At 73.8% G+C, this 113,936-nt stretch carries 104 protein-coding genes, 3 tRNA genes and 1 pseudogene (1 of these 108 running past the window's edge); 39 read left to right on the top strand and 69 right to left on the bottom strand.

Going from position 1 to position 113,936, the window contains the following annotated elements:
- Together ACTMS0_RS19045 and ACTMS0_RS19040 are read left to right on the top strand one after the other, a co-directional pair.
- Positions 1-175, top strand: the 3' portion of a protein-coding gene (locus tag ACTMS0_RS19045; protein ID WP_441156564.1) for a MarR family winged helix-turn-helix transcriptional regulator. It extends 266 nt beyond the left edge of the window; the window shows 175 of its 441 coding nt (coding positions 267-441); its start codon lies off the left edge, out of view; it ends in the stop codon at positions 173-175.
- Positions 176-254: 79 nt separating this feature from the next.
- A complete protein-coding gene (locus tag ACTMS0_RS19040; RefSeq protein WP_441156563.1) occupies positions 255-785 on the top strand; it encodes a DinB family protein in 531 nt (176 codons plus the stop codon).
- Positions 786-858: 73 nt separating this feature from the next.
- On the opposite strand, the gene ACTMS0_RS19035 is transcribed toward ACTMS0_RS19040, so the two are convergent.
- From ACTMS0_RS19035 to ACTMS0_RS19025, 3 genes are all read right to left on the bottom strand, one after another.
- Positions 859-1,485, bottom strand: coding sequence for an HAD family hydrolase (locus ACTMS0_RS19035; RefSeq protein WP_441156562.1), 627 nt, complete (start codon positions 1,483-1,485; stop codon positions 859-861).
- Positions 1,482-5,081 (bottom strand): chromosome segregation protein SMC, encoded by a 3,600-nt coding sequence (gene smc / locus ACTMS0_RS19030; RefSeq protein ID WP_441156561.1) that lies wholly within the window; start codon positions 5,079-5,081, stop codon positions 1,482-1,484. The genes ACTMS0_RS19035 and smc overlap by 4 nt, the downstream gene beginning before the upstream one ends.
- Positions 5,082-5,414: 333 nt before the next feature.
- On the bottom strand, positions 5,415-5,609 hold the full coding sequence (locus ACTMS0_RS19025; protein ID WP_130322629.1) for a hypothetical protein: 195 nt from the start codon (positions 5,607-5,609) through the stop codon (positions 5,415-5,417).
- A 373-nt stretch (positions 5,610-5,982) separates the two neighbouring features.
- On the opposite strand from ACTMS0_RS19025, the gene ACTMS0_RS19020 reads away from it, so the two are divergent.
- Positions 5,983-7,380: a CAP domain-containing protein gene (locus ACTMS0_RS19020; RefSeq protein ID WP_441156560.1), complete on the top strand. Its 1,398-nt coding sequence runs from the start codon at positions 5,983-5,985 to the stop codon at positions 7,378-7,380.
- Between the two features lie 158 nt (positions 7,381-7,538).
- Complete coding sequence (locus ACTMS0_RS19015; RefSeq protein WP_441156559.1) at positions 7,539-8,381, top strand: endo alpha-1,4 polygalactosaminidase; 843 nt, start codon at positions 7,539-7,541, stop codon at positions 8,379-8,381.
- 53 nt (positions 8,382-8,434) lie between these two features.
- Here the strand turns inward: ACTMS0_RS19015 and ACTMS0_RS19010 are convergent, their stop codons facing one another.
- From ACTMS0_RS19010 to rsmD, 9 genes are all read right to left on the bottom strand, one after another.
- Entirely contained in the window at positions 8,435-10,654 is a 2,220-nt protein-coding gene (locus ACTMS0_RS19010; protein WP_441156558.1) for an MMPL family transporter, read from the bottom strand.
- A 210-nt stretch (positions 10,655-10,864) separates the two neighbouring features.
- Positions 10,865-11,722 (bottom strand): bifunctional DNA-formamidopyrimidine glycosylase/DNA-(apurinic or apyrimidinic site) lyase, encoded by an 858-nt coding sequence (gene mutM, locus ACTMS0_RS19005; protein WP_441156557.1) that lies wholly within the window; start codon positions 11,720-11,722, stop codon positions 10,865-10,867.
- Entirely contained in the window at positions 11,715-12,530 is an 816-nt protein-coding gene (rnc, locus tag ACTMS0_RS19000) for a ribonuclease III (RefSeq protein ID WP_441156556.1), read from the bottom strand. Before rnc ends, mutM begins: the two co-directional genes overlap by 8 nt.
- Positions 12,527-13,522 carry a phosphate acyltransferase PlsX gene (locus ACTMS0_RS18995; RefSeq protein ID WP_441156555.1) on the bottom strand — a complete coding sequence of 332 codons (996 nt, stop codon included), beginning with the start codon at positions 13,520-13,522 and terminating at the stop codon, positions 12,527-12,529. Before ACTMS0_RS18995 ends, rnc begins: the two co-directional genes overlap by 4 nt.
- Before the next feature lie 113 nt (positions 13,523-13,635).
- Positions 13,636-13,809, bottom strand: a complete 174-nt coding sequence (gene rpmF, locus ACTMS0_RS18990; protein WP_441156554.1) for a 50S ribosomal protein L32 — start codon at positions 13,807-13,809, stop codon at positions 13,636-13,638.
- A gap of 5 nt (positions 13,810-13,814) precedes the next feature.
- Positions 13,815-14,378, bottom strand: a complete 564-nt coding sequence (locus ACTMS0_RS18985) for a YceD family protein (protein WP_441156553.1) — start codon at positions 14,376-14,378, stop codon at positions 13,815-13,817.
- 102 nt (positions 14,379-14,480) lie between these two features.
- Positions 14,481-14,978, bottom strand: coding sequence for a hypothetical protein (locus ACTMS0_RS18980; RefSeq protein WP_130322613.1), 498 nt, complete (start codon positions 14,976-14,978; stop codon positions 14,481-14,483).
- Between the two features lie 289 nt (positions 14,979-15,267).
- Positions 15,268-15,759 carry a pantetheine-phosphate adenylyltransferase gene (coaD, locus tag ACTMS0_RS18975; RefSeq protein WP_441156552.1) on the bottom strand — a complete coding sequence of 164 codons (492 nt, stop codon included), beginning with the start codon at positions 15,757-15,759 and terminating at the stop codon, positions 15,268-15,270.
- Positions 15,756-16,319, bottom strand: a complete 564-nt coding sequence (rsmD, locus tag ACTMS0_RS18970) for a 16S rRNA (guanine(966)-N(2))-methyltransferase RsmD (RefSeq protein ID WP_441156551.1) — start codon at positions 16,317-16,319, stop codon at positions 15,756-15,758. The genes coaD and rsmD overlap by 4 nt, the downstream gene beginning before the upstream one ends.
- Positions 16,320-16,692: 373 nt before the next feature.
- Between rsmD and ACTMS0_RS18965 the strand changes: the two genes are divergently transcribed.
- Complete coding sequence (locus tag ACTMS0_RS18965; protein ID WP_441156550.1) at positions 16,693-17,661, top strand: PVV-CTERM domain-containing choice-of-anchor G protein; 969 nt, start codon at positions 16,693-16,695, stop codon at positions 17,659-17,661.
- Between the two features lie 137 nt (positions 17,662-17,798).
- Here ACTMS0_RS18965 and recG read toward each other — a convergent pair whose 3' ends face one another.
- Both recG and ACTMS0_RS18955 read right to left on the bottom strand, forming a co-directional pair.
- Entirely contained in the window at positions 17,799-20,042 is a 2,244-nt protein-coding gene (recG, locus tag ACTMS0_RS18960; RefSeq protein ID WP_441156549.1) for an ATP-dependent DNA helicase RecG, read from the bottom strand.
- Positions 20,039-21,676 (bottom strand): DAK2 domain-containing protein, encoded by a 1,638-nt coding sequence (locus ACTMS0_RS18955; protein WP_441156548.1) that lies wholly within the window; start codon positions 21,674-21,676, stop codon positions 20,039-20,041. Before ACTMS0_RS18955 ends, recG begins: the two co-directional genes overlap by 4 nt.
- A gap of 177 nt (positions 21,677-21,853) precedes the next feature.
- Between ACTMS0_RS18955 and rpmB the strand changes: the two genes are divergently transcribed.
- A complete protein-coding gene (gene rpmB / locus ACTMS0_RS18950) occupies positions 21,854-22,045 on the top strand; it encodes a 50S ribosomal protein L28 (RefSeq protein ID WP_088963534.1) in 192 nt (63 codons plus the stop codon).
- Between the two features lie 113 nt (positions 22,046-22,158).
- On the opposite strand, the gene ACTMS0_RS18945 is transcribed toward rpmB, so the two are convergent.
- A complete protein-coding gene (locus ACTMS0_RS18945; RefSeq protein ID WP_441156547.1) occupies positions 22,159-22,626 on the bottom strand; it encodes a GNAT family N-acetyltransferase in 468 nt (155 codons plus the stop codon).
- Positions 22,627-22,654: 28 nt separating this feature from the next.
- Positions 22,655-23,608 (bottom strand): thiamine-phosphate kinase, encoded by a 954-nt coding sequence (locus ACTMS0_RS18940; protein WP_441156546.1) that lies wholly within the window; start codon positions 23,606-23,608, stop codon positions 22,655-22,657.
- A gap of 97 nt (positions 23,609-23,705) precedes the next feature.
- Between ACTMS0_RS18940 and ACTMS0_RS18935 the strand changes: the two genes are divergently transcribed.
- Together ACTMS0_RS18935 and ACTMS0_RS18930 are read left to right on the top strand one after the other, a co-directional pair.
- Positions 23,706-23,939, top strand: coding sequence for an Lrp/AsnC ligand binding domain-containing protein (locus ACTMS0_RS18935; RefSeq protein ID WP_441156545.1), 234 nt, complete (start codon positions 23,706-23,708; stop codon positions 23,937-23,939).
- On the top strand, positions 23,940-24,578 hold the full coding sequence (locus ACTMS0_RS18930; protein WP_441156544.1) for a DUF3515 family protein: 639 nt from the start codon (positions 23,940-23,942) through the stop codon (positions 24,576-24,578). It abuts the gene before it with no gap.
- Positions 24,579-24,711: 133 nt separating this feature from the next.
- On the opposite strand, the gene ACTMS0_RS18925 is transcribed toward ACTMS0_RS18930, so the two are convergent.
- Positions 24,712-25,818: a D-alanine--D-alanine ligase family protein gene (locus ACTMS0_RS18925; RefSeq protein ID WP_441156543.1), complete on the bottom strand. Its 1,107-nt coding sequence runs from the start codon at positions 25,816-25,818 to the stop codon at positions 24,712-24,714.
- A 213-nt stretch (positions 25,819-26,031) separates the two neighbouring features.
- Here ACTMS0_RS18925 and ACTMS0_RS18920 point away from each other — a divergent pair, with 213 nt between their 5' ends.
- Positions 26,032-27,297, top strand: a complete 1,266-nt coding sequence (locus ACTMS0_RS18920) for an ATP-binding protein (RefSeq protein WP_441156542.1) — start codon at positions 26,032-26,034, stop codon at positions 27,295-27,297.
- Positions 27,298-27,349: 52 nt separating this feature from the next.
- Here ACTMS0_RS18920 and ACTMS0_RS18915 read toward each other — a convergent pair whose 3' ends face one another.
- Entirely contained in the window at positions 27,350-27,613 is a 264-nt protein-coding gene (locus ACTMS0_RS18915; protein ID WP_441156541.1) for a hypothetical protein, read from the bottom strand.
- Between the two features lie 229 nt (positions 27,614-27,842).
- Here ACTMS0_RS18915 and ACTMS0_RS18910 point away from each other — a divergent pair, with 229 nt between their 5' ends.
- Positions 27,843-28,688 (top strand): helix-turn-helix domain-containing protein, encoded by an 846-nt coding sequence (locus tag ACTMS0_RS18910; protein WP_441156540.1) that lies wholly within the window; start codon positions 27,843-27,845, stop codon positions 28,686-28,688.
- 4 nt (positions 28,689-28,692) lie between these two features.
- Positions 28,693-28,893: a DUF397 domain-containing protein gene (locus ACTMS0_RS18905; protein ID WP_441156539.1), complete on the top strand. Its 201-nt coding sequence runs from the start codon at positions 28,693-28,695 to the stop codon at positions 28,891-28,893.
- Between the two features lie 63 nt (positions 28,894-28,956).
- On the opposite strand, the gene ACTMS0_RS18900 is transcribed toward ACTMS0_RS18905, so the two are convergent.
- The 5 genes from ACTMS0_RS18900 to ACTMS0_RS18880 form a co-directional block, all read right to left on the bottom strand.
- Entirely contained in the window at positions 28,957-30,009 is a 1,053-nt protein-coding gene (locus tag ACTMS0_RS18900) for an ROK family protein (protein ID WP_441156538.1), read from the bottom strand.
- Positions 30,010-30,152: 143 nt separating this feature from the next.
- A complete protein-coding gene (locus ACTMS0_RS18895) occupies positions 30,153-30,977 on the bottom strand; it encodes a putative protein N(5)-glutamine methyltransferase (RefSeq protein ID WP_441156537.1) in 825 nt (274 codons plus the stop codon).
- Positions 30,974-32,098: a cystathionine gamma-lyase gene (locus ACTMS0_RS18890; protein ID WP_441156536.1), complete on the bottom strand. Its 1,125-nt coding sequence runs from the start codon at positions 32,096-32,098 to the stop codon at positions 30,974-30,976. Before ACTMS0_RS18890 ends, ACTMS0_RS18895 begins: the two co-directional genes overlap by 4 nt.
- A complete protein-coding gene (locus ACTMS0_RS18885; RefSeq protein ID WP_441156535.1) occupies positions 32,095-33,093 on the bottom strand; it encodes an NAD(P)H-dependent glycerol-3-phosphate dehydrogenase in 999 nt (332 codons plus the stop codon). The genes ACTMS0_RS18890 and ACTMS0_RS18885 overlap by 4 nt, the downstream gene beginning before the upstream one ends.
- Positions 33,090-33,824 carry a lysophospholipid acyltransferase family protein gene (locus ACTMS0_RS18880; RefSeq protein ID WP_441156534.1) on the bottom strand — a complete coding sequence of 245 codons (735 nt, stop codon included), beginning with the start codon at positions 33,822-33,824 and terminating at the stop codon, positions 33,090-33,092. Before ACTMS0_RS18880 ends, ACTMS0_RS18885 begins: the two co-directional genes overlap by 4 nt.
- A 127-nt stretch (positions 33,825-33,951) precedes the next feature.
- On the opposite strand from ACTMS0_RS18880, the gene cofC reads away from it, so the two are divergent.
- The 5 genes from cofC to ACTMS0_RS18855 are packed head-to-tail and all read left to right on the top strand — an operon-like array spanning position 33,952 to position 39,643.
- Positions 33,952-34,605, top strand: coding sequence for a 2-phospho-L-lactate guanylyltransferase (gene cofC / locus ACTMS0_RS18875; protein ID WP_441156533.1), 654 nt, complete (start codon positions 33,952-33,954; stop codon positions 34,603-34,605).
- A gap of 10 nt (positions 34,606-34,615) precedes the next feature.
- The gene (locus ACTMS0_RS18870; RefSeq protein ID WP_441156532.1) at positions 34,616-34,813 is read left to right on the top strand and encodes a cold-shock protein; all 198 of its coding nucleotides are present in this window, start codon (positions 34,616-34,618) and stop codon (positions 34,811-34,813) included.
- Between the two features lie 53 nt (positions 34,814-34,866).
- The gene (locus tag ACTMS0_RS18865) at positions 34,867-37,191 is read left to right on the top strand and encodes an RNA degradosome polyphosphate kinase (protein ID WP_441156531.1); all 2,325 of its coding nucleotides are present in this window, start codon (positions 34,867-34,869) and stop codon (positions 37,189-37,191) included.
- Positions 37,192-37,211: 20 nt separating this feature from the next.
- A complete protein-coding gene (locus ACTMS0_RS18860) occupies positions 37,212-38,741 on the top strand; it encodes a CHAD domain-containing protein (RefSeq protein WP_441156530.1) in 1,530 nt (509 codons plus the stop codon).
- On the top strand, positions 38,738-39,643 hold the full coding sequence (locus ACTMS0_RS18855) for an NUDIX hydrolase (protein ID WP_441156529.1): 906 nt from the start codon (positions 38,738-38,740) through the stop codon (positions 39,641-39,643). Before ACTMS0_RS18860 ends, ACTMS0_RS18855 begins: the two co-directional genes overlap by 4 nt.
- Positions 39,644-39,763: 120 nt before the next feature.
- Here the strand turns inward: ACTMS0_RS18855 and ACTMS0_RS18850 are convergent, their stop codons facing one another.
- From ACTMS0_RS18850 to leuC, 3 genes are all read right to left on the bottom strand, one after another.
- Complete coding sequence (locus ACTMS0_RS18850; protein WP_441156528.1) at positions 39,764-40,378, bottom strand: HU family DNA-binding protein; 615 nt, start codon at positions 40,376-40,378, stop codon at positions 39,764-39,766.
- A gap of 172 nt (positions 40,379-40,550) precedes the next feature.
- On the bottom strand, positions 40,551-41,138 hold the full coding sequence (gene leuD, locus ACTMS0_RS18845; protein ID WP_441156527.1) for a 3-isopropylmalate dehydratase small subunit: 588 nt from the start codon (positions 41,136-41,138) through the stop codon (positions 40,551-40,553).
- Positions 41,139-41,153: 15 nt separating this feature from the next.
- Positions 41,154-42,599: a 3-isopropylmalate dehydratase large subunit gene (leuC, locus tag ACTMS0_RS18840; RefSeq protein ID WP_441156526.1), complete on the bottom strand. Its 1,446-nt coding sequence runs from the start codon at positions 42,597-42,599 to the stop codon at positions 41,154-41,156.
- A 49-nt stretch (positions 42,600-42,648) separates the two neighbouring features.
- Between leuC and ACTMS0_RS18835 the strand changes: the two genes are divergently transcribed.
- Positions 42,649-43,335, top strand: coding sequence for an IclR family transcriptional regulator (locus tag ACTMS0_RS18835; RefSeq protein WP_013284529.1), 687 nt, complete (start codon positions 42,649-42,651; stop codon positions 43,333-43,335).
- Positions 43,336-43,496: 161 nt separating this feature from the next.
- On the opposite strand, the gene ACTMS0_RS18830 is transcribed toward ACTMS0_RS18835, so the two are convergent.
- From ACTMS0_RS18830 to ACTMS0_RS18815, 4 genes are all read right to left on the bottom strand, one after another.
- A tRNA-Glu gene (locus ACTMS0_RS18830) sits at positions 43,497-43,569 on the bottom strand.
- A gap of 193 nt (positions 43,570-43,762) precedes the next feature.
- Positions 43,763-43,835, bottom strand: a tRNA-Glu gene (locus ACTMS0_RS18825).
- Positions 43,836-43,938: 103 nt separating this feature from the next.
- Positions 43,939-44,010, bottom strand: a tRNA-Gln gene (locus tag ACTMS0_RS18820).
- Positions 44,011-44,116: 106 nt separating this feature from the next.
- Complete coding sequence (locus ACTMS0_RS18815; protein WP_441156525.1) at positions 44,117-44,920, bottom strand: fumarylacetoacetate hydrolase family protein; 804 nt, start codon at positions 44,918-44,920, stop codon at positions 44,117-44,119.
- 216 nt (positions 44,921-45,136) lie between these two features.
- Here ACTMS0_RS18815 and ACTMS0_RS18810 point away from each other — a divergent pair, with 216 nt between their 5' ends.
- On the top strand, positions 45,137-46,597 hold the full coding sequence (locus ACTMS0_RS18810; protein ID WP_441156524.1) for a hypothetical protein: 1,461 nt from the start codon (positions 45,137-45,139) through the stop codon (positions 46,595-46,597).
- Positions 46,598-46,632: 35 nt separating this feature from the next.
- On the top strand, positions 46,633-47,502 hold the full coding sequence (locus ACTMS0_RS18805; protein ID WP_441156523.1) for a 3-methyladenine DNA glycosylase: 870 nt from the start codon (positions 46,633-46,635) through the stop codon (positions 47,500-47,502).
- Positions 47,503-47,554: 52 nt separating this feature from the next.
- Here the strand turns inward: ACTMS0_RS18805 and arfB are convergent, their stop codons facing one another.
- From arfB to ACTMS0_RS18770, 7 genes are all read right to left on the bottom strand, one after another.
- A complete protein-coding gene (arfB, locus tag ACTMS0_RS18800) occupies positions 47,555-47,980 on the bottom strand; it encodes an alternative ribosome rescue aminoacyl-tRNA hydrolase ArfB (RefSeq protein ID WP_441156522.1) in 426 nt (141 codons plus the stop codon).
- 97 nt (positions 47,981-48,077) lie between these two features.
- Entirely contained in the window at positions 48,078-48,365 is a 288-nt protein-coding gene (locus tag ACTMS0_RS18795; RefSeq protein WP_441156521.1) for a hypothetical protein, read from the bottom strand.
- A 109-nt stretch (positions 48,366-48,474) separates the two neighbouring features.
- The gene (locus tag ACTMS0_RS18790; protein ID WP_441156520.1) at positions 48,475-49,338 is read right to left on the bottom strand and encodes a S1C family serine protease; all 864 of its coding nucleotides are present in this window, start codon (positions 49,336-49,338) and stop codon (positions 48,475-48,477) included.
- A 55-nt stretch (positions 49,339-49,393) separates the two neighbouring features.
- A complete protein-coding gene (locus ACTMS0_RS18785) occupies positions 49,394-50,353 on the bottom strand; it encodes a VWA domain-containing protein (protein ID WP_441156519.1) in 960 nt (319 codons plus the stop codon).
- On the bottom strand, positions 50,350-51,336 hold the full coding sequence (locus tag ACTMS0_RS18780; RefSeq protein WP_441156518.1) for a DUF58 domain-containing protein: 987 nt from the start codon (positions 51,334-51,336) through the stop codon (positions 50,350-50,352). Before ACTMS0_RS18780 ends, ACTMS0_RS18785 begins: the two co-directional genes overlap by 4 nt.
- A 29-nt stretch (positions 51,337-51,365) precedes the next feature.
- Positions 51,366-52,415, bottom strand: coding sequence for an AAA family ATPase (locus tag ACTMS0_RS18775; protein WP_441156517.1), 1,050 nt, complete (start codon positions 52,413-52,415; stop codon positions 51,366-51,368).
- Between the two features lie 157 nt (positions 52,416-52,572).
- Positions 52,573-53,103, bottom strand: coding sequence for a hypothetical protein (locus tag ACTMS0_RS18770; protein WP_441156516.1), 531 nt, complete (start codon positions 53,101-53,103; stop codon positions 52,573-52,575).
- Between the two features lie 376 nt (positions 53,104-53,479).
- On the opposite strand from ACTMS0_RS18770, the gene ACTMS0_RS18765 reads away from it, so the two are divergent.
- Positions 53,480-54,418 carry an endonuclease/exonuclease/phosphatase family protein gene (locus tag ACTMS0_RS18765; protein ID WP_441156695.1) on the top strand — a complete coding sequence of 313 codons (939 nt, stop codon included), beginning with the start codon at positions 53,480-53,482 and terminating at the stop codon, positions 54,416-54,418.
- A 62-nt stretch (positions 54,419-54,480) separates the two neighbouring features.
- Here the strand turns inward: ACTMS0_RS18765 and cimA are convergent, their stop codons facing one another.
- The gene (gene cimA, locus ACTMS0_RS18760; RefSeq protein ID WP_441156515.1) at positions 54,481-56,064 is read right to left on the bottom strand and encodes a citramalate synthase; all 1,584 of its coding nucleotides are present in this window, start codon (positions 56,062-56,064) and stop codon (positions 54,481-54,483) included.
- Positions 56,065-56,400: 336 nt separating this feature from the next.
- Between cimA and ACTMS0_RS18755 the strand changes: the two genes are divergently transcribed.
- From ACTMS0_RS18755 to ACTMS0_RS18740, 4 genes are all read left to right on the top strand, one after another.
- Positions 56,401-56,961 (top strand): peroxiredoxin, encoded by a 561-nt coding sequence (locus ACTMS0_RS18755; protein WP_441156514.1) that lies wholly within the window; start codon positions 56,401-56,403, stop codon positions 56,959-56,961.
- A gap of 2 nt (positions 56,962-56,963) precedes the next feature.
- Positions 56,964-57,494, top strand: coding sequence for a carboxymuconolactone decarboxylase family protein (locus tag ACTMS0_RS18750; RefSeq protein WP_441156513.1), 531 nt, complete (start codon positions 56,964-56,966; stop codon positions 57,492-57,494).
- 137 nt (positions 57,495-57,631) lie between these two features.
- Complete coding sequence (locus ACTMS0_RS18745; protein WP_441156512.1) at positions 57,632-58,087, top strand: PRC-barrel domain-containing protein; 456 nt, start codon at positions 57,632-57,634, stop codon at positions 58,085-58,087.
- 58 nt (positions 58,088-58,145) lie between these two features.
- On the top strand, positions 58,146-58,874 hold the full coding sequence (locus ACTMS0_RS18740; protein WP_441156511.1) for a tyrosine-protein phosphatase: 729 nt from the start codon (positions 58,146-58,148) through the stop codon (positions 58,872-58,874).
- A 51-nt stretch (positions 58,875-58,925) separates the two neighbouring features.
- Here ACTMS0_RS18740 and ACTMS0_RS18735 read toward each other — a convergent pair whose 3' ends face one another.
- A complete protein-coding gene (locus ACTMS0_RS18735) occupies positions 58,926-60,023 on the bottom strand; it encodes a branched-chain amino acid aminotransferase (protein WP_441156510.1) in 1,098 nt (365 codons plus the stop codon).
- Positions 60,024-60,256: 233 nt separating this feature from the next.
- A complete protein-coding gene (locus tag ACTMS0_RS18730) occupies positions 60,257-61,288 on the bottom strand; it encodes a 3-isopropylmalate dehydrogenase (protein ID WP_441156509.1) in 1,032 nt (343 codons plus the stop codon).
- 220 nt (positions 61,289-61,508) lie between these two features.
- Here ACTMS0_RS18730 and ACTMS0_RS18725 point away from each other — a divergent pair, with 220 nt between their 5' ends.
- Positions 61,509-62,354, top strand: coding sequence for an FAD:protein FMN transferase (locus ACTMS0_RS18725; RefSeq protein ID WP_441156508.1), 846 nt, complete (start codon positions 61,509-61,511; stop codon positions 62,352-62,354).
- A gap of 351 nt (positions 62,355-62,705) precedes the next feature.
- Positions 62,706-63,062, top strand: coding sequence for a hypothetical protein (locus ACTMS0_RS18720; RefSeq protein ID WP_441156507.1), 357 nt, complete (start codon positions 62,706-62,708; stop codon positions 63,060-63,062).
- Positions 63,063-63,234: 172 nt separating this feature from the next.
- On the opposite strand, the gene serA is transcribed toward ACTMS0_RS18720, so the two are convergent.
- The 5 genes from serA to ACTMS0_RS18695 form a co-directional block, all read right to left on the bottom strand.
- Positions 63,235-64,833, bottom strand: coding sequence for a phosphoglycerate dehydrogenase (gene serA, locus ACTMS0_RS18715; protein ID WP_441156506.1), 1,599 nt, complete (start codon positions 64,831-64,833; stop codon positions 63,235-63,237).
- A gap of 283 nt (positions 64,834-65,116) precedes the next feature.
- A complete protein-coding gene (ilvC, locus tag ACTMS0_RS18710; RefSeq protein ID WP_441156505.1) occupies positions 65,117-66,130 on the bottom strand; it encodes a ketol-acid reductoisomerase in 1,014 nt (337 codons plus the stop codon).
- A 60-nt stretch (positions 66,131-66,190) separates the two neighbouring features.
- Positions 66,191-66,706, bottom strand: a complete 516-nt coding sequence (gene ilvN, locus ACTMS0_RS18705; protein WP_073832451.1) for an acetolactate synthase small subunit — start codon at positions 66,704-66,706, stop codon at positions 66,191-66,193.
- A gap of 81 nt (positions 66,707-66,787) precedes the next feature.
- Positions 66,788-68,668, bottom strand: a complete 1,881-nt coding sequence (locus ACTMS0_RS18700) for an acetolactate synthase large subunit (protein WP_441156504.1) — start codon at positions 68,666-68,668, stop codon at positions 66,788-66,790.
- Between the two features lie 185 nt (positions 68,669-68,853).
- The gene (locus tag ACTMS0_RS18695; RefSeq protein ID WP_441156503.1) at positions 68,854-71,277 is read right to left on the bottom strand and encodes a putative bifunctional diguanylate cyclase/phosphodiesterase; all 2,424 of its coding nucleotides are present in this window, start codon (positions 71,275-71,277) and stop codon (positions 68,854-68,856) included.
- Between the two features lie 111 nt (positions 71,278-71,388).
- Here ACTMS0_RS18695 and ilvD point away from each other — a divergent pair, with 111 nt between their 5' ends.
- Entirely contained in the window at positions 71,389-73,236 is a 1,848-nt protein-coding gene (gene ilvD, locus ACTMS0_RS18690) for a dihydroxy-acid dehydratase (RefSeq protein ID WP_441156502.1), read from the top strand.
- A gap of 75 nt (positions 73,237-73,311) precedes the next feature.
- Here the strand turns inward: ilvD and ACTMS0_RS18685 are convergent, their stop codons facing one another.
- The gene (locus tag ACTMS0_RS18685) at positions 73,312-73,602 is read right to left on the bottom strand and encodes a hypothetical protein (protein ID WP_441156501.1); all 291 of its coding nucleotides are present in this window, start codon (positions 73,600-73,602) and stop codon (positions 73,312-73,314) included.
- A gap of 365 nt (positions 73,603-73,967) precedes the next feature.
- On the opposite strand from ACTMS0_RS18685, the gene ACTMS0_RS18680 reads away from it, so the two are divergent.
- Positions 73,968-74,990, top strand: a complete 1,023-nt coding sequence (locus ACTMS0_RS18680) for a LacI family DNA-binding transcriptional regulator (RefSeq protein ID WP_441156500.1) — start codon at positions 73,968-73,970, stop codon at positions 74,988-74,990.
- A 21-nt stretch (positions 74,991-75,011) separates the two neighbouring features.
- Here ACTMS0_RS18680 and ACTMS0_RS18675 read toward each other — a convergent pair whose 3' ends face one another.
- Entirely contained in the window at positions 75,012-77,336 is a 2,325-nt protein-coding gene (locus tag ACTMS0_RS18675) for an EAL domain-containing protein (protein WP_441156499.1), read from the bottom strand.
- 199 nt (positions 77,337-77,535) lie between these two features.
- Here ACTMS0_RS18675 and ACTMS0_RS18670 point away from each other — a divergent pair, with 199 nt between their 5' ends.
- Positions 77,536-77,913 (top strand): PH domain-containing protein, encoded by a 378-nt coding sequence (locus ACTMS0_RS18670; protein ID WP_441156498.1) that lies wholly within the window; start codon positions 77,536-77,538, stop codon positions 77,911-77,913.
- On the opposite strand, the gene ACTMS0_RS18665 is transcribed toward ACTMS0_RS18670, so the two are convergent.
- The gene (locus ACTMS0_RS18665) at positions 77,907-78,827 is read right to left on the bottom strand and encodes a 2-hydroxyacid dehydrogenase (protein WP_441156497.1); all 921 of its coding nucleotides are present in this window, start codon (positions 78,825-78,827) and stop codon (positions 77,907-77,909) included. The two genes, ACTMS0_RS18670 and ACTMS0_RS18665, sit on opposite strands and share 7 nt — an antisense overlap.
- A 195-nt stretch (positions 78,828-79,022) precedes the next feature.
- On the opposite strand from ACTMS0_RS18665, the gene ACTMS0_RS18660 reads away from it, so the two are divergent.
- Together ACTMS0_RS18660 and ACTMS0_RS18655 are read left to right on the top strand one after the other, a co-directional pair.
- A complete protein-coding gene (locus tag ACTMS0_RS18660; protein WP_441156496.1) occupies positions 79,023-80,195 on the top strand; it encodes a PQQ-dependent sugar dehydrogenase in 1,173 nt (390 codons plus the stop codon).
- Between the two features lie 64 nt (positions 80,196-80,259).
- Positions 80,260-81,840: a metallophosphoesterase gene (locus ACTMS0_RS18655; protein WP_441156495.1), complete on the top strand. Its 1,581-nt coding sequence runs from the start codon at positions 80,260-80,262 to the stop codon at positions 81,838-81,840.
- 87 nt (positions 81,841-81,927) lie between these two features.
- Here ACTMS0_RS18655 and ACTMS0_RS18650 read toward each other — a convergent pair whose 3' ends face one another.
- The 6 genes from ACTMS0_RS18650 to ligA form a co-directional block, all read right to left on the bottom strand.
- A complete protein-coding gene (locus tag ACTMS0_RS18650) occupies positions 81,928-84,285 on the bottom strand; it encodes a transketolase-like TK C-terminal-containing protein (protein ID WP_441156494.1) in 2,358 nt (785 codons plus the stop codon).
- A 116-nt stretch (positions 84,286-84,401) separates the two neighbouring features.
- Positions 84,402-85,895 (bottom strand): Asp-tRNA(Asn)/Glu-tRNA(Gln) amidotransferase subunit GatB, encoded by a 1,494-nt coding sequence (gene gatB / locus ACTMS0_RS18645; RefSeq protein WP_441156493.1) that lies wholly within the window; start codon positions 85,893-85,895, stop codon positions 84,402-84,404.
- Positions 85,896-85,908: 13 nt separating this feature from the next.
- A complete protein-coding gene (gene gatA / locus ACTMS0_RS18640; protein ID WP_441156492.1) occupies positions 85,909-87,384 on the bottom strand; it encodes an Asp-tRNA(Asn)/Glu-tRNA(Gln) amidotransferase subunit GatA in 1,476 nt (491 codons plus the stop codon).
- Positions 87,381-87,686, bottom strand: coding sequence for an Asp-tRNA(Asn)/Glu-tRNA(Gln) amidotransferase subunit GatC (gene gatC, locus ACTMS0_RS18635; RefSeq protein ID WP_088995614.1), 306 nt, complete (start codon positions 87,684-87,686; stop codon positions 87,381-87,383). Before gatC ends, gatA begins: the two co-directional genes overlap by 4 nt.
- 215 nt (positions 87,687-87,901) lie before the next feature.
- Positions 87,902-90,805 (bottom strand): EAL domain-containing protein, encoded by a 2,904-nt coding sequence (locus ACTMS0_RS18630; protein WP_441156694.1) that lies wholly within the window; start codon positions 90,803-90,805, stop codon positions 87,902-87,904.
- A gap of 142 nt (positions 90,806-90,947) precedes the next feature.
- Complete coding sequence (ligA, locus tag ACTMS0_RS18625) at positions 90,948-93,083, bottom strand: NAD-dependent DNA ligase LigA (RefSeq protein WP_441156491.1); 2,136 nt, start codon at positions 93,081-93,083, stop codon at positions 90,948-90,950.
- Between the two features lie 179 nt (positions 93,084-93,262).
- On the opposite strand from ligA, the gene ACTMS0_RS18620 reads away from it, so the two are divergent.
- Positions 93,263-93,874 (top strand): type II toxin-antitoxin system PemK/MazF family toxin, encoded by a 612-nt coding sequence (locus tag ACTMS0_RS18620; RefSeq protein WP_441156490.1) that lies wholly within the window; start codon positions 93,263-93,265, stop codon positions 93,872-93,874.
- 110 nt (positions 93,875-93,984) lie between these two features.
- Here ACTMS0_RS18620 and ACTMS0_RS18615 read toward each other — a convergent pair whose 3' ends face one another.
- The 10 genes from ACTMS0_RS18615 to ACTMS0_RS18570 form a co-directional block, all read right to left on the bottom strand.
- Positions 93,985-94,995, bottom strand: coding sequence for an ADP-ribosylglycohydrolase family protein (locus ACTMS0_RS18615; protein WP_441156489.1), 1,011 nt, complete (start codon positions 94,993-94,995; stop codon positions 93,985-93,987).
- A gap of 147 nt (positions 94,996-95,142) precedes the next feature.
- Positions 95,143-95,505: a VOC family protein gene (locus ACTMS0_RS18610; protein ID WP_441156488.1), complete on the bottom strand. Its 363-nt coding sequence runs from the start codon at positions 95,503-95,505 to the stop codon at positions 95,143-95,145.
- 36 nt (positions 95,506-95,541) lie between these two features.
- Positions 95,542-96,546: a methionine synthase gene (locus tag ACTMS0_RS18605; protein WP_441156487.1), complete on the bottom strand. Its 1,005-nt coding sequence runs from the start codon at positions 96,544-96,546 to the stop codon at positions 95,542-95,544.
- A 94-nt stretch (positions 96,547-96,640) separates the two neighbouring features.
- Positions 96,641-97,714 (bottom strand): tRNA 2-thiouridine(34) synthase MnmA, encoded by a 1,074-nt coding sequence (mnmA, locus tag ACTMS0_RS18600; protein ID WP_441156486.1) that lies wholly within the window; start codon positions 97,712-97,714, stop codon positions 96,641-96,643.
- Positions 97,715-97,909: 195 nt separating this feature from the next.
- On the bottom strand, positions 97,910-99,082 hold the full coding sequence (locus tag ACTMS0_RS18595; protein ID WP_441156485.1) for a cysteine desulfurase family protein: 1,173 nt from the start codon (positions 99,080-99,082) through the stop codon (positions 97,910-97,912).
- 471 nt (positions 99,083-99,553) lie between these two features.
- Positions 99,554-102,265 carry an HAD-IC family P-type ATPase gene (locus ACTMS0_RS18590; protein WP_441156484.1) on the bottom strand — a complete coding sequence of 904 codons (2,712 nt, stop codon included), beginning with the start codon at positions 102,263-102,265 and terminating at the stop codon, positions 99,554-99,556.
- Between the two features lie 174 nt (positions 102,266-102,439).
- On the bottom strand, positions 102,440-103,399 hold the full coding sequence (locus ACTMS0_RS18585; protein WP_441156483.1) for an electron transfer flavoprotein subunit alpha/FixB family protein: 960 nt from the start codon (positions 103,397-103,399) through the stop codon (positions 102,440-102,442).
- Between the two features lie 14 nt (positions 103,400-103,413).
- Positions 103,414-104,193, bottom strand: coding sequence for an electron transfer flavoprotein subunit beta/FixA family protein (locus ACTMS0_RS18580; protein ID WP_441156482.1), 780 nt, complete (start codon positions 104,191-104,193; stop codon positions 103,414-103,416).
- 180 nt (positions 104,194-104,373) lie between these two features.
- The gene (locus ACTMS0_RS18575; RefSeq protein WP_441156481.1) at positions 104,374-104,781 is read right to left on the bottom strand and encodes a hypothetical protein; all 408 of its coding nucleotides are present in this window, start codon (positions 104,779-104,781) and stop codon (positions 104,374-104,376) included.
- A gap of 2 nt (positions 104,782-104,783) precedes the next feature.
- Positions 104,784-105,581, bottom strand: a complete 798-nt coding sequence (locus tag ACTMS0_RS18570; protein ID WP_441156480.1) for a GNAT family N-acetyltransferase — start codon at positions 105,579-105,581, stop codon at positions 104,784-104,786.
- A 40-nt stretch (positions 105,582-105,621) separates the two neighbouring features.
- On the opposite strand from ACTMS0_RS18570, the gene ACTMS0_RS18565 reads away from it, so the two are divergent.
- The 3 genes from ACTMS0_RS18565 to ACTMS0_RS18555 are packed head-to-tail and all read left to right on the top strand — an operon-like array spanning position 105,622 to position 106,777.
- Positions 105,622-106,017 (top strand): YidH family protein, encoded by a 396-nt coding sequence (locus tag ACTMS0_RS18565; RefSeq protein WP_441156479.1) that lies wholly within the window; start codon positions 105,622-105,624, stop codon positions 106,015-106,017.
- Positions 106,010-106,333, top strand: coding sequence for a DUF202 domain-containing protein (locus ACTMS0_RS18560; RefSeq protein ID WP_441156478.1), 324 nt, complete (start codon positions 106,010-106,012; stop codon positions 106,331-106,333). The genes ACTMS0_RS18565 and ACTMS0_RS18560 overlap by 8 nt, the downstream gene beginning before the upstream one ends.
- Positions 106,334-106,360: 27 nt before the next feature.
- Complete coding sequence (locus ACTMS0_RS18555) at positions 106,361-106,777, top strand: PLD nuclease N-terminal domain-containing protein (protein WP_441156477.1); 417 nt, start codon at positions 106,361-106,363, stop codon at positions 106,775-106,777.
- A gap of 37 nt (positions 106,778-106,814) precedes the next feature.
- On the opposite strand, the gene ACTMS0_RS18550 is transcribed toward ACTMS0_RS18555, so the two are convergent.
- Together ACTMS0_RS18550 and ACTMS0_RS18545 are read right to left on the bottom strand one after the other, a co-directional pair.
- A complete protein-coding gene (locus ACTMS0_RS18550) occupies positions 106,815-108,437 on the bottom strand; it encodes an acetolactate synthase (RefSeq protein ID WP_441156476.1) in 1,623 nt (540 codons plus the stop codon).
- 75 nt (positions 108,438-108,512) lie between these two features.
- A complete protein-coding gene (locus tag ACTMS0_RS18545) occupies positions 108,513-109,286 on the bottom strand; it encodes an enoyl-CoA hydratase-related protein (protein ID WP_441156475.1) in 774 nt (257 codons plus the stop codon).
- Between the two features lie 99 nt (positions 109,287-109,385).
- Here ACTMS0_RS18545 and ACTMS0_RS18540 point away from each other — a divergent pair, with 99 nt between their 5' ends.
- From ACTMS0_RS18540 to ACTMS0_RS18530, 3 genes are all read left to right on the top strand, one after another.
- Positions 109,386-109,910, top strand: a complete 525-nt coding sequence (locus ACTMS0_RS18540; RefSeq protein ID WP_441156474.1) for a DUF6232 family protein — start codon at positions 109,386-109,388, stop codon at positions 109,908-109,910.
- A gap of 349 nt (positions 109,911-110,259) precedes the next feature.
- On the top strand, positions 110,260-110,739 hold the full coding sequence (locus ACTMS0_RS18535; RefSeq protein WP_441156473.1) for a DUF6232 family protein: 480 nt from the start codon (positions 110,260-110,262) through the stop codon (positions 110,737-110,739).
- A gap of 46 nt (positions 110,740-110,785) precedes the next feature.
- Positions 110,786-111,502 carry a hypothetical protein gene (locus ACTMS0_RS18530; RefSeq protein ID WP_441156472.1) on the top strand — a complete coding sequence of 239 codons (717 nt, stop codon included), beginning with the start codon at positions 110,786-110,788 and terminating at the stop codon, positions 111,500-111,502.
- A 4-nt stretch (positions 111,503-111,506) separates the two neighbouring features.
- On the opposite strand, the gene ACTMS0_RS18525 is transcribed toward ACTMS0_RS18530, so the two are convergent.
- The gene (locus tag ACTMS0_RS18525; protein WP_441156471.1) at positions 111,507-111,965 is read right to left on the bottom strand and encodes a rhodanese-like domain-containing protein; all 459 of its coding nucleotides are present in this window, start codon (positions 111,963-111,965) and stop codon (positions 111,507-111,509) included.
- A 72-nt stretch (positions 111,966-112,037) separates the two neighbouring features.
- Between ACTMS0_RS18525 and ACTMS0_RS18520 the strand changes: the two genes are divergently transcribed.
- Positions 112,038-113,030 (top strand): helix-turn-helix domain-containing protein, encoded by a 993-nt coding sequence (locus ACTMS0_RS18520; RefSeq protein WP_441156470.1) that lies wholly within the window; start codon positions 112,038-112,040, stop codon positions 113,028-113,030.
- A gap of 49 nt (positions 113,031-113,079) precedes the next feature.
- Here ACTMS0_RS18520 and ACTMS0_RS18515 read toward each other — a convergent pair.
- Together ACTMS0_RS18515 and ACTMS0_RS18510 are read right to left on the bottom strand one after the other, a co-directional pair.
- Positions 113,080-113,609: pseudogene (locus ACTMS0_RS18515) on the bottom strand (PfkB family carbohydrate kinase); the annotation flags it as partial.
- Positions 113,610-113,633: 24 nt separating this feature from the next.
- A partial coding sequence (locus tag ACTMS0_RS18510; RefSeq protein WP_441156469.1) for a zinc ribbon domain-containing protein occupies positions 113,634-113,936 on the bottom strand: 303 nt, incomplete at its 5' end.

Genomic DNA, 113,936 nt, shown 5'->3' with positions numbered 1-113,936 from the left:
CCCGACCGACCGGCGCGCCGCCCAGCTCAGCCTCACCGAGGAGGGGCAGCGTCGCTTCGACACGGCCGCGGCCGCCCGGCTGGAACGGTTCCGCGAGACGCTGAGCACCTGGCCCGGGCAGGACGTGGAGACCTTCGCCCGCCTGCTCAACCGCTTCAACGAGACGTACTTCTGATCCATCCGGACCGGCAGGACCGGGAGCCGGGCGGAAAACCCGTCGTCGGATGTCAGGCCCCGGGGCGAGGATGGCCGGCATGACCTGGAGAGCACCTGAGATCGACCGCCGGAGCGAGCCCTACCTCGGTGACGAACGCACCATGCTGGAGGGCTGGCTCAACTACCATCGCGACACCCTGCTCCACAAGTGCGCGGGGCTGACCGCCGAGCAGCTGCGGACCGCGAGCGTGGAGCCCTCCTCGCTAACCCTGATCGGCCTGGTCCGGCACATGACCATCGTGGAGCGGGCCTGGTTCCGTGAGCGCTTCGCCGGCGAGGACCTGCCCGACCTGTACGACTTCACCGCCGACGTGGACGCCGAGTTCAACACCGTCGCCGCCGCCGACCCCGAGGCCGACTTCGCCGCGTTCCGCGCCGAGATCGAGGCCGCCGACGCGGCAGCCGCCGGACACGACCTCGACGAGACGTTCCCGCTGCGCCGCCGCGACGGCAGCGAACACCAGGTCAGCCTGCGCTGGGTCTACGTCCACATGATCGAGGAGTACGCGCGGCACAACGGCCACGCCGACCTCATCCGCGAACGCGTCGACGGCGTCACCGGCGACTGAGCAGCGCGATCAAGGAGGATCTTGGAAGGAAACGGCCCCCCGAGGGGCCGGATTCTTCCAAGATCTCCACGAACTACGCCGGCGGTGTCAGGGCCGCGCGCAGGTAGCGCAGGTCGTCCGGGCCGCTCCAGCGGTGCGCCGCCAGCCCGGCCACCCGGGCGCCGGCGACCGCCCGGTCCTCGTCGTCGACGAACAGCACCCGCGACGGCGGGGTCTCGAGGGCCTCGCAGGCCACCTGGAAGTACTCCTTCGCGGGCTTGTGCAGGCCGACGACCGAGGAGTTGACCACCACGTCCAGTTCGTCGGTGAGCCCGAGCGCGGCGAGGTCGGCGTCGAGAAGGTCAGTGGCGTTGGTGCCCAGCCCGACCCGGATGCCCTCGGCCCGGACCTCGCGGATGAACGCCAGCACGTCGGGGTCGACCTCGCCCCGGTAGCGCTGCCACGCGTCGACCGCCGCGCGGGCCCGCGCCGGGTCGCCCACCGATGGCGTCAGCGCGTGGGCCACGCTGGCCATCCAGTCGGCGTGGCTGACCTTGCCGGTCAGCACCGGCTGGAGCAGCCCCCACGACATCGCGATCTCGCCGAGGACACCCTCGGTGAGCCCGTACTCCCGCTCGACGCCGGCGGCCACCGCCGGATCCCAGCGGCGCAGTACGCCGTCGAAGTCCACCAGGAGCGCCGTGGCGCGTTCCCGACTCACTCGTTGTTCTCCCGCCCGTCGTCGTCGGCCCGGTTGAGCCGCTGGCTGATCACCTGGGTGACCCCGTTGCGCATGGTCACGCCGTAGAGGGCGTCGGCGACCTCCATCGTCCGCTTCTGGTGCGTGATGACGATCAGCTGGCTCTTCTCCCGCAGCTGCGCCAGCAGCGTGATGAGCCGACCCAGGTTCACGTCGTCGAGCGCCGCCTCCACCTCGTCCATGATGTAGAACGGACTGGGCCGGGCGCGGAAGATCGCCACCAGCATCGCGACCGCCGTCAGCGACCGTTCACCGCCGGACAGCAGCGACAACCGCTTGATCTTCTTGCCCGGCGGCCGGGCCTCCACCTCGACGCCGGTGGCGAGCAGGTCGTCCGGGTCGGTGAGCACCAGCCGCCCCTCGCCACCGGGGAACAGCACGCTGAAGACCTGCTCGAACTCCCGGGCGGTGTCGGCGAACGCGCTGGCGAAGACCTCCAGGATCCGGTCGTCCACGTCCTTGACCACGGTGAGCAGGTCGCGCCGGGTGGCCTTCAGGTCCTCCAGCTGCTCGGAGAGAAACTTGTACCGCTCCTCCAGCGCGGCGAACTCCTCCAGCGCGAGCGGGTTGACCTTGCCGAGCAGGGCCAACTCCCGTTCCGCCTTGGCGGCCCGCTTCTCCTGCACCGCCCGCTCGTACGGGACCGGCTCCGGCACCACCAGGCCGTCCCGTTCCGCCGCCGCCACGTCGGCGTCGGTCGGCGGGACCGGCTCCGTCGGGCCGTACTCGGCGATCAGCGTCGCCACGTCGAGGCCGAAGTCCTCCGCGGCCTTCGCCTCCAACTGCTCGATGCGCAGCCGCTGCTCGGCACGGGCCACCTCGTCCCGGTGCACCTGGCTGGTGAGTCGCTCCAGCTCGGCGCCGAGGCGCTTGGCGGCGCCGCGTACCTCGGACAGCTCGGCCTCCCGCGCGGCGCGTTCGCGCGCCACGGCGTCGCGGTGCTCCTCGGCCTGCGCAATCGAGGTGGCGAGCCGGGTCAGCGCCTCGCGGGCGCCGCCGGCCACGGCGCGGGCGATCCCCGCGCCGCGGGTCCGCGCCGCCCGCCGCGCCGCCGCGCGCTCCCGCGCGGCCCGCTCGGCCGCCGCCTGCCGGCGCAGCGAGTCGGCCCGGCCGGCGATGGAGGAGACCCGCTCCTCGGCGGTACGCACGGCGAGGCGCACCTCCATCTCGTTCTGCCGGGCCCGGGGCACCATCGCGGCGAGCTGGTCGCGCTCCTCGGTCGAGGGTTCGGCGTCGATCGGCGTGGCCTCGGCCAGCCGCAACCGCTCCTCCAGCTCGGCGAGGGCGGCGAGGTCGCGTTCGCGGGCCGCCTCGGCGCGGGCACGGGACTCGCCGAGCCGCTCGGTCTCGGCCTTGGCCGACCGGGCGGCGGCCCCCAGCTCGGCGAGCCGGCGGGAGGCGGCGTTGCGGTGGCTCTCCGCCTCCCGCTTCGCGGCGGCGGCGTGCTGCACCGCCTCCTTGGCGGCGGCCACCTCGGCGCGCGCCTCGACCAGCTGCTCGCGCAGCTCGGCGGAGGTCCGCTCGGCGGCGGCGCGGTTGGTCCGCGCCTCTTCGACGGCGGCCTGCACCTCGATGAAGCTGGGCGCCTTGGCCGACCCGCCGGCGGCCGCGTACGCCCCGAGCACGTCGCCCTCCGGCGTGACCGCCCGCAGCTCCGGGTTGCCGGCGACCACCTCCGCGGCGGTGCCGAGGTCGTCGACGAGGACGACGTCGCGCAGCGCCCGGTGCACGGCCGGCCGGACCTCGGCGGCGCACTCCACCAGGTCGGGCGCCCAGCGGGCCCGGTCCGGCAGCTTCGGGCGCAGGGAGTCGGCGGAGCCGGCCATGCCGGGCCCGGCGGGGCTGCCGACCAGCAGGCCCGCCCGGCCCGCGTCGGCGATCTTCAGCATGCGCATCGCCTCGACGGCCTCGTCCACCCCGCTGACCGCGACCGCGTCGGCGAGGCCGCCCAGGGCGGCGGCGAGCGCGGCCTCGTGGCCGGGCGCGACGGTGAGCAGCCCGGAGAGGCTGCCGAGCAGACCCGGCACCTCGTCGGCGCGGGCCAGCAGGGCTCCTGCACCGTCCTTGCGGCGCAGGCCCAGGGCGAGCGCCTCTTCGCGCGCCTTCCAGGTGGCGGCGTCCTTCTCGGCGGCTCGCTCGGCGTCGCTCAGCGACCGGACCGTCTCCTGCGCCTTCTCCTGGACGGCCACCGCCTCGGCGTGCCGGGCGTCCAGGTCGGCGTTGTCCCGGTCCGCCTCGGTGGACTGTTCGGCGACGGCGTCCAGCTCGGCCTGCGCCCGCTCGGCCCGGCCGAGGGCGTCGGTGTGCGCGGCGGCGAGTCGTTCGATCTCCTCCCCGGCGGTGGCGCTCCGGGCCCGGGCGGAGTTCACCTGCCCGGTCAGCCGGGCCAGCCCCTCCCGGCGGTCGGCGATGGCCTTGGCCGCCGCCACCAGCTCCCGCTCCGCGGCAGCCAGCTGACGTTCCAGCTCCTGGCGGTGCTCCACCGCCTCGGCCAGCCGGATCTGGTCGTCGGTGAGCGCGGCGCGCAGCTCCTCCTCCTGCTCGCGGACGCGCTCCGCCTCGGCCTCCAGCTGGCCCGGGTCGCGGCCGGGCCGCTCGTCGTCCGGCGTGGCACTGAGGTGGCGCAGCCGCTCGCGGGCCAGCTGCTCGATCGAACGGAACCGCTCCTGAAGGGCGGACAGCTTGTACCAGGTGTCCTGTGCGGCGGCGAGCAGCGGCGCGTCCTCGGCGAGGGCGGCCTCCAGCTCACCGAGGCGGGCCTGCACCTCGGTGTGCTCGGCCTCGACCTGCTCGCGCCGCTCCCGCAGCGCCGTCTCGTCGGCGATCTCCTTGTCCAGGGTCGCGCGCAGCGTGGCGAGGTCGTCGGCGAGCAGCCGTAGACGGGCGTCCCGGAGATTGGCCTGGATCACCGCGGCGCGGCGGGCCACCTCGGCCTGCCGGCCGAGCGGCTTGAGCTGACGGCGCAGCTCGGCGGTGAGGTCGGTGAGCCGGTTGAGGTTGGTCTGCATCGCGTCGAGCTTCCGCAGCGCCTTCTCCTTGCGCTTGCGGTGCTTGAGGACGCCCGCGGCCTCCTCGATGAACGCGCGCCGATCCTCCGGCTTGGCGTGCAGCATGCCGTCGAGGCGGCCCTGCCCGACGATGATGTGCATCTCCCGGCCGATGCCGGAGTCGCTGAGCAGCTCCTGGATGTCGAGCAGGCGGCAGGAGTCGCCGTTGATCTCGTACTCGCTCTCGCCGGAGCGGAACATCCGGCGGGTGATCGAGACCTCGGTGTACTCGATCGGCAGCGCACCGTCGGTGTTGTCGATCGTGAGGGTCACCTCGGCGCGGCCGAGCGGCGCCCGGCCGGCGGTGCCGGCGAAGATGACGTCCTCCATCTTGCCGCCGCGCAGCGCCTTCGCGCCCTGCTCACCGAGGACCCAGGCGATGGCGTCGACGACGTTGGACTTGCCGGACCCGTTGGGACCCACCACGCAGGTGATGCCCGGTTCCAGCTTCAGCGTCGTCGCGGAGGCGAAGGATTTGAAGCCCTTCACCGTCAGGCTCTTGAGATGCACCTTCTCGATCCTCGTCCGGTGGCCGCCGTACCGTCGCCGGCTGCGCGGACCTGGTGAACCCGCAGACTAACCCGCCACCGGTGACCGTCCCGCACGCGACCCGCCCCGAGCCGCCCCGACCGGCCGCGCCCCGGTTCACGTTTTCGACGCCCACCCGACGATTTTCCGACCGTACGCGGCACGGTTCCGGCCTGCGTGCCGGTCAGGAGCACGGCGTCCGCGGTCGCCGGCTCGATCGGGCGGACGGAAATGGTGCGCACAGAGCTGCGCGCCGGCACATTCGTGTCGGCGCGCCTTTCGCGTGGTGCGATTCAGTTTTTGCGTACCCGGGGATCAGGTCAGCGCGGGCTCGGCGATGCGGAGCAGGTCGTCCGCCTCGGCCGCGGCCGCCGCGAGCCGATCATTCTCGGCACGCAGCCGCGTGATCTCGAACTCCAGTGCCTGAACCGTGGCACGCAGTCGGGTGACCTCGTCGAGCAGGCGCCGGTCGGGCGCCGCACCTACGTGGCCGTACAGGGCCTTCGCCATGTTGACTCCTTGATATGCGCTGCCGGAATGGCCGGCCAACGCGCGCCCATTCGTACGCGGCATGTCAACCCAGGCGATTCTGGGCATGAGCGGGCGCGACTGGCGACACCTATATATTGAGCCGAAACCCCCTCCTTCGTCAAGTTCCCGCAGGCCGTAGATCATCTCTACGTCGGCCTGTCCACTTGCCGGGGGGCTGCCATACGGCGCGGACACGCTCTGTCCGGACACCTTTACTGTACGCCCCGGATCACGGGAAGTCCCTACCCCGGCGTCCCGGTTCCCCTTAACTCTTTCTTAGCCACGTTGCCGCAGGTCGCGGCCGACACGTAGCGTCACCCCGGCCCGCAACCGACCTCTGGAGGCTACCGGCGTGTACGGCTGGAACGACCCGATCGACCCGGAGGGCGCCGCCCGGCGACCCGAGCCGGCGGCCGACGAACCGGCCTGGCTGACCGAGCGGCCCGCGCCGCGCTCGGCCTACCTGTTCGGCGACGACCCGGACCGTCCCGCGGACGAGTGGCAGCGGGAGCAGCCCACCCCGCGCTGGCAGCCCGAGCCCGCCCACCAGGACACGCAGTCGTGGCAGCCGTCCGACGCCACGTACCGAGAGGAGCCCGCGCAGCGCTGGGAGGCCACCCCCACCCGGCACCGCGAGGAGCACACGGGCGGTTGGCGGTCCGACGAGCCCGCGGCGACCTGGCAGCAGCACGAGCCCACCGCGACCTGGCAGCAGCACGAGCCCGCCGCGCCCTGGCAGCAGCACGAGCCGGCGGCGTCCTGGCAGCATGAGCCCACCGCGTCCTGGCAGCGCGAGGAGGCCCACGAGGGCCGGCGGCCCGACGAGACCGCCGCCGGCTGGCAGCAGCACGAGACCGCCGGGGGTTGGCACGGCCCCGAGGCCACCGGTGGGTGGCAGCGCGAGGAGGCGACCGGCGGTTGGCCGGCCGCGCCCTCCGGGGCGTACGCCGGTGAGCCGGCGACCGGCACGCTGCCGGCAGCCGGAGCCGGCGAGTCCCCCGCCGACGGCCCACGCCGTCGCCTGCGGCGTCCGTTGCTGATCGGCGGCGCCGCCGCGGCGGCCACGCTGGTGGTCAGCCTGGGCGCCGGTGCCGTCGCGCTCTCCGGCGGGGACGACGCCACCCCCACCTCGGTGGTGGACGACACCGTCGCCGCCGCCCCGGCCGTGCCCGACGCCGCGGGGCCGCCGGCCGACGCGCTCGCTCCGACCAGCAGCCCGAGCGCCTCGCCGACCACCGCGAAGCCCTCCCCCTCGGCGACGCCGAGCCGCAAGCCGACGCCCGCGCCGTCACGGACCACCGCGCCGTCCCGCCGGACCGCCGACCGCTCCACCGCCCCGAGCAGCGGGACGTCCGCCGGCAGCGGCGTCAGCGCCCAGGCCCGCGAGGTCGTGAACCTGGCCAACGCCGAGCGCGCGAAGGCGGGCTGCAGCGCGTTGAGCATCGACGACAAGCTCATGACCGCCGCCCAGCGGCACAGCCAGGACCAGGCCGACCACCAGAACATGTCGCACACCGGCAGCGACGGCAGCGACCCTGGCGACCGGATCGACCGGGTCGGTTACGCGTGGCGGACCTACGGCGAGAACGTCGCCTGGAACCAGAAGACGCCGGCCGCCGTGATGGACGCCTGGATGAACAGCCCCGGCCACCGGGCCAACATCCTGAACTGCTCCTTCACCGAGATCGGCGTCGGCATCGCCAGCAGCAACGGCCCGTACTGGACGCAGGTCTTCGCCGCACCGCGCTGAGCCGTGTGTCGACGTCCCGGCGCGGCCGCCGGGACTTCGACACGGCGCCGAATCCGCGAGTCGTCGTCGGGTCCGTCCTCGTTTGACCGGGTGAGGTGCGCCGCGGTGGCGCACCCGCCCGGGCGGCGACCGGCCGCCCGCGACCTGCGGAGCTGCCGATGCGGATCCGGCCGCCGACGCGCGCCGTCGGGCGCGGCCTGCGCCGGGCGCTGCCGGCAACCGTCGCCCTGCTGCTCCTGACCCCGGTGTACGCGTGCCACGTGGAGCTGCCCCGACCGGACGCGGCGACCACCTGGCCGCCGGATACGGCCCGCCAGTGGCAGTGGCAGTGGCAGCTCAGCGGGGTGCTCGACCCGGGCGTGCCGGCGGACGTCTTCCTGCTCGACCCGGTCGCCACGACCGCGGCGCAGACCGCGGAGCTGCGCGCCCGCGACCGGCGGCTGATCTGCCAGGTGCACGTCGGCTCGGTCCGGCCCACCGACCCGGACGCGACCCGCTTTCCGGTGACCGTGCAGGGCGCGCCGGGACGTCGTCCGCAGAGCCGCTGGCTGGACGTCAGGCAGTGGGACACCCTGCGGCCGGTGCTGGCCGACCGGTTCCGGCTCTGCCGGGGCAAGGGCTTCGGGGCGGTCGCGATCGCCGACGCGGACGCGTACGCGCAGCGCTCCGGCTTCCCCCTCGACTTCGACGACCAGCTGCACTTCAACCGCCGGCTGGCCGAGCTGGCCCGCTCGCTCGACCTGTCCCCCGGCCTGGTCAACGCCGTGCCGCAGGTGGCGGCCCTGGCGCCGGACTTCGACTTCGCGGTCAACGAGGAGTGCGTCCGGCTGGGCGTGTGCGGCAAGCTGCTGCCCTTCGTGGAGGCCGGCAAGCCGGTCTTCCACGTCGAGTACACCGGCTCCACAGAGGACTTCTGCGTCACGACGGTGGGCTACGGGTTCGCCTCCATCCGCAAGGAGCGGACGCTCGACGCCTGGCGTCAGCCCTGCCCGGCGCCCTGACACGTCGGGGGCCGGGCCGCGTGTGGCGGCCCGGCCCCGGACGGTTCGTACGGTCAGCGCGCGCCGACCAGCTCCGGCGCGGGCGCCGGCGGGTCGGTCGGAGCCGGAGCGGACCGCGCGCGCATGAAGCGCGGAGCCCACCAGTTCCGGTCGCCGAGCATGGTCATCAACGCCGGCAGCACCACCGCGCGGATGATCGTGGCGTCCAGCAGGATCGCCGCCGCGAGACCGATGCCGAGCTGCTTGAAGTCGATCGTGCTCAGGGTGGCGAAGATCGAGAACACCCCGACCATCACGATCGCCGCGCTGCTCACCACGCCGGCCGAGGAGGTGATGCCGTGCGCCACGGCCTCCCGGTTCGACATGCCCGCCCGGACCCCCTCACGGATGCGGCTGACCACGAAGACGTGGTAGTCCATCGAGAGCCCGAAGAGGACCACGAACAGGAACAGCGGCAGCCAGGTGACGATCGCGCCCATCGAGGTGAAACCGAGCAGGTCCTCCGCCCACGTGCCCTGGAAGACCACCACCAGCAACCCGTACGCGGCGCCCGCGGAGAGCAGGTTGAGCAGGATCGAGCTGAGCGCGATCACCACCGAACGGAACGTCCACGCCATCACCAGGAAGGTGAGCGCCAGCACGAAGCCCATGACGAGCGGCAGCTTCTCCCGGATGTGCTGCTCGTAGTCCTCGCTGCCGGCGACGTCGCCACCGACCGCGTACTCGACGCCGGCGAGTCCCCCGAGGGCGGCCGGGGCCAGATCCTCACGCAGCCTCTCCAGCGACTGCGCCGACCGCTCGTCCCGGTTCGCGTACGGGCTCGCCACCTGGAGCACCGACACCCGCCCGTCGGCCGACACGCGGATCTTCGGGCCGTCCGCCTCGGTCGGCGCGAAGAGCGGGTCGGCGGACGCGCGCCCGGCCAGATCGGTCAGCGCCGCCGTCACCCGGTCGGCCTCGGCCGCCGACGCCCGGACCGCCACGGTGTGGCTGGTGCCGTTGCTCGGGAAGGCGGCGGTGAGCCGGTCGTACGCCTGCATCGCCGGCGTGCTGCGGGGCAGGTCCTCCATGCCGGGGAACTGCAGCTTCATGCCCAGTGCGGGCGCGGCGAGGGCGAGCAGCAGCCCGACCGAGACCACCAGGGTCGCCACCGGCGCCCGCAGCGCCGGCTTCAGCACCGCCGGCCAGAACCCCGGCTTCGCGGGCGCGCCGTGCCGTCCGGTACGCGGTGCGGTCAGCCGCCACAGCACCGGCACCCGGGGCCGGTCCACCCAGGGGCCCAGCTTGGCCAGCAGCGCCGGCAACACGGTCAACGAACCGATCACCGCGACCGCGACCACCAGGATCGAGCCGACCGCGAGCGACGAGAAGACCGCGTCGTTCACCAGCAGCAGGCCGGCCATCGAGATGATCACGGCGAAGCCGGACACCACCACGGCGTGCCCGGACGTCTCCGCGGCGATCTCCACGGCGTCCAGCCCGGAGGCCCCCTTCGCGCGTTCCTCGCGCTCCCGGCGGACGTAGAACAGCGAGTAGTCGACGCCGACCGCCATGCCGATCAGCAGGATGACGCTCGCCGTCGTGTCGGTGGCCGGCACCAGGTGGGAGGCGAGGGTGGAGAGCCCCAGCGCGGCGGCCACCGAGGACAGGGCCAGCAGCACCGGTACGCCGGCGGCGATCAGCGCCCCGAACGCGACGATCAGGATGGCCAGCGTGACCGGCAGGCTGAGCAGTTCCGCCCGCTTGAAGTCCTCGCCGAGGGTGTCGTCCAGCGCCTTGTTGATCGACGGCCCGCCGACCTGCTCGACCCGCAGCCCCGGGTGGGCGTCCTGGACGCCGGCGGTGGCGTCACGCAGCGGCTGCACCCGGTCGGACGCGGTCTCCGGGTCGCCGGACATCGTGATCGGCAGCAGCAACGCCGACCCGTCCCGTGCCGGAACCGGCTCACCGACCGAGGCGACCCCCTCCACCGCCCGCAGCCGCCCGGCCGCGTCGTCGGCCGCGGCCTTCGCCGCCGTCATGTCCAGCGTGCCGCCGCGCGGGGTGATCAGGACGTTCTCCGTCGCCGGCTCGTCGAAGTTCCCGGCCTCGACGATGACGACCGCCCGGCCCGACTCGCCGAGGGCCTGGTCGGAATCCTCGGCCTCGTTCAGGCCAGCCGCGTTGCCGCCGACGAAGCACACCGCCACGAACACCACCCACAGCGCGATCGCACGCCACGGATGTTCGGCACTCCACCGTGCCAACCGCACCGTCACCGGTCTCGCCCCCATGCCGGGATCCCCCTGTCACGTCAAACCTGTCAACGGTGTCGACGCTAGGGACGGGACGGGGCGGCGACATCGGGGAACGGCCCCGGTCCGTCCCGGAACCGTCGGAGCGGCACCCGGGGAGCGCCGGAACGGCCCGGCCGGCGGTTCCCCGGATCCATCCCGGACGGGCCGGGGTACGGCACGCCGTGGCGGCCCCGAGACGTCTCACGGTCAGACCCGGACGGCTCCCCGGGGGCGGGGCTGGCAGCGCGGGCAACTGAACGACGACCGGTTCATGAACGACTCGCGACGGATCGGCGCACCGCACCGCCGGCACGGCTGCCCCTCGCGTCCGTAGACGTTGAGCGAACGGTCGAAGTAGCCGCTCTCGCCGTTGACGTTGACGTACAGGGCGTCGAAGCTCGTCCCGCCCTCCTTGATCGCCTCGGCGAGCACGTCACGGACGTGCCCGAGCAGGCGCAGCGCGGCCGGGCCGGTCAGGGCGTCGGTGGGCCGGGCGCCGTGCAGCTTCGCCCGCCACAGCGCCTCGTCGGCGTAGATGTTGCCCACGCCGGAGAGCAGCGTCTGGTCCAGCAGCGCACGCTTGACCTCGGTGCGGCGCCGGCCCAGCGCGGCGACGAAGGCCGCGTCGGAGAACTCCGGGTCCATCGGGTCGCGGGCGATGTGGGCGATCTCCGCCGGCAGCTCCGCGCCGCCCTCGCTGACCGACAGCCCGCCGAACGTCCGCTGGTCGACGAAGCGCAGCTCGGGACCGGTGTCGGCGAAGCGGAACCGGACCCGCAGGTGCGTCTCGGCGGGTGCCTCGGCCGGTTGCAGGAGCAGCTGCCCCGACATGCCCAGATGCCCGATCACCGCGTCGCCGCTGTCCAGCGGGAGCCACAGGTACTTGCCGCGCCGCCGCACGTCCAGGATCGTCCGGTCGGCGAGCACGTCGGCGAAGTGGGCGCCGCCGGCCGTGTGCCGGCGTACCGCCCGCGGGTGGAGCACCTCCACGGCGGCGATCCGCCGGCCGATGACCCACTGGGCCAGCCCCTGCCGGACGGTCTCGACCTCGGGCAGCTCAGGCACGGCCGGGCTCTCCGGCGACGCCCGCGTCGACCGTCCCGCGACCGCCGTCCCCGACCGGGTCCGCCCCGTCCCCGACGGCACCGGCCTGCTCGCGCTCCGCCTGCGCGGTCAGGGTCCGCCAGGCCGACTCGGCGGCCCGCTGCTCGGCCTCCTTCTTGCTCCGCCCCTCGGCTCCGCCGTAACGGGTGCCGGCGACCACCACCCAGGCGGTGAAGGTCTTCAGGTGATCCGGCCCGGTGCCCTCGATGCGGTACTCCGGGACGCCCAGGCCCTGCGCGGCGGTCAGCTCCTGGAGGCTGGTCTTCCAGTCCAGCGCCGCACCGCGCCCGGCCGACTCGGCCATCAGCGGGTCGAAGAGGCGGTGGATGACGATGGCGGCGGTGTCCAGCCCGAACTGGAGGTAGATGGCGCCGAGCAGCGCCTCCAGGGTGTCGGCGAGGATGCTCGCCTTGTCCCGGCCACCGGTCGTCTCCTCCCCCTTGCCGAGCAGCAGGTACGGGCCGAGGCCCTCCGGGCCCAGCCCCCGCGCCACGTCAGCGAGGGCCCGCATGTTGACCACGCTGGCCCGCAACTTGGCCAGCTGCCCCTCGGGCAGGTCGGGGTGGTTGTGGAACAGCGCGGTGGTGATCACCACGCCGAGCACCGAGTCGCCCAGGAACTCCAGGCGCTCGTTGGTGGGCAGGCCGCCGTTCTCGTACGCGTACGAGCGGTGGGTCAGCGCACGCTCCAGCAGCTCCGGGTCCAGCGCCACGCCGAACGCTGCCTCCAGGTGGCCGACGGGCGGTCGCCGGCGTTTGTCAATGCTCATGATGTGCGTACCTCGGTGTCGGTCGTGCGGTCGGTGCGGTCCGTGCGGTCCCCCGCGTCAACGCCGTCCAGCAGCGCGCGGACCTGGTCGGCGGCGCGGCGCCGCCACAGGTGGGCGGCCAGCGCGATGCCGGAGGCGAGATCATCGCCCTGAGCGGCGCCGTGGCACACCACCACGGTGCCGGCGACGCCGAGCAGGGCGGCAGCCCGGGGGGCGCCACCGCCGGCCGGGGGGCCGCCGGCCATCGCGTACGCGCCCTCGATCGCCTTGAGCAGCACGTTACCGGTGAACCCGTCGGTGACCACCACATCGGCGCGCGTGCCGAGCGAGACGTCGTACCCCTCGACGAGGCCCACGTAGCGACCGCCGGACGGCAGCGCCGCGGCGACGAGGGCGGAATCGGCGAGGCGGCGGGCGCGGTCGCCCTTGCCGGCCTCGGTGCCCACGGAGAGCAGGCCGACGCGGGGAGCCCCGACGCCGTGCGCCACGGCGGCGTAGGCGGCGCCGAGAGCGGCGTGGCGGGCGAGCGTGGCCGGGCGGGGTTCGAGCGAGCCGCCGACGTCCAGCAGGACCACCGGGCCGTCGACCGCGGGGAGGGTGGCGACCAGGGCCGGGCGGCGGACGTCCGGCCAGCGGCCGAGCCCGAGCGCGACGGCCGTGACCGTGGCGCCGGTCGAGCCGGCGGAGACCAGCGCGTCCGCGGATCCCTCGCGGAGGGCGTGCACGGCGGCGCGGACGGTGCTGTCGGCGCGGGCCGCGGCGGGGTGGTCGCCCATGCCGACGGCGGCGTCGACGGGGCGGACGGCGACCCGGGCGCGTTGCTCCGGGTCGAGGGCACCGATCAGCTCGCCGGCGGCCTCGGTCGGGCCGACGAGCAGCAGGTGCAGGTCGGGATCGGCGCGCATGGCCCGCAGAGCGCCGTCAACCACGACGGCGGGAGCGTCGTCCCCGCCGAGGAGGTCAACGGCGATCCGCGCGGTGCCCGGCTCCATCGGAACGCCGGCCGGAGTGGGCCGGCCGGCGTCGGAGGGAGCCGGGGCACCGGGCTTTCGCCAGGGTGCGCGCGCCGCCCGACCCGGGGTCGGGGGCGTCACTCGGCGTCCGGTCAGACCTCGAGGACCTGGCGGCCGTTGTAGGTGCCGCAGACGGAGCAGGCGGCGTGCGGCAGCTTCGGGGACTTGCACTGCGGGCAGGCCACGGTCACGACCGCCGTGGCCTTCCACTGCGCCCGACGGGCCCGGGTGTTGCTGCGCGACATCTTGCGCTTGGGGACGGCCACGGTTCTTACTCCTCTTTACGGGTCAGTTGCGACAGGGCCGCCCAACGCGGGTCGACCTGCTGGTGGCTGTGATCGGCCGGCAGCTCGTCCCAGGCCACCCCGCAGTCGGGGCACAGGCCTGGGCAGTCCTCCCGGCAGAGCGGGTTGGTCGGCAGCTGGAGCACCACCGCGTCCCGCAGTACCGGCTCCAGGTCGATCAGATCGCCCTGCATCCGGCCCACCTCGTCCTCGTCGGCCGTCATGTCCGTGGTGCTGTTCTCGTACGCGTACAGCTCCTGGATCGGGACGGCCACGGTGTCGTCGATCTGGCGCAGGCAGCGGCTGCACTCGCCCTTGATGGGACCGCTGACGGTCCCGGAGACGAGCACCCCCTCGGACACCGACTCCAGCCTCAGGTCGAGGTCGAGGTCCGCGCCCTCCGGCACGCCGATCAACTCCACGCCGAGGTCCGCCGGTGCCGGTACCACCCGCTTGACCGTACGCAACGCACCAGGCCGGCGCGGCAGCTCCCTCGTGTCGAGGACCAGCGGCGACCTGGGGTCGAGTGGTGAAGGCGTGTGTTTGGGCATAGTTAGACTCCGGCCGGTGAGAGGCCGACAAACGAGGTTACCTGGGCGATCGCCGCAGCGTCGAATCGGGGGCGGCGTCCCGCCCAGCGTGAGGTGTCGGCACTAGAAGGGTAGCGGGCGCTCGGCCTCATCCCCGGCGAACGTGCCGATCTCCCGCAGGGCGTGCATCTTGTCCCGGCCCCGCTCGATCGAGGCGAGGGCCCGGGTGAGGAACTGCTCGAAGTTGGCGAGGGCGGTGTCGACGTAGTCGTCGACCTCCTCGCGGAGGCGCTGGGCCTCCGCCCGGGCCTCGGCGATGATCCGGGCGCCCTCGTGCTCGGCGGACACGGTGATCTCGTTCACCGACACGAGCCGGGCGTGTTCCGCCTCACCCTCGCTGATGATCCGGTCGGCCTCACGCTTGCCGGCCTCCATGATCTTGTCGCGCTCCTCGAGCAGCGCGGCGGCCCGGCGCAGGTCGGCGGGGAGCTCGGCGCGCAGTTCGTCGAGGGCGGCGATCATCTCGCCCCGATCGACCATGCAGTTGTTGCGCGACATCGGGACGGAGCGGGCCTGCTCCACCATGGCGATCAGTTCGTCGATGCGATCGAGCGGGTCCACCGGCACCTCACTCCTGTCGTTCGTCGGCCGACCTCAATGATGCGGGCTGGGCCCGGATTCGGCGCTCCCCACATGATGAGGCGTCCCGCCCACGTCCACACCATCCACCCCCACCCCGGCGCGTCGCCGGCACCCCGCGCCTCCCCGCGCCTTTCCCCGCGCCTCCATCGCGCCTTTCCCCGCGCCTCCCCCGCCGCCGATCTTGCACTTTTTGCCCTGGCAAAGAGGGCGAATCGGGGCAATAGGAGGGCAGAAACTGCAAGATCGCGGGAAGCGGTGGCTCGCCGGGTCAGGGGCGGTCGGTCGGGGGCTTCAGGCGGGTGACCAGGGCCTCGCGGACCACGTCGGGGACGTGGGCGGAGATGTCGCCGCCCCACTTCGCCACGTCCTTGACGAGACTGGAGGAGAGGAAGGAGTAGAGCGGATTGGTCGGCATGAAGAGCGTCTCGACGCCGGCCAGGCCGATGTTCATCTGGGCCATCTGCAACTCGTAGTCGAAGTCGCTGACCGCCCGCAGGCCCTTGATCAACACGCTCGCCTGCTGCGCCCGGCAGAAGTCCACCAGCAGACCCCGGAAGGACTCCACCCGCACGTTGTCGTACGACTTGGTCACCTCGCGGAGCATGTCGATGCGCTCCTCCACGGTGAACAGGCCGGTCTTCGACTGGTTGACCAGCACGCCGACGATCACCTCGTCGAACAGCCGGCTCGCCCGGCCGATGATGTCGAGGTGACCGTTGGTGACCGGGTCGAACGAGCCGGGACACACCGCACGTCTCATGATCGGCGACCGTACCAAAGGGTGGTCTCGCCGTAGCGACGGCTGCGCTCGCCGGTGATGCCCTGCACCCAGTCGACCGTGCCGGTGCGGCTGGAGCGCTCCAGCACCACGAGGGCGTCCGGGGCGAGCCAGCCGTGCTCGACGAGCGCGCCGAGCACGGCGGACACCTCCTCGTCGGGCACCGAGTAGGGCGGGTCGGCGAAGACCACGTCGTACGGGTCGCCGTCCGGGCCGGCGGCGAGCACGGTCGCGACCTTGCCGGTGACCAGCCGGACAGCCGGCCCGGCCCGCAGGGTGGCCACGTTCTCCCGGATCACCCGGGCGGCACGCGGGTCGGACTCGACCAGCAGCACGTGCGCGGCACCCCGGGACAACGCCTCCAGGCCGACCGCCCCGGACCCGGCGTACAGGTCGGCGAAGCGGGCAGCGTCGAGATCCACCTCGGCCTGCACCGCGCTGAACAGCGCCTCGCGGACCCGGTCGGACGTCGGCCGCGTGCCGGCGCCGGGAGGCGCGACGATCCGCCGCCCGCCCAGGGTGCCGGCCACGATCCGGGTCACCGCCTGCTCCTCATGGGGATGACGCTACGTCACCCCCCTCCGGCCGAGGTCGCCCGCACCCGGAATCCGATCGGCCCGTCCGGTCGGATGACCCGTCCCCTCGGGTGATCGTGCGGCGCAGCGCCGTTCCACACCGGAGGGTCACCTCTCGATGACCGAAGGTCCATCAATGATCACGGATATACAACATCACCGGGACCACCTCATCCGGACCCCCACGATTCATGACCGATCAGTACAGTCACCCTCTGCGTCCGCCGCAACGGGCGCAACAACGTGCCGGAGCGAGCGTCGATGAGCCGGCGACCGCCACGCCGCCGCTGTCTCCCGCGCCGCCCGGCCTCTCGTCCGTACCCCCTCATCAGGAGCAGACGTGAACCGTCTCCACCCCGCGCTCCGGCGTGCCACGGCCGTCGCCGCCGGCGCACTGCTCGGCCTCACCGGCGTCGCCGTCCTCGCCACCCCGGCCAGCGCCCACCACTCGAACATCTCCGGCATCGCCTGCGAGACCAGCGAAGAAGGCGTCTACCGCGTCCAGTGGACGGTCGAGAACAGCGAGGGCGACCTCGCCGGCACCATCACCGAGGTGTGGACCCCGTCCGACACCTACGTGGTGGGCATCCCGGTGGGCCGTGAGCTGCCGAAGTCCACCGACGGCAAGGTCGTCGGCGTGCAGTACACCGCCAAGGGCGCCGCGCTCGAACTGAAGATCACCGCTGAGTGGACCCGCGACGGCAGGCTGCACCGCAACACCGCCACCGGGACCGCGGAGGTGGACGAGACCTGCACCGCCGAGCCGCCGGCCCAGACCCCCACCCCGTCGCCCGACGTGACCACCCCGACCCCGACCCCCGAGGTCACCACGCCGACCCCGACCACGCCCGCCCCGACCACGCCGACGCCCACCCCGACGCAGCCGGAGGAGCCGGGCGGCCCGCTGGTGCCAGAGGAGCCGAACGCTCCGGTCTTCGAGATCGTCTTCACCTGCGACCAGCTGGTGATCACCGCCGACAACCCGGCGGACGGCGTCACCGCCACCCTGGTTCTCGCCACCGAGAAGAGCGAGACCAAGAAGCTGGAGCTCGTCCCGGGCAAGAAGACCGAGGTCGTCTTCGAGGCGTACGCGGGTCTCACCGTGACCCCGAGCCTGGAGGGTGAGGAGGCCGACCCGGCCGACGCCGTGAAGTGGGTCCAGCCCAAGGAGTGCGGCGGCGACGGCGGCGGTCTGCCGAAGACCGGCGACAACACCGCCGCGATCGCGGGTGGCGCCGCCGCCCTGCTGGCCGTCGGTGCCGGCCTGTTCGTGCTGGCCCGCCGCCGGAAGCTCCGGTTCACCGCCTGAGCGCATCCCTCCTGAACGTCGAGGGCGCGTCGACCACCGGGTCGGCGCGCCCTCGGCCGTTCCATGAGCGCGAAGCGATTCAAGAAGGGGCCGTTCCTCTACCGCAGGCGTTAAGAAGGGGCCCTTCCTTTCCTGCGTCAGCCCTTCTCCAGGTACTCGGCGCGGTCGGCGTCGACCAGGGCGGCCACCGAGGCGGCCAGCGCCGGGTGCCGGGCCAGGTCCGGATCCTCTTCCACCAGGGCCGTCGCCTCCGCCCGGGCGTCGCGGATCAGGTCCGCGTCGCGCAGCAGTGACAGCAGCCGCAGGTGCGAGCGGCGGCCGGACTGGGTCGCGCCGAGCACGTCGCCCTCGCGGCGCTGCTCCAGGTCGAGTTCGGCGAGCTTGAAACCGTCCGTCGTGGACGCCACGGCGTCCAGCCGCTCGCGGGCGGGGCTGCCCTCGGACGCCTCGCTGACCAGCAGGCAGAGGCCGGGCGCGGCGCCCCGGCCGACCCGGCCCCGCAACTGGTGCAGCTGGGACACGCCGAACCGGTCGGCGTCCAGCACGATCATCACGGTGGCGTTGGGCACGTCCACCCCGACCTCGACGACGGTGGTGGCCACCAGCACGTCGAGGTCGCCGGCGGCGAAGGAGCGCATCACCGCGTCCTTCTCGTCGGCGGGCAGGCGGCCGTGCAGCACGCCGATGCGCAGCCCGTGCAGGGGCCCCTCGGCGAGCAGCGGCGCCACCTCGGTCACCGCGAGGGGCGGCCGCCGCCCGTTGTCGTCCTCGCGGGGAGCCTCCTCCTCCGAGCCCGGCCCAGGTTCGAAGTCCGGCGCCTCCGCGCTGGCCCCGGGCCTCGAATCACCGATCCGCGGGCACACCACGTACGCCTGGTGGCCGGCCGCCACCTCCTCGCGCAGCCGGCGCCACGCCCGGTCCAGGAACGCCGGCTTCTCCGCGGCCGGTACGACGTGCGACGCGATCGGTGAGCGACCCCGCGGCAGCTGGGAGAGGGTGGACACCTCCAGGTCGCCGTACACGGTCATCGCGACCGTGCGCGGGATGGGCGTGGCCGTCATGACCAGCACGTGCGGCGGCTGGTCGGCCTTGGCCCGCAGGGCGTCCCGCTGCTCGACGCCGAAGCGGTGCTGCTCGTCCACCACGACCAGGCCGAGGTCGGCGAAGTCGACACCCTCGTACAGCAGTGCGTGCGTGCCCAGCACGATGCCGGCGGCGCCGCTGCGCACCTCGGCGAGGGCCCGGCGGCGGGCCGCCGCGCCGAGCGACCCGGTGACCAGCTCCACCCGGGTGGCGTGCTCGGCGGCGTCCAGCTCGCCGGCCCGGCCGAGGGGCCCGAGCAGGTCGAGGATGCCCCGGTGGTGCTGGGCGGCGAGCACCTCGGTCGGAGCGAGCAGGGCCGCCTGCCCGCCCGCGTCGACCACCTGGAGCATCGCGCGCAGCGCGACCACCGTCTTGCCGGAGCCGACCTCGCCCTGGAGCAGCCGGTGCATCGGGTGGGCGGTGGCCAGGTCCGTGGCGATCTCGGCGCCGACGTCGCGCTGGCCGCGGGTCAGCTCGTACGGCAGCCGGGCGTCGAACGCGTCGAGCAGGCCCCCCGGTGTCGCGGGGCGGGGTCGGGCCGGGCGGGCGGCGGACCGGTGCTTGCGCTGCACCAGCGTGAGCTGCACGGCGAACGCCTCGTCCCACTTGAGCCGGCGCCGGGCCCGGTAGAGCGCCTCCTTGCTGGACGGACGGTGGATCTCCCGGAGGGCGGTGTCCAGCCCGACCAGGTTGCGGGTGGCCCGCAGGGTGGCCGGAAGCGGGTCGTCCGGCGGGGCGACCGTGTCCAGAACGACCCGGACGCAGCGGGCGATCACCCACGTCGGCACCGCCGCGGCGGCCGGGTAGACCGGGATCAGCGCGCCCGCGAACTCCTCGACCTCCTCGCTGGCCGCAGCCTCGCCCTCGCCGCCGGAGCCGAGGAGCACGTACTCCGGGCCGTTGAGCTGCCGCTTGCCCCGGAACTCGGTGACCTTGCCGGCGAACAGCCCCCACCGGCCGGGGCGCAGGTCCCGCTCGCGCCAGGCCTGGTTGCCGAAGAACGTCAGGGTGAGCGTGCCGCCGGAGCCGTCGCCGACCGTCACCTCCAGCAGGTTGCCCCGGCGCTGTCGCATCGGACGGACGGCGGTGCGCTGCACCTGGGCCAGCACGGTGACCTGCTCGCCGACGTCGAGTGAGCGGATGTCGGTGTGCTCGCCGCGCTCGTCGTACCGCCGGGGAACGTGGTAGAGCAGGTCGCCCGCGGTGTGCAGGTCGAGGTGGGCGGCGAGGGCCTTCGCCGTCTTCTCACCGACGAGCTTCTTGAGCGGGGTGTCGACCGTGGCCTGCTCGGACGTCATTCGACCCCCACCAGGAGCGGGTAGTGCGGCTGGCCGCCCGGGTACACGTGCACCTCGACGAACGGCCAGGCCCGGGTGACGTGTTCGCGCACCGCGTCGGTCAGACCGGCCGGGGCGTCCGCCCCGGACAGCAGCGTGACCAGCTCGCCGCCGCCGCCGAGCATCCGGTCGACCACGGCGGTGCAGGTGTCCAGCAGGTCGGACCCGATGAGGTGCACCTCCCCGTCGACCAGGGCGAGCACGTCCCCCGGGCGGCAGGGGCCGGCGACGGTCAATGCCTCCCGGCTGGCGTGGCAGACCTCCGCGTACCGGCAGGCGCCGGCGGCCTCGGCCATCGCGATCACGTCGTCCTCGAAGCGCCGGCCGGGGTCGCGGACGGCGAGGGCGGCGAGGGCCTGCACCGGCGACCGGGTCGGTACGACGCTGACCTTGACGCCGAGCCGGTGTGCCTCCTTCGCGGCGTTGCTGGCCACCGCCTGCGTGTTCGGGTCGTTGGGCAGCACCACGACCCACGCGGCGCCGGTCGCGCGGATCGCGTCGAGCAGCTCGCCGGTGGACGGGTTGCCGGGCACCACGGTCGCCCCCTCGGCGGCGAACAGCTCGGCGATGCCGGCGCCGGCGGCCACCACCACGGCGGCCCGGCCGTCGGGGACCGTCGGCGCTTCCGCGTCCGGTGGAAGGGCCGGGGCCGGCGCGACCTGGTCGGCGAAGCGGGTCACGGTGATCCGGTGCGGGCGGCCGGCGACGACCGCGGCCTCGATCGCCGCGCCGACGTCGTTGACGTGGACGTGCACGTTCCACGTGCCGCCGGACCCGGCGCCGTCGCCCACGACCACCAGCGAGTCGCCCAGGGCGGCCAGCGCCTCCCGCAGCCGGGCCACCGCCGGCGGCTCGGCGTCGAGCAGGTACTGCACCTCGTACGCGTACGCCTCGGAGCCGGTCTCGCGGACGGTGGTGGCCGGCGGGCGGACCGGACGCGGCGCGGGCGCCGCGCGCTCCGGGCGTTCACCGGTGACGACCTCGACCAGGGCGTCGAGCAGCAGGCAGAGGCCCCGGCCACCGGCGTCGACCACGCCGGCCCGGGCCAGCGCGGGAAGCTGCTCGGGGGTGCGGCTCAGCGCGCGGGTCGCCTCGCCCGCCGCGGCGCGGGCCACCGTGCGCAGGTCGTCGCTGTCGGCCCGCTCGGCCGCCCCGGCGGCGGCGGCCACGACCGTGAGCAGCGTCCCCTCGACGGGGGTCGCGACGGCGGCGTAAGCGGCGGTGGCGGCGTTCCGCAGCGCGGCGGCCAGCTCGCGGCCCCGCACCGCGGGAGCGGCGGCCACCGCGTCGGCGAAGCCGCGCAGGATCTGCGACAGGATCACGCCGGAGTTGCCGCGGGCGCCGAGCAGGGCGCCCCGGGCCATCAGCCGCAGGGCGTGCCCGTGCGGGGTGGGACCGTCGCCGGGCAGCGTGTCCAGGTCCATCGCCAGCGCCTGCTGCGCGGAGGTGAGGGTGAGCACCAGGTTGGTGCCGGTGTCGCCGTCGGGCACCGGGTAGACGTTGAGGTCGTCGATCTCGCCCTGGTGCCGCTTCAGCGCGGCCAGCCCGCCCGCGCACCAGCGGCGGACCGCGGCGGCGTCGAGGGTGTCCAGCACGGCGAGTAGCCTACTGGCGCGCACCGACACGCGCCGGGGTCGGCGGGCGGTCGCGCGGCGTGTCCGGCCGTGCCGGGGGCGATTGGTCGCCGGGTCGGTGTATCGGGTAACCTGGCCAGGTTGCCCGGGCAGCGCCTGGCGGCGACCTCATGAACGTTTCAATCCCAGGAGTATCCCGTGGCTAGCGTGTGCGACGTCTGTGGCAAGGGACCGGGCTTCGGCCACAACGTGTCCCACTCGCACCGGCGGACCAACCGCCGCTGGAACCCGAACATCCAGTCGGTGCGTACCCCGGCCGGTGGTGGCAACACCAAGAAGATGCAGGTCTGCACCTCGTGCATCAAGGCCGGCAAGGTCACCCGCGCCTGACGCGGTAACAGCTCGTCATCGCCGGCGGGCCCCTTCGGGGGTCCGCCGGCTTTGCCGTGTCCGGGTTCGGTGATCGACCCGCGTCGCACTCCACGCCGGGCTCGTGCAGGGGCTCAGAGGGTGCGGCCGAACGAGATGCAGCCCGGGGCGTCCTTGTAGAAGCCGAAGTTGGGGATGCGCTCGTAGCCGGACGAGGTGTACAGGGCGATCGCCTCGGGCTGCTTGTCGCCGCACTCCAGGACGATCCGCTTGCGGCCCTGCTCGCGTGCCGACCGCTCCACCGCCGCCAGGACCGCCCGGGCCACGCCCCGGCCCCGGGCCTCCGGCGCCACGTACATCCGCTTCAGCTCGGCGGTGTCGCCCTCCTCGCCGTGGCTGCGCCAGCCACCGCAGCCGACCGGGCGGCCGTCGAGCAGGGCGACCACGAACGTACCGGCGGGCGGCTCGAACTCGGTCGCGTCCACCGGGGTGTCGTCGCCGGTGCCGCCGTACCGCTGGCCGAGGTCGGCGAGGGCCGCCCGGATCAGCGCCTGCGACTCGGGCGCGTCGAAGCGGGCGGCGTGGATCTCCAGGTTCTGCACACGTAAAGGGTACGACCGGCGTGGGCCCTTACCGGAAGTGGTCCCAGCCGGCGGGGCCCTCCCACGGCCGGCCGTCCACGGTCACCCCGGAGCCGGCCGCGACCTCCCCGACCGGCCGCCACCCCTCCGGCAGCGGCACCGCCGGCGGGAAGGTCGCCGCCAGCGCGTGGTCCTCGCCACCTGCCAGCAGCCAGGTGTACGGGTCGACGCCGAGGGCCTGGGCGGCGTCGCGCATCTGCCGGGGCACCTCGAAGGCGTCCCGGCGCACGTCCACGGCCACCCCGCTCGCCCGGGCGACGTGCCCGAGGTCGGCCAGCAGCCCGTCCGACACGTCGATCATGGCGGTCGCTCCGGCCTCGGCCGCCTGCGGACCGGCCGCGTACACCACCTCGGGCCGCCGGTACGCCTCGACCAGCAGCCGGGGCGTCCGGAAGCCGCGGGACAGCACGGTGAGCCCGGCCGCCGCGTACCCGGTACGGCCCGCGAGAGCCACCACGTCCCCGGGCCGGGCCCCCGCCCGGGTCACCGGCGCCCGGCCACCGAGATCGCCGAGCGCCGTCACCGCGATGGTCAGTGTCGGACTCGAGGACATGTCCCCGCCCACCACGCTGGCGCCCACCGTGGCCGCCTCGGCGGCCAGCCCGTCGGCCAGTTCCTCGGCCCAGGCCGTCGCGAGGTCCGGAGGCACGCAGAGGGCGACCAGCAGGGCGGTCGGCTGCGCCCCCATGGCCGCCACGTCGGCCAGGTTCGCCGCGGCCGCCCGGTGGCCGATGTCACGCGCGCCGGACCAGTCGCGCCGGAAGTGCCGCCCCTCCACCAGCACGTCGGTGGACGCGACGACCCGGGCGTCCGGCGCGGCCACCACCGCCGCGTCGTCCCCCGGACCGAGCAGAACGGTCGATCCGTACGACAACCGGGCGGTCACCCGGTCGATGAGACCGAACTCCCCCACCCCCGCGACGTTCGTGCCGTGCTCGCTCACCGCTTCTCCTTGACCACCGATCGGATTCAGACCTGGTCCGTAAGGTACTTTCTCCCTTCGGGCCGCTCACGCAGCGGCGACGGACGGAGGTCTAGTCGTGGTTCAGGCGTACATCCTCATCCAGACAGAGGTCGGCCGGGCGCGTGACGTGGCCGGTGAGATCGCGGACGTCCCCGGCGTGGTACGCGTCGACGCCGTCACCGGCCCCTACGACGTGGTCGTGCTCACCGAGGCGAACACCGTCGACGAGCTCGGCAACCTCATCGTCAGCAAGGTGCAGATGGTGCCCGGCATCACCCGGACCCTCACGTGTTCGGTGGTGCGCCTGTAAGTGGACGAGATGACCGACTCCTCCGTGACCGACGCCACCCGCGACGAGACTAGCCGGCCCGCCGCGGCACCGGCCCGGGACCGGTCCACCCGCGGCGCCGCCCTGATCGCGACGGCGATCGCGCTGCCGGTGACCCTGCTGGTGGGCGCGCTGGCGTTCGCCCAGCTCGCGCCGGACGAGCCGGCGGCTGAGCCCACCCCGTCGGCGACGGCACCCCGGGCGCAGTCCACCGCGCCGGTCGAGATGGCCGCCCCACCCCTGGCCGAGCGGCCCGCCACGGTCTGCCGCGCCCTGCTCTCCCAGTTGCCGCCGACCATCCGGGACCTGTCGCAGCGTCCGGTCACCGCGGGCGCCGAGCAGAACGCCGCGTACGGCGACCCGGCGCTCACCGTCGCCTGTGGTGGCGCCGAGCCGACCGTGGGCGCCACCGACGACGTCTGGCTGGTCAACAAGGTCTGCTGGCACGGGCGGCAGGAGAGCGACGCCACCGTGCTGACCACGCTGGACCGCGAGACCGCCGTGACGGTCCGGGTGCCCCGGGCGTACGACCAGCCGTTGCAGTGGGTCTCCCCGATCTCCGACACGATCGTCGCCTCGGTCCCCTCCGCCGGCCCCGCCCCGTCCGGCTGCCAGGGCTGACCCACCGCCCCCCAGCCCTTCACCGGGCCCACTTTCACAGAAAGAGTGGCCTCCCGCGTCGCGGAGGCCACTCTTTCGCCGAAAGTGGGCGGATCTTGGAGCGGGCGGGTGCGCGGCCGGTGACGCCTCGCGATCAGTGCAGGCCGATGCCGCGGTGAAGGGCGGTGCGGATGAGGCGGTTGACCAGCTTCGGGTACTCCAGGCCGGAGGCCGCCCACATGCGCGGGAACATCGACGACGGCGTGAAGCCGGGCATCGTGTTGATCTCGTTGAGGTAGACGTCCAGCTCCGGGGTGACGAAGAAGTCCACCCGGGCCAGCCCCGCGCAGTCGATCGCGCTGAACGCGCGGACCGCGTACTCCTGGACCTGACGGGTCACCCGCTCCGACAGGCCGGCGGGGATGTCGTACTCGCAGGCGACGTCGGCGTCGATGTACTTCGCCTCGAAGTCGTAGAAGTCGTAGTCGCCGACCACCCGGACCTCGGCGAGCACGGACGCCTCCGGCGCGCCGCCGGCCTCGCCCTCCAGCACGCCGCACTCGATCTCCCGGCCGACGATCGCCCCCTCGACGAGCACCTTGGGGTCGATCTGGCGGGCGGTGGCGACGGCGTCGTCCAGCTCCGCCCAGTCGCTGACCTTGGTGATGCCGAAGGACGAGCCGGCCCGCGAGGGCTTGACGAAGACCGGCAGGCCGAGGCGGCGCTTGTCCTCCTCGCTCAGCGTCATGCCGTTGCGGAGCACCACGTACGGGCCGACCGGGATGCCCTCGGCGGCGCACAGCTTCTTGGTGAACTCCTTGTCCATGGCGGCGGCGGAGGCGAAGACGTTCGCCCCGACGTACGGGATGCCGGCCATCTCCAGCATCCCCTGGATGGTGCCGTCCTCGCCGTACGCGCCATGCAGCACCGGGAAGACCACGTCCACGTCGGCGAGCGCGCGGGGGCCCTCGGTCGGGTCGAGCACCATCAGCCCGTTGCCGGTCGGGTCGGCGCGCAGCACGATGTCGGTGCCGGACTCGGCGGTGATCTCCGGCAGCCGCCGGGCGCTGATCGCGAGCTGCGTCGGGTCGCCGCTGGTCAGGACCCACTGGCCGGCGCGGGTGATGCCCACCGGCACGACCTCGTACTCGTCGGGGTCGAGCGCGGCGAGCACGCTGCCGGCGCTGACACAGGAGATGCCGTGCTCGGGGCTGCGGCCGCCGAAGACGATCGCCACGCGGGTCCTGCCTGGGGTGGTCATCGGCCCTCACCTCTTCGTACGCGACTGCGGGCGCTCAGAGACCGTCGGGACGGTCTCTCACCCGGTTGACCTTACTGTGCGTGGCGAGGGCCGGCGCCCGATACCCGGGCAGAGACCGGCGTAGACAGCAACCGGTCGATCGGTGATACACGGTGCGTAACCGGACCTCCGGGTCCACCGGAGCGGGCATCCGCCCGTTACGCTGCTCGTCCTATGAGCTCCGACGCCCTCATCGACTCGCTCTCGGCGGCCCTGGACGCCCGCCCGGACGACCTGCCGCTCCGCCTGCACCTGGCCACGCTGCTGCTGGACGCCGGCCGGGGCGGCGAGGCGATCGCGCAGATCGGCCAGGCGCTGGCCCGCGACCCGGCCAGCGACGAGGCGCAGGCGCTCATGCAGCGGGCGCTCACGGGTTCCGTACCCCCGCCGCCGGCACCGACCCCGGCGGGCCCGCAGCCGCCGGCGCAGCGGACCGGAGACGCGGCCGCCGCGATGGCGGATCCGCTCGCCGCCTACGAGCAGGAACTGGCGGATGTGGTGCCGCCGCGCTTCGCGCGGGCCGGTGACGAGCCGGAGCCGGTGGCCGGGGACGCCGACCGGATCTACGACGTGGAGGTCTCCGGGATCCGGCTGGCCGACGTCGGCGGCATGGTGGCGGTCAAGGAGCGGTTGGAGCTGGCCTTCCTCGGCCCGTTGCGCAACCCGCAGCTGCGCAAGATGTACGGCAAGAGCCTGCGTGGCGGCCTGATGCTCTACGGGCCCCCCGGCTGCGGGAAGACGTTCCTCGCGCGGGCGGTCGCCGGGGAGATGGGCGCCAAGTTCATCTCGCTGTCCATCGTGGACGTGCTGGACATGTGGATGGGCAACTCGGAGCGCAACCTGCACGAGCTGTTCCAGGCGGCCCGCCGCAACGCCCCCTGCGTGCTGTTCCTCGACGAGGTCGACGCGCTCGGGCACAAGCGCTCCCAGGTCAGCTCCAGTTCGATGCGGACGCTGGGCAACCAACTGCTGGCCGAGCTGGACGGCATGGAGGGCAGCAACGAGGGCGTCTTCGTGCTGGCGGCCACCAACACCCCGTGGGACGTGGACCCGGCGCTGCGCCGTCCGGGGCGGCTGGACCGGGTGGTGCTGGTGCTGCCGCCGGACGCCGAGGCCCGGCGGTCCATCCTGGAGTACCACCTGCGGGAGCGTCCGATCGCCGGCATCGACCTGCACAAGGTGGTCGCGGCCACCGAGGACTTCTCCGGCGCCGACCTCGCCCACCTGTGCGAGACGGCCGCCGAGTTCGCGATGGCCGACTCGGTGCGGACCGGCGAGGTGCGGATGATCGAGCAGCGCGACCTGGATCGGGCGCTCAAGGAGGTCCGCCCGTCGACGCGGCCGTGGATGGCGACCGCCCGAAATGTGGCGATGTTCGCCAACGAGGGTGGTGTCTACGACGACCTGGTCGCGTACCTGAAGAAGCGCAAGCTGCTCTGAGCGGCACCGTGGGGACGGCCCGGCGGGTTCCGGCAGCCCGCCGGGCCGCCGTCTATTCGCGGGCCTGCCGCCGGCCGATGGCGATCACCTTGACCCGCTGCCGGCCCGCCCGCACCATGCCCAGCGCCATGAACGCCCCGGCGATCCGGTCGGCCGCCTCGCGGCTGCTCGCGCCCACCACCTGACGCCGCCGTTCGGGGCTGCTGCGCTCGTCGCGGCCGCCGTCGTCGGGACGCACGTCGGTGAGCACCACCAGGAACCGGGTCAGCGCTGCTCCGTTGGCGCGCTCGGGTCGGGGCTGCTGGGCAGTACGCACGTCGAGTCCCTTCGGCTGGCGGGCCACCGGGCGTGGCACGCGGCGATCGGGTACGGGGGAGAAACCCGATCGCCGCGCGCCCCATCCCCTCCGGTCACTCACCGCCGCCGTCGCCACGACAACCGCCGGTGAGGACTTGATGACAGATTGGCATCAAGACGGCCATGAATGCAACTCTCACCCACGTTCTCTCATGTACAGGTTCCCGGATATGTGCGAGGATCGATGCATGGCTCCGAAGACGGCCCGCGCCCGCCGGCTGGGCATCGCCCTGCGTACGCACCGGGAGGCCGCCGGGCTCACTCTCGAGGCCGCGGCGGACGAGATCAACAGCACCCGCAGCACCCTCTCCCGCTACGAGAACGCGCAGACGCTGGTCAGCCCGGCCACCGTTCGCGCGCTGCTCACGCTCTACGGCGTCGCGCCGGACGAGGTGGCCGCGGCGGTGCAGCTCGCCAAGGACGCGCGCAAACCCGGCTGGTGGGTGTCCTACTCGTACCTGCTCGACCGGCGCACCATCGACTTCATCGCCCTGGAGGCCGAGGCCACCGGCATCGCCAACTTCGAGCCCTCGGTGGTGCCCGGCCTGCTCCAGACCGCCGACTACATCCGCGGGGTGATGCGGGGCGGCCCGCACACCCTCGGCGACGAGCAGGTCGAGCAGCGGGTGCAGCTCCGGCTCGACCGGCAGCAGCGGCTCACCGCCGACAACCCGCCGATCTTCGACGCGATCATCGACGAGGGCGCGCTGCTGCGGCCGGTGGGCGACCGCACGGTGATGGAGGCGCAGCTTCAGCACCTGCTGAAGATGGGCGAGCTGCCCAACGTCACCATCCAGGTCATCCCGCTGGCCGCCGGTTACCACCGGGGCACCCGCGGCTCGCTGCACATGCTGGAGTTCGCCGACCCGGAGGACCCGATCATCGCCTCGGTGGAGACCGTCGCCGGGCAGATGGTCCTGGACCGGCCGGGCGACCTGCGTACCTGCACCAAGATCATGGAGCACCTGCGGAGCGTGGCCCTCAGTCCGGCGGCCAGCCGCGACCAGCTCCGGCAACTCATGAAGGGACGGTAGGACGATGACCCCGACGACAAGCGCGGAGCTGGCCCGGGCCGGGTGGCGCAAGAGCAGCCACAGCGGCGACGAGGGGGCGTGCGTCGAGATCGCGACGCTGCCCCGCGTGGTGGGCGTCCGCGACTCCAAGCACCCGGGCGGGCCGGTGCTCCTCTTCGCCCCGCAGGCCTGGGCGAGCTTCGCCGCGGCACCGCCCCACCGCTGACCCCCGCCGACGCGGGCGGCGACGGTCCCTCCGCCGCCCGCGTCGCCGGGCCTCGGCCAGCCCCTAGCCGCCGACCAGCGGCTGCGGCGCGGGCTCGGCCCGCAGCGCCTCCAGCGCCGCGATGGCCACGCCGCGGGCCCCGGCCATGTCGCGGTCCGGCACCAGGGCGAAGGTGGCCACGGCGGCCTGCTCCTCGCGCAGCACGGTGTGCTCCCGCACGGTCGCCAGGAACCAGTCGCGGAACTCCGGCGCCGCCTCCACCACCCCACCCCCGACGAAGTACGCGTCCGGGTCGGTGAAGTTGGCGGCGAGGGTGAAGAGCCGACCGATCGCCATCGCCTGTTGGGTGAAGATCTCCCGGGCCAGCGGGTCGCCCCGCTCGCCGAGCCCCCGAACCAGCTTCGCGGCCCGCGCCGGCGGCTCGGCAGCCAGCGGGTGCCCGGGGAAGCGGGTCAGCCAGTACGGCAGCAGGTTGCGCACGATCCCGGTCAGGGAGGCGACGCTCTCCGCGTCCCCGATGAAACCGCAGGCGCAGGTCGGCTCCGCCTGGCCGGGCCCGAGCAGCCCGGTCAGCGGCAGGTGCACGTGCCCCAACTCCCCCGCCATGCCGGCCGCCCCGGCGACCACCCGGCCGCCCTCGACCACGCCGCCGCCCAGCCCGGTACCCACGATGGCCGAGACCGACGAGCGGCGCATGGCGTCGGCGCCGAAGTACGTGTGGTGCGCGTAGAGGGCGGCCGCATTGCCGTCGTTGAGGTACGCCACCGGCAGGTCCAGCCGCCGTTCCAGCGCGCCCCGCACGTCGTAGCCCCGCCAGGCCGGCTGGGAGAAGTTCGTGGAGCCACGGGAGGAGATGACCCCGGTCGCGCTCGCCGGCCCGGGAGTGTCCAGCCCCACCGCGCGGACGAGACCCCGGGGCACGCCGGTCGCGGCCAGCGCCCCGTCGAACGCCCGGGCGAGGGCCTCGATCGCCGCCTCCGGGCCGGCCTGCACCTCGCTCGGGGTCTCCATCAGCCCGTCGACCAGGAACCGCCCGTCCACGGTGAGGACCGTGGCGTTGTTGCTGGTCCCACCGTTGTCGAGCCCGACGACCACCGGCACCCCTGCGCTGCCCACGAAACCCCGCCCTCCCGCCCTCGTAACCTGACGTGAGGCTAGTTCCCGTCCCGGCCGGCCGCCACGCCCCGCCGGCCCATCGGGCCTGCCGGGGCGGCCCGGACGGCACCGGTGCCGATCGGGATGAGCGTCGAGTAGGGCCCTTACCCGGGGCGCCGGGCGGTGACGGCCGTGCCACCGAGATCGTCGTCCCGGACCACCGCCGGCACCATCCCGGACTCCCCGAGCACCGCCACCAGGGCCGCCACCTGGCTCTCACCGGCCTCCACGACGAGGTGCCCGCCGGGCGCCAACCACTCCGCCGCGCCGGCCGCGACGCGGCGCAGCACCGTCAGTCCGTCCGAGCCGCCGTCGAGCGCCACCCGCGCCTCGTGCAGCCGGGCCTCGGGCGGCATCAGCGCCACCGCCTCCGTCGGCACGTACGGGGCGTTCGCCACCACGAGGTCCAGCCGGCCGCGCCACTCGGACGGCAGCGGCGCGAACAGGTCTCCCGCGTACACCGGCACGCCCCGTCCGGTCAGGTTGCGCCGGGCGCACGCCACCGCCGCGGGGTCGACGTCCACCGCCGCGTGGAAGCGGGGCGCGAGCCGCCCGGCGAGCAGCACGCTCAACGCACCGGAGCCGCAGCACAGCTCCACCACGGCCGGCGCGGGGCCGGTCACCGCGATCGCGGCCGAGACCAGCAGCAGGCTGCGGGCCCGCGGCACGAAGACGCCGGGGTCGACGGCGACCCGGACGCCGCCGAAGTCGACCCAGCCGAGCAGGTGCTCCAGCGGCTGCCCGGCCACCCGGCGCGCGACCAGGTCGGCCAGCGCGTCAGGAGTGCTCGCGGCGGCGACCAGCAGCTCCGCCTCGTCCTCGGCGTAGACGCAGCCGGCGGCGCGTAGCCGCTCCACCAGGGCCGGTGTCGACGGCCCGGCGCCGGGCGGTGACTTCGACACCGGCGCCGGGTCGCCCGTCCCGGTCATCGGCCCGCGGCGTCCAGCGCGGCGGTCACGTCGGCGACCAGGTCGACGGTGTCCTCCACGCCGCAGGAGAGGCGGACGAAGCCGGGCGCGGTGTCGTCGCCCCACTGGGCCCGGCGGTCGGCGGTCGTGTGCAGGCCTCCGAACGAGGTCGCCGCCGCGACCAGCCGGGCCGCGTCGAGGAACCGCGCGACCCGCTCGGCGTCACCCAGGTCGAACGAGAGCACCCCCGGCATCCGCCGCATCTGGACCGACGCCACCGGGTACGCCGGATCCTCCGGCAGGCCCGGCCAGCGCAGGCCGGTCACGTCCGGGCGGGCCACCAGCAGCCGGGCGAGGGCCTCGGCGTTCGCGGTCTGCCGCGCCAGGCGCAGGTCGAGGGTGGCCAGCGACCGGTGCGCCAGCCAGGCGTCGAACGCCCCCGGCACCGCACCGGTGACCGTCCGCCACCCCGTCACGGCCTCCAGCAGCTCGGCCGACCGGGTGGCGACGTACCCGAGCAGCAGGTCGGAGTGCCCGGTGAGAGCCTTGGTGCCGGAGGCCACCACCAGATCCGCACCGAGGTCCAGCGGGCGCTGCCCGAGCGGGGTCGCGGTGGTGTTGTCCACCGCGACAAGGGCGCCGGCGGCGTGCGCCCGGGCCACCAGCGCAGGCACGTCGACGACGTCCAGGCCGGGGTTGGCCGGGGTCTCCACGAGCACCAGGCGTACGCCGGAGAGGTCCGGGTACGGCCCGGCGGTCGGGGCGAAGAGCACCCGTACGCCGATGCCGGCCAGAGTGTCCGTGGCGAACGCCCGCACCGGGAAGTAGCCGTCGGACGGGAGCACCACCGTGTCCCCGGGCCGCAGCACGGTCAGCAGCAAACCGGTGATCGCCGCCTGGCCGGTGGCGAAGACTCGGCAGTCGCCGCCCTCCAGCTCACCGATCGCCGCCTCCAGCAACCGTCGCGTGGGATTGTCCGGGCGGCCGTAGCCGTTCGGCGCCGCCGCCGGCCCCGCCCACGGGTCGAGGTGGTACGGCGCGGCGAACACCGGGCCGGGCAGGAAGGGCTCCCCCGGCGCGGGCTCCGGCAGCCCGGCCCGGACGCAGCGGGTGCCGTCGTGGTCTCCGGTCACGCGCCTCACTCCGGCTTGGTCGTGCGGCTCATCAGCGCCTCGACGGCCCGCCGGGGGTCGACCCCCTCGTGGCAGATCAGCTCGACCTGCTCGGTGATCGGCATCTCCACCCCGTGCGCCCGGGCCAGGTCGCGGATCGCCAGGGCGCTCTTGACGCCCTCGGCGGTCTGCCGGGTGGCGATCCGCGCCTCCTCCAGGGTCGCGCCCCGCCCGAGGTGCTCGCCGAAGGTGCGGTTGCGGGCCGACGGGGACGAGCAGGAGGCCACCAGGTCGCCCATGCCGGCCAGGCCGGCGAAGGTGAGCGGGTCGGCACCGAGCGCGACGCCGAGCCGGGCGGTCTCGGCCAGCCCCCGGGTCACGAGCATGGCCCGGGTGTTGTGGCCGAAGCCCATCGCGGTGGCGATCCCGTACGCGAGGGCGATGACGTTCTTGACCGCGCCGCCCAGCTCGCAGCCGATCACGTCGTCGTTCGTGTACGGGCGGAAGTACGGCGTGGTGATCGACCGCTGCACCAGCGTGGCGCGGTCGACGTCGGTGCAGGCGACCACGGTGGCGGCCGGCTGCTCGGCGGCGATCTCGGGGGCCAGGTTGGGGCCGGACACCACCACCACCCGGTCCGCCGCCACCTTGGCGGTCTCCACGACGACCTCGCTCATCCGCTTGGTGGTGCCCAGTTCGATGCCCTTCATCAGGGACACCAGCGTGGCGTCGGGGTGCAGGTGCGGCGCCCACTCGGCGAGGTTCCCGCGCAGCGTCTGCGACGGCACCGCGAGCACGACCAGGTCCGCTCCCTTGATCGCCTCCAGGGCGTCGCCGGTCGCCGTGACCCGCTCGGGCAGCACCAGACCCGGCAGGTACTCCGGGTTGCGCCGCTCGGCGCGGATCACGTCCGCGACCGGCTGCCGCCGGGCCCAGATCGTGACGTCCCGGCCGGCGTCGGCGAGGATCTTGGCGAAGGCCGTCCCCCACGAGCCGGCCCCGAGCACCGCGACATGCCCGCTCATGCCGCTGCCTCGGGGCGCTCGGCGCGGCCGGGGCGGGCAGGGCGTTCCCACAGCGGGGGCGGGGTCTCGTCCCGGATCTCGGCGAGCAGGTCACGTAGCCGCAGCATGATGGCGTCGGTCATCTCCTCGAGTACGGCCTTCGTCGGGGTGGCGCCCGTCCACCGGCTGAGGTCGACCGGAGGTCCGGCCACCACGGTCACGGGAAGGCGCGGGCGCGGGTTCAGGCGGCTGGTCCGCGGGTCGAAGATGCGTTCCGGGCCCCACATCGCCAGGGGGATGACCGGCGCGCCGGTCGCCAGGGCGAGCCGCGCCGCGCCGGTCTTGCCCTTCATCGGCCACAGGTTCGGTTCGCGGGTCGTGGTGCCCTCCGGGTAGATCACCACGGTGCCCTCCTCGCGCAGGGCGGCGACCAGGGCGTCGAGCGACTTCACCGCCTCGACGGTGCCGCGCTCGACCGGGATCTGCTTGCAGCGGTGCAGGATCCAACCGATCACCGGCACCCGGAACACGCTGGCCTTGCCGAGGAACTGCGGCCAGCGCCCGGAGTCGTAGATGAAGTGCGCGGAGACGAGGGGGTCGGCGTGCGAGACGTGGTTCGGCACGATGATCACACCACCGGGGCGGCGGAGGTGCTCCATGCCGCGCCAGGTCCGCCGCGTCCAGACGGTCATCACGGGCTTCACCAGCACCACGGCGAACCGTTGCCAGAACCCCAGCCTTCGCCGCGCCACCGCGCCTCCTCCTGCCGCCGTACGACCCGCCGGTCCACCCACCGGTGACCCCGCGAGGTGAAATCATGCCTGCTCGCCCCGGGTCCGGCCAGTGAGGGTACCGGCGTCCGGCTGGCAGGATGGCGAGGTGACCTCTCAGACGGTGTGGGCGGTGGTGGTGCCGGTGAAGCGCCTGAGCGTCGCGAAGAGCCGGCTGCGGGGCGCGCTGCCGGGCGTACCCCACGAGGAGCTGGCACTGGCCCTGGCGGCCGACACGGTCCGCGCGGTGCGGGCCTGCCCGGCGGTGGTCGACGTGCTGGTGGTCACCGACGATCCGCGCGTGGCGGCGGTCGCCGGTGAGAACGGCGGCCAGGTGCTGCCCGACTCGCCGGCCGGTGGGCTCAACGCCGCCTTCCGGCACGGCGCGTCGACCGCGAGGGGCGGCTGGGTCGCGGGTCTGACCGCCGACCTGCCCGCGCTGCGCCCGGCCGAGCTGGCGGCGGCGCTGGGGGCGGCCCAGGCCGGTCCGGCGGGGGTACGCCGGTACGTCGCCGACGCCCCGGGCAGCGGCACGGTGCTGCTGGCCGCGCCGCCCGGCGTACCCCTGGATCCCCGTTTCGGCGTGGGGTCGGCGGCGGCGCACGCGGCCAGCGGGGCGCTGGCCCTCACGGGCGACTGGCCGAGCCTGCGCCGCGACGTCGACACCGCCGAGGACCTGGCCGCCGCGACCCGGCTGGGGCTGGGCCCCCGCACGGCGGCGCTGTGCGACGCGGGCGCCCCGGCGGCGGGCCGGCCGGTGTAGCGTGCCGGTCATGCAGGGCACGGTGGCCACCTACGACGCGGCGACCCGCAGCGGGGTGCTGCTCCTCGACGACGGCACGGAGCTGGCGTTCCCGGCGCGGGCGTTCGACGCCTCCGGGCTGCGGCTGCTCCGCCTCGGTCAGCGGGTCCGGATCGAGACGGACGCCACCGGCGAGGTGGTCCGCGTGACGTTGCCGACGATGGCCTGACAACCCCGCCCAAGTTCATTTTGCGTTAACCCGAATCGGGTGAAGATGAGCGGGTGAGCACCCCTCGCGAGCACCCCGCCGACCAGCCCTCCGCAACCGAGCCGGCCGCATCCCGCAACGGCACCCGCCCCCGGGGCGCCAACGGCCGCTTCCACACCGCCCGGTCCGCCGACACCGCCGACGTCCACTCCGACACCGCCGGCACCGACGCGGGCGCCGCCTCGGCGGGGCTGGAGGAGGTGCTGGACCCGGCGTCCGCACGCGTCACGCCACCTGCCGCGCCGGCGGCCGACGGCGAGCCGCGGGCCGTCGAGCCCCTACCCGAGGACCGCTTCCTCAACCGGGAACTCTCGTGGCTGGACTTCAACACCCGGGTCCTCGCGCTCGCCGAGGACCCGCGCACACCGCTGCTGGAGCGGGCCAAGTTCCTGGCCATCTTCGCCAGCAACCTCGACGAGTTCTACATGGTGCGGGTCGCCGGCCTGAAGCGGCGGCTCTCCGCCGGCCTGCCGGTCCGCGGCGGCGACCGCCTGCCGCTGCGCACCCAGCTCGAACTGGTCGCCGAGAAGACGGTCACCCTGGTCGCCCGGCACGCCGCCTGCTTCGTCGACGACGTGCTGCCGAAGCTGGCCGCCGAGGACATCCGCATCCTGCGCTGGGGCGACCTCGACGACGCTGAACGGGAGCGGCTGCGCACCTACTTCCGGGAGCAGATCTTCCCGGTGCTCACCCCGCTCGCGGTCGACCCGGCGCACCCGTTCCCGTACATCTCCGGGCGGTCGCTCAACCTGGCGGTGTCGGTCCGCGACCCCGACGGCGGCTCGGAGCTGTTCGCCCGGGTGAAGGTGCCCAACAACGTGCCCCGGTTCGTCCGGGTCCACCGGGACCAGCCGGGCGTGCGCGTGCTGCCGGTGGAGGACCTGATCTCGGTGCACCTGGGGCAGCTCTTCTCCGGCATGCAGGTGGTGGAGTGCCACCTGTTCCGGGTCACCCGCAACGCCGAGGTGGAGGTCGACGAGGACCGCGACGAGGACCTGCTCCAGGCCCTGGAGCGCGAGCTGGCCCGGCGCCGGTTCGGGCCGCCGGTCCGGCTGGAGGTGGCCGCCTCCATCTCCGACCACATGCTGGAGTTGCTGGTCCGCGAACTGGACATGGACGCGCACGACGTCCTGCGGGTGCGCGGCCTGCTCGACCTGTCGGCCCTCTGGCAGCTGTACGGCGACGCCGACCGGCCGGACCTCAAGGACCCGCCCTTCGTGCCCGCCACCCACCCCCGGCTCGCCGAGGGCGAGGTGCCCCGGAGCGTGTTCGCCACGCTGCGGGACGGGGACGTGCTGGTGCACCACCCGTACCACTCGTTCGCCACCAGCGTGCAGCGCTTCATCGAGCAGGCGGCGGCCGACCCGAACGTGCTGGCGATCAAGCAGACCCTCTACCGCACCAGCGGTGACTCCCCGATCGTCGACGCGCTGGTCGATGCCGCCGCCGCCGGCAAGCAGGTGGTGGTGCTGGTCGAGCTGAAGGCCCGGTTCGACGAGATCGCCAACATCGGCTGGGCCCGCACGCTGGAGCGCGCCGGCTGCCACGTGGTCTACGGCCTGGTGGGCCTCAAGACGCACTGCAAGACCGCCCTGGTGGTGCGCCAGGAAGGCAACCAGATCCGCCGCTACTGCCACATCGGCACGGGCAACTACCACCCGAAGACCGCGCGCCTCTACGAGGACTTCGGCATGCTCACCGCCGACCCCGAGATCGGCGCCGACCTGACCGACCTGTTCAACGTGCTCACCGGCTACAGCCGGCAGACCGCGTTCCGGCGGCTGCTGGTCGCGCCGCAGGGCATCCGCAGCGGGCTGATCGAGCGGATCGAGCGGGAGATCTCGCACGTCCGGCTCGGTATGCCCGGTCTGGTGCAGTTCAAGGTGAACTCGCTGGTCGACGAGGAGGTCACCGACGCCCTCTACCGCGCCTCCCGGGCCGGCGTCCACGTGGACCTGCTGATCCGTGGCATGTGCACGCTGCGGCCGGGAGTGCCGGGCCTGTCGGACAACATCCGGGTCCGGTCCATCCTCGGCCGCTTCCTGGAGCACTCGCGGGTCTTCCGGTTCGGCAACAACGGCGACGCCGAGTTCTGGATGGGCTCGGCCGACCTGATGCACCGCAACCTGGACCGCCGGGTCGAGGCCCTGGTGCAGGTCAGCGACCCGGTGGCCCGGGCCGAGCTGGACCACGTGCTGACCGCGGCGTTCAGCCCGGACGTGGACGCGTTCGAGCTGGCCGCGGACGGCACCTGGACCCGGCGTACCGGCGGCGACGAGGCACCACTCGTCCACCTCCAGGAGCTGCTGCTGCGCCGCGTCGGCGGCACGGCCGGCTGACCCGGCCCTAGGCTGACCGGATGGAGGAGGAGCGCAAGTACGAGGTGGACGACAGCTGGGCGCTGCCGGACCTGACCCCGGCGGCGCCGGGGGGCGGCGGAGTGCGGGAGCTGCCGCCGGTGACCCTGGTCGCCACGTACTTCGACACCGTCGACCTGCGGCTGGCGCGGTCCGGGGTCTCGTTGCGCCACCGCGAGGGCGACGCGCTGCCCTGGACGGTGAAGCTGCCGACGGACACCCCCGGTGTCCGGCACGAGATCTCCCGGCCGGGTGCCGCCGGTGAGCCCCCGGCCGACCTGGTGGAGCTGGTCACCGTCGTCCACCGGGGCGCCCCGCTGGCACCGGCCGCCGTGGTGCGCACGGTCCGCCGCGCGTACGAGGTCCACGACGGCGCGGGCGCGGTGCTCGCCGAGGTGGTGGACGACGACGTCACCGTGCTCGACGCCGGTGGCGCCACCACCTCCGCCTTCCGCGAGGTCGAGGTCGAACGGAAGGCCGGCGGCCGGGACCTGCTGGACCGGATCGGCTCGCTGCTGCGGGAAGCCGGCGCCCGGGACGGCGGGTTCGTCCCGAAGCATGTCCGGGCGCTCGGCGCGGCGGCCGAGGGCGAACCCGACCTGGTCGCCCCCACCGGCCTGCCGGCCGACCCGACCGCCGGCGAGGTAATGACCGAGGCGCTCCGCCGCGAGGTGCGGCGGCTCGTCGCACACGACCCGCTGCTCCGGCTGCGCGCGCCGGTCGGCGACGGCGACACCGCCGTACACCAGATGCGGGTCGCCTGCCGGCGGCTGCGCAGCGACCTGAAGACCTTCCGGCGGCTGGTCCGGCCCGGGTGGGCAGGCCGGCTACGAGACGAGCTGACGTGGCTCGCGGACTCGCTGGGCGCCGCGCGGGACGTCGAGGTGCTGCGGGAGCGGCTGCGGCGGACCGCCGCCGCCGACCCGCTGAGCCCGCTGGACCCGGCGGCGGTCGCCCGACTCGACGCCGTCCTGGCCGAACGGCAGGAGGCGGCCCTCGCCGCCGTCGACGAGACGCTGCGCTCCGACCGCTACCGGGCCCTGGTCGACGCCCTGGTCCTGGCCGCCGGTTCGCCGCGGCTGACCCGACGGGCTGCCGCGCCGGCCCGGGACGTCCTGCCGCGCCTGGTGGCCCGCCCCTGGCGTCGGCTGGCCGGCGCCCCGGGCCAGCCGGGCAGCGTCGCGGCGCTGGCCCAGGACGGGCCGGACGAGCAGTGGCACACCGTCCGCAAGGACAGCAAGCAGGCCCGGTCCGCCGTCACCGCGGTGGCGCCCGTGCTCGGCGGTGACGCCGCGAAGCTGGCACGCAAGCTCGCCCGGGTGCAGGACCTGCTCGGCGAACACCAGGACGCGACCGTCGCCGCCGAGACCTGGCGGAACGTGGCCGACACGCGACCGGACGACCACGAACTGGCGGTGACCGCCGGCCGGCTGCTGGAGCGGGAGCGGGCGACGGTACGGCGCGTCCGGGCGGAGTTCCCGGGGGCGTGGCGGCGGGCCAGCCGGCGGCGTCGAACGGCGTGGCTGCGATGAGCGGGCCCCCGACGACGGAGGGTGCGCCGGTCGCACCGCCCGGCATCCGGGCGGCGGGGGGCGTCGCCTGGCGACCCGGTCCGACCGGTGTCGAGGTCTGCCTGGTGCACCGCCCCCGGTACGGCGACTGGTCGCTGCCCAAGGGCAAGCTGGAGCCGGCCGAGCATCCGCTGCTCGCCGCCGTCCGTGAGGTCGCCGAGGAGACCGACGTGCGGGCGGTGCCGCAGATCCGCCTGCCGAGCGTCAGCTACCGCAGCGAGGGCCGGCCGAAGCTCGTCGACTACTGGTCGATGCGGGCCGTCGCCGACGGCGGCTTCCAGCCCGGCACCGAGGTCGACGACGTGCGGTGGCTCGCCGTCGACGAGGCGATCCGGCTGGTCAGCTACCCGCACGACGCCGAGGTGCTCGGGGCGTTCGCGGCCCTGCCACCGGTCACGGTGGCGATGGCGCTCCTCCGGCACGGGCACGCCGGCAAGCGGGGCACCTGGTCCGGGCCGGACAGCGGCCGGCCGCTGGACGCGCAGGGCTGGGCGCAGGCACACGCGGTCGCACCCCTGGTGGCCCTGGTGCGGCCGGTACGCCTGCTCTCCGCGTCGGCGCGCCGCTGCGTACAGACCCTCGACCCGACGGCGGCGCTGCTCGACCTGCCCATCGAGGTGGACGGCGACCTCGACGAACCGCGGGCGGGCCAGGACCTGGACGAGTGCGTGCTGGCCACGGCCGCCCGGCTCGCCGCCCTCGGCGCGGCCGGCGAGCCGGTCGCGGTGTGCAGTCAGGGAAAGGTGATCCCGGGGGCCCTGGAACGCCTGAGCGGCCGCACGGACGACTTCACCACGCCGAAGGGCGGCGGCTGGCTGCTCGCGTTCTCCGGCGACCGCCTCCTCGCCGCCGACCGCCTTTAAGGGAGGGCCCTGCTCAACGCCTCCCGGTAGCGGAGGGGACCCGGTTGACACACAAGGGCACCGCGGCACGGGACGAGGGCGTCCACCGCTGCGGTGGACGCCCTCGTCGTACGCCTGGGGTCAGCGCTTCGTCGCTGCCTTCTTGGCGGGAGCCTTCTTCGCGGGGGCCTTCTTGGCCGCCGCGCTCTTGCTGGCCGCGGCGGTCTTCTTCGCCGCCGTGGTCTTCTTCGCCGCGGCGCTCTTCTTCGCCGGGGCGGCCTTCGCGGTGGTCTTCTTCGCGGCGGCCGCCTTCGTGGTGGTCTTCTTCGCGGCGGCGGCCTTCGTGGTGGTCTTCGCCGCCTTCGCCGCCGTGGTCTTCTTCGCCGCGGCGCCGGTGGCCTTGGCGCCGGTCGCCTTCGCGCCGGTGGCCTTGGCGGCCGCGGTGGTGGTCTTCTTCGCCGCCGCCGCGGCCTTCGGCACCTTGCCGCTGGCCACCATCTCCTTGAACCCGGCACCCGGGCGGAAGGTCGGGACGGAGGTCTTCTTGACCTTCACCGCCTCGCCGGTCCGCGGATTCCGGGCTGTTCGGGCGCCTCGGACGCGCTTCTCGAACGCTCCGAAGCCGGTGATCGCCACCTTCTCGCCCTTGGTGACCGCCGCCTGGACCTCAGTGAGGACTGCCTCGAGCGCGGCCGTCGCCGTCTTCCGGTCCCCCAGGCGAACAGCGAGCGCCTCGATGAGCTCGGCCTTGTTCACGACTTCCTCCCGATTGTGCAACTGACTCGACGCGAGCCATTCTGCGCGCACGGTATGCCCTGCGCTGCCGGGACACAAACATTCGGTGGAAAAAAGCCCTTGTGTCGCAACGGATTCGCCCCCACCGGTAAGACCGGTGGGGGCGAAATCGGCGCGGTGACGGGGCGCGGCGCTATGCGACGGTGGGCAGGAACGGCGGCCGGGACGTCTCGAAGGCGCTGATGTCGGCCTCGTGCCGGAGGGTGAGTCCAATGTCGTCCAAGCCCTCCATCAGCCGCCAACGGCTGAAGTCGTCCAGCGGGAACGACCAGGTGGCGTCCCCGACGCGGACCTGGCGGGCGGTCAGGTCGACGGTGACCGGGGTGGTCGGATCGGCCTCGACGCTGGCCCAGATCTCCTCGACGGCTTTCAATTCCAACTCGACCGGGAGCAGACCCTCCTTGAGGGCGTTGCCCCGGAAGATGTCACCGAAGCGCGGGGAGATCACTGCGCGGAACCCCCAGTCGCGCAGGGCCCAGACGGCGTGCTCCCGGGAGGAGCCGGTGCCGAACTCCGGACCGGCGACGAGAATCGACGCGCCGGAATGCGCGGGATCGTTGAGGACGAATTCCGGATCTTCCCGCCATGCGCTGAACAAGCCGTCCGCGAACCCCGTCCGGGTCACCCGCTTGAGGTACACGGCGGGGATGATCTGGTCGGTGTCCACGTTGGACCGGCGCAGGGGCACGGCGGTGCCGGTGTGGGTGGTGAACCTCTCCATCAGCGGTGTCCTCTTCTACAGGTCGGCGGGAGCGGCCAGCCGGCCCACCACGGCGGTGGCGGCGGCGACCGGCGGGGAGACCAGGTGGGTACGTCCGCCCCGGCCCTGGCGGCCCTCGAAGTTGCGGTTGGAGGTCGACGCGGCCCGCTGGCCCGGGGAGAGCGTGTCCGGGTTCATCCCCAGACACATCGAGCAGCCCGCGAAGCGCCACTCGGCGCCGGCGTCGGTGAAGATCTTGTCGAGCCCCTCGGCCTCGGCCGCCTCCCGGACGGCCGCCGAGCCGGGCACGACGAGCATGCGGACGCCGTCGGCCACCCGGTGCCCACGCAGCACGTCGGCGGCGGCACGCAGGTCTTCCAGGCGCCCGTTGGTGCAGGAACCGACGAAGACCACATCGACCGCGAGGTCCCGCAGCGGAGTGCCGGGCGTGAGGTCCATGTACGCCAGCGCGCGGCGGGCGGCGGCCTGCTCCGGCTCGGTCACGAACTCCTCGGGGTCGGGCACGGACGCGTCCAGCGGGGCGCCCTGACCGGGGTTGGTGCCCCACGTCACGAACGGCGTGATCCGGCTGGCGTCCAGGGTGACCTCCGCGTCGAAGGTCGCGCCCTCGTCGGTGGGCAGGGTCCGCCAGTAGGCGACCGCGGCGTCCCAGTCGGCGCCCGTCGGGGCGTTGGGCCGCCCCTTCAGGTACGCGAAGGTCGTCTCGTCCGGAGCGATCATGCCGGCCTTGGCGCCCCACTCGATGGACATGTTGGCGATGGTCATCCGGCCCTCCATGGAGAGGTTCCGGATCACCTCGCCCCGGTACTCCACGATGTGCCCGCGCCCGCCGCCGGTGCCCACCTGGGCGATCAGCGCGAGCACCAGGTCCTTGGCGGTGACGCCCGGCGCGAGCTCCCCGACGACGTTCACCGCCATCGTCTTCGGGCGGGCCTGCGGCAGCGTCTGGGTGGCCAGCACGTGCTCGACCTCGCTGGTGCCGATGCCGAACGCCAGGGCGCCGAACGCGCCGTGGGTGGCGGTGTGCGAATCGCCGCAGACGATCGTCATGCCGGGCTGGGTCAGGCCCAGCTGGGGGCCGATGACGTGAACGATGCCCTGGTTCTCGTCGCCGAGCGGGTGCAGCTTCACGCCGAACTCGGCGCAGTTGCGGCGCAGCGTCTCGATCTGCGTACGCGAGGTGGGGTCGGCGATGGTGAGGAGGTCGCCGCGGCGGGACCGGAACGACGGGTCGGCGTACCCGGTCGGGGTGTTGTGGTCCTCGGTCGCGATCGTCAGGTCGGTGCGGCGGACCGGGCGGCCGGCGAGGCGCAGCCCGTCGAACGCCTGCGGGCTCGTCACCTCGTGCAGCAGGTGCAGGTCGATGAAGAGCAGGTCAGGCTCGCCCGCGGCGGACCGTACGACGTGCGCGTCCCAGACCTTCTCGGCCAGGGTCCTCGGCTCAGGAGTGACTCCCACCATCTGGACATCCTAAATTCTGGGAGGTAAGTTTCGGCTTGTGGGACACAGTATGAGCGGTGTCGGCGTTCTCGACAAGGCGGTGGTCATCCTGGCCGCCTGTGTCGACGGCGCCAGCCTGGCCGAACTCGTTGAACGCACGAAGCTGCCCCGGGCAACGGCGCACCGGTTGGCACAGGCACTGGAGATCCACCGGATGCTGGTACGCGACACGCAGGGGCGGTGGCGTCCCGGCCCACGCCTGGGCGAGCTGGCCAACGCGGCGCCCGACGTGCTCCTGACCGCGGCGGAGCCGCTGCTCGCCGCGCTGCGCGACGCCACCGGCGAGAGCGCCCAGCTCTACCTGCGCCGCGCCGACGAGCGCATCTGCGTGGCCGCCGCCGAGCGGGCCAGTGGGCTGCGCGACACCGTGCCGGTGGGCTCGGTGCTGCCGATGACCGCCGGCTCCGCGGCGCAGATCCTGCTCGCGTGGGAGCCGCCGGAGGCGGTCATGCCGCTGCTGCCGCGTTCGAAGTTCACCGGCCGCACCCTCGCGGAGGTCCGCCGGCGGGGCTGGGCGCAGAGCGTGGCCGAGCGGGAGGCCGGTGTGGCGAGCGTCTCCGCGCCGATCCGTGACCGTACGGGCCGCGTGATCGCCGCCATCAGCATCAGTGGCCCGATCGAACGCCTCGGCCGCCGTCCCGGCGAACGCCACGCCATGGCCGTCGTCCGAGCCGGCCAACGCCTCTCCGGCCTCTAACCCCGGGGTCCACGTCGATCATGAGGTTGGCGGCGATGTGGATCTCCGAAACTGCCGCCAACCTCATGATCGACGCGCTGTGGGCGGGCGGCGCCCGGGGTGCGGGGTGCGGACGGTGAAAGGCCCGCCTCGCGGGACGCGAGGCGGGCCTTCGACGTTTGTAGCCCCGACCGGATTCGAACCGGCGCTACCGCCTTGAGAGGGCGGCGTCCTGGGCCACTAGACGACGGGGCCAGGAACTTTCCTGCTTCACCGCCTGGTCGAGCGGTGCGGCAGTAGTCTAGCGGCACCGGCCACGGCGCCGACGACGGGGGCCGCACGCGCACGCACCCCGGGGCAGCTACCGACGACCGGCGGACAGCGGCCCGAAGCGGTGCCGGAGAACGACGAAGCCCGCCCCACGTGGTGGGACGGGCTGTCACTGCTGTAGCCCCGACCGGATTCGAACCGGCGCTACCGCCTTGAGAGGGCGGCGTCCTGGGCCGCTAGACGACGGGGCCAGAACCTGCTGCTCCCACCCTCAGGGGCGGGAAGCCGAACTCTATCAGAGGTCGGACCTCCGCCAGAATCCAGCGACCGCGATTCTCGCGAATCGCGACTGCGCTGGGGTACCAGGACTCGAACCTAGACTAACTGAACCAGAATCAGTCGGGCTGCCAATTACCCCATACCCCATTGGCCCCTCGCGGCGCCGGGTACAAACCTTACCTTCCCCGCGCCGCGTGGCCAAATCGAGCCCCACAAACCACCCGTGAGCTGCGGAAACGGGCCTCAGGGCGGATCAGGTGACGGGCACGACCGGGTTGGTCAGCTCGCCGATCCCCTCGATCCGCACGGTGACCGTATCCCCGTCCACGAGCGGGCTAACCCCGGCCGGCGTACCGGTCAGGATCACGTCCCCCGGGAGCAACGTCATCACGTGCGAGACGTACGACACCAGGGCCGGCGCGTCGAACACCATGTCGCGGGTGCGGCCGAGCTGGCGGACCTCCATCTCGTCCGGGTTGCGACCCACCTCACACCGGATCTCGAGGTCGGTGACGTCGAGGCCGGTGGTGATCCAGGGGCCGATGGGGCAGAACGAGTCGAAGCCCTTGGCCCGGGTCCACTGGCCGTCCGTGCGCTGCAGGTCCCGGGCGGTCACGTCGTTGGCGCAGGTGTAGCCGAAGATCGCGCGTTCGGCGGCGGCCCGGTCGGCGCGGCGGGCGCCGGGGGCGCCGATGACGACCGCCAGCTCGGCCTCGTGTTCGACCTGCTTCGAGAAGATCGGCAGCCGGATGGCGTCCCGGGGCCCGATCACCGAGGTGGACGGCTTGAGGAAGAGCAGCGGCTCCTTGGGGACCTCGCTGCCGTGCTCGGCGGCGTGCTCGGCGTAGTTGCGGCCGACACAGACCACCTTGCTGGGCAGGATCGGGGACAGCAGCCGCACGTCGGACAGGGCCCACCGCCCACCGGTGAAGTTGATCCGCCCGAACGGGTGCCCGTCGATCTCGGCGATGGTCAGGCCCTGCGGACCCGCCTCCGACTCCCCCTCGACGACCCCGAACGACATTCCGTTGGCATGAGCGAAACGAGCGATACGCACCTGGCCAATCTAGCCCCGGTGCCCGGGGCGGAGAGCGGTGGCCACGCGTCCCGCGCGGCCACTGCCCGCAGCGGCGACCACGGGCCGCGCCACGGCCCCACGGGACACGCCGGCCGCGCACCATACGTCATCGCCGGACCGCCGGGGCGGACTTCCCGACTTCGTACCCGCACGGCGTGAGCGCGCCCCTAGCGTCGGCTCCGGAGGTTCGTTCGTATGCCTGCATCGACACGACACCACAGGGCCCTCGCAGTGTTCGTCCACTGCCTCGGCATCCTCGCCGCCGTACCGGCGCTGCCGGCCGCGGCACCCGACCCGACCGGCGCGCAGCCGGCCACCGCTCAGCGGGCCGCCGCCACGCAGCCGGCCACCGCTCAGCGGGCCGCCGCCACGCAGCCGGCCACCACCCGACCGGCGCCCGCGCAACCGGTGGCCGCGCAACCGGTGGCGGCGCCACGACCGGTGGCCGCGCCACGACCGGTGGCCGCGCCACGACCGGTGGCCGCGGCGACGGAGCAACCGGGCGCGAGCCAGGAACCGGGCCGGCCGTCGGCCCCGCCGGCCGTGCCGACCCCGACCCGGGCGGTCGTCCCGCCGCCGAAGCCGCCGGTCACGGTGCGGGTCGCGCCGGAGAGCACACCCGCGCCGCGGTACCGCATCCAGGTCCGCAACGACGGCAGCCGGCCGGTGGCCACCACCGTCCGCCAGGAGCTGCCCCCGGGTACGTCGCCGACCTCGATCACCAGCGGCGGCCGGGCCACCCGGAACGGCGGCCAGGACGTGACCGAGGTGACCTGGAACCTGCGGCTGCCCGCGCGGAGCACCACCACCCTGGCCACCGCGATCACCGCCGCGCCGGGCCGGCCGCTGACCGCGCCCGCCTGTGCCTTCGCCACCGACGGCTACCGCCCGTACGACTGCGCGACCGCGACCTGGCAGGCCGCGCCCTCCCCGGCCGCGACGGCCACGGAGGAGGAGCCGCCGGTGTGGCGGCAGCCGACGGTGCTGCTGGCCGGCCTCGGTGGTGTCGCCGCCGTCGCCCTCGGCGGGTTCTGGACGTGGCGACGTCGGCGCCGCCCGCGCGCCGCGGCCCTCGTCGAGGACGCGCGGGGCACCGTCTATCCGCGGCCGGCGGCTCCTGCGGCCGAGCCGCTCCGGCGGAAGCCGTCGACGTGGTTGATCGTGCCGGTGGCCGCGGTGGTGCTGGCCGGCACCGTCGGCACGGCGGCCTGGACGGCGACCCGGAAGGTCTCCGGCGTCGACACCGACAGCCGCCCCACCAGCGGCGCCTGGGTCGGTACCGGGGTGTCCGGCGCCGTCGGCGAGCCGCTGCGCGAGGCGGCGTTCGAGTTCACCGTCTACCGCGTCGCGTGCGAGCCGGGCCGGGGCGCGCGGCAGTGCGCGGCCACGGTCGGCGTCCGCAACCTCACACCGGAGCAGCAGAGCTGGCACGGCCGCCTCCAGCGCGCGTACCTCGCCGACGGCAACTTCGTCAGTACCGACGAGCAGGCGACCCGCCGGGCGAACCTGGGGCGGGACGTGTTCGCCCGGCCCATGGCGGCCGGCAGCCGAATGGTGCTCCCGCTGGTCTTCACGGTGAACGGTCGGGAGCCGCCGACCCAGTTGGAGCTGCGCAGCGGCGTCTTCTCCGCCGGGGTGCGGGTGGACGTGGCCTGACCGGCGGCGCGGGCGGCGGTCGTACCCTGGGGTGCGTGACTGCCGCCCTCGCCCCGACCACCGTGCTCGACGCGGCGGTCTGGCAGGCCCGGCGCCGGGCGCACGAGGAGCGGGTCGACGGCTGGCTGACGCCGCACCTGGCCCGCCGCCGGCGCGGCGAGAAGCATCCGGTCGAGGACTTCCTGTTCACCTACTACTCGCACCGCCCCGCCCAGCTGCGCCGCTGGCATCCGGGCGCCGGGGTGGTGCTGCGCGACGCGGACCCGGTCGACTTCGGGCGGGACTACCGCGCCGGCGCCGCCGGGGTCACCCTCGACACCGAGGGGGTACGCGCCCGGCGCGCAGAGTCGGTCGCCTGGATCCGGACGCTGCTCAGCGCCACGGCGGGCCGGGCCGCGCAGTTCGGGTGCTTCGGCATGCACGAGTGGGCGATGGTCTACCGGCAGACGCAGGCGGAGGTACGGCACAACGCGTGGCCGCTGCGGCTGAGCCCGGAACACACCGCGACGGTCGTCGAGGAGCGGGGCGTACGGTGCAGCCACTTCGACGCGTACCGGTTCTTCACCGCCCCGGCCCGGCCGTTGAACGTGCTCACCCCGACGCGGGAGAGCCAGCACGCGCTGGAGCAGCCGGGCTGTCTGCACGCCAACATGGATCTCTACAAGTGGGCGTACAAGCTGTCCCCGCTGGTGCCGAGCGAACTGGTGGCGGACGCCTTCGCGCTGGCGCGGGAGATCCGCACCCTCGACATGCGGGCCAGTCCGTACGACCTGGCCGCGCTCGGATACCCGCCGGTGCGGGTGGAGACCCCGGAGGGGCGGGCGGAGTACGCGACCGCGCAGCGCGGTTTCGCCGAGCGGGCCGCGGGGCTGCGCGCCCGCCTGCTCGACGCCCTGCCGGAGTAGTCCGAACCGGGCCGGGAGGGCGGCCCGGCTTGGCACAGTGTCACGGTGGCCGTCAGTCGCCGTCGACGCGGCGGTCACGCTTGCGCTGGGCCTGCCGCTTCTTCTCGGCCAGGCGGCGTTCCTTGGCCGCGCGGGACGGTCGTGTCGGGCGCCGGGCCTTCGGCGGCGGCGCGATCGCCTCGCGCAGCAGCGCGGCCATCCGCTCCCGGGCCGCCTCCCGGTTGGCGAGCTGGGCCCGGTGCTCGCTGGCGGCCACGGTGAGCACCCCGTCGACGAGCCGTCCGGCGAGGCGTTCGAGGGCCCGCGCCCGGAGGGATTCCGGGATACCCGGGGAGGCGCCGAGGTCGAAGCTCAACTCCACCCGCGAGTCGGTCGTGTTGACACCCTGCCCGCCGGGGCCGGAGGACCGGGAGAAGCGCTCCCGCAGCTCGGCGTCGGACACGACCCACCGGTCGCTCACCCGCAGCCCGCCGTCCATGCCCCGAGGCTAACGCCGCGTCCGGTGCCGCACGCACGGTCCCCCGGACCAGCGTCCGGTGCCGCCTGCGCGGTCCCCGGGACGCGGCCCGCGCCGGTCAGCGGTTGGCCGTGGTCGCGGACGGGCTCGGGTCGGCGCGCTCGGGCTCGCCGTCGGAGCCGACCGCCGCGTACGCGACGGCACCGACCAGCAGCAGGGCGATCACGCCGACCTTGGTGGTGACCACCCGGATGAGCAGCCACGCCGTGCGCCGCGCGCCGGGCACCGTCTTTTTCGCGGCTTGGTAGTCGGTCCACCCGCGCCGCGCCCGCGTGTACGACGATCCCAGACCGATTCCGATGATCAGGCCCACCAGGAGGAGGACCGCGATGAGAGGACGCTCCACCCCCGCCAGTATTCATACTCAACGTAATATTTCCATGGCTTGATCACTCGGCGCTGAAATCCGACACATCCGCTATTCCGCGCGTAATCGGTCAGTCACCGACGGTTACTCAGCCGCCCTTTCCGATGATCGTGTCGGCCGTCTGCTGAACCTGTTCGATCGGGATCGCGAAACCGATGCCGATCGACCCGTTCCCGTCGATGGTGGCGATCGCGGTGTTCACCCCGACCACCTCGCCCCGGGCGTTCACCAGCGGACCCCCGGAGTTGCCCGGGTTGATCGAGGCGTCCGTCTGCACGGCCGTGTGCCGGTTGTCGCCGAGGCGTACCTGCCGGTCCAGGGCGCTCACGATGCCGGCCGTCACCGTGCCGGCGAGGCCGAGGGGCGAGCCGACGGCGAGGACCGGCTCACCGACCCGGGTCGAGCCCGGTTTCGCCAGCGGCAGCGCGGACAGGCCGGCCGACGGCGGCACCCGTAGCACCGCGAGGTCGCTGCGCGGCTCCCGGCCCACCACCTCCGCCGCGAACCGCCGCCCGTCCGGCAGCTCCACGGTCACCGAGCCGTCTCGGCCCTTCGCCAGGATGTGGTCGTTGGTGATGATGTGCTGCTGGTCGTCGACGGCGAAGCCGGAGCCGGTCGCCGAGGCGCCGGCCCCACCGCCCACCAGCACCGACACCACCCCCGGGACGGTCTTCTCGGCGGCCGTCACCAGCTCGGCCGGCACCGGCGCGGCCGAGGCGGCCGCGGGTCCCGGTGCGCCGTCCCGGCTCGCCACGAGCCCGCCGGCGACCGCGCCGGAGGCGCTGGAAAGGGCGACCACCGTCAGGCCGGCCAGCAACCGGCCGTGCCAGCGCCGTCCCGCCCCGTCCCGATCCGATCCGGGTACGTCCCAGCGGGACCGCCCGTCCGGGCCCAGCTCCGGTGAGATGAACCAGGGGCCCCGCGGCTCGCCCAGCCCGGTCTGCACTCCCATGCATACGCTCCTCACGTGTCGATCGGCCGCACCGTGACCAGCCCCCTGCTCGGGATCAGGGCAGGCGGGAGAACCAGCGCATCGAGCCCGCCGCCGCGCCCATCGCGAAGACCAGCCCGAGGCCGATGAACCGGGCCGAGACGTCCTGCCGCTCGGTGCGGTAGCCCACCGAGCTGCCGATGTCCTCGTAGACGGCCTTCAGCTCCTCGGCGCTGCCGGCCTCGTGGAACCGGCCGCCGGTCTCCTCGGCGACGGCGATCAGCGTCTGCCCGTCCACCGGCACGGGAATCGGCCGGCCGAACCGGTCGACGAAGCCGTTCGGGGTGCCGAACACGATGGTGTACACCGGAACCTTCATGGCCACCGCGTCGGCCGCGGCCTCCATCGGATCCAGGCCCGCCGTGTTCGCGCCGTCGGACAGCACGACGACGCGGGCCGGCGGAGGGTTCTTCGCCGCCTCGCCGTCGAAGCTCCGCACCGCGCCGAGCGAGGTGTTGATCGCCTCCCCGATCGCCGTCCCCTGCACACCGGTCGCGCCCTCGACCAGCCGCCCGATCCCCTCGTGCAGGGCTTCCCGGTCGGTGCCCGGCGGCACCAGCACGGCCGCGCTGCCGGCGAATGCGACCAGGCCGACGTTGAACTCGTCGGGGAGGCCGTCGACGAAGGACCGGGCCGCTTCCCGGGCGGCACTGAGCCGGTCCGGCTCCACGTCGTTGGCGAGCATCGAGGTGGAGACGTCCACCGCCACCATCACCGTCGCCCGTTCCCGCGGCACCCGCACCTCTGCGGTGGGCCGGGCGAAGCCGACGACCAGCAGCGCGAGCATGGCGAGGAAGAGCCCGGCGGGAACGTGCCGCCGCCACGCGGGGCGCTGCGGGGCGACCCGGTCGAGGAGCCGCAGGTTGGTGAAGCGCACCGCGTACCGGCTGCGGCGGCGCTGCACCAGGATGTAGCCGGCGGCCAGGGCGAGCACGCCGAGCAGCAGCCACAGGCGGACGGGCGAGAGCCAGATCACGCGACACCTCCCCGGGCCGTCCCGGCCGGCGCGGCAGCCAGCCGGCGTTGCCGGTGCACGTGGCGCACGATGTCCGCGGCCCAGTCCCGGTCGGTCCGCAGCGACAGGTGCGCCGCACCACTGCGCCGCAGCGCCTCGCGTACCTGGTCGCGCTGGGCGGCCGCGGCGGCCGCGTACCGCTCGCGCAGCAGCGGGTCCCCGGTCCAGACGTCCCGCCGTCGACCACTCTCCGGGTCCACCAGGGTGACCAGGCCGACGTCCGGCAGGTCCCACTCCCGCGGGTCGGTCACCTCGACGGCCAGCACCTGGTGGCGGACGGCCAGCCGGCGCAGGGTCCGTTCCCAGGGCGCCGCCTGTGCCGGGTCGTCGGGCAGACCGTCGAGGAAGTCCGAGACGACCACCACGAGCCCGCGCCGGGTGGCCACCCGGTGCACGGCGTCCAGCGCCTCGACCAGGTCGGGCGGCGCGAGCGGGGCCGTGTCCTCGTCGTACGCGCCCGTGCGCGGGGCGGCCAGCAGCGTCCGGAGCAGCCCGAACAGGTGGGTACGCCCGGTGCCGGGCGGGAAGCGGCGCAGCCCGGTCGGCGTGAGCACCTGCGCGCCGAGACGGTTGCCCACCCCGGCGGTGAGGAAGCCGACCGCGGCCACGGCGGCCACGGCGAGTTCCCGCTTGTCCAGCTCCGCCGTGCCGTACTCCATGCTGGGGCTGGCATCGACCAGCAACCACGTGGTGAGTTCCCGGTCGGCGTCGACCTCGCGGACGTGCGGCACCGTCGTCCGGGCGGTGACCGCCCAGTCCATCCGCCGGACCTCGTCCTCACCGGGTCGGTACTCCCGGCTGCCGGCCGGCTCGGTGCCCGGTCCCGGAAGCAGCCCCTGGTGCTGTCCGTGCAGCAGCCCGTCCAGCCGCCGGGTCACGGTCAGCTCCAGCCGCCGCAGCCGCCCGTCCCCGGCGAGGTCGGCCAGCCCGGGGTCCGGCGGCACGGTCGCCGCCGTCCTGCCGCGCCACCCCATCAGGCGGCCGCCAGGTCCGCGGCTTGTTCCGGGTGACCGGTGGCCACGCGGGGCGGTGGTACGGCGTCGACCAGTCGACGGACCACCGACTCGGCGGACACCCCGTCGGCGATCGCGTCGAAGGAGAGCACCAGCCGGTGGGCGAGCACCTCCACCGCGAGGTCGCGGATGTCGTCGGGCAGCACGTACTCCCGGCCCTGCAGCAGTGCCTGGGCCCGCCCGGCGGCGACCAGGCCGAGCGTGGCGCGCGGGCTCGCCCCGTACGCGAGGAGCGGAGCGATCTCGGGCACCCCGAACCGGCCGGGGTCGCGGGTGGCGAGGACGAGCCGGACCACGTACTCGGCGAGGGCGTGGTGCACGAAGACGCGGGCCGCCCGGGCCTGGAGGTCGAGCAGGCGCTGCGGGTCCAGCACCCGGCGGGGCGTGGGCCGGTCGACGCTCATCCGGTAGAGGATCGCGAGTTCCTCGTCGTCGCTCGGGTAGTCGACGACGATCTTCATCAGGAACCGGTCGCGCTGGGCCTCGGGCAGCTGGTAGACGCCCTCGGACTCGATCGGGTTCTGGGTGGCCAGCACCAGGAACGGGGCCGGGACGTCCCACGTCCGTCCGCCGATCGAGACCTGCCGCTCGGCCATGGCCTCGAGCAGCGCGGACTGCACCTTCGCCGGCGCCCGGTTGATCTCGTCGGCGAGCACCAGGTTCGCCATGATCGGGCCCAGCTCGATGTCGAAGGTCTCCCGGGAGGCCCGGTAGATGCGCGTGCCGACGATGTCCGACGGGACCAGGTCGGGGGTGAACTGGATGCGGGAGAAGCTGCCACCCACCACCGTGGCGAGGGTCTGCGCCGCGAGCGTCTTGGCGACGCCGGGCACTCCCTCCAGGAGGCAGTGACCCTCGGCGAGGAGCGCGGTGAGCAGTCGCTCGACGAGCCGGTCCTGCCCGACGATCACGCGTCTGACCTCGGCGAGGGTCTGCTGCAGCTCGACGCCGGTCGCGTCGGGTTCGACCGCGTTGGGCATGCTGGCCAGGGTGTCCGAGATGTCCGTCACGGTGCTTGCTTCCCGTGCCGGCCCTCGGACAAACGTCGGAATTACCGCCCCGACCAGGCACGGGAGGAGACAATCCTCTTAGAAAGGGACAGGACCGCCGGCCGGAACGACGAGAACCGGCCCCCGGCGCGGCGCCGGGGGGCCGGTTTGGCGGGACTCAGACGAGCCGGTGGACGACCAGGTGGAACGGTAGGTCACTGGCACCACCCGACGAGTTGCGGGTCACGACGAACACCGAGTTCACCAGGTCACGCCGGGGAGCCACGGAAACCTCCCCCGCCGGCGGGACGAGCAGCGGATCGCTCGTGCCGATGGTCGCGGTATACACGGCACGGCGGACGTCGACCGGGAAGTTGACCGAGTACCAGCCGGTGCTAAGCCGGGTGACCGTGACGCCCATGGCGGACGAGCGGACGACCCGCGTCGGGGCCTGCTCGACAACGACTGCGTAAAGAGCACCGACAGCGGTCGTGCCGACGTCGCCCTTGGCGAGGGCGGCCCGAGCCGCGGCACGCTCGGCGGCAGTCACCGGCGGCTGACCCGCGGCCCGGGGTTGCTGGACCGTCAGGACGGCCTCGGTGGGCGTCTCCGCCGCCGGCTTCGCGACGGCCATCCCGCCGCCGGCCAGGGTGAGGGCCAGGACGACGAACGCGACCGTCGCGGCCTTGCGTCTGAGGATCGAGGTCATGACAGGACTCCCTTTTTGTGACCGTGGTGATCCGGCCGACCCGGGAATGACGGGACGGTTGGTTGACGATTTCGCCGGTGCGGAAATGAGCGCCATTCGCCGGGAATCATTGATCGCCGAGCGCACCGCGAATGGTGATCGCGCACCGACCGGCACGGCTGCTGAGCTGGGACAACTACTGGGGGTTGCGACGTCGCAACCAGGTGGAAAGTAGCACCGGAAAAAGTCAGACGTCAATAGTCGATCACGTCGGACAACCCAATTCAACAAATGCAAAAAGTGAGCGTCCGCCCATTCATGAAACATTGCCGGAGCCGGTTGCGGCTAGGCTGCCGGCGTGCGCGGAAACGGGGACGGCGGCGGACGCGCCGCCACGGTGGTGTGCTGGGCGGCTGTCGTGCCGGGCGTCGTGTGGGCGGCGGTCCGTCTGCTCGGCCTGGACCGGGGGCCGTTGGTCCAGTTGCTGGCGTTCACGCCGTACGTCGCGGCGGTCAGCCTGCTCCCCCTGGTGCTGACTGTCGCCCTGCGGCGCCGGTGGCCCGCGGTGGTCGCGGCGGTGACGGCGGTGGCGCTGGTCGCCGTGGTGGCGCCCCGGGCGTTCGGCTCGGCCCCGCCGGGCGCTGACGGTCCGGTGGTGCGGCTGCTGACCGCCAACCTGCTGGCCGGCACCGCCGACGCACGGGTGCTCGTCGACCTGGTCCGCAGGCACTCGGTGGACGTGCTCGCCGTACAGGAGTTCACGCCGGAGATCGGTGCGGAGCTGGACCGGTTGGGCCTCGACACCCTGTTGCCGCACCGGGAACTGCACCCGGCGGAGGGCACGCTCGGCTCCGGGATGTACGCGCGGTTCCCGGTCAGCGCGGGCGGCGTCCGGCACAACCGCGGCGGCTGGGGCTTCGACCAGGCGTACGGGACGGTCGCCGTGCCCGGCGCGCCGCCGGTCCGGGTCGAGTCCGCGCATCCCGCCGCCCCGTACGCCGTCGACCAGGTCGACTACTGGCGCACGGATCTCGCGGCACAGCCGCCGGCGACCCCGGACGGGCCGCTGAGCGTCCTCGCCGGCGACTTCAACGCGACGCTCGACCACGCCCCGCTGCGCGCCCTGCTCGACACCGGGTACGTGGACGCGGCCGACGCGGCCGGGGCCGGGCTCACCGGGACGTGGGGGCCGTACGACGGCGACCCGATCCCGCCGGTCACCATCGACCACGTGCTGGTGGACCGGCGGATCGCCGTCCGCGCCGTCTCGGTGCACCCGGTTCGCGGCAGCGACCACCGCGCGGTGCTCGCCGTCCTCCGCCTCCCCACGGGCTGAGGAAGGGCCCCTTCTCAACGCCTGCGGTTGTCCAGGGGACCCTTCCTAACCCGCACGCCGCGTCACACCCGCGCCCGGTCCAGCCCGTACGTAAGGGCGTCGACGAGGGCGTGCCAGCTGGCCTCCACCACGTTCGGGTGCACCCCGACGGTGGTCCAGTCGCGGCCGGCACCGTCGGACGTCTCCACCAGCACCCGGGTCACCGCGCCGGTGCCGTGGCTGCCCTCCAGGATCCGCACCTTGTAGTCGGCGAGCTCGAAGTCGCGCAGCTCCGGGTAGTGCTTCGCCAGGCCGACGCGCAGCGCCTCGTCGAGCGCGTTGACCGGCCCGTTCCCCTCCGCGGTGGCGATCACGCGCTCCCCGCGTACCCGGATCTTGACCGTCGCCTCGGAGACCACCGCGCCGTCCTCGCGGTGCTCGACCAGCACCCGGTACGACTCCAGCGCGAACGGCCGCGCGGGCGCCGCGTCCGGCAGCTCGGAGCGGACCAGCAGCTCGAACGAGGCGTCGGCGGCCTCGAAGGACCACCCGCCGGCCTCCAGTTCCTTGACCCGCTTGGTGACCCGGGTCAGGGTCTCCGGATGGCCGGCCAGGTCCAGGCCCAGCTCGCGGCTCTTGAGCTCGACGCTGGCCCGGCCGGCCATCTCGGTGACGAGGATCCGCATGTCGTTGCCCACCACCTGTGGGTCCACGTGGTTGTAGAGCAGCGGATCCACCTTGATCGCGCTCGCGTGCAGCCCCGCCTTGTGGGCGAAGGCGGCGGCCCCGACGTAGGCCTGGTGGGTGTCGGGGGCGATGTTGGCGATCTCGGCGATGGCGTGGGAGACCCGCACCATCTGCTCCAGGCAGCCCTCCGGTAGGACCGGCAGCCCGAGCTTGAGCTGGAGGTTCGCCACGACGGCGAAGATGTCGGCGTTGCCGGGGCGCTCGCCGTACCCGTTGGCGGTGCCCTGGACGTGCCGTACGCCCGCCTCCACGGCGGCGATGGTGTTGGCCACGGCGCAGGCGGTGTCGTTCTGGCAGTGGATGCCGAGCAGTTCGGGGGCGACGCCGAGCCGGTCGGTGAGGTCGGCGATCGCGGCGGTGATGTGGGACGGGAGCATGCCGCCGTTGGTGTCGCAGAGCACGAACCGCTCGGCGCCCGCGGCGAGCGCGGTCTCGACGACCGTCGACGTGTACGCCGGGTCGTGCCGGTACCCGTCGAAGAAGTGCTCGCCGTCGACGAACACCCGCCGCCCCTCGGCCACCAGGTGCGCCACCGTGTCGTGGATCATCGCCAGGTTCTCCTTGGCGGTGGTCCGCAGCGCCCGCTCCACGTGCCGCAGGTCGGCCTTCGCGACCAGGGCGATCGCCGGCGTCTCCGCGTCGAGCAGGCCGCGCACCTGCGGGTCCTCGCCGACGGCCATCCCGGCCCGGCGGGTGGCGCCGAACGCGACCAGCACCGCGTGCTTCAGGTCGAGTTCGGTACGCGCCCGGCGGAAGAACTCCGTGTCCTTGGGCACGGCGCCCGGCCATCCGCCCTCGATGAAGCCGACACCGAACTCGTCGAGCAGCCGGGCCACCGCGAGCTTGTCGACCACCGAGTAGGTGAGCCCCTCGCGCTGGGCGCCGTCGCGCAAGGTCGTGTCGTAGACCTGGAACGTCATGGGGTTCCTTTCTCAAGCAACAAAAAGACCCCCCGCGGATGCGGGAGGTCTGCGCGCTCGGCGGAGGGGAGGCCGGCGCGCTAGGTGCCAATAATCAGGACGGTGCTGGTCACGATGGCCACTCTGCCATCCCGAGCTGGTTTTGGGAGGCAGAATCCACATGGCGGGACGGTGACGGAGGGTTGCCATACCCGCACCGAGGTCCGATGTGCGGCCGAACCCGATCTTGGTGATCGGCTTCACAAGTCACCAGGCCGCTATCGAGCGGAAACAACGCTGCGGAAGCATCTGGAACCGATCCAGTTACCGGCCTCGTGCCGCTGTCAAGGAGGACCTGTGCTCACTGTCGGTGACCGCTTCCCCGAGTACGAACTCACCGCCTGCGTGTCGCTCGAGGCCGACAAGGCGTTCGAGACGATCCACCACAAGTCCCACGAGGGCAAGTGGCGGGTCGTCTTCTTCTGGCCGAAGGACTTCACCTTCATCTGTCCCACCGAGATCGCCGAGTTCGGCCGGCTCAACGGCGAGTTCGCCGACCGGGACGCCCAGATCCTCGGTGTGTCGGTGGACAACGAGTTCGTCCACTACGCGTGGCGCAAGGACCACCCGGACCTGCGGGACCTGCCGTTCCCGATGCTGAGCGACATCAAGCGCGAGCTGACCGCCGCCTGCGGGGTGCTCGGCGAGGACGGCGTCGCGCAGCGGGCGACCTTCATCGTCGACCCGGACAACGAGATCCAGTTCGCCATGGTGACCGCCGGCTCGGTCGGCCGGAACGTCTCCGAGGTCCTGCGGGTGCTCGACGCGCTGCAGACGGACGAGCTGTGCCCCTGCAACTGGAACAAGGGCGGCGACACCCTGGACGCCACCGCGCTCCTCGCCGGCGCCGGGGCCTGATCATGGGTCTGGACGCGGTGAAGGCGGCTCTTCCCGAGTACGCCAAGGACATCAAGCTGAACCTCGGCTCGACCATCGGCACCTCGACGCTCAAGCCGGCGCAGGCCTGGGGCACCGCCCTGGCCTGCGCCGTCGCCGCGCGCAACGCCGTGGTGCTGAAGGAAATCGCCGAGGAGGCCGTCGTCCACCTCGGCCCGGAGGCGGTCGAGGCGGCCAAGGGCGCCGCCGCGATCATGGCGATGAACAACGTCTACTACCGGGCCAAGCACCTGATCGGCGACGAGCAGTACCAGTCGATCCCCGCCCGGCTGCGGATGCAGATCATCGCCCGGCCGGGCGTCGAGAAGGCCGACTTCGAGCTGTGGTGCCTCGCCGTCTCCGCGATCACCGGCTGCGGTGTCTGCCTGGAGTCGCACGAGAAGACCCTGCGCGCCGCCGGCTTCAGCCGCGAGCAGGTGCACGAGGGGCTGCGCATCGCCGCCGTCGTGCACGCCGCCGCGGTGACGCTCGACGCGGAGGCCGCGCTCGCCTGAGCGCAGTCGGAAGGGCCGGCCGGTGCGAACCGGCCGGCCCTTTTCGTGGTTACAGGTGTACCGATCTCGACACCGGGTAGGACATGGGGCTGACAGGCACCAACCCCCGATCAGTCGAGTAGAGGAGATGAAACGCCATGGAGCGGCTCGACCCTCGAACGACCCACGGGACGCCGGACCCGCTCGTCACGGGTGGTCAGGGCGCCTTCCCGGGCACGCCCGGCGGCACCTTCGACCCGTGGCGCTACCGGGAAGACGCCGGGGTGACCGGCGCCGACCTGGTGGGCTACAAGGTCGAGGCGACGGACGGCGGCATCGGCAAGGTGGACCGGTCCAGCCACGAGGTCAACTCCAGTTACCTCGTGGTCGACACCGGTCCGTGGATCTTCGGCAAGAAGGTCATGATCCCCGCCGGCACCGTCAACCACGTCGACCACGACGAGCGGAAGGTCTACGTCGACCGAGGCAAGGACCAGATCAAGGCCGCGCCCGAGTTCGACGAGACCGCCGACACCGACCCGGCATACCGGGACAAGCTCGGTGGTTACTACGGCGACACGTACTCGGCCATCCCGCCGGGTACCGCCAGGTGACGGTGATCCTGTTCGACGGCCGGTGGGGCTCCGCCCCGCCGGCCGTTACCGTGTCAGGGTGGACGCCATCGAGGTCACCCGCTTCTCCACCCTGTTCAACTTCCGCGACGTCGGCGGACCGCTCGGCCACGACGGCCGCGCCGTCCGCCGGGGCCGGCTCTTCCGCTCCGACTCACCGCACCGCCTCGACGACGCCGACCGGCAGGCGTTAGGCGCGCTCGGGGTCCGGACGGTGCTCGACCTGCGCCGCCCGTACGAGGTGGAGCGCGACGGCCGGATCCCGGACCTGGACGGCGTGACCTGGCGGCACATCCACCCCGAGCACGCCGAGTGGACCGACAACCCGTACCGGTCCGGCGCCGACCTGGCCCGCTACCTCGCCGACCGGTACGCGGACATGGCGCAGACCGGCACCGCCGGGCTGGGCGAGGCGATCGGGCTGATCGCCGACGAGGTCAACGCCCCGGTGCTGGTGCACTGCGTGGCGGGCAAGGACCGCACCGGCATCGTCTGCGGCCTCACGCTCGCCGTGCTCGGCGTCTCCGACGCCGACATCGCGGCCGACTACGCCCTGAGCACCGAGGCCGGCGAGAAGTTCATGGCCTGGTTCACGTCGAGCGGGCAGCAGATGCGGCCGGGGCTGCCGCCGCTCACCTGCCCCGAGGAGACGATGCTGCTGTTCCTCGCCGAACTCCGCGAGGGGTACGGCTCGGTGGAGGGGTACCTGCGCCACGCGGGCGTCACGGACGCGCAGCTCGACGCCCTGCGCGACCACCTGCTGGACTAGCCGCCCACGCGAGAAGGGGCCCCTTCGGCGAGGCCCCTTCTCCGGACGATCTCAGAACACGCGGTAAACCCAGTCGTGCGGGTCCCCGGCCTTGCCGCGCTGGATGTCGACGAGCTGCTGGCGCAGCGCCATGGTGACCCGGCCCGGCTCCCCGCCGCCGACGAGGAACTCGCCGTCGGGGAAGCGGACCGTGCCGATCGGGGTGACCACGGCGGCGGTGCCGCAGGCGAACACCTCGCGCAGTCGACCGCTGGCCGCGTCGGCCTGCCAGTCGGCGAACGTGACCGGCCGCTCCTCCACCCGGATCCCCGCGTCGGCGGCCAGGGTGAGCACCGACTCCCGGGTGATGCCGGGCAGGATGGTGCCGGTCAGCGGCGGCGTGACCAGCGTGTTGTCGTCGTACACGAAGAAGACGTTCATGCCGCCCAGTTCGTCGACGAACCGGCGCTCCACCGCGTCGAGGAAGACGACCTGGTCGCAGCCGTGCTCGATCGCCTCCGCCTGCGCGACCAGCGAGGCCGCGTAGTTGCCGCCGCACTTGGCCGCGCCGGTGCCGCCCGGCGCCGCGCGGGTGTAGTCCGGGGAGACCCAGACCGTGACCGGCCTGACGCCGCCGGAGAAGTACGACCCGACCGGCGACGCGATCACCGCGTACAGGTACTCGTTGGCGGGGCGGACACCGAGGAACACCTCACTGGCGAACATGAACGGTCGCAGGTAGAGGCTGCCGTCCTCGCCCTCCGGGATCCACTCGCGGTCGACCTCGACGAGCCGGTGCAGCGAGTCGACGAAGGTCTCCTCCGGCAGCGTGGGCATCGCCATCCGCCGGGCGGACGCGGCGAACCGGGCCGCGTTGGCGTACGGGCGGAACATCGTCACCCCGCCGTCGACGCTCCGGTACGCCTTCATCCCCTCGAAGATCTCCTGCGCGTAGTGCAGGACGGCGGCGGCCGGGTCCATCGGGATCGGCGCCCGCGCCTCGACCCGGGCGTCGTACCAGCCCTTGCCGTCGGCGTAGCGGATGGTGACCATGTGGTCGGTGAAGACCCGCCCGAACCCGGGGTTGGCCAGCAGGGCGGCCCGGTCGGCGGCGGATACCGGCGCGGGATTCGGACGGATCTCGAAGTCGAGCTTGTCACCACCGCTCATCGCGCTGACCTCCCTGGGGGATGGACGGCACACGGGTCCGCATGCCGAGAAATCTGGTGCGAGAAACTTACCCCGAACGGTCGTTCAGCGGGTAGCGCCGCGGGGCCGCGTGGGCGCCGCCGGAGGGGCCGACGCGGCACCGCCCCAGGTCACGGGATCGGGCCGGCCGGGACCACGGGCGCCGGGTCCGGGGCACCGTGGATCGGGGTCGCCGGGCCGGCGACCGGGCGAGCTCAGGCGGTCGCGTACGCGGCCAGCCGGTCGCCGACCTCGTCGGTGCGTACCGGTACGCCGGGCGTCCGCGCGGCCAGCTCCGCGCCGACGGCGGCGGTGATCCGGGCCGCCTCCTCGGCGTGGCCGAGCTGGTCGAGCAGGAGGGCGGCGGAGAGCACCGCCGCCACCGGATCGGCCACACCGCGACCGGCGATGTCCGGCGCGGAGCCGTGCACCGGCTCGAACATCGACGGGTACGCGCCCTCGGGGTTGATGCTGCCGCTGGCCGCGAGCCCGATGCCACCGGTGACCGCGGCGGCGATGTCGGTGAGGATGTCACCGAAGAGGTTGTCGGTGACCACCACGTCGTACCGCTGCGGCTGGGTCACCAGGAACATCGCGGCAGCGTCGACGTGCTGGTACTCCGTCGTCACGTCGGGGTGCTCGGCGGCGACCGTCTCGAAGGCGCGCGCCCACAGCGAGCCGGCGTGGGTGAGCACGTTGGTCTTGTGCACGAGGGTGACCTTGCGCCGCTCGCGGCGGCGGGCGCGGGCGAACGCGTCCCGGATCACCCGCTCCACCCCGTGCCGGGTGTTCAGGCTCTCCTCGGTGGCGACCTCGGCGGGGGTGCCCCGGTGCAGCGTGCCGCCGGCGCCCGCGTACAGGCCCTCGGTGCCCTCGCGGACCACCACCAGGTCGACCTCGCCGGGCTTGACGCCGCCGAGCGGGCCGGCCGTGCCGGGCCAGAGCCGCGACGGGCGCAGGTTCACGTACTGGTCGAAGGCGAACCGCAGCTTGAGCAGCAGACCCCGCTCCAGCACGCCGGGCGGGACGCTGGGGTCGCCGACGGCGCCGAGCAGGATGGCGTCGTGCCCGGCCAGCTCGTCGAGCACCGAGTCGGGCAGCACCTCGCCGGTACGGTGGTAACGGGCGGCGCCGAGGTCGTACTCGGTGGCCTCCACACCCGGGAGCACCGCGTCGACGACCTTGCGGGCCTGCGCGACCACCTCAGGGCCGATGCCGTCCCCGGCCACCACCGCGATCCGTGCCACGCTCCGCTCCTTCGCTTGCCGTCGCACCGACGGTACGCCGCCGTCCCGTCCCCCGGTACGAACCTTCCAGCATTCGGGAAACCGGGATGCACAGGAGGCTTCCAGGTGACATTCATGGTGTGGTCATCTCGGCTACCTAGCCTGATGACCAGCGGGTCACGGGGGCCCGCGACCGGCACCGCGGCGAGGCGGAGCCGTCGGCCGAGGAGGCAGGGCGAGCATGAGGACCGACGAGCAACCACGGACCCGCTGGGTCGACCCGTCGCTCTTCCAGTCGCACGCGCGCCCGGACCTGCGCCTCGGCGGCCGGAACCACCGCGTCGACGCGGGCACGGCGACCGGCGACCGGATCGCCGTGCAGCATGCGGTCCGCACCTCCACCGCCGAGTACACGCTGCTGCTCAACGCACCCGAGTGGCTCGGCCGCCGGGGCGTCGGCGAGGCGCTGCGCGACGCGGTGGCGGAGCTGCGCGCCATCGACCTCACCTACGGGCCGACCCGGCCGGAGAGCCTGGTCTCCCGGCTGCGGCGGGGCGAGATCAGCCCGGAGTCGTACCCTCCACTGGCCGACCTGGTGGACCGCTGCGCCGCGATGCGGGCGGCCACCGACGGCTGGTTCGACGCGTGGGCCGTGCCCGGCGGCTTCGACCCGGGCGGCCTGCTCGGCGGGTGGGCGGTGGAGCAGGCAGCGGCCCGGTTGCGCGCCGCGGGCGTCCACGACTACGCCGTGCTCACGGGCGCCGACCTCGTCGTACGCGGCCACGCGCCGCACGGTGGCCCCTGGCGGGTGGCGGTGCACCACCCCACGGACCGGCGGCGGGCCCCGGTGGTGCTGGAGATGACCGCCGGCGCGGTCGGCACGTCCGGCGTGACCGGGCGACAGGGACACGTCGTGGACCCGCACACCGGCGAGCCGGCCGACCAGTTGGTCGCCGCCACCGTCATCGGGCCGGACCTGTCCGTCGCCGACGCCTACGCCACCGCGCTCTACGCCGCCGGCCCGGCCGGGTTGGCCTGGTTCCGCGACGGATCCGACTACCGCGCGCTCTCCGCCCACCGCCGCTGAGGGAGCTCGGCTGGGGGCGCCGGCGACGGGCGGAACGCGACAGCGCTCGACCCCTCCACGGCCGATCCGCGATCGGCCCCCACGGTCTCGGCAACAACCGTGAGGGCCGGTCAGCGACGAGTGCGCGTGGCTCGCGCAATCGAGGGGTGCGGACCGGTCGGGCCGGACGTCGACCTCGCCACCCGAAGACGGGCCGACGTCACGCGCTCGGCCAGTGACCGCACGGGTACGCTAGCGAATCGACGCAACTCGACGCAAGAGTCTCCACTACGGACCCTCCCGACAGGATTGCGGCTGGCCTGCGGCGGGGCGATTTCGACATGGTGAACGACGGATGGCACGCTGTCCGCCGTGAGTTTCGATCTGAGCGTGTGGGCCCTGGCGGACGGGGCGACGCCTGAGGACGTACGAGCGGCGGTGCAGCGATGCCGTCAGGGCCGGCACACGGACCGCCAACCCGATCCCCGGGTCGTCGCGTTCTACCGGGCGATCACCAGCGCGTACCCGGACCGCCCGGCCGGCGCGGACACGCCGTGGGCGGTGGCGCCGCTGCACGCGGCCGGTGACCACGTCGAGCTGAACCTGCACCCGACCTGCGAGGACCAGGTGCTGCTGGACATCGAGCGGCTGGCCGGCGAGAACGGGCTGATGCTCTTCGACGCCCAGGACGGCTCGGTCTACCCACCGCCCGCCCGCGCCACCACCTGACGCCCTCACCGCCCCCCCCACCCCGGGAAAGCCGCACTTTCCGAGAAAGTGCGCTCATCCGAGGCCGGACGGCCACACTTTCCGTGAAAGTGCGCGGATCTTGCCGTGGCGGGTGGCGAAGACGGCGAAGGGGCCCGGCGATGCCGGGCCCCTCCATCGTGGTGCGTTCAGGTCACTCGTCGCGCAGGTCCGCGGCGCTGGCCGCGGTCGCGCCGATCGAGTCGGCCGCGGAGGTGAGCAGGTCGGCGCCGAGCGCCTGGTCGACGGTGAGCGTCATCAGCGTCTCGCCACCGGCCTCCCGGCGGGCCACCTGCATCGCGGCGATGTTGATGCCGGCCTCGCCGAGCAGGGTCCCGACCGTGCCGACCACGCCGGGCCGGTCGACGTAGCGGAGGAAGACGAGGATGCCCTCCGCGCCGATCTCGACGTCGAAGCCGTCCACCTCGGTCAGCTTGATGAGGTCGCGGGTGCCGGCGGTGGTGACGGTGCCGGAGACGCTGACCGTACGGCCGTCGGGCAGGGCGCCGCGGATCGTGACCAGCACCGAGTGGTCGGCGGTCTCGGCCTGGGTCGTGAGGGACACCTCGACGCCCCGCTCGGCCGCGAGGTGCGGCGCGTTGACGTAGGTGACCTGCTCCTCGACCACCGAGCTGAACAGCCCCTTGGTGGCGGCGAGCTTGAGCACCGAGACGTCGTGGCTGACGATCTCGCCGCGGACCTCGACGGTCACGCTGGCGGCCACCCCGCCGGCGACCGCGGTGAAGGCGCGGCCGAGCTTCTCGGCCAGCGGCAGCAGCGGCCGGACGTCCTCGGCGACCACGCCACCGGCCTGCACGTTCACCGCGTCCGGCACGAACTCGCCCTGGAGGGCCAACTTGACGCTCCTGGCCACGGCCAGGCCGGCCTTGTCCTGCGCCTCATGGGTGGACGCGCCCAGGTGCGGGGTGGCGACCACGTTGTCGAACCCGAACAGCGGCGAGGAGGTGCAGGGCTCCTTGGCGTACACGTCGACGCCGGCACCGGCGACCCGGCCCTCGGCGATGGCGTCCGCGAGGGCCTGCTCGTCGACCAGGCCACCCCGGGCGGCGTTGACGATCCGCACGCCGGGCTTGACGATCGCCAGCTCCTTCTCGCCGATCAGGCCCACGGTCTCGGGCGTCTTCGGCAGGTGGATGGAGATGAAGTCGCTCTCCCGCAGCAGCTCCTCCAGGCCGACGAGGCGGACGCCGAGCTGGGCCGCCCGGGCCGGCTGGATGTACGGGTCGTACGCGATCAGCCGGGTGCCGAACGCGGCGATCCGCTGCGCGAAGAGCACACCGATGCGGCCGAGGCCGACCACGCCGACGGTCTTGCCCTGGATCTCCACGCCGGTGTACTTCGACCGCTTCCACTCCCCCGCCTTCAGCGCGGCGCTGGCGCTGGCGGTGTTGCGGGCGACCGCGAGCAGCAGCGCGACGGCCTGCTCGGCGGCGGAGACGATGTTGGAGGTGGGGGCGTTGACGACCATGACGCCCCGCGCGGTGGCGGCCGGCACCTCGACGTTGTCCAGTCCGACGCCGGCCCGGGCGACGACCTTCAGGTGCGGCGCGGCGGCGATCGCCTCGGCGTCGATCTGGGTCGCACTGCGGACGATGACGGCGTCGGCCTCGGAGAGCGCCGAGAGCAGAGCCGGTCGGTCGGTGCCGTCCACGTGACGGACGTCGAAGTCGTGGGCGAGCACCTCGATGGCGGCGGGAGCGAGTTCTTCGGCGATCAGTACGACAGGATTCATCGGTCCTCGTAGATGTCGTCAGAGCGGTCGGCCGGTCGGCGGGAGGCGGCACTGCGCCCCGCCCTGGTCCGGGCCATGGCCGTCAGGTGCCGGCTACGCACCTACTGGGATCGTAGGCGGCGGGTCGCGCCAGGCGCCCCGGACACCGGGGTGAGTGCCCTCACAAACGGCATATGACGTGCGGATTAACGATCGTTCGGATCAGGTCGGTGGACACGACGGCACCCGGGCACCGCGCCGGGGAGAGCGCGGGGCCCGGGTGCCGCACGGGGCAACGCTCGGGTCAGGCGGTCTCGGTGATCGGCCGATCCACCCAGCTCATCATGCCGCGCAGCTTGCGGCCGGTCTCCTCGATCGGGTGCGCGGCGCCCTCGGCCTGCCACTTGCTGAAGTTCGGCCGGCCGGCCTCGTCCTCGGCCACCCACTCGCGGGCGAACTCGCCGGACTGGATCTCGCCCAGGATCTTGCGCATCTCCTCCTTGACGCGGGCGTCGATGACGCGCGGGCCGCGGGAGAGGTCGCCGTACTCCGCGGTGTCGGAGATGCTGTAACGCATCTTCGCGATGCCGCCCTCGTACATGAGGTCGACGATGAGCTTCAGCTCGTGCAGGCACTCGAAGTACGCCACCTCGGGCGCGTACCCGGCCTCGGTGAGCACCTCGAAGCCGGTCTGCACCAGCGCGGCCGCGCCACCGCAGAGCACCGCCTGCTCGCCGAACAGGTCGGTCTCCGTCTCCTCCTTGAAGGAGGTCCGGATGGCGCCCGCCCGGGTGCCGCCGATGCCCTTCGCGTACGACAGGGCCAGCGCGAGCGCGTTGCCGCTGGCGTCCTGCTCGACGGCGACCAGGCAGGGCACACCCTTGCCGTCGACGTACTGGCGGCGGACCAGGTGACCCGGACCCTTGGGGGCCACCATCGCCACGTCGACCTCGGCCGGCGGCTTGATCAGGCCGTAGCGGATGTTGAAGCCGTGACCGAAGAACACGGCCTTGCCCGGGGCCAGGTTCGGCGCGATCGAGTCGGCGTAGAGGAGGCGCTGGGCGGTGTCCGGCGCCAGGATCATGATGACGTCGGCCTCGGCCGCCGCCTCGGCGGGGGTGACCACCCGCAGGCCCTGCTCCTCGGCCTTGGGCCGGCTCTTCGAGCCCTCGGGCAGGCCGATCACCACGTCGACACCCGAGTCCCGCAGCGACAGCGCGTGGGCGTGGCCCTGGCTGCCGTAGCCGATCACCGCGACCGTGCGGCCCTGGATCAGGCCCAGGTCGGCGTCGTCGTCGTAGTACACCTCAACGCTCATGGAATTCCCTTTCGTACGGCGGCCCGGGCGGCCCGTCGTGGTCTGAATCGGTGTGGAGGATCAGGCGGCCCGGAGCGCCGGACCGGCGGTGATGGAGCGGGAACCGCGCCCGATCGCCACCGTGCCGGACTGGACCATCTCCTTGATGCCGAACGGTTCGAGGTCGCGCAGCAGCGCGTCCAGCTTGTCGGGGGTGCCGGTCGCCTCGATGGTCAGCGTGTCCGGCGCGACGTCGACCACCCGGGCGCGGAACAGGTTGACCGTCTCCAGCACCTGGCCCCGGGCGTTGCGGTCCGCCCGGACCTTGACCAGCAGCAGCTCGCGGGCGACGGACACCTGCGGGTCCAGCTCGACGATCTTGAGTACGTTCACCAGCTTGTTGAGCTGCTTGGTGACCTGCTCCAGCGGGGACGACTCGGCGTTCACCACGATGGTGATCCGGGAGACGTCCGGGTTCTCGGTCTCGCCGACGGCGAGGCTGTCGATGTTGAAGCCGCGCCGGGAGAACAGGCCCGAGACGCGGGCCAGGACACCCGGCTTGTTCTCCACGAGCACGGACAAGGTGTGCATGGTCATGCCACGACCTCGCTTCGCTCGGTCGCGCCCTGACGCGAAATGGGACTGAGCTTGATGATTCGTTCGCTTCGCTCACTCATGTCAGATGTCATCCTCGTCGAAGGCCGGGCGGACGCCGCGGGCGAACATGATCTCGTCGTTGCTGGTGCCGGCGGCGACCATCGGCCACACCATGGCGTCCTTGCCGACCACGAAGTCGATGACCACCGGGGCGTCGTTGATGGCCATCGCGGCCTCGATCGTCTTGTCGACGTCCTCGGCGGTCTCGCAGCGCAGGCCGATGCAGCCGAGCGCCTCGGCGAGCTTCACGAAGTCCGGGATGCGGTGCTTGTGCGTGCCGAGGTCGGTGTTGGAGTAGCGCTCCCCGTAGAACAGGGTCTGCCACTGGCGCACCATGCCGAGGTTGCCGTTGTTGATGACGGCGATCTTGACCGGGATGCCCTCCAGCGCGCAGGTCGCCAGCTCCTGGTTGGTCATCTGGAAGCAGCCGTCGCCGTCGATCCCCCAGACCACCGCGTCCGGCTTGCCGACCTTGGCGCCCATGGCGGCCGGCACCGCGTACCCCATCGTGCCGAGACCGCCGGAGTTCAACCACGTGTACGGCTTCTCGTACGAGATGAACTGGGAGGCCCACATCTGGTGCTGACCGACACCGGCGACGTAGATGGCGTCCGGGCCGACGATCTCGCCGAGCCGCTTGATGACGTACTGCGGGGACAGGGTGCCGTCGGACGGCTCCTCGTACCCCAGCGGGTAGCGCTTGCGCAGGTCGTCGAGCTGGGTCCACCAGTCGGCGAGGTCGGGGCGGTGCCCGCCCGCCTGCTCGGTGGTGACCGCCGCGATCAACTCGTCGATCACGTGCCGGGCGTCGCCGACGATCGGCACGTCCGCGTGGCGGTTCTTGCCGATCTCGGCCGGGTCGATGTCGGCGTGCACGACGGTCGCGTCCGGGGCGAACGAGTCCAGCCGGCCGGTGACCCGGTCGTCGAACCGCGCGCCCAGCGCGACGATCAGGTCCGCCTTCTGGAGGCCGTAGACCGCCGCGACGGTGCCGTGCATGCCGGGCATGCCGAGGTGCTGCGGGTGCGAGTCGGGGAACGCGCCGAGCGCCATCAGCGTGGTGACCACCGGGATGCCGGTCAGCTCGGCGAGCTTGCGCAGCCCCTCGGTGGCGCCCGCCTTGAGCACACCGCCGCCGACGTACAGCACCGGACGCCGGGCGACGGCCATGAGCCGGGCGGCCTCCCGGATCTGCTTGCCGTGCGGGTGCAGCGTCGGCCGGTAGCCGGGCAGGTCGAGCGCCGGCGGCCAGGCGAACGTCGTCGGCGCCTGGAGGACGTCCTTGGGGATGTCCACCAGGACCGGGCCGGGCCGGCCGGTCGAGGCGAGGTGGAACGCCTCGGCGAGCACCCGGGGGATCTCCTCGGCGTTCTGGACCAGGAAGTTGTGCTTGGTGATCGGCAGGGTGATGCCCTGGATGTCCGCCTCCTGGAAGGCGTCCGTGCCGATCGAGGGCCGCGCGACCTGGCCGGTGATCGCCACCATGGGCACCGAGTCCATGTACGCGTCGGCGATCGGCGTGACCAGGTTGGTCGCGCCCGGCCCGGAGGTGGCGATGCAGACGCCGACCCGGCCGGTGGCCTGGGCGTACCCCGTCGCCGCGTGCCCGGCGCCCTGCTCGTGCCGGACCAGGATGTGCCGGACGGTGGAGTCGTAGAGCGGGTCGTACGCCGGCAGGATCGCGCCACCGGGGATGCCGAAGACGACGTCGACGCCGAGCGCTTCGAGGGACCGCACGAGGGAGCCGGCACCGGAGACCTGGGCGGGAGCAGGGGTGCGTACCCCCGGGACGGTCGGGGTGGCCGCGGCGCGGGCGGCCGGGTCGGCGTCGCGCGCCGGCTCGGCGGCCGCGCGGGCCCGCCGGGCGGAGTTGGCGAGGGTCTCTGGCGTGGGTCTCGTCATGGCGGTTCAGGCCTTCGGCTGGAGTGGGTGCGGCTCTCGGGCAGTGGAACGCGGGCGGGGCCCGCACCGATGGGGTCTGACGGCAACAAAAAAGCCCACGTGCAGGATGCACGGGGCCAGCGCACTCTCGGTGAGGAGAGTGCGCTCAGGTAAGTACTCGACGCGACCAGTACGACGACATGCGGTCAAGCCTGACGCATCTCACGCGCTGAGTCAACTGATCCCACATGTTGGTTAACGGATCTTGCGGAATCCCCCGTTCGAGTGCCGTCGGCACCCTGTTCGACCTGGTCGGAGAGGGGTTGACGGGGGGCGGGGAGCCTCGGCAGGCGGCGCGGCGGCGTGGGACGGGCCGGCGGGGCGGGCGGCGCCGAGGTCGGGACCGGCCGGGCGCCGGGCGACGTGGCGGCCTCCAGCATCGCCTCCAGGTGCTCGGCCGGCACGCCCCAGCCGAAGAGGGCGCCCTGCCCGAAACGGCAGCCGGCGGCCACCACCGCGGCCAGCTCGGTCGGAGTGGTGACGCCCTCGGCGATGACCTCCAGACCGAGCTGGTGGCCCAGCCGCATCACGATGTCGACCATCGGGGCGAAGGCCGGCCCGTCGGTGCCGACCGGCCGGACCGGCTCGTGCTCGGCGACGAGGCTGTGGTCGATCTTGAGGATGTCGATCGGGAGGCATCGCAGCTGGCCGAGCGACGAGTACCCGGCCCCGAAGTCGTCCAGCGCGATCCGGACGCCGGTGCGGCGCAACGCGGTCAACCGGCGGATCAGCTCGTCCAGGTCCGTCGCGACCGCGTGCTCGGTGACCTCCAGCACCAGACGCTGCGGTGGGACGTGGTGCGCGCGCAGCGCCTCGGCGACCTGGACGACGTACTCCGGGGCGTGCAGCTCCCGGGGTGAGACGTTCACCGACACCCACACGTCGTGGCCGTCGGCGAGCCACCGGGAGAGCTGGTGGCAGGCCTCGTGCAGCACCCAGGCGCCCAGCTTGGCGATCATCCCGCACTCCTCGGCGAGCGGGATGAACTCGTCGGGCCGCACGTTGCCCAGTTCGGGGTGGTGCCACCGGAGCAGCGCCTCGGCGCCGACCGGGCGCACCGACGGCAGCGAGGCGACCGGCTGGAACGCCAGCCGCAGCTCGCCGCGGTCGATCGCGCCGCGCAGTTCGTGCTCCAGCGTGGTCCGCCGGCGCAGCCGCCGGTCGTACGCGGCGTCGTACCGCTCGATCCGGTTCTTGCCGCGCTGCTTGGCGTACCGCAGGGCCAGGTCGGCGTGGCGCAGCAGCAGCTCGACGTCCGGCTCGCCGGCCCAGCCGGCGGTGCCGATGCTCACCGAGAGGAAGACCGGCCCCTCCGGCTGCTGGTACGCCGCCCCGAGCACCCCGAGCAGCCGCTCACCGACCCGGTCGGCGTCGGCGGGCCGGCCCGGCATCAGCACGGCGAACTCGTCGCCGCCCAGGCGGGCCGCCACGTCGCCGGGGCGCAGGTTGCCGCGCAGCCGCCGGCCCACCTCGGCCAGCACCGCGTCACCGGCGTCGTGGCCGCGCATGTCGTTGACGTTCTTGAAGCCGTCCAGGTCGAGGGTGAGCAGCACGCACGCGGTGCCCGCCTCCGCGCAGCGGTGCAGGGCCCGCAGCAACCCCCGCCGGTTGGCCAGGCCGGTCAGCGGGTCGGTGTGCGCGAGCTCACGGAAGTGGGCCTCCCGCTCGGCCAGCCGGCCCGCGTACTTCCGGACGTCGTGCAGGGTCAGGTACTGCCGGGCCACCAGCGCGAAGCCCTCCACGCTGCCGGCGACGATGCCCAGCGCGTCGAACCGGCCGTCCTGGAGCAGGTGGTACATCGCCGAGGCGGCCATCGCGAACATCGGCAGCACGCCGTACTCGCCCTCGCGCCGGATCGCGTCGATGTCGAACTGGCAGGGCGTGTCGAGCCGGCGGACCACCAGCGCGACGGTCAGCAGCCCGGCGGCGAGCACCGCCGCCCCGACCATCGCCATCGCCGGGCCGGCCTGGCACAGCCCGGTGGCGATGCCGAGCCCGCCGGTGGTCACGCCGACCACGCCGGTCGCGAGCACGGCGAGCCGGTGCCGTCGGGGTGGAGCCCGGAAGACCAGGATGGCGGCCAGCCCCGCGGTAAGCGCCGCGCTGACGGTGGCGAGCAGGATCGGCTCGCAGGCCATCGGGGTGGCGTCGCCGAGCAGCCGGGTCGGCTCGGAGAAGAGCACCCACCCCACGAACCAGAGCGCGGTGGCGACGACCAGGCCGTCCAGTGACAGTCGGGTGGCCACCCCGGCGGTCGGCGCCACCCCGGGCAGCCGGAGCAGCCCGGCCGCGAAGAGCAGCCCGCTGACCGCGGTGACCAGCGACACCACCTCGGCCCAGCCGGTGCGCCGCGTCGACCCGTGCCCGGCGTGCCCGGCCGCCTCGAGCGCCACTCCCAACCCGACCAGCACCGCCACCAGCCCGACGCCGGCGGCCGCGGCGAGCAGCACGTACGCCGAGCGGTGCGTCGGCGCCCGCCGGCGGGCGCCGGTGGCCAGCAGCGCGGCGGCCGCCGCGGCGACGAGCCCGCTCAGCGCCGCGACGGTGAGCAAGCCCGGGGGTGACAACACGCCCTCAACTGTGCCGGATCGCCGCCCGCGGTGGGGTACCGGGTGTGCATCTGTTGGGACACGTCGTGCGCGGGCGGCGGCCACCCGGGCGACGGTGTCAGACTGGTACTCATGCCTGAGCTGCGGTCGAGGACCTCCACGCACGGTCGGACGATGGCCGGCGCCCGGGCCCTGTGGCGGGCCACCGGGATGACCGACGACGACTTCGGCAAGCCGATCGTCGCCATCGCCAACAGCTTCACCCAGTTCGTCCCCGGTCACGTCCACCTCAAGGACCTCGGCGGCCTCGTCGCCGACGCGGTGGCCGAGGCCGGCGGGGTGGGCCGCGAGTTCAACACCATCGCGGTCGACGACGGCATCGCGATGGGCCACGGCGGCATGCTCTACTCGCTGCCCAGCCGCGAGCTGATCGCCGACGCCGTGGAGTACATGGTCAACGCCCACTGCGCGGACGCCCTGGTCTGCATCTCCAACTGCGACAAGATCACGCCGGGCATGCTGCTGGCCGCGCTCCGGCTGAACATCCCGACCGTGTTCGTCTCCGGCGGGCCGATGGAGGCCGGCAAGACGGTGGCGATCGAGGGGATCGTGCACTCCAAGATCGACCTGATCGACGCGATGATCGCCTCCTCCAACGAGGCGGTCACCGACGACCAGCTCGGCGAGATCGAGCGCTCCGCCTGCCCGACCTGCGGCTCCTGCTCCGGCATGTTCACCGCCAACTCGATGAACTGCCTCACCGAGGCCATCGGCCTGGCACTGCCCGGCAACGGCTCGACCCTCGCCACCCACGCCACGCGCCGGTCGCTCTTCGTCGAGGCCGGCCGCACCGTCGTGGAGATCGCCAAGCGGTGGTACGACGGCGACGACGCCTCGGTGCTGCCCCGGTCGATCGCGGGGCGGGCGGCCTTCGAGAACGCGGTCGCGCTGGACGTGGCGATGGGCGGCTCGACCAACACGATCCTGCACCTGCTCGCCGCCGCCCGGGAGGCCGAGCTGGACTTCGGCGTCGCCGACATCGACGCCATCTCCCGGCGGGTCCCCTGCCTCGCCAAGGTCGCGCCGAACTCCCCGCAGTACCACATGGAGGACGTCCACCGGGCCGGCGGCATCCCGGCCATCCTCGGCGAGCTGGACCGCGGCGGCCTGCTCAACCGGCAGGTGCACGCCGTGCACTCCCCCTCGCTGGAGCGCTGGCTCGCCGACTGGGACGTGCGCGGCGGAGCGGCGACCCCGACGGCGGTGGAGCTGTTCCACGCGGCGCCGGGCGGCGTGCGCACCACCGAGCCGTTCTCCACCACCAACCGCTGGTCGTCGCTGGACACCGACGCGGCGGGCGGCTGCGTGCGGGACGTGGCGCACGCGTACAGCGCCGACGGCGGGCTGGCCATCCTGCACGGCAACCTCGCGCCGGACGGCTGCGTGGTGAAGACCGCCGGCGTGCCCGAGGAGTGCCTGACGTTCCGCGGCCCGGCCCGGGTCTTCGAGTCCCAGGAGGCGGCGGTCGACGGCATCCTCGCCAAGTCCGTCGTCGCCGGTGACGTGGTGGTGATCCGGTACGAGGGCCCGAAGGGCGGCCCCGGCATGCAGGAGATGCTCTACCCCACCTCGTTCCTCAAGGGGCGGGGACTCGGCCGGGCCTGCGCGCTGCTCACCGACGGGCGGTTCTCCGGCGGCACCTCCGGGCTGTCCATCGGGCACGTCTCCCCCGAGGCGGCCTCCGGCGGCCTGATCGCGCTGGTCGAGGAGGGCGACGAGATCGTCATCGACATCCCGGGCCGCTCCATCGAGCTGAACGTGCCGGACGACGTGCTCCAGGCGCGGCGGATCGCCCAGGAGAAGCGGGACCGCCCGTACACCCCGGTCGACCGGCAGCGCCCGGTGTCGGCGGCGCTGCGCGCGTACGCCTCGATGGCCACCTCGGCCAGCGACGGCGCCTACCGCCGCGTCCCGGAGTAGCGCGACGCAGGCGAGATCTTGGAAGAGTTCGGCCCCGGGAGGGGCCACTTCCAAGATCTCGCGCGACCCGGCCGGTCAGTCGTTCACGCAACGCAACACCGGGCGGGACGTCAGCGCGGCGATGTCCAGCGGACCGCCGGTGCGGACGGTGAAGGTCGCCGACTCACCCGGGAGCAGCGTCACCAGCGCCTCATCGACTTCGGCCAACGGGTCGAGGGCCTCCTCCGGCCGCGCCAGCTCCGTCGGAAGCGCCCGCACCACCGAGGAGTACGCGGGCACGTCCAGCTCGACCGCGGTCTTCGCCCGCGGCTCACCGGTCAGGGTCAGCCGGGTGACGGTGGCGGTGACGCGCCACGGCACCGCCACCGCTGTTGCCGCTGCACGCCGCCACCAGGACGAGACTGACCGCAACGACGGCGGTTGTCCTCGCCCACCGGGTCAGGGATCGCGTCATCACATCGCTCCCCGAATCGAGAGACGTATACTGAACCGGATAAGTGACGCCACCGTACGGGCGCCCTGTCACCGTGTCAACGCCCGGCTAGCGGAGCGACCTGCCGGTACCGTCCGGACTCCTTGGGAGCGCGCCCATGCGTGGTGGAGCGCTTCCCGAGGCACCTCTGCGCGCGGTCCGGCGTTTCCGCCCACGCCCCGGCTGACGTAGGCTGAACCGAGCAAGTGATCACCAGCCGCCGACAACGCGGGAGCGGCGGAGCACGAAGGGGGCGCCGGTGAAGCGGCCGACCATCGCCGACGTCGCACGACGCGCCGGGGTGTCGAAGGGAGCGGTCTCGTACGCGCTCAACGGGCAACCCGGCGTCTCCGAGGCCACCCGGCAACGCATCCTCGCCGTCGCGGCGGAGATCGGCTTCAGCCGCAGCAGCGCCGCCCGGGCGCTGTCCGGCTCCACCTCGGACGCCATCGGTCTGGCGCTGTGCCGGCCCGCCCGCACGCTCGGGATCGAGCCGTTCTTCATGGAGCTGATCAGCGGCGTCGAGGCGGAGCTCTCCGCCCGGTCGTACGCGCTGACCCTCCAGGTCGTCGCCGACCAGGAGGCGGAGATCGCGGTCTACCGCCGGTGGTGGGGCGAGCGGCGGGTGGACGGGGTGCTCGTGTGCGACCTGCGCACCGACGACCGACGCGTCCCGGTCCTGGCGGAGCTGGGCCTGCCCGCCGTCGTGATCGGCGGCCCCGGCGGCACGGGGCAGCTGGCCAGCGTCTGGTCCGACGACGCGGCGGCCCTGGTGGAGACCGTGGAGTACCTGGTCGCCCTCGGCCACCGCCGGATCGCCCGGGTGGGCGGCCTGCCCGAGCTGCTGCACACGTCCATCCGCACCGAGACCTTCACCCAGGTGTGCCGGCGGCTCGATCTGGCCGACGCGTTCACCGTTCCGTCCGACTACACCGGCGAGGAGGGCGCCCGCGCCACCCGGCGCCTGCTCAGCTCGCCCGTACGGCCCACCGCGGTCATCTACGACAACGACGTGATGGCGATCGCCGGGCTGTCGGTGGCGCAGGAGATGGGGCTCGCCGTCCCGGGTGATCTGTCCATCGTGGCCTGGGACGACTCGCCGCTGTGCCGGCTGGTGCACCCGCCGCTGACGGCGCTGGGCCGGGACATCCCCGCGTACGGCGCACACGCCGCCCGGCAACTGCTCGCGGTGATCGGCGGGGCGTCGGTCGGCGAGTTCCGGGACGCGACCGCCCACCTCACCCCGCGCGGCAGCACCGCACCGCCGCCCCGGGCGGCCTGAACCGATTCAGCCGAGGCGGCATCAGCGGGACGCGTACGGGAACTCCTCGAAGTACGCCTCGACTCGCTCCGCGGTGGCCGGCCGGGCGAGGGCGAACCCCTGCCCGTACCGGCAGCCGGCGCGCTGCGCGCCCGCCACCTGGTCCGCCGACTCCAACTCCTCGACCACGATCTCCAGCCCGAGCCGGTCGCCGACGCTCACCACCACGTCGATCAGCGGGCCCTGCGCGTCCGCTCCGCGGTTCACCAGCTGCGGGCCGACCTTGAGCAGGTCGATCGGGAGGCGGCGCAGCTGCGCGAGGGACGCGTGCTCGGCGCGGAAGTCGTCCAGCGCGGTGCGGACGCCCAACGACCGCAACCCCGCCAGCCGGGCCACCACCGTGGGCAGCTCCGCCGCCACCCTCGGCTCGGTCACCTCGACGACCAGCCGATCCGGCGCCAGCCCGTACGCGTCGAGCACCGCCGCCGTCCGGGGCACGAAGTCCGGCGCGGTCAGCTCGCGAACGCTCACGTTGATCGCCATCCACAGCTCACGCCCGGTCCCGGTCCAGGCGGCCAGCTGCCGGCAGGCCCGGTCGAGGACCCAGCAGCCCAGTTCGCCCACCACGTCGAGATCCTCCGCCACCGGCAGCAGCTCGGCGGGCAGCACCGTGCCGAGCACCGGGCTGCGCCAGCGCAGCAGCGCCTCCGCGCCCACCGGTTCCTGGTCGGCCAGCCCGAGCACCGGCTGGAAGACGAGGTCGAGTTCGCCCCGGGCGACCGCCCCGGGCAGCTCCCGCTCCAGATCCAGGCGGCGGACCAGCTGCTCCTCCAGGTAGGCGTCGTACCACTCGACCCGGTCCCGGCCCAGTTGCACGGCCCGCCGGCGTGCCAGGTCCGCCTGGCGCAGCACGTCCTCCGGGGCGGTCCCGCCGGTCTCGGCCAGCCCGATGCTGACCTGGAGCCGCACCGCCGCTCCGGGCACCTGGTAGGGCTGGGTGAGCGCGGCGACCAGCCGGGTCCCCAGCGCGTACGCGATCATCGGCCCGACGTCGGTCGCCACCGCGAAACCCGTGTGGGTCAGATCGGCCACCAGGTCGGCCGGGCCGAGGACGGCCCGGGTCCGGCGCGCCACCTCGGCCGCCAGGTCCGGACCGGCGAGCTGCTCCGCCGCGTCGACGCTGGGCACGTGCAGGTCCACCACCAGCAGGGCGCCGGACGGGGGCGGCGCGTCCCGCAGCACGGCGAGCGCCCGCAGCAGCGCGCTCCGGTCCCCGGTCGGGCCGGTCCGGTCGGACAGCGCCGGGTCCGACCGGACCGCCGGCTCGCCCGCGACCGCCGCCGCGCCACCCGACCCGACCGCGCCGCCCGCCGCCGTGGGGACCCGCGCCTCGTCCGGACGCCGGCGGGGCCGTAGCAGCTCCCGGAGGACCAGTGGCGGGACCACGGCGAGCGCGAGCAGCACGGCCGTCGGGTCGCGTGCGAGGCCGGAGCCGAGCCACCAGGCGGTGGCCGCCACCACGGCGACCGCCGGCACCACGACCCGCGGCCAGACGGCGGTCGGCCGCGGCGGTGGATCCAGCTCCGGACGGAGGGCCCGCCGCGCGCCCGCCGCGGTCAGCAGCACCCCGCCCACCAGCGGGGGTACGGCCAGCAGCCCCGCCCGGTCCGGCAGGGTGCCGGCGGTCAGCGTGGCGAGCACGACCAGGCCGGTCAGCGTGAGCGCCGCCCCACCCCGGCACCGGGCCGCACCGGAGTTCCGGTGCGGCCCGGTCAGGGTGGTGAGCGCGCCGACGGCCAACGCGCCGAGCGCCACCGCCGCCGCGAGGCGGGCCGGCGGGCCGAGGCTGTCGCGTGGCAGGAGCAGCCACCCGGCGAGGGCCAGGCCGGCACCCGGACCGGCCGCGTCGGCGGCGCGGCGCAGCCGGGCCCGGACCGGTGGGCGCGGTGGGCCGGCCAACGCGGCCAGGCCGGCCCCGAACAGCACGGCCGCGCCGGCCAGTCCGGTGACGGCGGCGGTGCTCCGCTGCGCGTCGTCGGCCAGCGGCAGGACGGCGGCGCTGAGCCCGGCGACGACGACGGCCGCGTCGAGCAGAGCGGCGACCCGCCGGGGTCGGGCCGCCCGTCGCCGCGCGGCCGCCCGGGTGTCGCCGTCGCGCACGGCCGGACGGGGTGGAACGGCGGCCAGCCGGGACAGCCGGGTGCCGGCGAGCGCGGTGCCCGCCGCCGCGGTGAGCGCCACCACGACCAGGGCGGGCAGCGGTCCGGCCGCGGCAGCGAACAGGAGCAGCGTGACCGCTGCGAGGACGACGACCTCCGGCAGGGCCGGTCGGCGGGCCGGGGCGCGGAGCGGGTACGCGAGGGGCACGGCGATCGCCTTCGTGAGGGGGCACGGGGGCGGTGCGGCGGGGCGGGACGCGAACGAAGTCCGCTGCCCAACCTTCGAAAACGAACCGGCGCCCGGGCGGTGACGCCCACCCTACCGTGACGCGCGTCACTATCCGAGCAGGTCCCGACCCGTACGGCCCGCCGCAGCCGGCACCGGAGCAGGGTGGGATCATCGGGAGGTGAGCAGCTCCGACACCGTCCGGTTCCGGCACAGCCAGGCCATCCCGGTCGCCGCGGTGATCGCCTTCTTCGGCGCCCTGCCGCTGGCCAGCGCGAGGTGGTATTTCCTGCCGGTGCTGCTCGTCCCCCTCGCCCTGGGCGTGTGGGCGTGGCGTGCCGGCACCGACGCCGACCCCCGGGGGCTGCGCCTGCGGGCGCTCACCGGGGAGCGCCGCATCGCGTGGGACCAGGTCGTCGAGCTGGCTACCGATCCGCGCGGCCGGGCGGTTGCCCGCCTCGACGACGGCCGGGAGGTGCAGTTGCCGGCGGTACGGGGGAAGGACCTGCCCCGACTGGTCGCGGCCACCGGCCAGAGCCTGCCCGGCGCGGCTCAGTAGCCGTCGACGACGGCGTTGATCAGCGGTTCCCCGGCGGCGAACCGGCGGACCTGATCCCCCACCAGCCGGTACGCCCGCGGCAGCAGGCCGCGTACCGAGCCGGCGATGTGCGGGGTGAGCAGCACGTTTGGCATCGTCCACAGCGGATGGTCGGAGGGCAGCGGCTCGGGATCGGTCACGTCCAGCGCGGCCGAGATCCGGCCGGTACGCAGCTCGGCGACCAGCGCCTCGGTCCGGGCCACCGGGCCACGCGCCGCGTTGACCAGCAACGCGCCGTCCCGCATGGCGCCGAGGAACGCCTCGTCGACCAGCCCGCGGGTCTCGTCGGTCAGCGGCACCAGCAGCACCACCACGTCGGCCTCGGGGAGCAGCCGAGGCAGCTCGGCCACGCCGTGCACGCCGGGCCGGGCCGTCCGGGCGACCAGGGTGAGGGTCACCTCGAACGGTTCGAGGCGCCGGTGGACGGCAGCGCCGATCGAGCCGGCCCCGACGATGAGCACCCGCTTGCCGGTCAACTCGTCGGTCGGCGTCACCTCGGCGTACGCCCACTCGCGGCGGGCCTGCGCCCGGGCGAGCGCCGGGAGAGCCCGCAGGTGGGAGAGGATCACCGCGACCACCCACTCGGCCGTGGCCGGGTCGTGCACCCCGCGCGCGTCGCAGAGAGTCACCCCGGGCGGCATCCGGCCGACCCACGCGTCCGCCCCGGCGGAGAGCAGTTGCACCACCTCGAGGTCGGGCAGGTCCCGCAGCAGGGCGGTGGCCGCCGGACCGGCGAGGAAGGGCGGCACCCAGAACCGTACGTCGGACACCGCGGAGGGGAGTCGCGTCGGATCCGGCACCACCTCCACCGTGACGCCCGGCGGCAGGTCACCGAGCAGGGACGGACCGGTCTCGTGCGGGATCCACACCTTCACGCCCGCCGACGATAGGCCCTCGGCCCGCCGGCCGCCCTTCAGGGCTCTCGCCGGCGCCCGAACGGGAACACCGGGTCGGTGACCAGGGCGACCGTCGCCGACGCGTCGATGCGGCGCGCCCGCTGACCTCCGTTCCGCCGACCGTCGATGCCCGGCGGGCCCGGATCGCCGCCGCGGCGGGTTACCCTGGGCCGGGTGAGCGCCCGTCCCCCGTACCCTCGCACCCGCCGCCTCCGCGCGGCCCTCGCCGCGTCGTGCGCGGCGCTGCTGGTGACGACCGGTTGCACCTTCGGTGAGCCGGAGCCGGACCAGGCCGGTGAGCCGCCCACCTTCCCCACGCCGTCGGCGACGGCGAGCCCCGGCGGCGCCGGCCAGGAGGTCGTGGCCACCGTGCTCGCCAGGGGGCTGCGCGTGCCGTGGGGCATCGCCTTCCTGCCCGACGGGGGCGCGCTGGTGACCGAACGGGACAGCGGCCGCATCCTTCAGGTCGGCCCGGAGTCCGGCCCCGACGGCCTGAAGGTGACCGTGGTGCAGACGATCGCCGAGGTGGCGGCGGGCGGCGAGGGCGGGCTGATGGGCATCGCGGTCTCGCCGGGCTACCAGCGGGACCGGACGGTCTTCATCTACTACACGGCCGAACGCGACAACCGGATCGCACGGCTCCGGCTGGGCGAGCGGCCCCAGCCGATCCTGACCGGCATCCCGAAGGCGGGCATCCACAACGGCGGCGGCCTCGCGTTCGGGCCGGACGGCCAGCTCTACGCCAGCACGGGCGACGCCGGCGAGCGACCGCAGTCGCAGGACGTCAAGCGCCTCGGCGGCAAGATCCTGCGGATCACGACCGACGGGAAGCCGTCGCCCGGCAACCCGTTCCCCGACTCGCCGGTCTGGTCCGTCGGGCACCGGAACGTGCAGGGGTTCACCTGGGCCGCCAACCGGAAGATGTACGCGGTTGAGTTCGGACAGAACACCTGGGACGAGATCAACGAGATCGTGAAGGGCCGCAACTACGGGTGGCCGCAGGTGGAGGGGCGCTCCGACGACCGTCGCTTCGTCAACCCGATCACCCAGTGGCCCACCTCGGACGCCTCCTGCTCCGGGCTCGCCCGGGCGGAGTCGGTGCTGGTGACCGCCTGCCTGCGCGGACGGCGGCTCTGGCTGGTCGAGCTGACCGGCACGGGGACGGTGCTCGGCCAGCCGCGTGACCTGCTGACCAACCGCTTCGGCCGGCTGCGGGCGGTCGCCGCGGCGCCGGACGGCTCGCTGTGGGTGAGCACGTCGAACCACGACGGGCGCGGCGACCCGGCGCCGGAGGACGACCGGCTGCTGCGCCTGGTGTTCGCCGAGGGCGGAGCCGGACGAAGCTGACACCGCGGCACACCACACGCGCAGGTTTGCCAAGATCCCTCGGCGGGCAGGTCAGAATCTCAGCATGGACGGGCAGCAGAACGAGCAGAACGAGGGCCGGGACGGCCCGGCCCCCGAGGCCGGCCGTACCCGGCGGTTCCCGCCTGGCGGGCCGACCGGCCGCCGGGCGGGCGGCCGGCGGGCCCTCCGCGCGACGGGTGTGACGCTGGCGGTCCTCGCCGTCGCCCTGGCCGGGGTCATCATCGGGGCGCTGGCCGGCGGCCGGGTCAGCACCGACATCGGGCCGTTCCAGGCGGACCTGACGGTGGCGCCGGCCCTCGCCGGCAGCACCACCGTCGACGTTCCCCCGCTCGGCGCGCTGCTGCTCGACAGCCACGACGGGCCGACCCACCTGACCGTGGAGCTGGGCGCGCTCGACCAGAGCCGCACCGAGGCGCTCCTCCACGACCCGGCCAGCATCAGCCAGGCGAGCCAGACCGCGGTGGACGACGTCCGGGAGGGCGTCATGCGGCTCGGTCTGCGTACGGTGGCCTCCGCGGTGCTGGTCACCCTGCTGCTGGCCCTGCTGGTGTTCCGGGACACCCGCCGGGCCGCCTGGGCGGGCGGGCTCGCGCTGGCGGTGACCGCGGGCAGCCTCGGCACCGCGGCGGCCACCCTGCGCCCCCAGGCCATCGAGGAGCCGCGCTACGAGGGGCTGCTGGTCAACGCGCCGGCCATCGTCGGTGACGCCCGCCGGATCGCCAACGACTACACCCGGTACGCGGAGCAGCTCCAGCGCCTCGTCGGCAACGTCAGCCAGCTCTACACCACCGTCTCGGCGCTCCCCGTGTACGAGCCGGACCCGGACACCACCCGGGTACTGCACATCTCCGACATGCACCTCAACCCCACGGCCTGGCAGCTGATCCGCACCGTGGTGGAGCAGTTCAACATCGACGTGGTGATCGACACCGGCGACATCACCGACTGGGGCAGCGAGCCGGAGGCGTCGTACGTCGGCGCGATCGGGCTGCTCCAGAAGCCGTACGTCTTCATCCGGGGCAACCACGACTCGGGCCGTACGGCGGCGGCGGTGGCCCGCCAGCGCAACGCGATCGTGCTCGACAACACGACCACCACCGTCGCCGGGCTGACCATCGCCGGCATCGGCGACCCCCGCTTCACCCCGGACAAGAGCACCTCGCCGGCGGGCAGCGGCCTGACCAGGGAGACCGCCAACCAGCTCATCGGGGTCGGCGACAAGCTCGCCGCGACGGCACGCAGCTCGCCCCGGAAGGTGAACATCGCGCTGGTGCACGATCCCGCGTCCGCCGGGCCGCTCGCCGGCACCTGCCCCCTGGTGCTCGCCGGCCACACCCACCGGCGCGAGGTGTCCAAGCTGCCGCAGGCGCCCGGTCAGGCACCCACGCTGCTGATGGTGCAGGGCTCGAGCGGCGGCGCCGGCCTGCGCGGCCTGGAGGGCGAACAGCCGACGCCCCTGTCGATGAGCGTCCTGTACTTCGACGACAAGGACAAGCTGCTCCAGGCGTACGACGACATCACCGTGGGCGGCACCGGGCAGGCCCAGGTCAACCTCCAGCGGCACATCGTGGAGGACCCGAAGGCCGGCGCCCCGGCCCCGGTCACCCCGACCCCGACCCGCTGATCCGGGCCGCCCCCGCAGCGCGCCGGGCCGGCGTCCACGGCGGCCCGCCGGGCATACGCGTCGACCGGGCGGCCTGCGGTCCCCGCGTCAGCGCAGGGACAGGGCGGCGAGGGCGGCGTTGACGATGCTGCCGGGGAGGAGGTCGTGCAGTTCGTACAGCTCGGTGACGCTGCCGGACTGGCCGAACTCGTCCACCCCGAGCGGCACCGCCGGGGCGCCGACCGCCGAGCCGAGCCAGGCCATCGCGTGCGAGGCGGCGTCGTGCACCGTCACCACCGGCACCCGGTCGGCGAAGGCCGACCGCAGGGCACCGGGGACGCTGGGAACCGTGGCGGTGCGGACGCCCTGCCGCAGGGTGCGCTGCCACGCCCGGTACAGGCGGTCCAGGCTGGTGACGTCCACGACGTGCGCGGCGACGCCCTCCTCGGCCAGTTCCGCGGCGGCGGCGAGCACCTCCGGCAGGACCGCGCCGGACGCGGCGAGCTGCACGACCGGGGCATCGGCCAGGTGCGGGTACGCCTGGTGGGCGTCGACGAGGCGGTACGCACCGGCGAGCACCTGCCGGCGCAGCACCGCGTCGCCGAGGCGGGCGCGGGCCGCCTCGAAGGGCGCCTGGTCGATCGGGCGGGTGCTGAGCCGGAAGTAGTACGCGCCGTCCTCGGCGGGCGCGGCGGTGGCGGCGGGTGCCGCTCCCTGGGCGATCTGGCCGAACGCGTCGCAGAGCAGCCAGTCCAGGGTGGCCGCGTACGCGGGCTCGACGAACGTGACCCCGGGCAGCTCCAGGCCGACGCTGGCGGTGATCGTCGACTGGTGGGCGCCGCCCTCGGGGGCGAGGGTGATGCCCGACGGGGTGCCCGCGACGACGAACCGGGACCCGGAGTAGGTGCCGTACAGGAACGCGTCGAGGCCGCGCAGCACGAACGGGTCGTACACGGTGCCGACCGGCAGCAGCGGCTGACCGGACAGGTCCCAGGACAGGCCGAGCTGCCCGAGCAGCAGGAACAGGTTCATCTCCGAGATGCCCAGCTCGATGTGCTGCCCCGCCGGGCTCTCGGTCCAGCGCAGCATCCGGTCCTCGCTCCAGGACCGCTGCGCGGTCGGGGCGAACACCCCGGTCTTGTTGATGAACCCGGCGAGGTTGGTCGAGGTGGCCACGTCCGGCGCGGTGGTGACCAGGTACCGCCCTACCTGCGGGTCGCGGGCCAGGTCGACCAGCACCCGGCCGAAGACCTCCTGGGTGGAGATCGGTTTGCTCGCGCGTACCCGCGTGGTCTCCGGGACCGTGACGCCCAGCGCCCGCGTGCGCGGCGCGCGGGACAGCGCCTCCCGGCGCTCGCCGGCCTTGATGCCGGCCGGGGACGCCGGGTCGAGGCGGTCCCACTCCGTGCCGGGAGTCAGGCCGTGCGCGGCTCGCAGCGCGTCGACCTGTTCGGTGGTGAGCAGCGCCGAGTGGTTGCGCGGGTTGCCGGCGATCGGCAGGCCCCAGCCCTTGACGGTGTACGCGAAGACGATGCTGGGCCGGTCGGTGACCGCGTCGCACTGGGCGTACGCGTCGAGCATCGCCTCCAGGTCGTGCCCGCCGAGGTCGGTGACGAGGGGGCCCAGCTCGTCGTCGGAGACGTCCGCGATCAGCTCGGCGACGCCCGCCGGGGCGCCGTCGAGGAACTGCTTGCGCAGGGCCGGCCCGGCCAGCCCGAACAGCGACTGGTACTGCTCGTTCGGCATCGCGTCGATCCAGCCGCGCAGCGCTTCGCCGCCGGGCCGGGCGTACGCCTCGGCGAGCCGCCGGCCGTACTTGACCTCCACCACGTGCCAGCCGGCCGCCTCGAACTGGCCCCGCCACTGGTCGATCCGGACGCCGGGGACGACCCGGTCCAGGGACTGCCGGTTGAAGTCGACCACCCACATGACGTTCCCGAGGCCGGTGGTCGCCGGGTCGGCGACGGCCTCCCAGATGTTGCCCTCGTCCAGCTCGGCGTCGCCGATGAGCGCGATGAACCGGGACCGCGGACGCTCGCCGAAGTGCGCGTCGACGTACCGGCGGGTGGCCGCGGCGAACAGCGGCGCGGCGGCGCCCAGACCGACCGAGCCGGTGGAGAAGTCGACGCCGTCGGGGTCCTTGGTCCGCGACGGGTACGACTGGAGGCCGCCCCGGGCGCGCAGCCTGGTCAGGTACGACCGGTCCAGGTTGCCCAGGAGGTACTGGATGGCGTGGAACACCGGGGAGGCGTGCGGCTTCACCGCGACCCGGTCCTCGGCGTCGAGGTGCGCGAACCACAGCGCGGTCATCGCGGTGACCAGCGAGGCGCTCGACGCCTGGTGCCCGCCGACCTTCACCCCGTCACCGGTGTCCCGGTCGTGGTTCGCGGCGTCGACGATGCGGGTGGCGAGCCAGAGCACCCGCCGCTGGATCTCGTCGAGGACGTCGAGGTCGTGCTGGTTCACGGTGACTCCAACCGGGCGTCGCCGTTGACGCCCTCCGAGGGGTGCGGGGTGTCGGGGGTGTTGAGAAGGGCCCCTTCCTCTACGCGAGGCGTTAAGAAGGGGCCCTTCCTTGCATGTCAGACGCCGAGGCGGTCCAGGATCAGTTCGCGGACGGTCTTGGCGTCGGCCTGGCCGCGGGTGGTCTTCATGACCGCGCCGACCAGCGCGCCGGCGGCGGCCGTCTTGCCGCCGCGGACCTTGTCGGCGATGTCGGGGTTGGCGGCGATCGCCTCGTCCACGGCGGCGGTCAGCGCGCCGGTGTCCGAGACGACCTCCAGGTTGCGGTTGGTCATGATCTCGGTCGGCGAGCCCTCGCCGGCCACCACGCCCTCCAGGACGGTGCGGGCCAGCTTGTCGTTGAGCTTGCCGGCGTCGACCAGGCTCTGCAGCTCGGCCACCTGCGACGGGGTGGCCCCGACGTCGGCCAGCTCGACGCCCGCCTCGTTGGCGCGGCGGGACAGCTCACCGAGCCACCACTTGCGGGCGGCGGCCGGGGTCGCGCCGGCGGCGACGGTCGCCTCGATCAGCTCGACCGCGCCGGCGTTGAGCACCGACTGCATGTCCAGGTCGGACAGGCCCCACTGCTCCTGCAGGCGACGCCGGTGCAACCGGGGCAGCTCGGGCAGGGCGGCCTTCAGCTCGGCCACCCATGCCGGGTCCGGCGCGAGCGGCACGAGGTCCGGCTCGGGGAAGTACCGGTAGTCGGTCGCCGTCTCCTTGGACCGGCCCGGCGTGGTGTCGCCGGTGTCCTCGTGGAAGTGCCGGGTCTCCTGGGTGATCCGGCCGCCCGCGTCGAGCACCGACGCCTGCCGGATCATCTCCGAGCGCACCGCCCGCTCCACCGAGCGCAGCGAGTTGACGTTCTTCGTCTCGGTGCGGGTGCCCCACTCCTGCCCGCGCAGGTTGAGGGAGGTGTTCACGTCGCAGCGCAGCGAGCCCTCCTCCATCCGCACGTCGGAGACGCCGAGCGAGCGGATCACGTCCCGCAGCTCGGTGACGTACGCGCGGGCCACCTCCGGCGCCAGCGCGCCGGTGCCGGTGACCGGCTTGGTGACGATCTCGACCAGCGGGATGCCGGCCCGGTTGTAGTCCACCAGCGACTCGGTGGCGCCGTGGATGCGACCGGTCGCGCCACCGACGTGCAGCGTCTTGCCGGTGTCCTCTTCCAGGTGCACCCGCTCGATGCCGATCCGGACCAGCTCGCCGTTCACCTCGACGTCCAGGTAACCGTCGACGCAGAGCGGCTCGTCGTACTGGCTGATCTGGAAGTTCTTCGGCATGTCCGGATAGAAGTAGTTCTTCCGGGCGAACCGGCACCACTCGGCGATCGAGCAGTTCAGCGCCAGACCGATCCGGATCGTCGCCTCGATGGCCGCCTTGTTGGCCACCGGCAGCGAGCCGGGCAGGCCCAGGCAGACCGGGCAGACCCGGGTGTTCGGCGCGCCGCCGAAGTCGGTCGGGCAGCCGCAGAACATCTTGGTGTTCGTGCCCAGCTCGACGTGGGTCTCCAGGCCGATCACCGGTTCGAAGCGCGCGACGACCTCGTCGTACGCGGGCAGTGTCGTCGTCATCGGTGCTCCTGCCTCACAGTGCCGGTGGGGTGAACGTGCCGACGGCGCTCTCCAGCGCGGCCGCGACCCGGTACATCCGGTCGTCGGCCATCGTCGGCGCCATGACCTGGAGCCCGACCGGCAGCCCCTCGGACAGGCCGCACGGCACCGAGATGCCCGGGCCGCCGTACAGGTTGGTCGGGATGGTGAACAGGTCGGCCAGGTACATCTGGTACGGGTCGGAGGTGCGCGCCCCGATCGGGAACGCCACGAACGGCGTCGTCGGCGAGATCAGCGCGTCGACCTGCTCGAACGCGGCCGTGAAGTCCCGGGTGATGAGCGTGCGGACCTTCTGCGCCTGCCCGTAGTACGCGTCGTAGTAGCCCGACGAGAGCGCGTACGTGCCGATCATGATCCGGCGCTTGACCTCGGGGCCGAAGCCGGCCTCGCGGGTCAGCGACATGACCTCCTCCAGCGACCGGTTGCCGTCGTCGCCGACCCGCAGGCCGAAGCGGACACCGTCGAACCGGGCCAGGTTGGAGGAGCACTCGCTCGGGGCGATCAGGTAGTACGCCGGCAGCGCGTACTTGAAGTGCGGGCAGGAGACCTCGACGATCTCGGCGCCCAGCTTGGTGAGCGTGTCGACCGCCTCGCGGAACGCGGCCGTCACGCCCGGCTCGGCGCCCTCGCCGGCGAACTCCTTGACCACACCCAGCTTGACGCCGGTCAGGTCGCCGGTCGCGCCGAGCTTCGCGGCGGCCACCACGTCCGGCACCGGGGCCGGGATGGAGGTCGAGTCGCGCGGGTCGTGGCCGCCGATCACCTCGTGCAGCAGGGCGGCGTCCAGCACCGTACGCGCGCACGGGCCGGGCGTGTCCAGCGAGGAGGAGAACGCCACCAGGCCGTACCGGGAGGTCCCGCCGTACGTCGGCTTCGCGCCGACCGTGCCGGTGACCGCGCCGGGCTGGCGGATCGAGCCGCCGGTGTCCGACCCGATCGCGAGCGGCGCCTCGTACGCGGCCAGGGCGGCGGCGCTGCCGCCGCCCGAGCCACCCGGGATCCGGCTCAGGTCCCACGGGTTGTGGGTCGGGCCGTACGCCGAGTACTCCGTGGAGGAGCCCATCGCGAACTCGTCCATGTTGGTCTTGCCGAGCATCACCGTGCCCGCGTCACGCAGCCGCTGCACGATCGTCGAGTCGTACGGCGGGCGCCAGCCCTCCAGGATCTTCGACCCGACGGTGGTCGGCACGCCCTTCGCGGTGAGCACGTCCTTGACCGCGACCGGCACGCCCGCGAGGGGGCCGAGCGGCTTACCGGCCGCGCGGCGGGCGTCCACGGCGCGTGCGGCGTCCAGCGCGCCCTCGGTGTCGACGTGCAGGAACGCGTGCACGCGGTCGTCGACGGCGGCGATCCGGTCGAGGTGGGCCTGCGTGACCTCGACGGCGCTGGTGCCGCCGCTGGCCACGAGTGCCGCGATCTCGACGGCGCTGAGCTTCGTCAGATCAGTCACGATGCCACATCCTCGTCCAGGATCCGCGGGACGCGGAACCGCTGCTCCTCGGCGTCGGGCGCGCCCGACAGCGCCTCCTCGGGGGTCAGGCACGGCGTCACCACGTCCTCCCGCAGCACGTTCGTCAGCGGCACGGAGTGGGAGGTCGGCGGGATGTCCGCCGCGGCGACCTCGCCGACCTGGGCGACCGCCTGGAGGATCACGTCGAGCTGGCCGGCGAAGGTGTCCAGCTCCTCCTCCGTCACGGCGAGCCGCGACAGTCGCGCCAGGTGCGCGACCTCCTCGCGGGAGATGGCGGCCATCGGTGCCCCCTTCGTGGCTGTCCTGCTGCGTCTGCCTACGCCGACCGCGCGGCGGTGGTGCGTGACGCGCGGTGACCGGAGCGAGTCTATTGTTCCGCTCCGGCGACGCGTCCCCGACTCCCCCTCCGACCCGCCACAGTTCCCTCGCGGCCCCGGCCCGGCCCGGCCAGCGGCTGTGACGCGGTCCAGCGACGCCCGCGTGTCCCGCCGCATGCTCAGCGCGCGTGTCGGCGCGGGATCGCGGTGTCCGGGCCGGCGGCCGGGCGGACCGGGCGGTACCGGGCCAGCCAGGCGACGAGTTCCTCGGCCGGCATCGGCCGGGCGTAGAACCAGCCCTGGGCGGCGTCGCACCCGGCCGCGTACAACATCCGCCAGGTGCGCTCGTCCTCGACGCCCTCGGCGACCACCCGCAACCCGAGCGCGCCGGCCAGCTCGATCATCGACGTGACGATCGCCGCGTCGTCGGCGTCCTCGGCCATGCCCAGCACGAAGGAGCGGTCGACCTTCACCTCGGACAGCGGCAGCCGGCGCAGGTGCTGCAACGACGAGTACCCGGTGCCGAAGTCGTCCAGCGCGATCCCCACGCCGAGGCTGTGCAGCCGCGAGATCGTGGCCAGCACCCGGCGCGGGTCGGCCATCAGCGCACCCTCGGTGATCTCCAGCTGGAGGCGCTGCGGCGGTACGCCGTGCCGCGCGAGCCGGTCGGCGATCCGGTCGGCGATCTCGCCGGTGTGCAGGTCCCGCACGCTGACGTTGAGCGAGGCACGCAGGCCGACGCCGGCCGCCGACCACTTCGCCAGCTGCTCCACCACGTCGTCGACCACGCGGAAGGTGAGCAGGCGCATCACGGCGCTCTGCTCCGCGACCCGGATCAGCTCCTCCGGGTCGACCATCCCCCGCCGTGGGTGCCGCCAGCGCAGCAGCGCCTCGACACCTACCACCTCCCCGGTCGCGATCGCGATCTGCGGCTGGTAGTACATCGTGATCTCGCCGGCGTCGGCGGCCGGCTCACCGGAGTGCCGGTCCGCCGTGTCGCCGCGGCCCCGACGGTGCGGGGTGCCGTCGCGGCGGCCGCCGGTGCCGTCCCGGCCCCGCGATCCGTTCCGTCCCCCAGCTTGAGGGCGGGCGCGGTCGTCGCGCCGCGCGGGCTCGGTGAGGTCGGCGGCGCCGGTCGCGTGCGCGGCGGCTCCGGCCGCGTGCGCGGCCCGGCGGCGGATCGGGTCGGCGGCGGTGACGATCTGCTGGATCAGCTCGTCGCCGTGCACCAGGTCGGCGCGCTGCCGCCGGCCACGCAACCGCCAGCGGCCGGTCCGGGAGCCGCCGTCCCGGGCCGCCAGTGCGGCGCCGTCCCCGCCCCTTGCGGTGGCCGGGACCGCGGCCACCGCGGGCCCGCCGGGAGCGAGCACCGGCTCGGTCACCTCTCCGCTCCGGCCGTTGGCCCCCGCGCCCACGGTCTCCGCGCCCACGGTCTCCGCGCCGGCCTGTCCGGCGTCGGTGTCGCCCCCCTCCGCTCCCGGTTGGCCGGCGTCGACGGTCGGGCCGCCGGCGTCCGGGGCCGGCTCGCCGGCCGGTCCCGCGTGGGCGGTCGCCGGGGCCGCGTCCCCGGTCCGCCGGGTCGCGGCACCCGCCGCGCCGTCCCTCCCCGCGTCGCCCGCGGCCGTGTCACCCGCCGCGCTGCCCGCGGCCGTACCGCCCGCCGCGCTGCCCACGGCCGTGTCACCCGCCGCACTACCCCCGGCCGTACCGCCCGCCGCTGTCTCGACGGTCGACGGGCCGGCCGTCGCCCGGTCGCCCGTCGGGGGTTCGGCGGCCGACGTGCCGGATTCCAGGACCCGGCGCAGGTCGGCCAGGAGCCCGAGCCGCTCGGCGGAGTTGTGGTCGGACTCGGCCGCGTACACGGCGACCGTGTCGTTGCGGTGCTTCGCGTCGTACATCGCCACGTCGGCGTGGCGCATGAGGGTGGCGAAGTCATCGCCGTGGTCCGGGAAGAGGGCGATGCCGATCGACCCGCCGACGTCCAGCGGCAGGCCGTCCAGCGGCACCGGCTCGGCCAGCGCCGCGACCACCCGGTCGGCCACCTCGCGCGCCTCGCCGACGTCGGTCAGCCCCGTCATCACGATGGCGAACTCGTCCCCGCCGAGCCGGGCGACCATGTCCCGCCCGACGACCTCGGTGAGGCGGGCGCTCACCTCGACCAGCAGCCGGTCACCCACCGCGTGCCCGAGCGCGTCGTTGACGTGCTTGAACCGGTCCAGGTCGATCAGCAGCAGCGCCAGCCGGGCGTGCGGTTCGCCGCGCGCCGCCCGCTCCGCGTGCAGGTGCAGTTGCTCGCCGACCTCGGCGAGCAGTGCCTTGCGGTTGGGCAGCCCGGTGAGCGGATCGAGCGAGGCGAGCTGCTGCTGCTCGACGCTCAGCCGGGCCATCCGGTAGACGGCGAACAGCGGCACGAGCACCAGCGGGATCAGCGCCGCGCTGGCTCGGGCGGCGGTGACCAGCACCGGGGCGAGCAGCAGCAGCGAGCCGGTGGACAGCAGCTCGAACCCCAGGCCCTGCCGCAGGCCGGGCAGCCAGCGCTCACCGAAGCGCAGCCGGACCGCCGAGCTGACCAGGCCGTAGTTGACGAGGAACCAGGCCACCGTGGCGGCGGCGACCACCGCCACGTCGGTCCACCGCAGCCGGCCGCCGTCGAACAGGTCGCCGGGGCCGAGGCGGGTGACGGCGTACGCGGCACCGAGCGCGCAGGCGTACTGCCCGGCGTTGAAGGCGGTCCGCCAGGGGGCGTAGCCCATTCGGACTCCCGACACCACCACGGCCACCGCCTGCACCGCGACCGCGGGGCCCAACCCCCAGCCGAGCAGGATCGCGAAGGTGAAGCACGTCGACGGGAACACCGCCGACGACTGGCGCCGCCCGGGCGGGACGAACGGACGGGCGTCGCAGGCGACGGCCAGCACGGCCATGGTCCAGAACGCCGCGGGCAACCGGGAAACCTGGTCGGCGAACGCGAGCAGAGGGCCGGCCGAGGCCAGCATGGCCACGGCGATGACCGCAGCCACGAAGACGGAGAACGGCGCCACCCGTCCTGGTGGGACGGAGTTGCGCGGGTCGGCGGTCTCCATCACACCTCCGGCGATCACGAACGGCGTACCCATGCGTACGCCGTGTCCCAATGAAACGCCCCAGGTACCGGGATTCCCCGTACGACAGTCACGAATCGGTCGTAGTCGTAATTAAGTTGGTATACGCGCGCAAGATCCCCGCTCAGCCCTCGACGCGGGCGACCTCGCGGGCGGCGTCCGGACCGGAGTCGAGCAGGACGCGGAAGCCGTCCTCGTCCAGCACCGGCACCTTGAGGCTCGCCGCCTTGTCGGCCTTGGAGCCCGGGTTGTCGCCGACCACCACGAAGGCGGTCTTCTTGGAGACCGACCCGCTGACCTTGCCGCCCCGGGACTGGATCGCCTCGGCCGCCTGGTCGCGCGAGAAGCCGGAGAGCGTGCCGGTCACCACGACGGTCACCCCCTCCAGGGGGCGGGGCCCCTCGTCGACCGCCTCCTCCGCCATCCGGACGCCGGCCTCGGCCCACTTGCGCACCACCTCGCGGTGCCAGTCGACGGCGAACCACTCGCGGATGCTCGCGGCGATGGTCGGCCCGACGTCCTCGACGGAGGCCAACTCCTCCTCGCTGGCCTTGTCGATCGCCTCGATCGACCGGAAGTGCCGGGCGAGCGCCTGCGCGGCGGTCGGACCCACGTGCCGGATGGAGAGCGCCACCAGCACCCGCCACAGGTCCCGCTCCTTGGCGACGGCGAGACTGTCCAGCAGCTTCACCGCGTTGCTGCCGAGGCTGCCGTCCTTGTTGACGAAGAACGGCGATTTTGCCAACTGGTCAGGACCGAGGGCGAACAGGTCCCCCTCGTTCACGATGACCCGGGCGTCGAGCAGCGCGGCCGCCGCCTTCTCGCCGAGCACCTCGATGTCGAGCACCTTGCGGCTCGCGAGGTAGGAGACCCGTTCCCGGATCTGCCCCGGACAGGCGCGGGCGTTGGGGCAGCGGATGTCGACGTCAGCCTCCTTCGCCGGGGCGAGCGGGGTGCCGCAGGCCGGACAGGTGGTGGGCATGACGAACGGCCGGGCGTCCGGCGGACGCAGGTCGACCACCGGGCCCAGCACCTCGGGGATGACGTCGCCGGCCTTGCGGAGGACGACCGTGTCGCCGATCAGCACGCCCTTGCGCTCGACCTCGCGGGCGTTGTGCAGGGTGGCCCGGGCCACCGTCGACCCGGCCACCCGGACCGGCTCCAGGACGGCGAACGGGGTGACCCGGCCGGTGCGCCCGACGTTCACGTGGATGTCGAGCAGCTTGGTGTTGACCTCCTCGGGCGGGTACTTGAAGGCGATCGCCCAGCGCGGCGCCCGGCTGGTCGAGCCGAGCCGGCCCTGGATGGAGACCGGGTCGACCTTGACGACCACACCGTCGATCTCGTGCTCGACGTCGTGCCGGTGCTCCGCGTAGTGGGCGATGTACTCCGCGACGCCGGTCAGGTCCGGCACGACCCGCCACCGGTCGCTGGTCGGCAGGCCCCACGCCTTCAAGGCCGCGTACGACTCGGACTGGGAGGTGGGCTGGAAGCCCCGGCGGGCGCCGATGCCGTGCACGACCAGGCGCAGCGGGCGGGACGCGGTGACCCGGGGGTCCTTCTGCCGGAGGCTGCCGGCGGCCGCGTTGCGCGGGTTGGCGAACGGCGCCTTGCCCTGCTCGACCAGCCCGGCGTTGAGGTCCGCGAACGCGGCGACCGGGAAGTAGACCTCACCCCGCACCTCGAGGAGCTCGGGCACCTCCGGGAACTCCGCCGACGATGTCAGCTCGCCGGGCACGTCGCGGATGCTGCGCACGTTGGCCGTGACGTCCTCGCCGGTGCGGCCGTCGCCCCGGGTGGCCGCCCGCACCAGCCGCCCCTTCTCGTAGGTCAGGTTGATCGCGAGCCCGTCCACCTTCAGCTCGCACAGGTAGGGAACCGGGCCGCCGGCGTCGCGTTCGACCCGATCGGCCCAGGCCGCCAGCTCCTCGTCGCTGAAGGCGTTGTCGAGTGACATCATCCGCTCGGCGTGCGCCACGGGGATGAACTCGGTGGAGAAGGCGCCGCCGACGCGCTGCGTCGGCGAATCCGGCGTGCGCAGGGCCGGGAACTCCGCCTCCAGCGCCTCCAGCTCCCGCAGCTGCCGGTCGAACTCCGCGTCGGAGATGGTCGGCGCGTCGAGCACGTAGTAGCGGTACTGATGTTCGGTCAGCTCACGGCTGAGCGTCGCGTGCCGCTCCCGTGCCTCCGGGGTCGGCTCGGCGCCGGCCGCCGCCTCCTGCGCCGGACTGACCTGCTGGCCGATGACGTCGTCGGACACCGCCGTGACCTCCCGTTGTTCCGTTACCCGGCACGGTATCGGCAGGGTGGGACACTCCGCCGGCCACCCGCCGCGCCAGGAGGGGCGACCCCGCCCGGAACGTGCGAGGATCGCCGGACGACGCGCCGGCCGGTCCCGACGGGCCGTCGCGGCGCCGACTCGTGATCAAGGGGGTACGCGTGCCCGACTGGCTGCTCTGGGCGGCGGCGATCGTGCTGGCCGTGACGGCCGGCTGGGCGTGGAACGAGTGGCGGCACCGCGCCGGACGCCACTCCCCGGGGCCCGGCGACACCCGCCCCGAGGCGCCCGGCGGCACCCGGGGCTGGGGCGGCGGCACCCGGGGCGGGGGCGGCGGCACCCGACCCGGCGGAGGTGGTGGCGCCGGCGGGCGTGGCGACACCGGCACCCGCACCCGCCGGGGTGCCCGCGACCGTACCGCCGCCCCGCCCCGTCCGCGTACCGGTGAAGCGACGCCCGCCCGGGCGCCCCGCCCCGGGGAGATCTGGTGGGCCGACGTCCCGTACGCCGACGGCAGCGGCTCGAAGGTCCGCCCCTGCCTGGTGCTGCGCGCGGACGAGCGGGGCGCCGACGTCCTGAAGATCACCAGCCAGGACAAGAGCGAGCGGGACGACCACGTCCCGATCCCGACCCGGGACTGGGACGCGGACGCCGACCACGACAGCTTCGTCAAGCTCACCGAACCGGCCCGCATCCCGCTCACCGACTTCGCCAACCAGGCCGGCACCTGCGACCCGACCCTCTGGCGCCGAATCCGCCGCCACCCCCACTGACCCGCCCCGCCCCGCCCTCTACGCGTTGATCAAGAGGTTTTCGTCAGCCGAGCCGCTCCCATGCGCCGAAAACCTCTTGATCAACAGGCCGGGTCGGGGCCGGGCGCTCGTCAGGGGTGTCGGGTGGGGAGGGTGCTCAGGGTGAAGAGCTGGTCAGCGTACTCGATGCGGGTGGCCCAGTCGGCGGGCCAGGCGGGCGTGCCGAGGGCCGCGCCGACGAAGGCGCCGGCCAGCGCGGCGATGGAGTCCGAGTCGCCGGCGGTGGTGGCGCCGCGCGCCAGGGCGGCGACCGGGTCGTCGGCGTGCCGGATCGCGCAGTACAGGGCCGTGGCGAGTGCTTCCTCGGCGATCCAGCCCTCGCCGGTGTGCCGGCAGGGGTCGCCGCCGTCGTCGGGCCCGGCCAGCGCCGTCCGGAGGCGGTCGAGGATCGCGTCGCACTCGTCCCACCCGGCGGCGATGAAGGCCTTCGGGGTGGCGGCACGGGCGACCTGCCACAGGTCACCGAGCCACTCCTCCCGGTAGATCCCCCGCTGCTCCCGGGCCCGCTCCGCGAGCAGCGCCGGCACCTCGGCCGGCACGGTGCCGTCGCGCAGCAGCCGCACCGCGTACGCGGTGAGCTCGCTGGCCGCCAGACCCGTCGGGTGGCCGTGCGTCAACCCCGCCTGCAGCTGGGCCAGCCCGGCGAGCGTGTCGAGGTCGACGTCGAGCAGACCGACCGGGGTGACCCGCATGTTCGCTCCGCAGCCCTTCGACCCGATGACGGTCGCGTGCTGCCAGCGGGTCCCCCGGGCCAGTTCCGCGCACGCCCGCAGGCAGGTCACGCCGGGGGCCCGATCGTTGTCCGGGCTCACCGACCAGGCCACGAACCGCCGCCGCAGCAGCGGCTCCACCGTCTCCGGCGCGAGCTGCGGGGCCTCGTGCAGCGCCCAGCCGACCGCCAGAGCCATCTGGGTGTCGTCGGTGACCAGGGCGGGGTCGCCGATCAGCTCGCGCGGGCCGGCCGGCCCGTACCGTCGGGTGATCTCGGCGACGGTCAGGAACTCGGTCGGCTTGCCGAGCGCGTCACCGTAGGCGAGGCCGAACAGCGAGCCCGCGGCCCGCCGGAGGGAGGGGTCGGTCATTCCCGCGATCATGCCGTCCACTGACGACCTCCGCCAGCCCCAGCGGACACCGGCCGACGCGCGCGTCGCGGGCCGAGATCGTGGAGCGTGCGGACCGCCGGGGCTGAGGGCAGCCCAGGGCCTCTGAGCGGCCGGCGGCGCGGCGGCTCAGACGTTGAAGACCAGGCAGAACGGGTGGCCGGCGGGGTCGGCGTAGACCCGGAAGTCCTGCCCACCGCCCGGCAGGCGGCGCGCCCCGAGCGCGAGCACCTGCTTCTCGGCCGCCTCCACGTCCTCGACCTGCACGTCGAGGTGGAACTGCTGGGGGATGCCCGGCTCCGGCCAGGTCGGCGGGCGTAGGTTGAGCGCCTGCTGGAAGGCGAGGCGGTGCCCGTTGCCCGAGATCACCACCCAGCCGTCACCATCGGTCCCCTCCGGGTCGAACGGCAGGCCGAGCAGCTCGGAGTAGAACGCCGCCAGGGCCCGTGGATCGGGGCAGTCGATCACCACTGAGCGCAGCTGTCCAATCATGCCAGCCATCCTGCCCCGCCCGTACGACAGGAAACCTCAGTCTTCGGCCAGCCGCCGTCCAGCGTCCCGGACGGCGGTGAGCACCGCCCGGACGTACTGCGGGGTGGCGTTCGCGAGCCCGCAGGTCGGGGTGACGACCACCTGCTCGGCGAGCCGGCGGCGCGGGAACCCGAGGCGGTCCCAGAGCTGGCGTACCCGGTCGGCCACCTGCGCCGACGTCGGCGGGCGACCGCCGGACGGCGGTCGGGTCGGCGCGGCGCCGGCCAGCAGCCCGAGCCCGGCGTCGAGTGCCTCGCCCAGCGGATCCAGGTCGGTGACGAAGCTGAGGTCGAGCGCGACGCCCGCCGCGCCGGCATTCCGGATCAGCTCCAGCGGCACGTCGGGCGCGCAGCAGTGCACGACCACCGGCACCCCGGCGGCCTCGACGACGTCGCGGAGCAGCGCGCCGGCCACCCCCGGCTCCACCGCCCGGTACGTGCCGAAGCCGCTCTCGGTCGGCACCCGCCCGGCGAGCACCGTGGGCAGTGACGGCTCGTCCACCTGCAGCAGCACCGACGCCCGGGGCAGGCGGCGGGCGACGGCGGCGACATGCTCGCGGACCCCCTCGGCGAGCGACCCGGTCAGGTCCCGCACGGCGCCCGGATCGCGCACCATCCGACCGCCGATCGGCAGCTCCAGCGACGCGGCCAGGGTGAACGGCCCGCCGACCTGGATCTTGATCGGGCCGGAGTACGTCTCGGCCTGCTCGGCGAGCTGGTCGAGGTCGCGTTCCAGCAGGTCCCGTGCGCGGCGCAGGTCCCGCCCCGGCCGGGGCGCGATGCGCCAGCGGGCCGCGTACAGCTCCACGGGCAGCTCCACCAGCAGGCCGGCCGTGCGGCCGATCAGGTCCGCGCCGGGACCGCGGGCGGGCAGCTCCGGCAGGTGCGGCAGCGCGGGAAGCTCACCGAGGACCATCCGCTGGGCCTCGGCGATGTCGGTGCCCGGCAGCGACCCGATGCCGGTCGCCGCCCCGGCCGGCCACGGCCACTCCTGATCTGTCACGGCCCGAAGACTATCCGGTACGCCGTACCGCGCCGCCCGGACCACCGACCCCGGTACGGCCGTGGCAGGAATCGGCCCGCCACCTCGCGCCGGGTCAGCCGGCGATCGTGGCGGAGCCGAGCACGACGTCACCCGCCGGGTCCGGCCGGTACGCGACGATCGCCTGGCCGGCCGCGACGCCCCGGACCGGGCGGCGCAGCTCGGCCCGCAGGCCGTCGGCGGTCACCGTCACCGTGGCGGGCACCACGTCGCCGTGGGCGCGCAGCTGCACGTCGCACTCGACCGGCCCGTCCGGGCGCGCCCCACCGGTCCACACCGGACGGCCGGCATCGACCTGCGACACCTCCAAGGCCTCGGCCGGGCCGACCGTCACCGTGTTGGTCTTCGGGGTGATTGACAGGACGTAGCGCGGGCGGCCGTCCGGCGCCGGCCGGTCCAGGTGCAGGCCCCGCCGCTGGCCGACGGTGTACGCGTACGCCCCGGTGTGCGTGCCCACGACGGCGCCGGTGGTGGCGTCGACGACGTCGCCGGGCGCCTCGCCGAGCCGCTGGGCGAGGAAGCCGCGGGTGTCCCCGTCGGCGATGAAGCAGATGTCGTGCGAGTCCGGCTTGTCGGCCACGGCCAGCCCGCGGCGCGCCGCCTCCTCCCGGACCTGCGCCTTCGTCGAGTCCCCCAGCGGGAACATCGACCGGTCCAGCTGCTCGCGGGTGAGCACGGCGAGGACGTACGACTGGTCCTTGGCCAGGTCGACGCTGCGCCGCAGCAGCCCGTCCGGGCCGAGCCGGGCGTGGTGGCCGGTGACCACCGCGTCGAACCCCAGGGCGACCGCCCGGTCCAGCACCGCCGCAAACTTGATCTTCTCGTTGCAGCGCAGGCAGGGATTCGGCGTACGGCCGGCCGCGTACTCGGCGACGAAGTCGTCCACCACGTCGGCGTGGAACCGGTCGGCCAGGTCCCAGACGTAGAACGGGATGCCGATGACGTCGGCGGCCCGACGGGCGTCCCGCGAGTCCTCGAGGGTGCAGCAGCCCCGGGCGCCGGTGCGGTACGTCTGCGGGTTACGGGCGAGCGCCAGGTGCACGCCGGTCACGTCGTGCCCCGCCTCGACAGCGCGCGCCGCCGCCACGGCGGAGTCCACGCCGCCCGACATCGCCGCCAGCACCCGCACCACACACCACCCTTCCCAATCTCCCACCCGAGCGTAACCACTCCGCGGCCCCGCCTCGCACTCCCCGCACCACCCCTGCGACCCACCCCACCCCGCACGCTCCCGCAAGACCCCGCCGATCTTGCACTTTCTGCCCGGGCAGAAGCCCCGAACAAGGACATAGCGGGGGCAGAAACTGCAAGATCGCGGAAAGGGTCAGCGGGTGCGGTAGCTGGCGGCGCGGCGGGCACGGTCGACCGCTGCCGGGAGGGCGGCGATCAGGGCGTCGATCTCCGACGCGGTGCTGGTGTGGCCGAGGGTGAAGCGCAGGGAGGAGCGGGCGCGGTCGTCGTCGGCGCCCATCGCCAGCAGGACGTGCGACGGCTGGGCCACGCCCGCCGAGCAGGCCGAGCCGGTGGAGCAGGCGATGCCCTGCGCGTCGAGCAGGAGCAGCAGCGCGTCGCCCTCGCAGCCGGGGAAGGAGAAGTGGGCGTTGCCGGGGAGCCGGTCCACCGGGTCGCCGTTGAACACGACCTCCGGCACCGCCTGCCGGACCCGCACGACCAGGTCGTCACGGAGGGCGGCGACGCGGGCCGCGTACTCCTGCTGACGCTTGACCGCCGTCTCCACCGCGACCGCGAAGGCGACGATGCCGGCGGTGTCGAGCGTGCCGGAACGGACGTCGCGCTCCTGGCCACCGCCGTGCAGCAGCGGGGTGGCGGCCACGTCGCGGGCGAGCAGCAGCGCGCCCACCCCGGCCGGCCCGCCGAGCTTGTGCCCGGTCACGGTGAGCGCGGAGACCCCGCTGGCGGCGAAGTCGACCGGCACCTGGCCGACCGCCTGGATCGCGTCGGTGTGGAACGGCACCCCGTACTCGGCGGCGACCGCCGCCAGCCCGGCGACCGGCTGGACGGTGCCGACCTCGTTGTTCGCCCACATCGTGGTCACCACGGCGACCCGGTCGCCGTGCGCGGTCAACTCCGCGCGGAGCTGGTCCGGGCCGACCCGTCCGACGGCGTCCACGGCGAGCAGACCCACCTCGGCGCCCTCGTGGGCGGCGAGCCAGTCGACCGCGTCGAGCACGGCGTGATGCTCGACGGCGCTGGAGACCACCCGCGTCCGCCGGCCGTCGGCGGCCCGCCGCGCCCAGAAGACGCCCTTCACCGCGAGGTTGTCACTCTCCGTCCCGCCGCCGGTGAAGATCACCTCGGAGGGTCGGGCACCCAGCGCGGCGGCGACCCGCTCCCGCGACTCCTCCACCCTCCGGCGGGCACGGCGGCCCGCCGCGTGCAGGGAGGACGCGTTGCCGACCTCGCGGGCGGTGGCGACGTACGCCTCCAGTGCCTCGTCGAGCATCGGAGTCGTCGCCGCGTGATCCAGGTAAGCCATCAGGGTTCAGCCTAACGACCGGCCCGGCACCCGCCGGACGCCGGAGTACGCAGGCTGCGAACGGCGGAGGTCGCCCGGGTACGCCGGAGCCGGGGCGGGAGGCGTCGCACGGCGCAAACGGCCGGCTGCACCTGCACGTGGCGAATCTCCCGGACCTGCCGGGGTACTACGAGGTGTGGCTCATCGCCCCGAAGACCATGGAGATGTTTCTCGATCGTGCTCGGTCACGAGGAAGACGGGTCTCCGGTTGCCACCGGACGCGGACCTTGAGGCATACTCGGTTGTCGACGTCTCCGCCAAGGCGTACGACGACAACACCGCCCACTCCGGCGACAGCCTGCTGAGGGCACCCTGACGGGCTGATCGGCGGGCCGGCTCAGCTCCCCGGCCCGCCGATCAGCTCCCTTTCTGCGGCGGTCGCCGGCTCGGTCCGCAGCCGAGCCGGCGACCACCTCAGTCAAGCTGGCGACCTCAGCCGAGCCGGCGGCCGAACCAACCGAACCGCTTGTCGAGCGCCACGACGGTGGTGACCGCGAGCGCGATGCCCAGGATGCGCAGCCACGCCTCGGCGCTGATCGGTGCCGTCCGGAACAGCGTGTTCATCACCGGCAGGTAGGTCAGCGCCGCCTGACCGAATGCCTGGAGCAGCACACCGCCGAGCAGCCACCGGTTGGTGAACAACCCCAGCCGCCAGGACGAGCGGGTGAGCGAGCGACAGCTGAACAGGTAGAAGCCCTGCACCACGACGAAGAGGTTCACCGCCGCCGTCCGGGCCTCCGCCAGCTCCGCGCCGGCGCCCAGTTCCCACTCGAACAGCCACCAGGTGCCCGCCACGAGCAGCGCGGAGACGAGCAGGATCCGCACGACCAGGGCACCGGTCAGCAGGGGCTGGGCCGGGTCCCGGGGCGGCCGCTCCATGATCCCGGCCTCTTTCGGCTCGAACGCGAGCGTCAGGCCGAGCAGCACCGCCGTGGTCATGTTGATCCACAGGATCTGGCTGGGCAGGATCGGCAGGGCGGTACCGAGGATGATCGCCACCAGGATGACAAACCCTTCGCCCGCGTTGGTAGGCAGCGTCCAGGTGATGAACTTGGTCAGGTTGGCGAAGACGCCCCGGCCCTCCTCCACGGCCGCCTCGATGGTGGCGAAGTCGTCGTCGGTGAGCACGATGTCGGAGGCCTCCTTGGCCACCTCGGTGCCACTGCGTCCCATCGCCACCCCGATGTTGGCCTGGCGCAGCGCGGGGGCGTCGTTGACCCCGTCGCCGGTCATCGCCACCACCTGCCCCTCGGCCTGTAGTGCCTCCACCAGCCGGAGCTTCTGCTCGGGCGACACCCGGGCGAACACCGCCGCCCGGCGCACCGCCGCCGGGCGGTCCGCCGCGGGCAGTCCCGCCAGGTCCGCGCCGCTCAGCACCTCGCCGGGCCCGGGCTCGGCCGCCAGCAACCCCAGGCGCCCGGCGATGGCGCTGGCGGTGGCCCGATGGTCGCCGGTGATCATCTTCACCGCGATCCCGGCCCGCTGGCACGACTCGACTGCGGCGGCCGCGGCGCCCCGGGGTGGATCGAGCATCGCCTGGAGCCCGGTGAAGACGAGACTGCCGGGCAGCGCCTCCTCCACCAGCTCGTCGTCGCCGTCGAGCCGACGCATCGCGGTGGCGAGCACCCGCAGGCCCTCGCCGGCCAGCTCACCAGCGGCGGCCATTACGGCGGACCGGTCCAACGGCACCGTCCCGCCGTCGGGACCGAGCGCCTCCGTGGACCACTCAACCACCCGCTCCACCGCGCCCTTGACGAGCACCACCCGCCCGCCGTCGCGCTGGTCGTGCAGGGTCGCCATGAACTGCCGCTCGGAGGTGAACGGGATCGCCGCGACACGGGGCAGTTCTTCGGCGACCTCCTCGGCGCGGAGCCCGACCTTGGCACCCACCACGAGCATCGCCCCCTCGGTCGGGTCGCCGAACACCGCCCACCGCCCCTCCCGCTCGTTCAGCCGGGCGTCGTTGCAGGCGACTCCGGCCAGTAGCGACCACCGCAGCGCGCCGCCCTCCCCGGTCGGGGCCGGCCCCCCGTCCGAATCGCGAATCTCCCCGGCAGGGGCGTAGCCGGCGCCGCTGACCTCGTAGCGGTCCGCGGAAGTCCAGACCGCCTGCACCGTCATCTGGTTCTCGGTGAGGGTGCCGGTCTTGTCGGTGCAGATCACGGTGGTACTGCCGAGCGTCTCCACGGCCGGCAGCCGCCGGATCACCGCCTGCTGGCGGGCCATCCGGGCCACCCCGATGGCCAGCGTGATGGTCACCGCCGCCGGCAGGCCCTCGGGGATGGCCCCCACGGCCAGCGCCACGGCGGCGGTGAACGTCTCTCCGGCCGGTTCCCCGCGCACGACACCGACGGCGAAGGTCACCGCCGCGAGCACCAGGATCGCTACGGTGAGCACCCGGCTGAAGCGGGCCAGCTTCGACGTGAGCGGCGTGTCCAGCACCTGCGCGCCACCGACCAGGCGGTGAATGCGGCCCAGCTCCGTCTCCGCGCCGGTCGCCACCGCGATGCCGGCGCCGGACCCGCCCGTGATCAGGGTGCCGGAGTAGAGCACGTTCCGGCGGTCGGCCACCGGCGTCTCGTCAGGCACGACGACCTCGTCCTTGCGGACCGGCAGGGACTCGCCGGTCAGCGCCGACTCGTCCGCGCGCAGTTCGTCGGCGCGGGTCAGCCGCAGGTCGGCGGGCACCTTTTCGCCCGCCTCGACGAGTACGAGGTCGCCGGGGACGACCTGGTCCGAGGGCACCCGCCGGTGCCGGCCATCCCGTACCACCCGGGCCTCGGTCCGCACCATCGCCCGCAGCGCGTCCAGTGCCGCCTCGGCCTTGGACTCCTGAAGGAAGCCGATGACCGCGTTGATCACCACCACCCCGAAGATCACCACCGAGTCGACATACTCGGCGAGCAGCAGGGTGACCACGGCGGCGGCGATCAGGACGTATACCAGCGGGTTCTGGAACTGCCGGAGCACCCGGCGGACCACGCCACCGCGAGCGGCCGTCGGCAGCAGGTTGGGGCCGAACCGGGTCAGGCGCGCGCCGGCCTCGTCGCCGGTCAGCCCGCGTTCGGTGTCGGTCTCCAGCAGCAGCACGACATCGTGCACGGCCAACGCGTGGTGACCTTCTCCCGGCGTCCTGGCGGCCATGGCGCGCTCCTCGTTCCCACATCGGCCAGGGGTGCACGGGGGACGCCGTCATCGTCTCAGCTCGCCGGCCGGGGCGGGCGGTTCCGCTCGCGATTGCCAGTTGCAAGGCCCCGGCAACGACGAGGGCCGGGAACCGACTGGCGGTTCCCGGCCCTCGGACGGCTGTCGCTCAGCTCACTTCCGCTTGCGGATCTCCTCGGCGGCCTGCGGTACGACCTTGAACAGGTCGCCCACCACGCCGAAGTCGGCCAGCTCGAAGATCGGCGCCTCGCCGTCCTTGTTGACGGCGACGATCGTCTTCGAGGTCTGCATGCCGGCCCGGTGCTGGATCGCGCCGGAGATGCCGAGCGCGACGTACAGCTGCGGGGAGACGGTCTTACCGGTCTGGCCCACCTGGAACTGGTGCGGGTAGAAGCCCGAGTCGACGGCGGCGCGGGAGGCGCCGACCGCACCGCCGAGCAGGTCGGCCAGTTCCTCGACGAGCTTGAAGTTGTCGGCGTTGCCGACGCCGCGACCGCCGGAGACGACGACCGACGCCTCGGTCAGCTCCGGCCGGGAGCCCTTCTGCTCGGCGACCCGGTCGACGACCTTGGCCAGCTTGTCGGTGTCGGTGACCGACACGGTGAGCTGCTCGACCGCCGGGCTGGCCGCGGCCGGCTCCGGGTTGAGCGAGTTCGGCCGGACGGTGACCAGCGGCAGGCCACGGGTGACCTTGGACTTCACGATGGTGGAGCCGGCGAAGGCCACCTGCGTCGCGGTGCCGTCGGCCTCGAGAGCCACGACGTCGGTCAGGATGCCGTTGTCGAGCTTGACCGCGAGGCGGGCGGCGATCTCCTTGCCCTCCTGCGAGGAGGCGAGCAGCACGGCGGCCGGCTGCACCCGCTGGACCAGTTCGGCCAGCACGGTCGCCTTCGGGGCGACCAGGTAGCCGTCGATCTCCTCGCTCTCGGCCGCGTAGATCTTCTCCGCGCCGTACTCGCCCAGCTTCGCGCTCAGCGCCTCGGCGGCGCCGGGACCACCGAGCACGACCGCGCTGGGCGTGCCCAGGCCGCGGGCGAGGGTGAGCATCTCCAGGGTGACCTTCTTGACGCCGAATTCCCGGGTGGCTTCGACGACGACGAGAACCTCAGACATGTCCAGACCTGCTCTCACACGAACTTCTCGGTGGCGAGGAACTCGACCAGCTTCACGCCGCCGTCGCCCTCGTCGGTGACCTTCGCGCCGCCGGAGCGCGGCGGGCGCTTGCTGTGCTCCAGCACGGTGCTGGTCGCGCCGTCGAAGCCCACCTCGGTCGGGGCGACGCCGAGGTCGCCCAGGGACAGGGTCTGCACCGGCTTCTTCTTGGCGGCCATGATGCCCTTGAAGGAGGGGTAACGCGGCTCGTTGATGGTGTCCCAGACGGAGACCACGGCCGGGGTGGAGGCGGTGACCACCTCGTAGCCCTCCTCGGTCTGCCGCTCGGCGGTCAGCGTGGAGCCGTCCACCGTGAGCTTGCGCGCGCCGGTCAGCGCGGCGACGCCGAGCCGCTCGGCGATCATGTGCGGCATGACCTGGACGCGGCCGTCGGTCGACTCGGCGCCGCAGAGGACCAGGTCGGCGTTCAGCTGGCCGAGGGCGGCGGCGAGCACCTTCGAGGTGGCCACGGCGCAGGACCCGTGCAGGGCGTCGTCGACGACGTGCACGGCCTTGTCCGGACCCATGGAGAGCGCCTTGCGGATCGACTCGGTCGCCCGGTCCGGACCCATGGTCAGGATGGTGACCTCGCCGCCGTGCGCCTCCTTGATCTTCAACGCCTCCTCGATGGCGTACTCGTCCATCTCGTTGATGACGTTGTTCGCCGAACCGCGGTCGACGGTGTTGTCGTCACTGCGCAGGTTGCGGTCCGCGCCCGAATCGGGCACCTGCTTGACGAGTACGACGATGTTCATCGCGCTTCGACGACCCTCCTGTGGTTGTTGCGATCGCTCGCCCGGTCTGGGGCGCAGCCTCCCGCGTGACTTAACGCTCGGTCAACCGCGGGCCGCTGTGCAGTTGCCCACGGCGCAATGTTACCCACAAGTAGCTTGCACTCTCCGGGGGGCGGGAGTGACTCAGCTCACCAGGTCTGCTCAGGCCGGTTGGGCCAGTGCGTCCCGGATCCGCTCGATCGCCGCCGCCTCCTTCGGGGTGACCCCATGGTGCGCCCGGGCCACCCGGTCGGCGGCGGCCAGCACCACCTCCCGGTAGGTCCCCACATCCACCGGTGACTTCTCCCGCAGGATCTCCACCGCCCGGCGCAGCGCCGGCAGCACCACCGACTCGATCTCCGAATCCGAGTCCCGGGGCAGCTTCGGCAGCGGTCCGGTGGTCAGCGCCTCCTTCACCACCCCGCTCGTGTCGGCCATCGCGCCGGAGGCCGCGAAGCTCTCCCGGACCAGCGCCAGCATCCCGGGATCGGCGTTGGACACCAGGAAGACCGCGCCGAAGGCGCCGGTCTTGAGAGTCAACCGCTCCTCGGCCGTCAAACGCTGCTCCATGATCACGGAGTGTAGACGTACGGCGTCGTCGTGGTGACGGCGACGAGGCCGAGCCGCTCCAGGATCGGGCGGCTGTTCGCCGAGGCGTCCACTTGGAGCAGCGTGGCGCCGCGCTGCGCGGCGAGCCGGGCCCGGTAGGTGACCAGGGCCCGGTAGATCCCTCGGCGGCGCCAGGCCGGCAGGGTCGAGCCGCCCCAGAGAGTCGCGAACCCGGACCCGTGCGGGTACCGCACCCAGCCGGCGCACACCACCTCGTCGCCGGCCTCGGCCACCACCACCGTGATCGCCTGCGGATCGGCGGCGATCTCCTTCTCCAGGCCGGGCCCGAGGTGGCTACGGTCGGTGCCCCACACCGCCTCCTCCATCGCCACGATCCGGTCCAGGTCCGCACGCGAGGTCACCTCGCGCAGCCGTACGCCCTCGGGAACGACCGGGAGCGCGGCGGCGAGCGGCGCGACCGGCCCGATCACGACGGTCTCCGGTTCCTCCGGCACGAACCCGGCGGCGCGCAACCGGTCCGGCAGGTCCGTCGGCTCGTCGTGGCCGTGCAGCTTCCACTCGACCGGCTCCCCCCGCCCGCGAAAGATCGCCACCTGCCGCCGGATCAGCTCGTCCAGCTCCGCGCCCGCCAGGCCACCCAGATCGTGGTACGTGAGGAAGCCGCCGTGGTCGAAGCCGAGGAACCGCAGCAGCGGGCCGTCCCGCTCGACCGACACGCCGGCCGGCAGCGGGTCGGGGACGAGGGCGCGCAGGCCGCGGTCGTACGCCCTCCGGAGGGTGTTCACGTCAAGATCCGTCACCAGACCAGGCTACGACCGGGCGGAAGCGGATAATCGGCTCGTGTGGCAGGCGATCAGGCGGTGGTTCGACCCGCAGGAGCTGCGTTCGGTGGGGATCACCCCGGACTACCGCTTCTCCCTGGCCAACGAGCGCACCTTCCTCGCCTGGCTGCGGACCGGCCTGGCGCTGGTCGCCGGCGGGCTGGCCGCGGCGCAGCTCCTGCCGCCGCTGCCGCTGACCCATCTGCGCGAGGCGATCGCCATCGCGCTGCTGCTGCTGGGGGGCGCCGTCGCCGTCCACGCGATCGACCACTGGGCCCGCACCGAACGCGCCATCCGGCTGGGCGAGGAGCTGCCCGCGTCCCGCTTCCCCGCCGTCCTGGCGCTCGCTGTGGGGGTCGGGGCGCTGGTGCTGGTCGCCGCGGTGCTGGCCCGGGCGGTCGGCGGAGGTGACTGACCGGGCGCGCCCCGGCCGCACGCGCGACCCGGGTCTGCAACCCGAGCGGACCCGGCTCGCCTGGCGGCGTACCGCGCTGGCGATGACCGTCATCATGGTGTTGACCGTGCGCCTCGCGTTCACCCGGGACACGGTCGGTGCGGTGCTCGCCGGGCTGGCGGTGCTCGGCTGGTTCGCGGCGCTTCGGGTCTGCTCGCGGCGGGCCACCGGCACCGGTCCGGCGGCCGCCTACGGCCGGGCGCTCCCGCTGGCCGCCCTGGTCACCGCCGGGTTCGCTACGCTCGGTGCCGTGCTGGTCATGCGCGGGATGTGGTAGCCGGCACGGGTGCGCCATGATGGTGTCATGGCCCGGCTCTACGTCCTTCTGTTCCTCGCGCAGATCGTCCTCGCCGTCTGCGCGCTGATCAGCTGCCTCTCGGCCGAGGAGGGCGACATCCGCGCCCTGCCCCGGCTCGCCTGGGTGCTGATCATCCTCTTCTTCCCGCTGGTCGGCTCGATCGCCTGGTTCGTCGCCGGCCGCGAGCGCGGCGCCGGCACCGCCCGGACCGCGGGGCCGATCGGCAGCGGCTTCGCCGAGCGCAAGCGCCGCCCGGTCGCCCCGGATGACGATCCGGAGTTCCTCCGCTCGATCGAGGAGCGCTCCCGCCAGCAGGACCAGGAGCTGTTCCGCCGCTGGGAGGACGACCTGCGCCGCCGCGAGGACGACCTCCGCCGCCACGAGGGCGATCCGCCGCGCGAGGAGAAGAGCCCCGACGCCTGACCGGCCGCCGGCACCGCGTGCCGGCGGCCGGTTCGTCTCAGGCCAGGTTCGACGAGCGGGGGTACGCGTCGGTCGGGTCGGTCAGCACGTTGACCAGGTACGGCACGCCCGCGTCGAACGCCCGCCCCAGCGCCGGCCCCAGGTCGGCGGCCTTCGCCACCGTCTCGCCGGCGCCGCCGAGCGCCTCGACCACGACGTCGTAGCGCAACTCGGGCTGGAGGTCGGCCGCCACGTCGTAGCCGTACATGGCCCGCATCGGGTGCTTCTCCAGGCCCCAGATGCCGTTGTTGCCGACCACGATCACGACCGGCAGCTTCTGGCGGACCAGGGACTCCACGTCCATCAGCGAGAAGCCGGCCGCGCCGTCGCCCATCAGCACGCAGATCTGCCGGTCGGGGTGGGTGACCCGGGCGCCCATCGCGTAGCCCATGCCGGTGCCGAGGCAGCCGTACGGGCCCGGGTCGAGCCAGGTGCCGGGCTGCGCCGGCTCCAGGTAACGGCCGGCGTACGAGACGAAGTCGCCGCCGTCGCCGATGGTGATGGCGTCCCGGGCGAGCACCTTGCGCAGCTCGCCGTAGATCCGGGCGGGGCGGATCGGGTCGGTCTCGGCGGCCATCTCCTCGGCGTCGCGGGACTTGGCGGCGTCCTCGGCGGTCCGCAGCCCGGCGATCCAGTCCGCGTGGTCGGCCCGGTCACCGGGGTGCCCGGCGAACGCGGAGAGGATGAGCCGCAGGTCGCCGGCGGGGGCGGCGGCCGGCTGGACGTGCCCGGCGCGCTGGCTCGGCGCGTCGACGACGTGCACCACCTGCGCGTCGCCGAAGTCGCCGAAGTTGAGGCGGAAGTCGAGCGAGGTGCCGACGACCACGACCACGTCGGCGCCCTTGAGGGCGACCCGCCGGGCCTTGGCGAAGGCGAGCGGGTGCTCCGGCGGCAGCGCGCCCCGGCCCATGCCGTTGGTGAAGACGGGCACCTGGAGCGCCTCGGCCGCCTCGCGCAGGGCGGTGACGGCGTCACCGGCGTACACGTCGGAACCGGCGATGATGACCGGACGGGCGGCGCCGGCGATCAGGGCCGCCGCCTTCGTCACCTCGTCCGGGTCCGGCTCGATCGGGGCGATGCCCGCCGGGGCGGGCAGGTCGGCGTCGGCCACCGAGAAGACCGCCTCGAGCGGGAAGTCCAGGAAGGCCGGGCCCCGGTGCGGGGTGAGCGCCGCGGTCAGTGCGGCGCCCACCGCGCGCGGGATGTCGTCGGTGCTGAACACCGTCTCGGCGTGCTTGGTCACCGGGGCGACCAGCGGCAGGTGGTCCATCTCCTGGAGGCTGCCGGATCCCCAGCGGAACTGCGGGGCCCGCCCACCGAGCACCAGCACCGGCGACGCATTGAAGAACGCGCTGGTCAGCCCGGAGATCCCGTTGGTGACACCGGGGCCGGCGGTGAGTACGGCGAGACCGGGCCGCCGCTGGAGCTTCGCCACCGCCTCGGCCGCGAAGACCGCCGACTGCTCGTGCCGCACGTCGTAGATCGGGAAGTCGCCCTTGTGCGCGGCGTCGTAGAGCGGAAAGACGTGCCCGCCGGAGAGCGTGAACATCTCCCGCACCCCGTACGCGCGCAGCGCCGCGAGCGCCAGCTCGCCGCCGTGACCTTCGATCCGCTCCGACATGACCGCTCCCCTTCGTTCCGGATGACCGGTGTCACACGCTACTCAGCGGTAGCCAGAATGTGAACAGCCCTCAGGTCAGCGGCCGGTGAAGTCCGGCTTGCGCTTCGCCACGAACGCGGCCATGCCCTCGCGCCGGTCGTCGGTGGCGAACAGCGCCGCGAAGAGCTGGCTCTCCCAGGCGAGGCCGGAGTTGAGGTCCATGTCCAGGCCGCCGTCGACCGCGAGCTTCGCCGCCCGCAGCGCCTGCACCGGCCCGGTCAGGTACGGCTTCACCAGCGCCACCGCCGCGTCGTACACCTCGGCGGCCGGGACGACCCGGTCGGCCAGCCCGATCCGCAGCGCCTCCTGCGCGTCGACCATCCGGCCCGACATGATCAGGTCCTTGGCGCGGGCCGGGCCGACCAGGCGGGCCAGCCGCTGGGTGCCGCCCGCGCCCGGGATGATGCCGAGCTTGATCTCCGGCTGGCCGAGCTTGGCGTCCTCGGCGACCACCCGCCAGTCGCAGGCGAGGGCCAGCTCGCAGCCGCCGCCGAGCGCGTACCCGGTGATCGCGGCGACCACCGGCTTGGGGATCCGGGCGATCGCACCCAGCGCGCTGGACAGGTCGGCGGCCCGGTCGGCCATGTCCACGTAGGACATGTCGGCCATCTCCTTGATGTCCGCGCCGGCCGCGAAGACCTTCTCCCCGCCGTACACGATGACGGCGCGGACGCCCGGGTCGGCGGTGGCCGCCGTCGCCGCGGCGCGCAACTCCTCCTGCACCTGGGTGTTCAGGGCGTTCATCGGCGGCCGCTCCAGCCGGATGGTGCCGATGCCGTCCTTGGTCTCCAGCCGCACGAACTCGCCCACGCTGACCCTCACTTCCTCGTCGAAGTCGCGTGCCAACCTTACGGCGCGGGTCGTTGGGGTACGTAGTCTGGTGTCAGGCCCGCCACCGGGAGTTGCGCCATGGTCACGTACTACGACGACAGGTCCGTCCAGGTCACCTCCACCGCCGTCCGGGTGGACGGCCGGATCTTTCCGCTGCCCGAGATCAGCGCGGTGTGGCACCACCGCGGCAGCCGCTCCTGGCGGGTGGTCGCGGGCCGGGGTGCGATCGGCGCGGCCCTCGCCGGACCCTTGGTCGCCGCCGGGCTGGGGATCGCGCTCGCCCTCTGGCTGGACCGCTCCCCCACCGTCACGATCGGCATCGTCGGCGCGTCGGTGCTGGTCGGGCTGGCCGTCGGGCCGGTCGCCGACTTCCTCTTCGAACACCTGGACCGCTCGTACGCCCGGGGCAGTCGGCAGTTGGAGATCTGGGCCCGCTGGCGCGGCCAGCCGGTCCAGCTGCTGTCCACCGGGGACGCGCTGCGGTTCGGCCAGATCTACCGCGCGGTGCAGCGGGCCGTCGAGGCCGGCCAGCGGGTCCCCGCCCGCCGTCAGAACGCGATGGGCGTGTCCGGTAGCAGACCGAGGCCGCGCAGCGGACCGTAGATCTCGACGTTGCGCTCCTGCTCGGTCACGATCGGCAGGCTAGCTCGACGTGCGCGCTGCCGCGGGGCGTACGCGGTTGGGCTGGTCCGACAGCTCGGACGAGCCGCGGTCACGAGCGCCTTGCCGAGCCACTGTCGAGCTGCCCTCACAGATGGGGCACCGACGGACACGGCGGAGTCGACCAGTGGCGCGGCAGTAGGGCAAGCTCCCGCGTCACCTCCGGCAGCACGCCGGTCCCACAGATGGGGCAGCTCGACAGCACCCGAGACACGAACTCATCCCCCATTCCGCAGTGCCGGCCCACGCCGGCGGAAACTCCGTGCCCGTACCGGGATGGTTAGGCTTAGTGATGGCCCTCTATTACCGGGACGACGTGGTGCAGGTGACCTCCGAGTCGATCCGGGTCGGTGGACTGGCGGTGGCGATCGCCGACGTGACGTACGTCTGGCACGCCAAGGGACGGACGACGCTCGCCGTCCGGGGGCGGGTCCTGGGTCGGGGCGTGCTGGTGCTGCTGCTGTCGCTGCCGCCGCTGGTCGCGGTGGTCTGCGCGCTCTCGCTCGCCTGGTCGGTACCGGACCGGGGCTGGGTGCCGGTGCTCATTACCCTCGCCGCGTTGGTCGTGCTCGCGCTGGCGCTGACACCCTTCCTGGAGATCCCGCTCGGGTGGCTGGACCGCTCCTACGAGCGGGGGAACCGCGTGCACGAGCTGTGGGTGCAGGCGCACGGCCGGGAGGTGCTGCTGCTGCGTACGCCGGACGCGCTGCGATTCGGCCAGATCTACCGGGCCGTGCAGCGCGCGATCGAACAGCAGGGAGACCGTCGGTGACCGGCCCGTCGGGCGGGACGGGCGCGCCCGACGCACACTGGGTGCCATGGCGATTCCCCTCCCCCGGCCCGCGTCGGTCGTCGGCCTCACCCGTTCCGCCCTCGACTCGGCGGCCTCGTTCGCCGCGATCCCCGCCCGCGCGTTCGCCGTGCTCGACGGGGTGGAGGCACTGCTGACGCGGATCAACGGGGTGGTGGACCGGATCGAGGCGTCCCTGGACCGCACCGACCGCGTGCTCACCGACGCCGAGGCCGCGGTGGCCGAGGTGGCGGTCATCAGTGCCGCCGCGACCACCGCCATCGACAACGCGACCGAGGTGGCCGCCGCCGTGACCGTGCTGGTCGGCGAGGCGGAGAAGGTGGCCCGGACGGCGGGCGCCGTGGTCGGCGCGGCCGACTCGATCGCCGGGCGGGCGGCCGAGACGGTGGGTGCCGCGGCGGAGGCGGCGGCCACGGCGGCGGAGCTGCTGACGGCGTACGAGCCGGCGCTGCGCCGGGGCGCCCCGATGGCGAACCACTTCGTGGAGCAGCTCAGCCACGAGGAGGTGGCCGCCGCGATCCGCCTCGTCGACGAGCTGCCCAAGCTGCGGCAGCACCTCACCGCCGACGTCCTGCCCATCCTGGCCACCCTGGACCGGGTCGGGCCGGACCTGCACGACCTGCTCGACGTCACCCGCGACCTCAAGCTGGCCGTCGCCGGCATCCCCGGTCTCGGGATGCTGCGCCGCCGCGGCGAACGGCTCAGCGACGAGCCGGCCGAGTGACGCGCTAGCAGTCGCAGGTGATCGCGGCGCGCGGCACGGTCAGGTCGTCGACCGGCCGGTGGGTGAGCCCGGTCGGCGTGACGACGGGGAGCCCTTCGCGCACCCAGTACTCGTAGCCGCCGAGCATCTCCTTGACCGCGTATCCGAGCCGGGCGAACTCCAGCGCCGCCCGCGTCGCGCCGTTGCAGCCCGGACCCCAGCAGTAGGTGACGACCCGCGACCCGGCCGGCACGAGCCTGGCGGCACGGGCCGCGACGTCGGCGGTCGGCAGGTGCACGGCGCCCGGCAGGTGCCCCTGGTCCCAGGCGGCGGCACCGCGCGAGTCGACCACCACCAGGCCGTTCGTTCCCGCTTCCAGGTCGGCGTGCACGTCGCTGACGTCGGTCTCGACGGCGAGGCGGGCGAGGAAGTGGGCCGCGGCGACGGCCGGCGTGGCGGCCGGTACGGCGAAGGTGCGTGTCATGCCGTCGATCCTCGGCCGGTCCGGGCGACCGGGGCGAGTGGCGCGTACGCCGTTCTCCGCTAACATCCCGCCATGCCGCTCCGGGCCCTCGGCGACCGCAGCGTCGCCGTCCTCGCGTACCCCGGGATGTCGGTCTTCGAGACCGGCATCGTCACCGAGGTGTTCGGGCTGCCCCGACCCGAGTTCGACGTCGACTGGTACGCGCTCACCGTGTGCGCGGAGCGGCCCGGGCCGGTGCCGCTGGTCGGCGGCGCGACCCTGCACACCCCGTACGGCCTGGACGCGCTGGCCGCCGCCGCAACCGTGATCGTGCCGGGGGTCGCCGACGTGACCGCCGACCCGTCGCCGGAGCTGGTCGCCGCGCTGCGCCGGGCGCACCGGGCCGGCGCGCGCATCATGTCGATCTGTTCCGGGGCGTTCGCTCTCGCCGGCGCGGGTCTGCTGGACGAGCGGCGCGCCACCACCCACTGGCGGTACGCGGACCGGCTGGCCCGCCGCCACCCCCGCGTCACGGTCGACCCGGACGTGCTCTACCTGGACGACGGCGACATCCTCACCAGCGCCGGCAGTGCCGCCGGTCTGGACCTGTGCGTGCACGTGGTCCGCCGCGACCACGGCGCGGCGGTCGCCAACGCGGTCGCCCGCCGGCTGGTGATCCCACCGCACCGCGACGGCGGGCAGGCGCAGTTCATCGAGGCGCCGGTCGCGGTCGACCCGGACGACCACCGGATCTCCGGCAGCATGGCGTGGGCGCTGGCGCACCTCGCCGAGCCGCTCACGGTCGCCCGGCTGGCCGCGCAGGCGCACATGTCGTCCCGTACGTACCTGCGGCACTTCGCGCGGGCCACCGGGACCAGCCCGATCCGGTGGCTGGTGGACCAGCGGATCCGGGCCAGCCTGCCGCTGCTCGAGACGACCGATGCCCCGGTCGAGGAGGTCGCCACCGCGGTCGGCTTCGACGCGCCGGTCACGTACCGCCACCACTTCGCCCGGACGATGCGGACCTCGCCGTCGGCGTACCGGCGGGCCTTCCGGACCCGGACGGCGGGTGACCGGCCGGCGTAGCGCGACGGACCGGCGGACCGGCGCGACGCCGCCGGGTACGGACCGGCGGTCAGCCCGGCTGGTACAGCTCGTCGATCTCGGCGCGGCGGGGCAGCGCCACCGAGGCCCCGAGCCGCCGGACACAGGCCGCGCCGGCGGCCGCCGCCCAGCGCACCGCGTCCACGATGTCCCGCCCCTCGCCCCACCCGACGGCGAGCGCGGCGGTGAACGCGTCGCCGGCCGCGGTCGAGTCGACGACCTCGACCCGGACCGCCGGGACGGCGGTCCCGTCCCGGTCGCCGTACCAGGCACCCGACGCGCCCAGGGTGAGCACCGCGCGCGGCGCCAGGTCGAGGAGGGCGTGCGGCTCCTCCCGGCCGCGACCCGTGAGCGCCTGCGCCTCGCTCTCGTTGACGACCAGCAGGTCGGTGGCGGCGAGCAGCTCCGGCGGCACGGGCCGGGCGGGGGCGGCGTTGAGCACCACCCGGGTCCCGGCGGCGCGACCAGCACGTCCGCCTCGCGTACGGCGGTCAGCTCGGGCTCGGTCAGCGCGGTCAGCGTGGCGTTCGCGCCCGGGCTGACCAGGATGGCGTTCTCCCGTTGCGAATGAGCGCTCTTGAGTGCTCATGCAGCCGCGCCTTGCGGTGCAGCGGTCCCGGTCTTACCCACGGGCGCGGTGCCGGGTTGACGCTTCACAGCCACCGGCCCGCCGTGGCGGGTCTTCTGGTCGGCTCCACGTCCAGCCACCGGGCCACTCCCGGCGGTTGTTGCATCAGCCGCGATCGCGGCTAGGTTGCGGGCGGCATTGAGGTCCCGGTCGATGACCAGCCCGCACGCCTCGCACCGGTAATCGCGCTCGGACAGGGCGAGCTTGGTTTTCACCGCGCCACAGTCCGAGCAGGTCTTGGAGGACGGATACCAGCGGTC

Source organism: Micromonospora sp. H33 (genome assembly GCF_052068455.1).
In the GTDB taxonomy this organism is placed as follows: Bacteria; Actinomycetota; Actinomycetes; order Mycobacteriales; family Micromonosporaceae; genus Micromonospora.
Note: the sequence above shows the minus strand (reverse complement) of the source record. Positions and strands in the feature narration are given on the sequence as shown.

Coding starts and splice junctions, on each gene's coding strand:
- ACTMS0_RS18725 (WP_441156508.1), top strand. CDS start 61,509: ATGAGGACCGACGAGCAACCACGGACCCGCTGGGTCGACCCGTCGCTC.
- ACTMS0_RS18905 (WP_441156539.1), top strand. CDS start 28,693: ATGACCCCGACGACAAGCGCGGAGCTGGCCCGGGCCGGGTGGCGCAAG.
- ACTMS0_RS18985 (WP_441156553.1), bottom strand. CDS start 14,378: ATGCCCAAACACACGCCTTCACCACTCGACCCCAGGTCGCCGCTGGTC.
- ACTMS0_RS18770 (WP_441156516.1), bottom strand. CDS start 53,103: ATGACCTCGATCCTCAGACGCAAGGCCGCGACGGTCGCGTTCGTCGTC.
- ACTMS0_RS18790 (WP_441156520.1), bottom strand. CDS start 49,338: ATGGGAGTGCAGACCGGGCTGGGCGAGCCGCGGGGCCCCTGGTTCATC.
- ACTMS0_RS18860 (WP_441156530.1), top strand. CDS start 37,212: ATGGAGGAGGAGCGCAAGTACGAGGTGGACGACAGCTGGGCGCTGCCG.
- ACTMS0_RS18525 (WP_441156471.1), bottom strand. CDS start 111,965: ATGACACGCACCTTCGCCGTACCGGCCGCCACGCCGGCCGTCGCCGCG.
- ilvC (WP_441156505.1), bottom strand. CDS start 66,130: ATGAGCGTTGAGGTGTACTACGACGACGACGCCGACCTGGGCCTGATC.
- leuC (WP_441156526.1), bottom strand. CDS start 42,599: ATGGTGGGAGTCACTCCTGAGCCGAGGACCCTGGCCGAGAAGGTCTGG.
- ACTMS0_RS18810 (WP_441156524.1), top strand. CDS start 45,137: ATGCCTGCATCGACACGACACCACAGGGCCCTCGCAGTGTTCGTCCAC.
- ACTMS0_RS18895 (WP_441156537.1), bottom strand. CDS start 30,977: ATGACCGGGACGGGCGACCCGGCGCCGGTGTCGAAGTCACCGCCCGGC.
- ACTMS0_RS18530 (WP_441156472.1), top strand. CDS start 110,786: ATGGCGATTCCCCTCCCCCGGCCCGCGTCGGTCGTCGGCCTCACCCGT.
- ACTMS0_RS18995 (WP_441156555.1), bottom strand. CDS start 13,522: ATGGAGCCGGGCACCGCGCGGATCGCCGTTGACCTCCTCGGCGGGGAC.
- ACTMS0_RS18750 (WP_441156513.1), top strand. CDS start 56,964: ATGGGTCTGGACGCGGTGAAGGCGGCTCTTCCCGAGTACGCCAAGGAC.
- ACTMS0_RS18745 (WP_441156512.1), top strand. CDS start 57,632: ATGGAGCGGCTCGACCCTCGAACGACCCACGGGACGCCGGACCCGCTC.
- ilvD (WP_441156502.1), top strand. CDS start 71,389: ATGCCTGAGCTGCGGTCGAGGACCTCCACGCACGGTCGGACGATGGCC.
- ACTMS0_RS18615 (WP_441156489.1), bottom strand. CDS start 94,995: ATGACCGACCCCTCCCTCCGGCGGGCCGCGGGCTCGCTGTTCGGCCTC.
- recG (WP_441156549.1), bottom strand. CDS start 20,042: ATGACGTCCGAGCAGGCCACGGTCGACACCCCGCTCAAGAAGCTCGTC.
- arfB (WP_441156522.1), bottom strand. CDS start 47,980: ATGGACGGCGGGCTGCGGGTGAGCGACCGGTGGGTCGTGTCCGACGCC.
- ACTMS0_RS19040 (WP_441156563.1), top strand. CDS start 255: ATGACCTGGAGAGCACCTGAGATCGACCGCCGGAGCGAGCCCTACCTC.
- ACTMS0_RS18855 (WP_441156529.1), top strand. CDS start 38,738: ATGAGCGGGCCCCCGACGACGGAGGGTGCGCCGGTCGCACCGCCCGGC.
- ACTMS0_RS18590 (WP_441156484.1), bottom strand. CDS start 102,265: ATGGCCGCCAGGACGCCGGGAGAAGGTCACCACGCGTTGGCCGTGCAC.
- ACTMS0_RS18655 (WP_441156495.1), top strand. CDS start 80,260: ATGGACGGGCAGCAGAACGAGCAGAACGAGGGCCGGGACGGCCCGGCC.
- ACTMS0_RS18610 (WP_441156488.1), bottom strand. CDS start 95,505: ATGATTGGACAGCTGCGCTCAGTGGTGATCGACTGCCCCGATCCACGG.
- ACTMS0_RS18700 (WP_441156504.1), bottom strand. CDS start 68,668: ATGACGAGACCCACGCCAGAGACCCTCGCCAACTCCGCCCGGCGGGCC.
- gatC (WP_088995614.1), bottom strand. CDS start 87,686: ATGGCCGCCATCTCCCGCGAGGAGGTCGCGCACCTGGCGCGACTGTCG.
- ilvN (WP_073832451.1), bottom strand. CDS start 66,706: ATGACCATGCACACCTTGTCCGTGCTCGTGGAGAACAAGCCGGGTGTC.
- ACTMS0_RS18575 (WP_441156481.1), bottom strand. CDS start 104,781: ATGGAGCAGCGTTTGACGGCCGAGGAGCGGTTGACTCTCAAGACCGGC.
- cimA (WP_441156515.1), bottom strand. CDS start 56,064: ATGACGTTCCAGGTCTACGACACGACCTTGCGCGACGGCGCCCAGCGC.
- ACTMS0_RS18870 (WP_441156532.1), top strand. CDS start 34,616: ATGCAGGGCACGGTGGCCACCTACGACGCGGCGACCCGCAGCGGGGTG.
- ACTMS0_RS18580 (WP_441156482.1), bottom strand. CDS start 104,193: ATGAACATCGTCGTACTCGTCAAGCAGGTGCCCGATTCGGGCGCGGAC.
- leuD (WP_441156527.1), bottom strand. CDS start 41,138: ATGGAGAGGTTCACCACCCACACCGGCACCGCCGTGCCCCTGCGCCGG.
- ACTMS0_RS18910 (WP_441156540.1), top strand. CDS start 27,843: ATGGCTCCGAAGACGGCCCGCGCCCGCCGGCTGGGCATCGCCCTGCGT.
- serA (WP_441156506.1), bottom strand. CDS start 64,833: ATGAATCCTGTCGTACTGATCGCCGAAGAACTCGCTCCCGCCGCCATC.
- ACTMS0_RS18630 (WP_441156694.1), bottom strand. CDS start 90,805: ATGGAGACCGCCGACCCGCGCAACTCCGTCCCACCAGGACGGGTGGCG.
- ACTMS0_RS18520 (WP_441156470.1), top strand. CDS start 112,038: ATGCCGCTCCGGGCCCTCGGCGACCGCAGCGTCGCCGTCCTCGCGTAC.
- ACTMS0_RS18535 (WP_441156473.1), top strand. CDS start 110,260: ATGGCCCTCTATTACCGGGACGACGTGGTGCAGGTGACCTCCGAGTCG.
- ACTMS0_RS18540 (WP_441156474.1), top strand. CDS start 109,386: ATGGTCACGTACTACGACGACAGGTCCGTCCAGGTCACCTCCACCGCC.
- ACTMS0_RS18555 (WP_441156477.1), top strand. CDS start 106,361: ATGGCCCGGCTCTACGTCCTTCTGTTCCTCGCGCAGATCGTCCTCGCC.
- ACTMS0_RS18925 (WP_441156543.1), bottom strand. CDS start 25,818: ATGACCACCCCAGGCAGGACCCGCGTGGCGATCGTCTTCGGCGGCCGC.
- coaD (WP_441156552.1), bottom strand. CDS start 15,759: ATGAGACGTGCGGTGTGTCCCGGCTCGTTCGACCCGGTCACCAACGGT.
- ACTMS0_RS18585 (WP_441156483.1), bottom strand. CDS start 103,399: ATGTCTGAGGTTCTCGTCGTCGTCGAAGCCACCCGGGAATTCGGCGTC.
- ACTMS0_RS18550 (WP_441156476.1), bottom strand. CDS start 108,437: ATGTCGGAGCGGATCGAAGGTCACGGCGGCGAGCTGGCGCTCGCGGCG.
- ACTMS0_RS18835 (WP_013284529.1), top strand. CDS start 42,649: ATGAGCGGTGTCGGCGTTCTCGACAAGGCGGTGGTCATCCTGGCCGCC.
- ACTMS0_RS18735 (WP_441156510.1), bottom strand. CDS start 60,023: ATGAGCGGTGGTGACAAGCTCGACTTCGAGATCCGTCCGAATCCCGCG.
- ACTMS0_RS19015 (WP_441156559.1), top strand. CDS start 7,539: ATGCGGATCCGGCCGCCGACGCGCGCCGTCGGGCGCGGCCTGCGCCGG.
- ACTMS0_RS19010 (WP_441156558.1), bottom strand. CDS start 10,654: ATGGGGGCGAGACCGGTGACGGTGCGGTTGGCACGGTGGAGTGCCGAA.
- rnc (WP_441156556.1), bottom strand. CDS start 12,530: ATGAGCATTGACAAACGCCGGCGACCGCCCGTCGGCCACCTGGAGGCA.
- gatB (WP_441156493.1), bottom strand. CDS start 85,895: ATGACGACGACACTGCCCGCGTACGACGAGGTCGTCGCGCGCTTCGAA.
- ACTMS0_RS19025 (WP_130322629.1), bottom strand. CDS start 5,609: ATGGCGAAGGCCCTGTACGGCCACGTAGGTGCGGCGCCCGACCGGCGC.
- ACTMS0_RS18885 (WP_441156535.1), bottom strand. CDS start 33,093: ATGAGCGGGCATGTCGCGGTGCTCGGGGCCGGCTCGTGGGGGACGGCC.
- ACTMS0_RS18595 (WP_441156485.1), bottom strand. CDS start 99,082: ATGGCTTACCTGGATCACGCGGCGACGACTCCGATGCTCGACGAGGCA.
- ACTMS0_RS18920 (WP_441156542.1), top strand. CDS start 26,032: ATGAGCTCCGACGCCCTCATCGACTCGCTCTCGGCGGCCCTGGACGCC.